The organism is Ignatzschineria sp. LJL83 (assembly GCF_054871845.1).
In genome coordinates, this window is sequence record NZ_JBTXLY010000004.1 from 57,672 (window position 1) to 166,086 (window position 108,415).

At 39.5% G+C, this 108,415-nt stretch carries 97 protein-coding genes, 2 tRNA genes, 1 rRNA gene, 1 other RNA gene and 1 pseudogene (1 of these 102 running past the window's edge); 41 read left to right on the forward strand and 61 right to left on the reverse strand.

Translation table 11 applies throughout. From position 1 onward, the window contains the following. Both mnmG and ACYSN2_RS03840 read left to right on the forward strand, forming a co-directional pair. Positions 1–1,225, forward strand: the 3' portion of a protein-coding gene (mnmG, locus tag ACYSN2_RS03835) for a tRNA uridine-5-carboxymethylaminomethyl(34) synthesis enzyme MnmG (RefSeq protein ID WP_461748936.1). 689 nt of this gene lie to the left of the window's left edge; 1,225 of the gene's 1,914 nt are visible here — the last part of the coding sequence; its start codon lies off the left edge, out of view; the stop codon is at positions 1,223–1,225. Between the two features lie 5 nt (positions 1,226–1,230). After that, positions 1,231–4,332: a peptidoglycan-binding protein gene (locus tag ACYSN2_RS03840; protein WP_461748937.1), complete on the forward strand. Its 3,102-nt coding sequence runs from the start codon at positions 1,231–1,233 to the stop codon at positions 4,330–4,332. A 316-nt stretch (positions 4,333–4,648) separates the two neighbouring features. On the opposite strand, the gene ACYSN2_RS03845 is transcribed toward ACYSN2_RS03840, so the two are convergent. The 22 genes from ACYSN2_RS03845 to ACYSN2_RS03950 form a co-directional block, all read right to left on the reverse strand. After that, positions 4,649–5,653 (reverse strand): biotin--[acetyl-CoA-carboxylase] ligase, encoded by a 1,005-nt coding sequence (locus tag ACYSN2_RS03845; protein ID WP_461748938.1) that lies wholly within the window; start codon positions 5,651–5,653, stop codon positions 4,649–4,651. Positions 5,654–5,919: 266 nt separating this feature from the next. Then, positions 5,920–7,116, reverse strand: a complete 1,197-nt coding sequence (locus tag ACYSN2_RS03850) for an amino acid aminotransferase (RefSeq protein WP_461748939.1) — start codon at positions 7,114–7,116, stop codon at positions 5,920–5,922. A 24-nt stretch (positions 7,117–7,140) separates the two neighbouring features. Next, a complete protein-coding gene (locus tag ACYSN2_RS03855) occupies positions 7,141–8,952 on the reverse strand; it encodes an SLC13 family permease (protein ID WP_461748940.1) in 1,812 nt (603 codons plus the stop codon). 9 nt (positions 8,953–8,961) lie between these two features. Then, positions 8,962–11,025 (reverse strand): polyphosphate kinase 1, encoded by a 2,064-nt coding sequence (gene ppk1, locus ACYSN2_RS03860; RefSeq protein WP_461748941.1) that lies wholly within the window; start codon positions 11,023–11,025, stop codon positions 8,962–8,964. Between the two features lie 60 nt (positions 11,026–11,085). Beyond that, positions 11,086–11,499, reverse strand: a complete 414-nt coding sequence (locus tag ACYSN2_RS03865) for a F0F1 ATP synthase subunit epsilon (RefSeq protein ID WP_461748942.1) — start codon at positions 11,497–11,499, stop codon at positions 11,086–11,088. 12 nt (positions 11,500–11,511) lie between these two features. After that, positions 11,512–12,900, reverse strand: coding sequence for a F0F1 ATP synthase subunit beta (gene atpD, locus ACYSN2_RS03870; RefSeq protein WP_461748943.1), 1,389 nt, complete (start codon positions 12,898–12,900; stop codon positions 11,512–11,514). 44 nt (positions 12,901–12,944) lie between these two features. Continuing rightward, entirely contained in the window at positions 12,945–13,841 is an 897-nt protein-coding gene (gene atpG / locus ACYSN2_RS03875; RefSeq protein ID WP_461748944.1) for a F0F1 ATP synthase subunit gamma, read from the reverse strand. 42 nt (positions 13,842–13,883) lie between these two features. Beyond that, positions 13,884–15,434, reverse strand: a complete 1,551-nt coding sequence (atpA, locus tag ACYSN2_RS03880) for a F0F1 ATP synthase subunit alpha (RefSeq protein ID WP_461748945.1) — start codon at positions 15,432–15,434, stop codon at positions 13,884–13,886. Positions 15,435–15,465: 31 nt separating this feature from the next. Then, positions 15,466–16,014, reverse strand: a complete 549-nt coding sequence (locus ACYSN2_RS03885; protein ID WP_461748946.1) for a F0F1 ATP synthase subunit delta — start codon at positions 16,012–16,014, stop codon at positions 15,466–15,468. Positions 16,015–16,071: 57 nt separating this feature from the next. Continuing rightward, the gene (locus ACYSN2_RS03890; protein WP_461748947.1) at positions 16,072–16,542 is read right to left on the reverse strand and encodes a F0F1 ATP synthase subunit B; all 471 of its coding nucleotides are present in this window, start codon (positions 16,540–16,542) and stop codon (positions 16,072–16,074) included. Between the two features lie 71 nt (positions 16,543–16,613). Next, positions 16,614–16,847: a F0F1 ATP synthase subunit C gene (gene atpE / locus ACYSN2_RS03895; protein ID WP_461748948.1), complete on the reverse strand. Its 234-nt coding sequence runs from the start codon at positions 16,845–16,847 to the stop codon at positions 16,614–16,616. A 73-nt stretch (positions 16,848–16,920) separates the two neighbouring features. Further along, complete coding sequence (gene atpB / locus ACYSN2_RS03900; RefSeq protein WP_461748949.1) at positions 16,921–17,742, reverse strand: F0F1 ATP synthase subunit A; 822 nt, start codon at positions 17,740–17,742, stop codon at positions 16,921–16,923. Positions 17,743–17,758: 16 nt separating this feature from the next. Continuing rightward, positions 17,759–18,103, reverse strand: coding sequence for a hypothetical protein (locus tag ACYSN2_RS03905; protein WP_461748950.1), 345 nt, complete (start codon positions 18,101–18,103; stop codon positions 17,759–17,761). A gap of 90 nt (positions 18,104–18,193) precedes the next feature. Further along, positions 18,194–19,033 carry a ParB/RepB/Spo0J family partition protein gene (locus ACYSN2_RS03910; RefSeq protein ID WP_461749033.1) on the reverse strand — a complete coding sequence of 280 codons (840 nt, stop codon included), beginning with the start codon at positions 19,031–19,033 and terminating at the stop codon, positions 18,194–18,196. A 35-nt stretch (positions 19,034–19,068) separates the two neighbouring features. Beyond that, positions 19,069–19,845, reverse strand: coding sequence for a ParA family protein (locus ACYSN2_RS03915; RefSeq protein ID WP_461748951.1), 777 nt, complete (start codon positions 19,843–19,845; stop codon positions 19,069–19,071). 61 nt (positions 19,846–19,906) lie between these two features. Continuing rightward, entirely contained in the window at positions 19,907–20,539 is a 633-nt protein-coding gene (gene rsmG, locus ACYSN2_RS03920) for a 16S rRNA (guanine(527)-N(7))-methyltransferase RsmG (protein WP_461748952.1), read from the reverse strand. Positions 20,540–20,549: 10 nt separating this feature from the next. Beyond that, positions 20,550–21,752, reverse strand: a complete 1,203-nt coding sequence (locus ACYSN2_RS03925) for a molybdopterin molybdotransferase MoeA (protein ID WP_461748953.1) — start codon at positions 21,750–21,752, stop codon at positions 20,550–20,552. Next, complete coding sequence (gene mobA / locus ACYSN2_RS03930; protein WP_461748954.1) at positions 21,739–22,428, reverse strand: molybdenum cofactor guanylyltransferase; 690 nt, start codon at positions 22,426–22,428, stop codon at positions 21,739–21,741. The genes ACYSN2_RS03925 and mobA overlap by 14 nt, the downstream gene beginning before the upstream one ends. Then, positions 22,418–22,912: a molybdenum cofactor biosynthesis protein MoaE gene (locus ACYSN2_RS03935; RefSeq protein WP_461748955.1), complete on the reverse strand. Its 495-nt coding sequence runs from the start codon at positions 22,910–22,912 to the stop codon at positions 22,418–22,420. The genes mobA and ACYSN2_RS03935 overlap by 11 nt, the downstream gene beginning before the upstream one ends. A gap of 6 nt (positions 22,913–22,918) precedes the next feature. Continuing rightward, a complete protein-coding gene (locus ACYSN2_RS03940) occupies positions 22,919–23,167 on the reverse strand; it encodes a MoaD/ThiS family protein (protein WP_461748956.1) in 249 nt (82 codons plus the stop codon). Between the two features lie 160 nt (positions 23,168–23,327). Further along, on the reverse strand, positions 23,328–24,206 hold the full coding sequence (locus ACYSN2_RS03945; RefSeq protein ID WP_461748957.1) for a metal ABC transporter permease: 879 nt from the start codon (positions 24,204–24,206) through the stop codon (positions 23,328–23,330). Between the two features lies 1 nt (position 24,207). Beyond that, a complete protein-coding gene (locus tag ACYSN2_RS03950) occupies positions 24,208–24,960 on the reverse strand; it encodes a metal ABC transporter ATP-binding protein (protein WP_461748958.1) in 753 nt (250 codons plus the stop codon). Between the two features lie 433 nt (positions 24,961–25,393). On the opposite strand from ACYSN2_RS03950, the gene ACYSN2_RS03955 reads away from it, so the two are divergent. The 10 genes from ACYSN2_RS03955 (at position 25,394) to ACYSN2_RS04000 (ending at position 34,081) form a co-directional block, all read left to right on the forward strand. Further along, on the forward strand, positions 25,394–25,738 hold the full coding sequence (locus ACYSN2_RS03955; RefSeq protein WP_461748959.1) for a PilZ domain-containing protein: 345 nt from the start codon (positions 25,394–25,396) through the stop codon (positions 25,736–25,738). Between the two features lie 71 nt (positions 25,739–25,809). Further along, positions 25,810–26,613, forward strand: a complete 804-nt coding sequence (locus ACYSN2_RS03960) for a TatD family hydrolase (protein WP_461748960.1) — start codon at positions 25,810–25,812, stop codon at positions 26,611–26,613. A 14-nt stretch (positions 26,614–26,627) separates the two neighbouring features. Next, a complete protein-coding gene (hldE, locus tag ACYSN2_RS03965; protein ID WP_461748961.1) occupies positions 26,628–28,061 on the forward strand; it encodes a bifunctional D-glycero-beta-D-manno-heptose-7-phosphate kinase/D-glycero-beta-D-manno-heptose 1-phosphate adenylyltransferase HldE in 1,434 nt (477 codons plus the stop codon). Between the two features lie 315 nt (positions 28,062–28,376). Then, complete coding sequence (recA, locus tag ACYSN2_RS03970) at positions 28,377–29,432, forward strand: recombinase RecA (protein WP_461748962.1); 1,056 nt, start codon at positions 28,377–28,379, stop codon at positions 29,430–29,432. A gap of 261 nt (positions 29,433–29,693) precedes the next feature. Continuing rightward, positions 29,694–30,620 carry an RluA family pseudouridine synthase gene (locus tag ACYSN2_RS03975; protein WP_461748963.1) on the forward strand — a complete coding sequence of 309 codons (927 nt, stop codon included), beginning with the start codon at positions 29,694–29,696 and terminating at the stop codon, positions 30,618–30,620. Positions 30,621–30,728: 108 nt separating this feature from the next. Then, complete coding sequence (gene ybgC, locus ACYSN2_RS03980) at positions 30,729–31,121, forward strand: tol-pal system-associated acyl-CoA thioesterase (protein WP_461748964.1); 393 nt, start codon at positions 30,729–30,731, stop codon at positions 31,119–31,121. Positions 31,122–31,136: 15 nt separating this feature from the next. Then, a complete protein-coding gene (tolQ, locus tag ACYSN2_RS03985; protein WP_461748965.1) occupies positions 31,137–31,835 on the forward strand; it encodes a protein TolQ in 699 nt (232 codons plus the stop codon). Positions 31,836–31,871: 36 nt separating this feature from the next. Then, positions 31,872–32,297, forward strand: coding sequence for a biopolymer transporter ExbD (locus ACYSN2_RS03990; RefSeq protein WP_461748966.1), 426 nt, complete (start codon positions 31,872–31,874; stop codon positions 32,295–32,297). A gap of 51 nt (positions 32,298–32,348) precedes the next feature. Continuing rightward, positions 32,349–33,338, forward strand: a complete 990-nt coding sequence (gene tolA, locus ACYSN2_RS03995) for a cell envelope integrity protein TolA (protein ID WP_461748967.1) — start codon at positions 32,349–32,351, stop codon at positions 33,336–33,338. Between the two features lie 50 nt (positions 33,339–33,388). Next, complete coding sequence (locus ACYSN2_RS04000; RefSeq protein WP_461748968.1) at positions 33,389–34,081, forward strand: cytochrome b/b6 domain-containing protein; 693 nt, start codon at positions 33,389–33,391, stop codon at positions 34,079–34,081. Positions 34,082–34,359: 278 nt separating this feature from the next. Here the strand turns inward: ACYSN2_RS04000 and ACYSN2_RS04005 are convergent, their stop codons facing one another. Further along, positions 34,360–35,121, reverse strand: a complete 762-nt coding sequence (locus ACYSN2_RS04005) for a tyrosine-protein phosphatase (RefSeq protein WP_461748969.1) — start codon at positions 35,119–35,121, stop codon at positions 34,360–34,362. A 174-nt stretch (positions 35,122–35,295) separates the two neighbouring features. On the opposite strand from ACYSN2_RS04005, the gene ACYSN2_RS04010 reads away from it, so the two are divergent. After that, a tRNA-Leu gene (locus ACYSN2_RS04010) sits at positions 35,296–35,384 on the forward strand. A 416-nt stretch (positions 35,385–35,800) separates the two neighbouring features. Here the strand turns inward: ACYSN2_RS04010 and ACYSN2_RS04015 are convergent. Beyond that, positions 35,801–36,955 (reverse strand): DNA cytosine methyltransferase, encoded by a 1,155-nt coding sequence (locus ACYSN2_RS04015; protein WP_461748970.1) that lies wholly within the window; start codon positions 36,953–36,955, stop codon positions 35,801–35,803. A 224-nt stretch (positions 36,956–37,179) separates the two neighbouring features. On the opposite strand from ACYSN2_RS04015, the gene ACYSN2_RS04020 reads away from it, so the two are divergent. From ACYSN2_RS04020 to hflD, 4 genes are all read left to right on the forward strand, one after another. After that, the gene (locus tag ACYSN2_RS04020; RefSeq protein WP_461748971.1) at positions 37,180–38,148 is read left to right on the forward strand and encodes a hypothetical protein; all 969 of its coding nucleotides are present in this window, start codon (positions 37,180–37,182) and stop codon (positions 38,146–38,148) included. Positions 38,149–38,549: 401 nt separating this feature from the next. Further along, positions 38,550–40,073: a DHA2 family efflux MFS transporter permease subunit gene (locus ACYSN2_RS04025; protein WP_461748972.1), complete on the forward strand. Its 1,524-nt coding sequence runs from the start codon at positions 38,550–38,552 to the stop codon at positions 40,071–40,073. Positions 40,074–40,138: 65 nt separating this feature from the next. Then, on the forward strand, positions 40,139–41,434 hold the full coding sequence (locus ACYSN2_RS04030) for an HlyD family secretion protein (RefSeq protein WP_461748973.1): 1,296 nt from the start codon (positions 40,139–40,141) through the stop codon (positions 41,432–41,434). Between the two features lie 305 nt (positions 41,435–41,739). Further along, on the forward strand, positions 41,740–42,342 hold the full coding sequence (gene hflD / locus ACYSN2_RS04035; RefSeq protein WP_461748974.1) for a high frequency lysogenization protein HflD: 603 nt from the start codon (positions 41,740–41,742) through the stop codon (positions 42,340–42,342). Positions 42,343–42,443: 101 nt separating this feature from the next. Here hflD and ACYSN2_RS04040 read toward each other — a convergent pair whose 3' ends face one another. Continuing rightward, complete coding sequence (locus ACYSN2_RS04040) at positions 42,444–43,412, reverse strand: KamA family radical SAM protein (protein WP_461748975.1); 969 nt, start codon at positions 43,410–43,412, stop codon at positions 42,444–42,446. A 53-nt stretch (positions 43,413–43,465) separates the two neighbouring features. Here ACYSN2_RS04040 and miaA point away from each other — a divergent pair, with 53 nt between their 5' ends. Further along, positions 43,466–44,401, forward strand: a complete 936-nt coding sequence (gene miaA / locus ACYSN2_RS04045) for a tRNA (adenosine(37)-N6)-dimethylallyltransferase MiaA (RefSeq protein WP_461748976.1) — start codon at positions 43,466–43,468, stop codon at positions 44,399–44,401. Positions 44,402–44,517: 116 nt separating this feature from the next. Here the strand turns inward: miaA and ACYSN2_RS04050 are convergent, their stop codons facing one another. The 3 genes from ACYSN2_RS04050 to ACYSN2_RS04060 form a co-directional block, all read right to left on the reverse strand. After that, a complete protein-coding gene (locus tag ACYSN2_RS04050) occupies positions 44,518–45,450 on the reverse strand; it encodes a TAXI family TRAP transporter solute-binding subunit (RefSeq protein ID WP_461748977.1) in 933 nt (310 codons plus the stop codon). 112 nt (positions 45,451–45,562) lie between these two features. Further along, positions 45,563–45,639: transfer RNA gene (locus tag ACYSN2_RS04055), tRNA-Asn, on the reverse strand. Between the two features lie 67 nt (positions 45,640–45,706). After that, positions 45,707–46,537, reverse strand: coding sequence for a transporter associated domain-containing protein (locus tag ACYSN2_RS04060; protein WP_461748978.1), 831 nt, complete (start codon positions 46,535–46,537; stop codon positions 45,707–45,709). Between the two features lie 278 nt (positions 46,538–46,815). On the opposite strand from ACYSN2_RS04060, the gene mrcB reads away from it, so the two are divergent. From mrcB to ACYSN2_RS04080, 4 genes are all read left to right on the forward strand, one after another. Continuing rightward, a complete protein-coding gene (mrcB, locus tag ACYSN2_RS04065; protein ID WP_461748979.1) occupies positions 46,816–49,161 on the forward strand; it encodes a penicillin-binding protein 1B in 2,346 nt (781 codons plus the stop codon). Between the two features lie 111 nt (positions 49,162–49,272). Further along, positions 49,273–49,941, forward strand: coding sequence for a tetratricopeptide repeat protein (locus ACYSN2_RS04070; protein WP_461748980.1), 669 nt, complete (start codon positions 49,273–49,275; stop codon positions 49,939–49,941). 241 nt (positions 49,942–50,182) lie between these two features. Further along, on the forward strand, positions 50,183–53,284 hold the full coding sequence (locus ACYSN2_RS04075; RefSeq protein ID WP_461748981.1) for an Rne/Rng family ribonuclease: 3,102 nt from the start codon (positions 50,183–50,185) through the stop codon (positions 53,282–53,284). Between the two features lie 169 nt (positions 53,285–53,453). Beyond that, complete coding sequence (locus tag ACYSN2_RS04080; protein WP_461748982.1) at positions 53,454–54,035, forward strand: peroxiredoxin; 582 nt, start codon at positions 53,454–53,456, stop codon at positions 54,033–54,035. Positions 54,036–54,197: 162 nt separating this feature from the next. On the opposite strand, the gene ACYSN2_RS04085 is transcribed toward ACYSN2_RS04080, so the two are convergent. The 7 genes from ACYSN2_RS04085 to ACYSN2_RS04115 form a co-directional block, all read right to left on the reverse strand. Continuing rightward, the gene (locus ACYSN2_RS04085; RefSeq protein ID WP_461748983.1) at positions 54,198–55,172 is read right to left on the reverse strand and encodes a tyrosine recombinase XerC; all 975 of its coding nucleotides are present in this window, start codon (positions 55,170–55,172) and stop codon (positions 54,198–54,200) included. Positions 55,173–55,223: 51 nt separating this feature from the next. After that, entirely contained in the window at positions 55,224–56,627 is a 1,404-nt protein-coding gene (locus ACYSN2_RS04090) for an aspartate ammonia-lyase (protein ID WP_461748984.1), read from the reverse strand. Between the two features lie 26 nt (positions 56,628–56,653). Further along, the gene (locus ACYSN2_RS04095; protein ID WP_461748985.1) at positions 56,654–57,022 is read right to left on the reverse strand and encodes an RNA-binding S4 domain-containing protein; all 369 of its coding nucleotides are present in this window, start codon (positions 57,020–57,022) and stop codon (positions 56,654–56,656) included. Positions 57,023–57,156: 134 nt separating this feature from the next. Next, positions 57,157–57,432 carry a cell division topological specificity factor MinE gene (gene minE, locus ACYSN2_RS04100; RefSeq protein WP_461748986.1) on the reverse strand — a complete coding sequence of 92 codons (276 nt, stop codon included), beginning with the start codon at positions 57,430–57,432 and terminating at the stop codon, positions 57,157–57,159. Positions 57,433–57,434: 2 nt separating this feature from the next. Then, the gene (gene minD, locus ACYSN2_RS04105; RefSeq protein ID WP_461748987.1) at positions 57,435–58,244 is read right to left on the reverse strand and encodes a septum site-determining protein MinD; all 810 of its coding nucleotides are present in this window, start codon (positions 58,242–58,244) and stop codon (positions 57,435–57,437) included. Positions 58,245–58,458: 214 nt separating this feature from the next. Beyond that, the gene (gene minC / locus ACYSN2_RS04110) at positions 58,459–59,208 is read right to left on the reverse strand and encodes a septum site-determining protein MinC (protein WP_461748988.1); all 750 of its coding nucleotides are present in this window, start codon (positions 59,206–59,208) and stop codon (positions 58,459–58,461) included. A 25-nt stretch (positions 59,209–59,233) separates the two neighbouring features. Next, positions 59,234–59,716 carry an FKBP-type peptidyl-prolyl cis-trans isomerase gene (locus tag ACYSN2_RS04115; RefSeq protein ID WP_461748989.1) on the reverse strand — a complete coding sequence of 161 codons (483 nt, stop codon included), beginning with the start codon at positions 59,714–59,716 and terminating at the stop codon, positions 59,234–59,236. A 140-nt stretch (positions 59,717–59,856) separates the two neighbouring features. On the opposite strand from ACYSN2_RS04115, the gene rpiA reads away from it, so the two are divergent. From rpiA to ssrS, 8 genes are all read left to right on the forward strand, one after another. Further along, positions 59,857–60,522: a ribose-5-phosphate isomerase RpiA gene (rpiA, locus tag ACYSN2_RS04120; RefSeq protein WP_461748990.1), complete on the forward strand. Its 666-nt coding sequence runs from the start codon at positions 59,857–59,859 to the stop codon at positions 60,520–60,522. 19 nt (positions 60,523–60,541) lie between these two features. Beyond that, positions 60,542–61,147 carry an LPS export ABC transporter periplasmic protein LptC gene (gene lptC, locus ACYSN2_RS04125; protein WP_461748991.1) on the forward strand — a complete coding sequence of 202 codons (606 nt, stop codon included), beginning with the start codon at positions 60,542–60,544 and terminating at the stop codon, positions 61,145–61,147. After that, positions 61,140–61,646, forward strand: coding sequence for a lipopolysaccharide transport periplasmic protein LptA (lptA, locus tag ACYSN2_RS04130; protein WP_461748992.1), 507 nt, complete (start codon positions 61,140–61,142; stop codon positions 61,644–61,646). Before lptC ends, lptA begins: the two co-directional genes overlap by 8 nt. A gap of 35 nt (positions 61,647–61,681) precedes the next feature. Then, on the forward strand, positions 61,682–62,404 hold the full coding sequence (gene lptB, locus ACYSN2_RS04135; RefSeq protein ID WP_461748993.1) for an LPS export ABC transporter ATP-binding protein: 723 nt from the start codon (positions 61,682–61,684) through the stop codon (positions 62,402–62,404). A gap of 62 nt (positions 62,405–62,466) precedes the next feature. Further along, positions 62,467–63,879, forward strand: a complete 1,413-nt coding sequence (gene sbcB, locus ACYSN2_RS04140) for an exodeoxyribonuclease I (RefSeq protein ID WP_461748994.1) — start codon at positions 62,467–62,469, stop codon at positions 63,877–63,879. Beyond that, positions 63,876–64,721 (forward strand): endonuclease/exonuclease/phosphatase family protein, encoded by an 846-nt coding sequence (locus tag ACYSN2_RS04145; RefSeq protein ID WP_461748995.1) that lies wholly within the window; start codon positions 63,876–63,878, stop codon positions 64,719–64,721. The genes sbcB and ACYSN2_RS04145 overlap by 4 nt, the downstream gene beginning before the upstream one ends. Positions 64,722–65,120: 399 nt before the next feature. Then, on the forward strand, positions 65,121–65,663 hold the full coding sequence (locus tag ACYSN2_RS04150; RefSeq protein WP_461748996.1) for a ComF family protein: 543 nt from the start codon (positions 65,121–65,123) through the stop codon (positions 65,661–65,663). Positions 65,664–65,702: 39 nt separating this feature from the next. Beyond that, positions 65,703–65,896: non-coding RNA, 6S RNA (ssrS, locus tag ACYSN2_RS04155), on the forward strand. A 100-nt stretch (positions 65,897–65,996) separates the two neighbouring features. Here ssrS and ACYSN2_RS04160 read toward each other — a convergent pair. From ACYSN2_RS04160 to ubiD, 8 genes are all read right to left on the reverse strand, one after another. Further along, entirely contained in the window at positions 65,997–66,527 is a 531-nt protein-coding gene (locus tag ACYSN2_RS04160; protein ID WP_461748997.1) for an OmpA family protein, read from the reverse strand. A gap of 201 nt (positions 66,528–66,728) precedes the next feature. Next, complete coding sequence (gene msbA, locus ACYSN2_RS04165) at positions 66,729–68,468, reverse strand: lipid A export permease/ATP-binding protein MsbA (protein WP_461748998.1); 1,740 nt, start codon at positions 68,466–68,468, stop codon at positions 66,729–66,731. 104 nt (positions 68,469–68,572) lie between these two features. After that, positions 68,573–69,067, reverse strand: a complete 495-nt coding sequence (locus ACYSN2_RS04170) for an OmpA family protein (RefSeq protein WP_461748999.1) — start codon at positions 69,065–69,067, stop codon at positions 68,573–68,575. A 45-nt stretch (positions 69,068–69,112) separates the two neighbouring features. After that, complete coding sequence (tolB, locus tag ACYSN2_RS04175) at positions 69,113–70,360, reverse strand: Tol-Pal system beta propeller repeat protein TolB (protein WP_461749000.1); 1,248 nt, start codon at positions 70,358–70,360, stop codon at positions 69,113–69,115. Between the two features lie 77 nt (positions 70,361–70,437). Continuing rightward, the gene (locus ACYSN2_RS04180) at positions 70,438–70,992 is read right to left on the reverse strand and encodes a hypoxanthine-guanine phosphoribosyltransferase (RefSeq protein ID WP_461749001.1); all 555 of its coding nucleotides are present in this window, start codon (positions 70,990–70,992) and stop codon (positions 70,438–70,440) included. A gap of 55 nt (positions 70,993–71,047) precedes the next feature. After that, complete coding sequence (gene hemA, locus ACYSN2_RS04185) at positions 71,048–72,298, reverse strand: glutamyl-tRNA reductase (RefSeq protein ID WP_461749002.1); 1,251 nt, start codon at positions 72,296–72,298, stop codon at positions 71,048–71,050. A gap of 249 nt (positions 72,299–72,547) precedes the next feature. Continuing rightward, entirely contained in the window at positions 72,548–73,108 is a 561-nt protein-coding gene (locus ACYSN2_RS04190) for a Slp family lipoprotein (RefSeq protein WP_461749003.1), read from the reverse strand. A gap of 71 nt (positions 73,109–73,179) precedes the next feature. Then, complete coding sequence (ubiD, locus tag ACYSN2_RS04195; protein ID WP_461749004.1) at positions 73,180–74,652, reverse strand: 4-hydroxy-3-polyprenylbenzoate decarboxylase; 1,473 nt, start codon at positions 74,650–74,652, stop codon at positions 73,180–73,182. A 203-nt stretch (positions 74,653–74,855) separates the two neighbouring features. Between ubiD and ACYSN2_RS04200 the strand changes: the two genes are divergently transcribed. Further along, positions 74,856–76,547, forward strand: a complete 1,692-nt coding sequence (locus ACYSN2_RS04200; RefSeq protein WP_461749005.1) for a sulfatase-like hydrolase/transferase — start codon at positions 74,856–74,858, stop codon at positions 76,545–76,547. Positions 76,548–76,799: 252 nt separating this feature from the next. Beyond that, positions 76,800–77,726 (forward strand): HAD-IIA family hydrolase, encoded by a 927-nt coding sequence (locus ACYSN2_RS04205; protein WP_461749006.1) that lies wholly within the window; start codon positions 76,800–76,802, stop codon positions 77,724–77,726. A gap of 271 nt (positions 77,727–77,997) precedes the next feature. Here ACYSN2_RS04205 and ACYSN2_RS04210 read toward each other — a convergent pair whose 3' ends face one another. From ACYSN2_RS04210 to ACYSN2_RS04220, 3 genes are all read right to left on the reverse strand, one after another. Then, a complete protein-coding gene (locus tag ACYSN2_RS04210; RefSeq protein WP_461749007.1) occupies positions 77,998–79,476 on the reverse strand; it encodes a Ppx/GppA phosphatase family protein in 1,479 nt (492 codons plus the stop codon). A 16-nt stretch (positions 79,477–79,492) separates the two neighbouring features. Next, a complete protein-coding gene (gene rsmA / locus ACYSN2_RS04215) occupies positions 79,493–80,272 on the reverse strand; it encodes a 16S rRNA (adenine(1518)-N(6)/adenine(1519)-N(6))-dimethyltransferase RsmA (RefSeq protein WP_461749008.1) in 780 nt (259 codons plus the stop codon). Positions 80,273–80,538: 266 nt separating this feature from the next. After that, a complete protein-coding gene (locus ACYSN2_RS04220; protein WP_461749009.1) occupies positions 80,539–81,525 on the reverse strand; it encodes a peptidylprolyl isomerase in 987 nt (328 codons plus the stop codon). Between the two features lie 155 nt (positions 81,526–81,680). Between ACYSN2_RS04220 and ACYSN2_RS04225 the strand changes: the two genes are divergently transcribed. The 7 genes from ACYSN2_RS04225 to ppnN all read left to right on the forward strand — a co-directional run bounded on the left by ACYSN2_RS04225 (position 81,681) and on the right by ppnN (position 90,122). Then, the gene (locus ACYSN2_RS04225) at positions 81,681–82,265 is read left to right on the forward strand and encodes a ProQ/FINO family protein (RefSeq protein WP_461749010.1); all 585 of its coding nucleotides are present in this window, start codon (positions 81,681–81,683) and stop codon (positions 82,263–82,265) included. 20 nt (positions 82,266–82,285) lie between these two features. Beyond that, positions 82,286–84,004 (forward strand): arginine--tRNA ligase, encoded by a 1,719-nt coding sequence (argS, locus tag ACYSN2_RS04230; protein WP_461749011.1) that lies wholly within the window; start codon positions 82,286–82,288, stop codon positions 84,002–84,004. A gap of 18 nt (positions 84,005–84,022) precedes the next feature. Then, the gene (locus tag ACYSN2_RS04235) at positions 84,023–84,748 is read left to right on the forward strand and encodes an SPOR domain-containing protein (RefSeq protein WP_461749012.1); all 726 of its coding nucleotides are present in this window, start codon (positions 84,023–84,025) and stop codon (positions 84,746–84,748) included. A gap of 118 nt (positions 84,749–84,866) precedes the next feature. Beyond that, a complete protein-coding gene (locus tag ACYSN2_RS04240) occupies positions 84,867–85,424 on the forward strand; it encodes a single-stranded DNA-binding protein (protein ID WP_461749013.1) in 558 nt (185 codons plus the stop codon). 117 nt (positions 85,425–85,541) lie between these two features. Then, positions 85,542–86,192, forward strand: a complete 651-nt coding sequence (locus ACYSN2_RS04245; RefSeq protein WP_461749014.1) for a 5-formyltetrahydrofolate cyclo-ligase — start codon at positions 85,542–85,544, stop codon at positions 86,190–86,192. 111 nt (positions 86,193–86,303) lie between these two features. Beyond that, entirely contained in the window at positions 86,304–88,493 is a 2,190-nt protein-coding gene (gene yccS, locus ACYSN2_RS04250; protein WP_461749015.1) for a YccS family putative transporter, read from the forward strand. A 222-nt stretch (positions 88,494–88,715) separates the two neighbouring features. After that, positions 88,716–90,122, forward strand: coding sequence for a nucleotide 5'-monophosphate nucleosidase PpnN (gene ppnN / locus ACYSN2_RS04255; RefSeq protein WP_461749016.1), 1,407 nt, complete (start codon positions 88,716–88,718; stop codon positions 90,120–90,122). A gap of 182 nt (positions 90,123–90,304) precedes the next feature. On the opposite strand, the gene ACYSN2_RS04260 is transcribed toward ppnN, so the two are convergent. The 3 genes from ACYSN2_RS04260 to ACYSN2_RS04270 form a co-directional block, all read right to left on the reverse strand. Beyond that, entirely contained in the window at positions 90,305–90,826 is a 522-nt protein-coding gene (locus ACYSN2_RS04260; RefSeq protein WP_461749017.1) for a hypothetical protein, read from the reverse strand. A 145-nt stretch (positions 90,827–90,971) separates the two neighbouring features. Then, positions 90,972–92,615, reverse strand: coding sequence for a chaperonin GroEL (groL, locus tag ACYSN2_RS04265; RefSeq protein ID WP_461749018.1), 1,644 nt, complete (start codon positions 92,613–92,615; stop codon positions 90,972–90,974). Positions 92,616–92,717: 102 nt separating this feature from the next. Continuing rightward, entirely contained in the window at positions 92,718–93,008 is a 291-nt protein-coding gene (locus ACYSN2_RS04270; RefSeq protein WP_461749019.1) for a co-chaperone GroES, read from the reverse strand. A gap of 340 nt (positions 93,009–93,348) precedes the next feature. Between ACYSN2_RS04270 and ACYSN2_RS04275 the strand changes: the two genes are divergently transcribed. Beyond that, entirely contained in the window at positions 93,349–94,689 is a 1,341-nt protein-coding gene (locus ACYSN2_RS04275) for an MATE family efflux transporter (RefSeq protein ID WP_461749020.1), read from the forward strand. Positions 94,690–94,933: 244 nt separating this feature from the next. On the opposite strand, the pseudogene ACYSN2_RS04280 reads toward ACYSN2_RS04275, so the two are convergent. From ACYSN2_RS04280 to lptM, 5 genes and pseudogenes are all read right to left on the reverse strand, one after another. Continuing rightward, positions 94,934–95,452 (reverse strand): annotated as a pseudogene (locus tag ACYSN2_RS04280) (RNA pyrophosphohydrolase); the annotation flags it as partial. Positions 95,453–95,573: 121 nt separating this feature from the next. Continuing rightward, on the reverse strand, positions 95,574–96,848 hold the full coding sequence (locus ACYSN2_RS04285) for an MFS transporter (RefSeq protein WP_461749021.1): 1,275 nt from the start codon (positions 96,846–96,848) through the stop codon (positions 95,574–95,576). A 14-nt stretch (positions 96,849–96,862) separates the two neighbouring features. Next, positions 96,863–97,936, reverse strand: coding sequence for a tRNA preQ1(34) S-adenosylmethionine ribosyltransferase-isomerase QueA (queA, locus tag ACYSN2_RS04290; protein WP_461749034.1), 1,074 nt, complete (start codon positions 97,934–97,936; stop codon positions 96,863–96,865). Positions 97,937–98,072: 136 nt separating this feature from the next. Next, positions 98,073–99,290: a diaminopimelate decarboxylase gene (lysA, locus tag ACYSN2_RS04295; RefSeq protein ID WP_461749022.1), complete on the reverse strand. Its 1,218-nt coding sequence runs from the start codon at positions 99,288–99,290 to the stop codon at positions 98,073–98,075. Beyond that, a complete protein-coding gene (gene lptM / locus ACYSN2_RS04300) occupies positions 99,280–99,435 on the reverse strand; it encodes an LPS translocon maturation chaperone LptM (RefSeq protein ID WP_461749023.1) in 156 nt (51 codons plus the stop codon). Before lptM ends, lysA begins: the two co-directional genes overlap by 11 nt. 547 nt (positions 99,436–99,982) lie before the next feature. Between lptM and gyrA the strand changes: the two genes are divergently transcribed. Further along, positions 99,983–102,655, forward strand: coding sequence for a DNA gyrase subunit A (gene gyrA / locus ACYSN2_RS04305; RefSeq protein WP_461749024.1), 2,673 nt, complete (start codon positions 99,983–99,985; stop codon positions 102,653–102,655). A gap of 210 nt (positions 102,656–102,865) precedes the next feature. On the opposite strand, the gene ACYSN2_RS04310 is transcribed toward gyrA, so the two are convergent. The 7 genes from ACYSN2_RS04310 to rrf form a co-directional block, all read right to left on the reverse strand. Continuing rightward, on the reverse strand, positions 102,866–103,243 hold the full coding sequence (locus ACYSN2_RS04310; RefSeq protein ID WP_461749025.1) for a DUF805 domain-containing protein: 378 nt from the start codon (positions 103,241–103,243) through the stop codon (positions 102,866–102,868). 391 nt (positions 103,244–103,634) lie between these two features. Continuing rightward, positions 103,635–104,003, reverse strand: a complete 369-nt coding sequence (locus tag ACYSN2_RS04315; protein WP_461749026.1) for a DUF805 domain-containing protein — start codon at positions 104,001–104,003, stop codon at positions 103,635–103,637. Positions 104,004–104,152: 149 nt separating this feature from the next. Further along, complete coding sequence (locus ACYSN2_RS04320) at positions 104,153–104,494, reverse strand: RidA family protein (RefSeq protein ID WP_461749027.1); 342 nt, start codon at positions 104,492–104,494, stop codon at positions 104,153–104,155. Between the two features lie 135 nt (positions 104,495–104,629). Beyond that, positions 104,630–105,337: a retron Ec78 anti-phage system effector HNH endonuclease PtuB gene (gene ptuB / locus ACYSN2_RS04325; RefSeq protein ID WP_461749028.1), complete on the reverse strand. Its 708-nt coding sequence runs from the start codon at positions 105,335–105,337 to the stop codon at positions 104,630–104,632. Between the two features lie 9 nt (positions 105,338–105,346). Further along, positions 105,347–107,032 (reverse strand): retron Ec78 anti-phage system effector ATPase PtuA, encoded by a 1,686-nt coding sequence (gene ptuA, locus ACYSN2_RS04330; RefSeq protein WP_461749029.1) that lies wholly within the window; start codon positions 107,030–107,032, stop codon positions 105,347–105,349. A 129-nt stretch (positions 107,033–107,161) separates the two neighbouring features. Then, on the reverse strand, positions 107,162–107,971 hold the full coding sequence (gene phnX / locus ACYSN2_RS04335; protein ID WP_461749030.1) for a phosphonoacetaldehyde hydrolase: 810 nt from the start codon (positions 107,969–107,971) through the stop codon (positions 107,162–107,164). A 341-nt stretch (positions 107,972–108,312) separates the two neighbouring features. Further along, positions 108,313–108,415 (reverse strand): 5S ribosomal RNA (rrf, locus tag ACYSN2_RS04340); the annotation flags it as partial.

Here is a 108,415-nt window from a genome sequence, read left to right on the forward strand (position 1 = left end):
AGGTTCTCGTGAAGAACATCCTAGACAAGTATCTTGCTGGACAACTTATACGAATGAAGAGACCCACGACATTATTCGTAGCGGCTTAGATCGCTCGCCAATGTATGCGGATAACAAAACTATTGAAGGTTTAGGTCCTCGTTATTGCCCTTCTGTTGAAGATAAGATCATGAAGTTTGCCGATAAAGATCAGCATCATGTTTTCCTTGAACCTGAAGGCTTGGATACTCATGAATATTATCCAAATGGCATCTCCACAAGTTTACCTTTTGATATTCAGATCAAATTAGTCAGAAGTATTCCCGGCATGGAAAACGCCCATATTACGCGCCCAGGATATGCCATTGAATATGACTTCTTTGATCCCCGTAATCTCAAATTCACGCTTGAAACAAAAGCGATTGAAAACCTCTACTTTGCCGGACAAATTAACGGTACAACAGGTTATGAAGAAGCGGGTGCTCAAGGATTACTTGCGGGATTAAATGCCGCAAGACGCTATCTTGAGAAAGATGCTTGGTATCCGAAACGTCATGAGGCGTATACCGGCGTGATGATCGATGATCTCATTAACCTCGGCGTTCGCGAACCGTATCGTATGTTTACGTCACGCGCAGAACATCGCCTCATTCTTAGAGAAGATAATGCCGATGAACGTTTAACACCGATTGGCCGTGAGCTTGGACTTGTAGATGATTATCGCTGGGAGAAATTCCTCGAAAAACAAGAAGCGATCGTAAAAGCGGAACAACAATTTAAAGATTGGATGATTCGTGTCGATTCGCCTGCCGGTAAAAAAGTCCAAGAAGAGAATAAAGTCGAACTTAAACAGAATATTCGTGCATTAAGCCTTCTTAAACGTCCTGAAATTTCTTTAGATACGCTCTTAAATTTACATGATGAAGATGGTCCTTCTTTAGAAGAATTCTCTCCGGAAGTATTACAAAAAATTGAAATTCATACAAAATATGAAGGCTACATCAATCGTAGTATTGATGATATTAAACGTAATCAAAAATTTGAAAATGCGCCATTACCGGCAAATATTGATTACAACTTAGTAGAAGGCCTCTCTATTGAAATTCAAGAGCGTTTAAATCAGGCGCAACCTGAAACCCTTGGTCAAGCATCACGAATTCAAGGGGTCACTCCTGCGGCAACATCACTCATCTTGGTACATTTGAGAAAAGGAAAGTTGCCTGTCAAAAATCATCCAAAGGATTAAATATTATGCGTAAAGCACTCCTTAAAGTGGCATTATCATCCATACTCGCTCTATCACTGAGTTCCGCCAATAGCCTTGTGGATATCTTAAAAGATAGCCAAGATCCTAAAGTCGATTCATTAGCGCAATATCAAAATGATAATAATCTATACTTTAAGGATGCTTACGGATTTACCTTGTATGATTACGCTTACAACAAGACAAACCAAGCGCTTCAAGATTGGTTTGTATCTAAAAATATTGCAACGGGCGTCAATTCTGCCATCGTACAGCGTGCACAAATTTGGCTCTATATCCTCAACTATCCTGTGGATAACCTTGAGGGTAACTTCACACCGGCGTTTCAAGAAGATATTTTAAACTATCAAATCCAAAATCAACTCACTCCTATTCCGGTCATTACACCAGAATGGTTTATTGATCTTGAACATGATGCCATTACGTTGCTTTTGAAAGATGTTGAAAAAGAATATCCATCGTTATCAGATGCTGAATTACAACAAGCACTTCTTACCAGCATTCAAGAACGCTTGCCAGCGAGTGTTAATTTGGAACTACTCTCTGACAATCGTTACTACTTAAATGCTAACAATCAGAAAGTGTTATTTGCAATCACCCCTCAAAACAGTGAACAGAAACCCTATGAATCTTTGATCGAGTTAGATTTTCTCAAAGATTTAGCCATCGAAGCCGTTGATCAAGAACTTTCTGAAACCCTCCTTACCTATTTCTCTTTCACACCAGAAGAAATCCAAGCATTAACGAATAATCCTCGTTCGCCAAAAACGTTAACATTACAAACATGGCTCCGAATTGCCGGTTATTTTCCCCCACCATTAATCATTGATGGTGTGAATGGTGCGAATTCGAGAAATGCGATTAAAAGTTTCCAAACAGCTTTAGGACAGACAGCTGATGGGGTTCCTCATGTACGTTGGGAAGAGCCATTAGAAACCATCATTCGTGAAAAAGTTCAAAAACAGTTACAAATTTTAGAATTCTATACTCGTAATATTAACGGTCGTAATGATGCCGCAACTAGAAATGCCATTCGTCGCTTTGAAAAAAGTGTGGGATTAGCTGAAACGGGAACGCTTGCGCCATCAACACTATTCCATCTCTTTAATGCAAATTTCTTACCACAAGAAAAAATTAGAGAAACCATAGAGATCACAAAGGCTTCGGCAACTCAAACAGATATCATCTCCACACAAACAATCTCTCAAAACAATGTGACTGATGAGATCATTGAAAATAGCGTGGTAGAATTACCGCTCACAAATACCGTCCCTGTGATTCAAGAGTCTATTGCAATTATTTTAGATCAACAACAAATTGCAGAAGAAGAAAAAAGAAAAGCCACTGAAATTGCCGCTAAAGAAGCAGAAATTGCTCGTAAAAAAGCAGAGTTAGATAAAAAACTCCAAAAGCTATCTGAATTAAATGAACCGATCCAATATTTCGATCTATCACGTGCAGAGGTAGATGATCTATTAATTAATGCTCGACGATCAGATATCTTCTTCACTCAAGTATCTCTCTATCTTTTAAAGCTTTATGATGGCGATCTTGATGGTTCAAATGGTCCTGCAACACGAGAAGCGATTCGAAAATTTGAAAAAGCTTTAGGACAGAGAGAAACGGGAGAAATCCTCCCAAGATGGCAAACACCTCTCAGGCAAATTATGTATCGAATGGTGCAATATCGCCTCACACAAGACAAATTATATGACGGCGAAATCGATGGTATCTCAGGATCTGGTACCCGAAATGCCATTATGGCATATGAAAAAGCGACTCATACCGAAGAAGTTGGTCGTTTAACGCCGGCTCTTCTTTTGACGCTCTTTAACCAAGATTTAAATAGTGAATTCACGCCACCGATTGATCCTAAAGATATCCCTACAGATTCTATTGAAGATGTTGTAGATGATGGCACATCGCCGGTTAGCCAAGAAGAAGATTCAAGCTTACAAGCGGATACAAAGAAAAGTGAAGAGCAATATCGCGCTTCTGTAAAGGGTTTAGATCTATCTCATGCAAAAAGTACCGAAAATATTGCTTTAATCCAGTTACAACTCGCATACTTAGGTTTCTACACCGGCACTGTCGATGGTTTAACAGGTCCTGGCACAACAAGAGCGATTACAGCATTTCAACAAGCCTTTAAGCTTCCGGCTTCAGGAAAACTAGATAAGCGTACCGAAGAATTACTTGAAAAAGAAGATATTAATAAGTTTCAGCGCTATCTCAATCGTACAGGATATATGAAAGATGCTGAAACCGGCACAATGGGTCCTAAAACTCGTAGAGCTGTGGGGATTCTTAAAAATCGTTACGGGTACCAAGTGAACGAAGCTTTAGATATTCCGGCATATCTTATTTTGATTGATGAAGAACAAGGAACAACGCTTGCGAAGGAATATCATGAAAAAGTGATTAAAGCGCGTGAAGCGGCACAGCGACTTGTCGATACACAGAGTTATCTCATCGGTTTTGGCATTTTAAAAGGCAAAGCAGATGGGAAAATGGGACCGGCAACAGAACGTGCAATCTCAACCTACCGCTCCCAAAATAACCTAGCGAAAGGGAATACTATTGATAATGCATTACTAGAATCATTCAAAAAAAATGCGCCAAAGCAAGCTCAAACATACCTGAAAGGATTAGGTTATCCTGTAAAACCGGATGGTATTTTTGGGAACAACTCTAAAAAACAGCTCAACGCATTCTTAAAATCTCAAAGAAAAAGTAGCTCCGATGTTGTGACTGCAAGCATTTTAATGGATTTGAAATTAGCATTGGATGCGAAATCAAACAATAGATCTTCCGGTTCTAGTAATACTGCTTCTTCACAAAACACCAGAAAAACAGGTGTAGCACCACGCTTACAAAGAGGCTTACAACAAGATGGTATTTTATCAGCAGCTCCAAGAGGGACTGTCAACGGTTCGTTACAGGTCATTAAAAACAACTCCGGCGCTGTTGTAGGCTGTAAAGTCAATAATATTACCATGGCAGCAGACTGGTGTTCCGGAAAACGCAACGGCTCTAGCTGCCGTGTACTGTACCGAAATGGACGAGTACTTTCCATGAACTGTAAATAAGTCCATATTCAAATAGTCCATACTTTAAAATAGCGTGAAACAGACAAAAGCCAACGATCCATTCGTTGGCTTTTTGATATATTTATACCGATCAATCCATGTTTCACAATGATAATGCTGTGTAGCGGATGTAGTGAAATCCATCTAAGAAAACCTCATTGTATCGTCACTTCATCTTACTTCACATTCTAAAAAAATGAATTCCGCTAGCGCGAGATTTATAAAAAAATGCAAGCATTCCCCAGCGATGAATCAGCCTCTACTTCACAAGGGAGCTTTCTTAAATTGATTTCTCTATAAAACAGGTTTTACGAGTTTATTCATAAGCGCGAACAGATAGATCTCCTGACAAGTGTGTCTTGAATGAACCGTCTGCATATTGAATCAAAAGCGCCCCGCTCTCATCTACTCCCATCTCTTGCCCAATCTCTATTCCATGATCAGAAATCAACTGCACCGTTTTTCCATAGAAGTAGCTATATTCCTTCCAAATAGATGGTAGATGCAATAAGTTTTTTGAGTCCTTTTCAATCTGTTCACAGAGCTGAAATAATTTGGTTGTGAGTTTTGCCACTAACAAATTACGATCTAATGCGTAACCTAGTACTGCTTCACAACTCGTGGGATGATTTTCTAACACCTGGATCTCTTGATCAATCTGGTTATTAATACCAATCCCTATCACAACATCCATGCCTTTCGAAGAGAAAGTACTTTCCACTAAAATGCCGGCAAGTTTATGTCCATTTACCCAAATATCATTAGGCCACTTAATTTTCGCATCTTGAATGCCACTATCGTGCAATATTTGAAGCAAAACAATGCCGGTTCGCAAACTCAACGTGCTTAAATATTCTAAAGATGATTGCGAAAAGTGATATTTAAATGAGAAATAGAGATTTTTTGCTAAAGGCGAAACCCACGCTTTTGCTCTGCGCCCTTTTCCACTTCGCTGCATCTCGGCAATAGCAATTGCCGCAAGAGGATGCGTGCATTCTTCATTGCCGGCAACTTGAATTTTTTCTAAATCCAAATTGGTAGATTGCGTCATAAAACGGTTCTCTATCAATAATTGAGATTGTAAATCTTTCGGCAAAAACCCTAATATCTCTTGGGAATTTAAAGGAATATATTCTTTTAAAGTCGAAAATTTCTCATTTTCCACCTTAAAAAGATCACTGATCAAACAGAGTTGATCAAGATTATCTCGCAATATCGCCTCTTCTATTCCTAACATTGACTTCAATATATCTAAGGAATATTCCTTTTTAGCAGAAACGTTTTGAAATATTGTTTCTATGATATCCATATCCTCTTTCAAGAGATCTCCTTTCATCTTTTTATCATAAATGGTGTTAATCGCCGATCATTACCGTTAAGAGTGATATTTTATACATAAAAAAAGAGCGCTATGACAGCACTCTTTCCTTTTGAGTTCTTCTCCTATTTACCGAAGAACACCACTCCAAATAATAATACCCAACCTGTAATACAAAGTAGAGCAATAATGTAGAGCGGAAGCTTATAGATAAATACACTTTCTGACATAAACGTTCCCCTTTAACCGAGATTCTGGACTAAATAGCTTTATAGTACATTAACTACGGCATTTGCCGCAAGTTCAATGTTGTCTTCATTCAACGCTGCGATACAAATTCGACCTGTATCTACAGTATAGATAGCATAATCCTTTTTCATTTTCTCAACTTGATCTGCGCTAAGTCCTGAATAAGAAAACATACCCGCTTGATTATTAATGAAACTAAAGTCTACTTTATCCTGCTTACTGTTCAAAAGCTCTACAAATTTCCCACGCATCGATTTAATTCGATCCCGCATTTCTGCAAGCTCCGCTTCCCACGATGCACGCAGTTCATCATCTGCTAAGACATAATGCACTAAGTATGCTCCAAATGAAGGAGGCGATGAGTAAATTGCACGAACTTTTGATTTAATTTGCGAAGTAATACGTTCTTGCTCTTCTTTATCTGCGGTAATGACCGTTAATGCCCCAATTCTTTCACTATAAAGTGAGAAAGATTTTGAGAAAGAAGTCGCGATAAATACTGGAAGCCCCGTTTTTGCAAAGATATGAATAGATGCCGCATCTTCTTGGATGCCTTTCGAGAAACCTTGATATGCCATATCTAAAAAGGGGATCAGATCACGTTCTTTAAAGATTGCCGCAACTTTTTCCCACTGCTCGACCGTTAAATCGGCTCCAGTTGGGTTATGGCAACAAGCATGCAATAACACGATAGATTTTGCCGGAAGCTTTTCTAAAAATTGATAGAAACGATCAAATGCAACGCCTTTGGTTTTATCATCAAAGTAAGGATATTCTCCTACCTCAAAACCCGCACCTTCAAAAATGGCAATGTGATTGCTCCATGTAGGATCTGATACATACACCTTACTTTCTGGCAAGATCGTATGTAAAAAATCTGCACCAATCTTCAAAGCACCTGTACCGCCAAGTGTTTGAATGGTTGCAAGTCTTTGATCACGATAAAGTTCATGATCTTCCGTGAACAGAAGCTTCTGCACACAATCCACGTAGCTTCCTAAACCACCGAGCGGTAAATATACCCGAGGTTGAGGATGTTCAAAAAGATAGGCTTCGGCGGCTTTTACGGCTTTCAAAATGGGTACTTTACCGGCATGATCCGAGTAGATTCCGATACTTAAATTAACTTTTTCTTCCCGTGGATCCTGCTTAAAGGATTCAACTACACCTAAAATTGCATCATCTGGCGCTAATGGAACGCCGGTAAATAGTTTCATTTTGATTCCTTTCTGTATTCAAATTTATAATGGCCAAAAATAGATTACTGCTGGAACAACCGTCACAATTAGCAATAAGTCTAGTAAAAAACCCATACGCCAATAATCTCCAAATTGATATCCTCCCGGACCCATCACTAACGTATTAGAATGGTGTCCTATTGGTGTATTGAAGGCACATGAGCATGCAATGGCAATAATGATTAAATATGGATCAATATTATGACCCATCATATTGGCAACCCCTACTGCAATAGGCGCCATAATTACCGCAGTTGCTGAACTATTAATCACATCTGTAATCAACATCGTGATTAACATGACTATAGACAATACTAACATAGCTGGCAACCCTTCAAGAAGCGGTACCACAGATTCAACAATAATATTTGTCGCCCCCGTTGCTTCTAGCGCGGCGCCCACTGTGATAAAACACCCTAGCAATACAATGAGTGGTCCATCAATACTTTGATACACTTCCCGCAGTGATACGAGCTTAAAGATAATCATAAAAAATATCGCTAATGGAAAGGCGATATGTGGCGGTAATATTTGAAATGCCACTGCTAAAACCGATAAGATAAAAATCCCGACCGTTGGCCACATTTTTGATGAAGGTTTCAGGCGAATATTACGTTCCGCTAAGGGTAAGCATCCTAAATAATTCATCGTTTCCGGCAACTCTTGTTTGTCGCCTTGGATCAATAATATATCGCCTGCTTTCAATGTTAAGCGGGAAAATCGTTGGCGAATGCTCTCACCTTGCCGAGAAATCCCCAAAATATTGATGTTATATTTTTCACGTAAATAGAGTTCTGAAATCGTATGTCCGGCAATTCTAGCGCCGGCATTCACCACCACTTCCAGCGTTTCTAAGAATTCTTTACTATTTTTTTCTTTGCTCTCTTTAGAAAACTTAATCGTGACGCCGGAAAGCAGTTCTAATTGTTTTAAATCTTCCGGTTGTCCTTCAATTAAGAGCACATCTCCCTCTTTGAGCACTTCTTCTTTGCTGGGAGATAACAATCTACGAGCGCCTCGTAAAATTGTCACAACATTCACATGATCTTCTGTGACCTTCTCTAAATCAGCAATCTTTTTACCGATAAACTTATTATTCGCTAAAATTCTCGCTTCAAGTAGATAATCATCCGTTTCAAACAATCGGGTATTCGCCTCCGTTCCTCGAATAGGAATCAAGCGCCAACCGATAAAAGAGATATAGAGCAAACCAACAACAACAACTACAATTCCTACCGGAAAGAAGTCAAACATCGCAAATGCACCGGCAGCAGGATCCACCGTTTCACGATATTGCGCAATGATCATATTCGGAGGCGTTCCGATGAGTGTTGCCGTTCCCCCTAAAAGAGAAGCAAATGCCATCGGCATTAAAAGTCTTGATGTCGGAATGTTATACCGCTGAGAAACTTGTAGCGCCACCGGCATAATAAGCGCTAGCGCTCCCACATCATTCATAAATGCCGAGAAAAAAGCGACTAATCCTGTGAGGGTTAAAATCAGTAATACAGGTCGATCCGAAAATTGACTTAAATGCTGAGAGAGATGATATGTCACGCCGGTATTTCCCAGCGCATTACTCAATACTAATACAGCAGCAACGGTGATCACTGCCCGATGACTAAAACCGGAAAAAGCATTCCCAATCGGCACAACACCCACTAATACCATTGCTAAAAGTGCACCCAATGCCACCACGTCAAAACGCCATTTGCCAATGACAAATGCCACAAAGCTACATAGCAAAATCACCAAGGCATATAACTGCGCATTGGTGATTCCGTTAATCAATGGTTCGGTAAATAGCGTTAGCATGTAACCTCGTTACTCTCGTGATCGTAATAACCGTTCTTGAGCAGAAAGCATAGCGCCTCTCTCTTCCGTTGTAAATCTCTCTTGCTTGTATTCATTCGTTTCGCCATCTAAAATCCATGCCGTATGATCCGAAAAATACGCAAGCAGACCTTCATTCAAAATATGCCGTTTAATCGCCTCATATTCTATCGGCACTGCAATCTCGATTCTTCGAAAGAAATTTCGGTGCATCCAATCTGCGCTAGAAATATAAACTTTCTCTTCGCCGGCATGATAAAAACTAAAAATCCGGGAATGCTCTAAAAATCGGCCCAAAATCGAATACACTTTAATATTCTCTGAGAACCCAGGAAGCCCAGGTCTTAAAGAACACGCTCCTCGCACTAATAGATCAATTTTCACACCGGCATTAGATGCTTCATAGAGCTTCTCAATAATGAGTGGTTCTAATAACGCATTCATTCTCGCCATGATATGCGCTTTGCGACCCGCTTTTGCTTCTTCGATTTCGAAATTAATATATTTCAATAAATTATCATACAACGTAAATGGCGATTGCCACAGCTTTCGAAGCTCCGGCGGTCTTCCTAAACTGCCCAATGTCACAAAAATATCTGTGACATCTTGCGCAATTTCTCGATCGCTCGTCATTAAGGCAAAATCTGTATAGAGCTTTGAAGTGCCTGAATGATAATTTCCGGTGCTTAAATGCGTGTAATATTCTAAGTAATCTGGGTTCTCTTCTGTGGGTTCATTGCGTACAATCAACAACATTTTCGCATGGGTTTTATAGCCAAAAATGCCGTAAACCACTTTTACGCCGGCTTCTTCCAATATAGACGCCCACGTTAGATTCGTTTCCTCATCAAAGCGTGCCATCAATTCACAAACGACATTCACCTCTTTGCCATTTTTTGCAGCAATCACAAGATTCTTCATCAGTTGAGAATCATTGCCGGTGCGATAAATCGTCATTCGAATCATCTGTACCTGTGGATCTTTTGCCGCTACTTCTAATAATCTTACAGTCGGCGCAAAACTATCAAAAGGATGGTAAAAGAGCTGATCTTTATTGCGGATAATGGAAAAAATATCATCAGTATCCACCCATTTTTCGGCATATTTGGGAATAAATTCTGGATAAAAAAGATCACTTCGATGCTTTAAGAATTCACGAAGCTCGTTAAAGCGAGTGAGGTCTATAAAATGGGCAATAGGATAAATTTCTGTTGCCGGCAATTCAAATTCTTTTGCTAAAAAATTTCGGAGATTTTTCGGCATATTTGCGCTAATTTCTAGACGTACCGCATGCCCAAAATTACGCTGGTGTAACTCCCCTTTCAGCGCCTGATGGAGATTCGTCAACTCTTCTTTATCAATAAAGAGATGACTATTTCGGGTAACCCTAAATTGATACGCAGCTTCCACGATAAAACCATCAAAAATTGTTGTCAGCTGATCCCGAATCACTTCACTCGTAGACGTAAAACGAACCGTGCCATTATCGCTCGATAGTTTAATTAAAGACGGCAAGTTTTTAGGGATAGAGAGCATTGCCGTATCCACTTCCCGCCCATAAATATCTTTGCCCTTCAGCTCGATAATGTAGTTCAGCGTTTTATTGTAAATATGAGGAAAAGGATGCGCAACGTCGAGCGCTATCGGTGTTAATAGAGGATTGATGCATTCATGGAAATAGGTCGTCAGATATTCTCGATCTTCCACACTCCAATCATTGAGCCCTACAAATTCAATGGCATCGTCACTTTTCAATAGTGGCAATATCTCTTCCATTAACACCGCATATTGCTCTTCCACCAATGCCGTCACACGATTAAAAATCGATTCTTGCCAAACTGCAACCGGCTCGCCATCAATCTGACTTTCACCGGCAAAAATACGCTCCTTAATATTGGCAAATCGGACTTCAAAAAACTCATCTAAATTAGAAGAGACGATGGTAATAAAATTTAATCGCTCAAGTAGTGGCGTATCAGGATTTTCCGCCTGTTTTAATACTCTTTCTTGAAAAGCTAAAATCGATTTTTCACGATTAATCAGAGGAATATTCATCGCCACTCTCTCCAGTCAAAAAAAAGCCCGTCAATTAGACGGGCTTTTAATTATTTTTAATTAAATTTTTGTCAATCTATTTACTGCATCTAATTGAGATTTCGCTAATGATAATTCAATCAACGCTTTCTCAACATCAAGCTCAGGCTTACCTGACTCAATTGCTGCTTTTGCTTCAGCTTGAGCTTTCGCAACTGCTGCGGCATCAAGATCTTTAGCACGCTCAGCACTATCTGCGAGAACAATAACTTCATGAGGTTGGATTTCAAGTAAACCACCTGAAACCCAAATAATCTCTTCCGTACCGTTTTCTAATACTAAACGTACTTGTCCCGGCTTAAGCTGAGCTAAAGTAGGAACGTGACCAGGATATACGCCTATCTCACCCGTAACTGCTGTAGCTGCAAAAAAGGAAGCAACTCCTGTAAAAAGCTCTTTTTCAGCACTTACAATAGTGACATTGATAGTTTTCATATGATCCCCTTATTACTTTTTCTTCTCTTTCGCGTAACGATCAAGAACTTCGTTAAAGTTTCCTGTCATATAGAACATTTGCTCAGGAATATGGTCACCTTCACCTGCAAGAATTGCTTTGAAGCTAGTAATAGTATCTTGAAGTGAAACGTATTTACCAGGAGCACCTGTAAATACTTCTGCAACGTGGAACGGTTGAGATAAGAAACGTTGGATCTTACGAGCACGTGATACTGTAAGTTTATCGTCTTCTGAAAGCTCATCCATACCAAGAATTGCAATAATATCTTTAAGTTCTTGGTAACGTTGAAGAATCATCTGTACGCCACGAGCAACATCATAGTGTTCTTGACCAATTACTAATGGGTCTAACTGACGTGAAGTTGAATCTAATGGATCTACCGCTGGGTAAATACCAAGAGATGCGATATCACGTGAAAGAACGATTGTTGCATCTAAGTGAGCAAACGTTGTTGCTGGTGATGGGTCAGTTAAGTCATCCGCAGGAACATAAACCGCTTGTACTGATGTGATAGAACCTTTCTTCGTTGAAGTAATACGCTCTTGAAGAACACCCATCTCTTCAGCAAGTGTTGGCTGATATCCAACCGCTGATGGCATACGACCTAAAAGTGCTGAAACCTCAGTACCTGCAAGTGTATAACGATAGATGTTATCGATGAAGAGTAATACGTCTTTACCTTCGTCACGGAAGTACTCGGCCATTGTAAGACCTGAAAGTGCTACACGTAAACGGTTACCAGGTGGCTCATTCATCTGACCGTAAACCATCGCAACTTTATCTAATACGTTTGAATCTTTCATTTCGTAGTAGAAGTCGTTACCTTCACGAGTACGCTCACCAACACCTGCGAACACTGAAAGACCTTCATGTGCTTTAGCGATATTATTGATAAGTTCCATCATGTTTACAGTTTTACCAACACCGGCACCACCGAAAAGACCAACTTTACCACCTTTTGCAAATGGGCAGAGTAAGTCGATTACTTTGATACCTGTTTCGAGAACTTCTGTAGAACCCGCTTGGTCTTCGTAGCTTGGTGCTTTTCTATGAATTGCCCAATGATCTGAAGCTTCAACTGGACCTGCATAGTCAACTGGACGTCCTAAAACATCCATGATACGACCAAGAGTACCTTCGCCTACCGGTACAGAAATTGGATGTTTCGTATCTTCTACTTCAAGACCACGTTGAAGACCATCTGAACTACCCATTGCGATCGTTCTTACGATTCCATCACCTAATTGTTGTTGTACTTCTAATACGAGATCGTCTTTAGATCCAACAACTTTAAGTGCACTATATATACTTGGAACGGCGTCGCGTGGGAATTCCACGTCAACAACTGCACCAATTACTTGTACAATTTTTCCTGACATACTTATCTAAACCTCTATTAACCCAAATTTTTGTTAACGTCGTATTAATTGATTGCTGCCGCACCACTAACAATTTCAGTAATTTCCTGAGTAATTGCCGCCTGACGAGCTTTGTTATAAATCAATTGTAATTCATCAATGAGATCGCCAGCATTATCACTCGCAGCCTTCATCGCAATCATTCTTGCAGCCATTTCACATGCTACGTTTTCAACAACTGCTTGATAAATCGAATATTCAATATAACGATCAAGAACAATATTCATTAATTCTGCAGGTGCAGAGTCATAAACATAATCCCATGCTAAGTTCGAGTCAGCAGCTAAGCTTTCAAAACCTAATTGGTCCTGAAGAACTCCAGGAACCACTGGCAATACTTGGACTGAACGAGGGTTTTGCGTCATTGTATTCACAAACTCGTTAGCAAAAACATGGAGTTCGTCAATTTTACCTTCTTGGAAAAGATCTAGCATTGCAGTTGTAATACCAATTAAATCTTTCGACGAAGGTGCATCACCTAAGTTATTCACAGTCGCTACAAGATTGCCGCCAAAGCGTGAGAAAAAAGCATTCGCTTTATTTCCAACTGTCGCGATCTCAACTTCAATACCTTTGTCTTTCCAAACTTTCATTTGATTCGCGACAACTTTAAATAAGTTATTATTTAAACCGCCCGCTAAACCACGATCAGAACTAACAACGATAATTCCTACACGTTTTACATCACGCGTAGCTAAGTATTGATGTGTGAACTCTTCAGGTGTTGCTTCACCTAAATGCGCAGCAAGTTTTACGATTTGCTGTGCATAAGGGAAAGATTTATTACGGCGAATTTGCGTAGCACGCATTTTACTCGCTGCAACCATCTCCATCGCACTAGTAATCTTCTGAGTATTACTAATACTTTTAATCTTACTACGTATTTCTTTTCCAACAGCCATGAAATTCCTACCTAATTGCTATGTTACGAACTAAAAAGTAGCTTATGCTACTTTCCAGCTTCCACCTTTCTTAAATTGACCAACAACTTTACCAAGTGCAGATAAAACGTCATCGTTATAAGCACCTTTGCTGTTAATGTTCTTTAAGAGCTCTTGGTCTGTTGCATTCGCTGATGCAATTAAACCCTGTGCAAATGGACGTACTTCTTCAATTGGCAAATCATCAACATATTCGTATTCAATAGCATAAAGAATTAATGCCATTTCTGCGATTGTATATGGACGATATTGTGCTTGTTTCATCAACTCCATTACGCGTTGTCCACGAGCGAGCTGTCTACGAGTTACTTCATCAAGATCCGAAGCAAACTGTGAGAACGCTGCAAGTTCACGGTACTGAGCAAGTGCTAAACGAACACCACCACCTAACTTACTAATAAGTTTAGTTTGTGCCGCACCACCCACACGTGATACAGAGATACCTGCGTTCATCGCTGGACGTACACCAGAGTTAAATAAGTCTGACTCAAGGAAGATCTGCCCATCAGTGATTGAAATAACGTTAGTTGGTACGAACGCAGAAACGTCCCCACCTTGTGTTTCAATAATAGGAAGCGCTGTTAATGAACCAGTCTTGCCTTTAACTTCACCGTTAGTGAACTTTTCAACATAGTCAGCGTTAACTCTTGCTGCACGCTCAAGAAGACGTGAGTGAAGATAGAAAACGTCTCCAGGATATGCTTCACGACCTGGTGGACGACGAAGTAAAAGAGAAATTTGACGATATGCAACAGCTTGTTTAGATAAGTCATCATAAATGATTAACGCATCTTCACCACGGTCACGGAAGTATTCACCCATCGTACAACCTGTGTATGCTGATAAGTACTGCATTGCTGCAGAATCAGATGCACCCGCTGCAACAACAATTGTATGATCCATCGCGCCATGCTCTTCAAGCTTCGCTACGATGTTTGCAATTGTTGAGTTTTTCTGACCGATTGCAACATAGATACATTTGATACCACTACCTTTTTGGTTAATGATTGTATCGATTGCAATTGCAGTTTTACCTGTTTGACGGTCACCGATGATTAACTCACGTTGACCACGGCCTACTGGAACCATTGAGTCAATTGCGATATAACCTGTTTGCATTGGTTGATCAACTGATTGACGATCAATAACACCTGGTGCAATTTGTTCGATTGGTGCAGTTAACTTAGTACCAAGCTCACCTTTACCATCGATAGGATTACCAAGACCATCAACAACACGGCCTAATAATTCTGGACCAATTGGTGCTTCAAGAATACGACCAGTACATCTTACTTTGTCGCCTTCTGTAATTTTTTCATAATCACCAAGAAGTACAACCCCTACTGAATCTCTTTCAAGGTTCAATGCAAGACCGCGTACACCGTGTGGAAGTTCAACCATTTCACCTTGCATCACAGAATCAATTCCGTGAACGCGAGCAATACCATCAGTTAAACTAACAACTGTACCTTCAGTTCTTTCTTCAGGTTTGAGTTCAAATTCTTCAATCTTGGATTTAATGAGATCACTGATCTCAGATGGATTTAATTGCATCTTTTAAATCTTCCTTTTATATTCATTAAACTTAATTCATTGATCGGATCATGCCGTCTAAACGACCTAAAATCGAACCATCAATGACTAAATCATCTATTTTTAAAATAGCACCACCTAATAAGGAAGGCGAAATGGTTACTGTTAATTCGATCTCTTTATTAAAACGCTTCTGAAGAGCTTTAACAAACATCTCTTGTTGCCCATCCGTTAAGGCATATGCACTCTGCATTTCGACCTCAAGAATGTTTCGTTCAGCTAATAAACGCATTCTGAACTCGTCATAAACAGATGGCAAAATCTCATAGCGTTTATTTTCACTAATCGTTCTCAAGAAACCATTCTCTTCTTCAGTGAGAGCTCGATTCAAAATCTTAGCTGACAACTCACCTAAGAATGCTTTTTTCTTTTCGAAACCCAACTCCGGTAAGCGCATCACTTCACAAGTTGCTTCATTCCCCATTAATGTTTTTAATGAGTTAAGAAATTCCATCCAGCGATCAGCGCTTTGTGGATTTTCTTTGGCAATCATGAACACGGCTTCCGCGTAAGGTCTTGCTACTGTTGCTAATTCTGACATATTACTTTTACATCGTTTATTAGTTATCAAAATGCTCTTCGAAAGAAGAGCAGGCGACTATAGTTGTTTTGCTAACTCATCTAACATTTTAGCGTGAGTTGTCTCATCAACTTCTTTTTCAATGATCTTGCTTGCGCCTAAAATACTTAAAGCTACAACTTGTTGTCTCAAGCTTTCAGTCGCTTGATTAAGTTCTGCTTCAATTTTTGCATGCGCTGCATCAATCTCTCTTTGCCCAACTTCTTTACTATCTTCTTTAGACTTTGCAATTAAGCTATCTGCCTGTTGCTGAGCTCTGCTAACTAAGTTAGCCGCTTCGAGATGTGCTTGTTTAAGAAGTCCATCTACTTCAGCTTCAGCTGATGCTTGTGCCGCAACGCTTTCTTCAGCAGCTGCTAAGCCTTCAGCGATTTTAGTACGTCTCTCTTCAATAGCTTTGATTAAAGGTGGCCAGATAAACTTCATAACCACCAAAACCAAAATGAAAAAGACGATAAACTGGGCAATCAAGGTTGCGTTAATATTCATTTTACTACCTATCCTTTCATATGCCTATACCAACAAATGTCTTTACCACTTAAGCTTTAAGTGTAATGTAATTATGCACCTGTGAATACAGTCATACCGAAGAATACAGCAATACCTACACCGATTAAGAATGCAGCATCGATAAGACCAACGAGGATGAATACTTTTGGTAAAAGTGAATCCATGATTTCTGGTTGACGTGCTGATGCTTCGATGTATTTAGAACCTAACATAGAAATACCTAATGCTGCACCGATCGCTCCAAGACCAACGATGATACCACATGCAATTGCTACTAAACCCATAATATAACTCCTATTTTTAAGAAAACACTAACGTTAACAATAATTATGAAACACAATCTTTCGACTGATTCTTTTAATGAGATTCATGCGCCTGACCAAGATACACTAAGGTCAATGTCATGAAAATATAAGCTTGTAAGATCACGATTAAGATATGGAAGATTGCCCATGCCGCACCTGCGAATACATGTAACCCCATTCCCCAAAGTGTTCCTGTTGCACCTAAAAGTGCGATCAACATAAAGATTAACTCACCGGCAAACATGTTACCAAAAAGTCGCATGCCGAGAGAGAAAGCTTTAGAAATAAATTCAACAATATTTAAAATGAAGTTTGCTGGTGCAAGCCAAATACCAAATGGTGCACAGAATAGCTCTTTTACAAAGCCCATGCCCTTCGCTTTAATAGAATAGAAGATCACTACTGCTAACACTGCTGTTGACATACCGAGCGTTGCGCTCACGTCAGCTGTAGGAAGAATTTTATGATATGGAAGTGCTTCGCTAAGTCCTAATACATCAATTACTTTAGGTGCTAAATCGATTGGTAAAAGGTCAAGTGAGTTCATTACAATAATCCAAAGGAATACTGTTAAACCTAAAGGTGCGATAAATCCTTGTGGACCATTTACGAGAGTTTTAGATTGTTTCTCTGCGAATTCTACGAGGATTTCAACAAACGCTTGGAATTTCCCAGGAACGCCAGCTGTTGCTTTACGAGAAGCAGCCCAAAGAAATAAAATCACAATAATTCCGCACACTACAGACCAGAACACAGTATCAAGGTTGATCAAGTTGAAGTTAACAAACTCGTCAGCTCCTTGCGCAATACCTGTTTGGTTTAAGTTTACGAGATGGTGTCCAATATACGATGCATTTGTTAATTCACTAGCCATAGTTCTCTCTATACAATTACTTTTCTCTTCTTAAGGAAGATATCAACACATACCCAAGGGGAACTTGCGATACGACTATAATCCCAATTAGGAACGCGAATAAATTCGGATCCTCAATTATCATGATGCTCACTAAGAAGAGCAGCAAAATAATAAATTTATTAAAGAAGACGCCTACCCAAAAGAACACCTTATGGAATCGCACTAACGTCATATTCGCAGCCATAAATACGTTTGGTATTAACATAGAAATACCTGCCGCAAATAGTGACAACGCCGTTACACCATCATATATTGACCAAGCAACCATTGTTGTTAGCAATAAAACAGCGAGTTGCGCTACTACAATTCTAGGAATCATCAGATCCTCGCCTTTAAAATCATGCCAAGATTATAGTCGCCAGCCCTCACAAGGTCAACTTATTCGTAGCGATTTTGTAGCTTTTCATAACTACCTCTTTATTTTCAATAGAATACCATCGAGTTCTTCTAAAGAATTATAACGGATGACTACTTCGCCTTTTCCCGCTTTTTTTGTTTTAATTTCTGTAGTTACGCCTAAAAACTCACTCAGATCTCTCTCAAGCCCAACCACATCTTGGTCTTTCGCTTTCACTTTCTTGCTTGAGCCCTCTTTCTCCTTATTTAATAAAGTCTTGACGAGTTGCTCTGTTTCACGAACGGTTAATTGATTCTCAGCAACTTTATTGGCAACCACCGCTTGCTCTGCTTTCGGCAAAGCTAATAACGCACGCGCATGCCCCATATCAATACTTTGTGAAGCTAATAACTGCTGTACAACTTCATCAAGCTCTAATAAGCGAAGCGTATTGCTAATGGAAGAGCGAGATTTCCCAATCACTTCCCCTGCTTCTTGATGCGTTAATTTAAATTCTTCAATCAAGCGCTTTAACGCAATCGCCGTTTCAACAGGATTTAAATTTTCCCGTTGAATATTTTCAATCAAAGCAACCGCAAGGGCTTCCTGATCGCTCATCTCTTTGAAGATGACAGGAACTACTTTTAATCCCGCTAATTGTGAAGCTCTCCAGCGGCGTTCCCCAGCTAAAATCTCAAATTGACCACCTTCTACTTCTCGAACCACGATCGGTTGAATGATCCCTTGAGATTTAATCGAGGATGCCAATGCTTCTAGCGCATCTTGATCAAAAAAACGGCGTGGCTGATATTTTCCAGGTTGAAGCTTCTCAATTGAGAGCTCTTTCACCCCTTCCCTATCTACTTTCACCGTATCTGTAGCAACTTCCGCTCCCGTTTGGCTGAGTAACATCTCTAAGCCACGACCCAATCCTCTTTTTTTCACAATTACCTCTTTTTGCTTCGAGTAATAACTTCACGTGCTAAATCTGTATATGCTACAGCGCCTTTAGATTTTCCATCATATACCGTAATAGGAACGCCGTAACCAGGTGCTTCAGCAAGACGAACATTTCGTGGCACCATCGTTTCAAACATACGATTTCCAAAGTGCGCCTCTAAGTTTTCAGAAACTTGTACCGCAAGCGTATTGCGCCCATCGTACATCGTGCGCAAAACACCCATAATATTTAATTCAGGATTGGTCGCCGCTTTCACAGAAGAGATCGTATCCATTAATGCCGATATTCCTTCCAGCGCATAATATTCACACTGCACCGGAATGATAATATCTGTTGCTGCGGCCAAGGCATTGAGCGTTAACATATTGAGTGAAGGTGCACAATCGAGCACAATAAAGTCAAAATTGCCTCTAATCGGCTCTAATGCGTTCTTTAATGTATAAACACCATTAGGTTCTTTTGCCAATAATACTTCTGCACCGGTAAGCTCGCCATTCGCACCGATCAATCTCAATCCTGCTTTTTCAAGATCCATGATCACTTCTGCGATAGATGCTTCCCCTAAAAGTAGGTCGACAACACCATATTCTAATGATTGTTTATCAACGCCAATGCCGGTTGTAGCATTTCCCTGTGGATCTAAATCAATCAGTAATACGTTTGGGCGCATCTTGCTTTCCGTTAAACTTGAAGCGAGATTCACAGCCGTCGTTGTTTTACCAACGCCGCCTTTCTGATTTGCGATTGCGATGATTGTTGCCAATTACAGTTCCTACCTTTTTACATAAAACAAATAAATTCAAATAAAAATTATATCAAAAATCTTACTTCGATAAGAAGATCAAATGACGCTCTTCAAAAAGTCCCGGAACATGGAGTTCTACAATTTCCCTATTCGGAAATTGCGATACATTCTCCCACTCTTCTGAAATAAACTTCCCTTTCATCGCCGCCATTTTGCCTTGATCATGCACTAAATGCTCTGACCAATTCACCATATCCTCACCACTTGCGAAAGCTCTAGATAACACCGCATCATAGCGCTCTTCTGGCTGATGATCTTGCACTCTTGAAGTAATGATTTCCACATTTGGCAAGCCAATTTCAAGCTTCATCTGTGTAATAAAACGCGTCCGTTTAATCGCACTATCTAAGAGCGTAAACGAGGCATTTGGCATCACAATGGAGAGCGGAACGCCCGGCAATCCGGCACCTGTTCCCACATCAATAAATCGGCCATTAGGAATTCTTGGCTCTAATTCCGGCGCTAATACAAGAGAATCCAACAGATGCTTAATCAGCATCTCTTTAGGATCTGTAATTGCCGTAAGATTATATGCCTTATTCCAGAGCAACATCCCTTGTAGATATTTCGTTAACTTTTCGCACGCTTCATCACTCACTTCAAAAGTGAGTTGATCAACGGCATTTCTGACATCTTCTTTCTGAATACTCATACTTTAATACTTACGCTTTCGCGACCTCTTTTGGAAGCGGGTAAATTCTCACCAAGCTTCCCTTTTCTGTTGTTTGATGCTCTTTCATTTCAATTAAGCAGTTGGCATAACTTAAACCGCTTAACATTGCCGAGCCTTGTAATCCGCTATTATCTACGAAATATTCGCCGGTTGCATCTTGATAATAATGACCTCGCAAAAACTCTCGGCGTGGCTGAATTCGATCGCTACCAAAATTAATGGTTGCCATGAGTTGTGGTAATTCCGGCGCAACGCCTTTTAACTTTTTAATCGCCGGATATCCTAGTAGATAAAATGTCGCATATGCCGACACCGGATTTCCCGGGAGCATTATGATATGACAACTTCCGATTTTTCCCCAGCCAAAAGGTTTACCAGGTTTAATCGCAAGCTTCCACATATTGAGCTCGCCCAGTTCCGTAATCGCTCTTGCGATAAAATCGGCTTCTCCAACTGATGCGCCGCCACTTAAAATCAAAAGGTCATTCTCTTTCGAGGCTTTCGACAGTGCCGTTAAAATCGTGTCATAATCATCTTTTAAAATCCCGCCATCTTGCACCTTGGCGAGCGTTGAAACCCATGCAAGAAGCTGATAACGATTCGCATCAAAAATTTGGCTCTCTTCCAGTGTTTCCCACGGTTCTTTCAATTCATTGCCAGTAGAAAACACCGTAATACGAAGCTCTTTAAAAACTTTAACTTCCCAAATTCCTTGTGATGCCAAAAGCGCAATCGCCGCAGGATCTAACACATGACCTTTTGAAAAGAGCACTTGCCCTTTTTCGATCTCTTCTCCGCGATAACGGATATTCAATCCCACCGGCGTTGCAACCGTTAGCGTTAATTGATCTCCCGAAACTTCCGTATTTTCTTGCATAACAACGCTTGTGACGTTCTCTGGCGTTTTCGCACCGGTAAAAATACGCGCCGCTTCTCCGGCATTTAAAGCGCAATTTACGGCATCTCCCGCCATAATTCGCTCAACAATTTTAAACTCTCGAAGTTTGCCGGTCGGATCACACAAGGCATATCCATCCATGGCACTATTATCAAATTGTGGAGAATCGTAGTTTGCCACACAATCTTCCGCTAACTGCCGATCATATGCGCCGGCAAGATTCACGGTTTCCGCCGTTCTTTCTAACGTCATTCCCGCTAATAATTCTTGTAAGGCAACATCATAATTCTTCATTCATCAGCTCCTCAAGCTTTGCAATATCTTGCATACTATTACAATTCAAAAATGTCTGTTCATCCGGAAACTGCACCGATTGTGCCGATACCGCTTCCAATAATGCCCGAATTCGTAAATCTTCGGTATCTAAAATGCCGGCAACGATTCGTAATTCTTTCACGCGCCCTTGCAAATAAAGATAATGATTTCTCTCTTCCGTCACAGGATATACCACCAAGCTTTCATTCTCTTTCCGAGCCGCACTTAATTTAGAGACTAAATCTTCCGGAATCAGTGGTCCATCACAGCTCACCACTTGTACGATATCTTCATCTTCCAAAGTGTCTAGCAAACTTGCGATGCCGGCTAACGGCCCTTTTCCTCGCCACTTTTCACAATCTTGAATAATGGGCAATTGAAAAGCTTCATAACGTTCTAAATCTGCATTTGCCGAAATATAGAGCTGATCCACTTGCGGCGAGATTCTGGCAATCACATGCGCAATCAAAGGTTGTTGAGTAGCAATCTCGGTTGAAGTTTCGATTTTAGCTTCAACTTCACTCTCGGCTTTCAGCCCAGATTTAAGCGCACTATTTTTTCCGGCATTTTTTAGCGGCACTAATCCTTTATTTTGATAATCCATGCGCCGGCCAACGCCGCCTGAAAGAATAAGTCCGATGATATTACGCTTCATCTGCATCCTTAGAATTTGCTTGAATGTCTTGCCATCTTGCTAAGATCTCTTGATCGCTCTTTTTCGCTTCTACCCAATAATTTCGCCCATCTTTCAGAAATTCTTTCTTCCAAAAAGGCGCTTCTGTCTTAAGGTAATCCATAATGAATTCTGCGGCTAAAAATGCTTGTAAACGATGTTTTGCCGTGACGATTAAGAGCACAATCGGATCATCGGCATATAGCGCACCCACTCGATGAATCACTCGGCAACCGGCAATATCCCACGTTTTTTTCGCTTCATGAATAATGCGGATAATCTCTTTTTCCGTAACGCCGGGGAAATGCTCCAACTCCATCTTTTCCAATTCGACGGATTGATCAAATTCTCGCACCATTCCTTGAAAGAGCACTAAAGCGCCGGCATCGCCGGATTTTTCAATGAGAGAATCGCTCTCTGTTTGCAATTCAAAAGGATTCGTTTGAATCGTGACATCAATATGCATGAAAACTTAACCTCCCGTGACCGGCGGTAAAAGCGCAACACGATCGCCGGCAGTGATTTCAGTCGGCGCAAAAGTAATCTCTTCATTCACAACTACGCGGAAAACTTTCTCCGGCGCTAATGCCGTTTCCCAAATGTCGCCACGCTCGCGAAGTTGAGCTAACAATATTTCCGTATCTCCAGATTCCCAAGCGATCGTTTCCTCAACGCATTGAAGCTGATCCTTTAAATTCCCAAAATATGTCACTGTAATCATTGCAACTCCTAGCTGTTAGCTGTCTATCTTTAACTTCCCGTTTTCAATTTTTAATCTCAATTTCTAATCTGTTATCACTGTAACGAATTTCATTCCACTCTGACGAATATTTACGTTTTATTGAGCCATTTTATTGATGCTTTTCACTTATACTTTTCACTTATGCTTTTCTGTGGCGTTTCTGCCCTTTTCTTCTCAGCAACCCACCTTCTGCGCCGAATATCAGCGAAATCACATAGAAAAACGCTAATACCACAATAATCATCGGCCCTGATGCGATATCATAATGCACCGAAGCGACTAATCCGAGATAAGCACTTAAAATGCCGGCAATCATCGCAATTAGCAATACGCTTTCCATGCGATTACTCCAAAGCCTTGCGCAAATTGCCGGAATCATCATCATTCCAACTGTCATTAATGTTCCGAGTACTTGGAACGAAGCGACTAAATTGAGCACAACTAAAAAGAGAAAAATGCCGTAAAAAAAGAGCCCGACCTTTGTTTTGAGCGCCAAATAGAGCGGATCAATCACATACAGCAGTAACGGACGATAGATGAACGATAACATAAGAAGCGTGATCACAAGTACGCCCCAAATCAAATAGAGGGACGATTCATCTACCGCTAGCACAGAACCGAATAGAATATGAAGCAGATCTGCTTGCGAACCAATCTCCATAATGAGCACAACGCCAATGGCGAGCGAAAAAAGATAGAGCGCCGCAAAGCTCGCATCTTCTTTTAAATTTGTGTAATGGGATACCAGCGACGCGATAATCGCAATCAAAACGCCGGCAATCACACCACCGACGCTCATGGCATAGATGTTAAATCCAAAGAAGAGAAACGCAATGGCAATTCCCGGCAAAACGCCGTGACTAAGCGCATCGCCTACTAAACTCATACGATTTAATAGCAAAAATACGCCCACCAACCCTGAAGAAACGGCAATCATCACAGATGCCACAAGTGCCCTTTTTAGAAAAGGTAAACTTACAAACGGATCAATAAACAGTGCATATAGAAGTTCTAACATATTAATCCTCGCACCATGTGCTACTTTCCCAACCTAGAGATACTGATTCCGCTCGCAGTAAATTATCGCCGGTCACAACTTCGGCACTTTTGCCAAAAGCGATCTTATCGCGTGCGAGAATTAAGGTATTCGTGAAATATTGACAAGCGATATTCAAATCATGCAATACGGCAATCACTGTTTTTCCGGCATCTTCCCACTGCTTAATGAGCGCACAGAGCTCTTTTGTGGTTCTTGCATCCATCGCATTGAAAGGTTCATCCAATAAAATCAAGTCAGCACCTTCCACAACAATTCTCGCAAAGAGTGCTTTTTGAAATTGTCCGCCTGAAAGCGAATCAATACTTCGCTCGCCAAAACCTTCAAGCCCAACAAACGTTAAAGCATCTTCCACTTCGTTCCGTGCTTCTTTCGACAATCTGCCGAATAGTCCCATTTTATGAAACGCGCCGGCGCTCACTAATTCAAATAGCGTTAACGGAAGATCTCGGCGAATTTCTGAAATTTGCGACAGGTAGCTCACTTTCAATGCCGGACTCTTCTGAATGGAACCTTCAGAATATGAAACTAAACCCATAATCGCTTTTAACAACGTACTTTTCCCGGCGCCATTGGGTCCGATAATCGCCGTACTTTCGCCTTTAGGAAATGCCACAGAGAGATGATGCACCACAGGATGCGCTTTATAGCTGACGGTTAAGTTCGTAATTTCAAGCGCATTCATTGGAAGATTCCTGCCCTGAATATTCGCCACTCAACTCTGTTCATATCCATCATCCTGTTAATTCCTATATCAACTTCAAATACTAAAACTGCATATACCTTTATTCTATGATCTCGAAAACATTCTAAATGCGCCTTAAAACATCTGATTTAGATTGAATATGACTCGAATATCAACTGAATATTGATTCAATATAATAGCGTAAATTAAGTGCTTGAGCGCTGTTATCGTGATATTTTCAGACAAATAACCACGCACTTTCACGGTGCTATCTCGAAACTCGCCCGAGATCATGCGATAATGTGCGCCATTATGAATATCCGTGATCATTCTTAGGCAGAGCAAGAGGGCGTTCTAGAAAGATCATCTCTTGGGAAAATCACTCCGATTGATTGCAGATCACGAATCATGCAAATCGCTGATTTAAATTGAATTAAAGTCGCGCATTAATGAGAGGCAGTTTATGAGCAATCCTAAAAAAATTACGGTGCATTTTAAAAATGCTGAACAACTTGCGGAATATTATCTTCCCTTACTGCAAAATGGCGGATTTTTTTTCGCCACGGATTATGCTTTTAAACTTCATGATGAAATCCTGCTTCAATTAACGCTTCCCGATGGCGATACAACGCCGGTAGACGTCACCGGATCCGTTGCATTTATCAATCCTACGGCAAAAGCCGAATGCTTACATATTACAGATAGCCAAGGCGCCGGCGTTGCGCTGATTTCACCGCCAAGTTATCTCACCGCAAGAATTCACGCGCTTCTTCGAATGCATGAAGCGATGCATGCAACAAATTCATAGAATCCAGAATCTTTAGGGATTAATCTTTGGAGATTCTAAACTTATCCTCAAACAACACGATAAAATCACTTATGACAACCCCAACCTTTATTGATTCCCACTGCCATCTGAATATGCTCGATCTCTCGGCGTATGATAATCGCCTCGAAAATCTGCTGGAGATTATTCAGAAAAATAACGTCAATCATATGCTCTGCGTGAGCGTGGATTTAGATCGTTGGGATGAAATGGCAACGTTAGTCGAAGATTTCGATCAGATTTCTCTTTCTGTCGGCGTTCATCCCGGCGCTGTGCCGGCAAATATTCCGGCAAGCATGGAAAACTTTACACCCATGCTCGCAAATCCTAAAGTAATTGCCATTGGGGAAACAGGCTTAGATTACTACTACTCCACAGAACACAAAGTGGCACAACAAGCTTCTTTCATCACGCAAATTGATATTGCTAAAGCAACTCAAAAACCGCTCATTATCCATACAAGAGAAGCAAGAGCTGACACCATCAACATTTTAACTGCCGAAAATGCTCGCGATGTCGGTGGCATTTTGCACTGTTTTACCGAAAATTGGGATATGGCAAAAAAAGGTTTGGATCTTGGCTTTTATATCTCTTTTAGTGGCATTATCACCTTTAAAAATGCCGCTGAATTACGAGAAGTGGTTGCGAAAACGCCGATTGATCGCATGCTCATTGAAACCGATGCACCCTATTTAACGCCGGTGCCGTATCGCGGAAAAGCCAATCACCCAGGACTTGTGCCTTTGGTGGCAAAAACAATCAGTGAAGTAAAAAATATTCCCATCGAGGAAGTTGCCCGTATTACTTCACAAAACTTTAAAGATTTATTTCAGCATAATCTCACAATCTCTATTTAATTTTGAGGCTTATAATGACACAACGAATGACTCAACCTATCGCTAAAATCGCCGTATTCGGTGACATCATGATTGATAGTTATTGGATTGGTTCCACAAACCGCATTTCTCCTGAATCTCCTGTTCCTGTTGTAAATATCAACCATACCGAGAACCGTTTAGGTGGCGCTGCGAACGTTGCCCTCAATATCAGCAAGATGGATTGCCCTGTGACATTATCAGGTCTTGTAGGCGTTGATCATAATGCGGAAGAGCTGAAGGCTCTGTGCCAAAAAAATGCGATTCAAACAGATTTTGTGGCTGAAAATGGTTTTGCGACCATTATGAAACTTCGCGTAATTAGTCGTCAGCAACATATTGTTCGCTGTGACTTTGAAGAAGCACCAGAATTAACGCCGGCACTCACGCAAAAAATTACTGATTCTCTGCATAAAATCATCGATCAAAATGATCTCATCGTGCTTTCTGATTACAACAAAGGCTTTCTTTCCGATCCGCAAAGCCTGATTCAATATGCAAGAAGCCAAGGAAAGTTTGTCATTATCGATCCGAAAGGCGAAGATTTTACAAAATACCGTGGTGCTTCCTTAATTACGCCTAATACCAGCGAATTCGAGGGCGTTGTAGGAAAATGCAAAGATGAAGCAACGCTATTTGCGAAAGCAGAAGCTTTACGAGAAGAGCTAGAGCTAGAAGCCCTGCTTGTGACTCGCAGTGAAAAAGGTATGACGCTCTTTGAAAAAGGCAAAGCACCTGTCACGTTCTCGGCAAAAGCACAGGATGTTTTCGATGTTACCGGCGCCGGCGATACAGTGATTGCGATGCTTGCCACACAAATTGCAAAAGGCACATCTCTGCCACAAGCATGTAAAATTGCCAATGTCGCAGCTTCCATTGTGGTTGGAAAAATGGGCGCATCTTACGTTACGCAAGAAGAGCTCGATTTTGCATTAGGGCAATCAGATCATCCGCATAATTTGGTACTCTCAAAAGAAGCCCTCCTTCACGAAGTAAAACGCGCCAAGATGAATAACGAAACCGTTGTCATGACGAATGGTTGCTTTGATCTTCTGCATCGTGGGCATGTGAAATATTTAGAAGAAGCAAGCAAACTTGGGCATCATCTGATTGTCGCTCTTAATTCTGATAATTCCGTGAAACGTCTCAAGGGCGAAAACCGTCCTGTGATGGATGAAGTGAGCCGAGCGACCGTTTTGGCATCTCTCTCTTCTGTGGCTTGGGTCACATTATTCGAAGAAGATACGCCGGAAGAATTGATCAAAGCGGTATTGCCGGATGTTTTAGTAAAGGGAAGCGATTATTCAGTAGAACAAATTGCCGGTGCTGAAGCGGTCATCAACAACGGCGGAAAAGTCGAGCTGATCGACTTTGTCGATGGATATTCGACAAGTAAAGCGATTGAAAAGATCACAAGCTCTCAATCGTAAAATACGAAATACGATTGATAAAATCAGGAACAGAAATTAAAACTGAATGTGATAAAACAAATCTAAAAACGGGCATAAAACCTGAAAAGCCAGAAAATAAGAATGTAGTTTTCAGGTTTATTCCCTTTTAATTCGCACTTCAATATGTTATTCACTATGCTAATTCTTTCATAGCATGCGAATGTCTCTCATCAAACAGCAATAATGATATTGTAAATTTGATGAAAACTAATGAAATAAATACATAAATGTAATTTTATGGCATAATTAACACTTAAATGTGATTTTAAACCCTCGTAGATAAGGATTTTTAAAATGGATGAAAACAAACGCAAGGCTCTCCAAGCGGCATTAGGTCAAATCGACCGTCAATTTGGTAAGGGTTCAGTAATGCGCCTTGGTGATCAACAAGCATCAATTAATATTACTCCTGTATCTACAGGTTCTATCGGTCTAGATATCGCTCTCGGCATTGGCGGTTTACCGAAAGGTCGTATTGTTGAAATTTTTGGACCTGAATCTTCTGGTAAAACAACCTTAACGCTCCATGTGATTGCTGAAGCGCAAAAAATGGGCGGAACCGCTGCATTTATCGATGCGGAGCATGCGTTAGATCCATCATATGCCGCTAAATTAGGGGTAAATGTTGAAGATCTCTATATTGCACAACCGGATAATGGCGAGCAAGCATTAGAAATCACAGATACATTAGTTCGTTCTGGTGCGGTAGATATTATCGTTGTTGACTCCGTTGCGGCACTTACGCCAAAAGCTGAAATTGAAGGTGAGATGGGTGATTCTCACATGGGTTTACAAGCAAGACTGATGAGCCAAGCGCTCCGTAAGCTTACAGCGAACATCCAAAAATCAAATACCCTTGTGATTTTCATCAACCAAATCCGTATGAAAATTGGCGTCATGTTTGGAAACCCTGAAACAACAACAGGTGGAAATGCTCTTAAATTCTACTCTTCTGTTCGTTTAGATATCCGTAGAATAGGTGCCGTAAAAAAAGGCGATGAAGTGATTGGTGCAGATACGCGTGTTCGTGTTGTTAAAAATAAAGTTGCTCCGCCATTTAGAGAAGCAAAATTTGAAATTATGTATGGCGCAGGAATCGATACTTTAGGTGAAGTCATTGATTTAGGAGTTGATGCCGGCATCGTCGATAAAGCAGGCGCTTGGTACAGCTACGGCGATACCCGTTTAGGTCAAGGTAAAGAGAACTCAAAACAGTATCTTCGTGAAAATATCGCAACTGCTCAAGAAATTGAAAAACGTGTGCGTGATCACTTCATTACTGTAACTGCACCTGTTGAAATCGAAGAAGATGAGGAAGAAGATCTTCTCTCGCCAAAACCTAAAAAATAGGTTTCAACACAACTTGCACGACTGAACTCCATCAAAACTAAGATAGAGTTCAAACCATTATCATTATTAAAACGCCTTTTTTAAGGCGTTTTTCTTTTTCAGATTTTTTCTTCGCGACTTTACTCCTAGACTTTACTCTTAGATTCCTCCCCCTTCTCTTCTTTTACTTTGAATTTCCCTTCTTTAATCTTAAACTAGCGTCAGCTAATCCTGTAATCCAGTTCTACAAATCAGTTTTTACATTTTTCCAAAAGGTTTCACATGTCACATCCTGAGAATACGAAATTTTATCCTGCCACAACCGTTAAAGTGGATATTCATCAAGATGGACAGCGCCTTGATAACTTCTTAATGGCACAATTTAGAGAGCTTCCTAAAGGTCGAATCTATCAAATGATTCGCAAAGGCGAAGTGCGTATTAATAAAGGTCGAGCGAAACCTATTTCACGTCTAAATGCCGGCGATATCGTCAGACTTCCGCCGGTGAAGATTGAATTAAAGGAAGAGATTCATATTCCAGATCAAGCATGGAAAGAATTACAGTCACATATTCTGTTTGAAAATGCCGATTTCATGATCATCGATAAACCTTCCGGCATTGCCGTACATGCAGGCTCTGAAATTCCTTACGGCATTATTGAAATCATCAAAGCTTTCTCAGACCATGATTTTCATGAATTAGTGCAACGTTTAGATCGAGAAACAAGCGGATTATTACTCATCGCTAAAACAGGAAAAGCCTTACGAGAGTTGCAAAATACCGATCTGACTCGTCAATATACATTAGTTATTGCCGGCAATTGGCAACAGAAGTTCCCACAAGAAACCACCATCATTACGGATCCTTTAGATACAGAAAATCGCCAAAATGGGGAACGTCATGTGATTGTTTCAAACAATGGGAAAGAAGCGGAAACGCATTTTTCTCTGCTCAAGCAAGGCAAAAAAGCATCACTTTTAAATGCAGTGTTAAAAACAGGAAGAACCCATCAAATTAGAGTCCATAGTTCGGCCAATGGCTTCCCAATCTTAGGAGATCAGCGCTATTTCCCAAATGACTCCTCTTCTGCAAAACGGTTAATGCTTCATGCTTCTTTACTAAGCTTTCCTTTATTTGGCGAAAACTACACTTTTCAAAGCACAATTCCGCATGCGTTTACCGATATTTTCCACCGCTTAAATCGTTAATATCCGCGCTAACATTTAGATTGAGATAATATTAACGGCGAAATTTATCATAATATCGTGTAAAATATTCCTATTTCTTTTACAGCAGAAGGTCAGCCATAAAACATTATGCTGCAAGACACAGAATTTTTTGAATTACCCATTCGGGTTTACTACGAAGATACAGATGCCGGTGGAATCGTTTATCATTCCACCTATCTTAACTTCATGGAGCGCGCCCGTACTGAATGGCTCATGTCGAAAGGGATTAATCTCAATACGCACGCACAGGAACATTTTGAAATGTTTGTCGTTCGTAAACTCGATATTGAATACCGATCGCCGGCATATCTTTGCGATGATCTCATCGTTCGCTCGCATATCCATCAAAAAAGCAAAACACGAGCGATTTTCCAACAGACCATCTTACGAGGAGAAGAGATTCTCACAAATGGTCAAGTGGAAATCGTCACCTTAGATGTGAATAGTCGCCGTCCTAAACCTCTTCCAAGTTTTTTCTAAAGAAGGAATTTTACAATGTCCTCAGATTTACAATTTTGGCAACTTATTTTAAGTGCTAGCTTCCCTGTTAAAATCATTATGATCATCTTAGCGATTATGCTCGTGATGGCGATCTTTCTTATTTGGAAAAAATATATCTCTATTAAACTCGCAAAATATCGTGTGAATCAATTTGAACGACTCTTTTGGGCCGGTGCGGATATTAATCAGCTCGCAAGTGATGCTGCTAAAAAAGGCAAAAGTTGTAGTGATTTAGAAAAAGTGTTTTTATCAGGTTTCCAAGAGTTCACACGCTTAAGAACTTATGCAAACTATGATCCTGAATTTATCGTATCGAGCGTTAAAAGCGCCATGTTCGCCGAAACTCAACGTGAAGAAACAATTGCTCAAAAATCCCTATCACTTCTCGCAACGATTGGTTCTACCGCACCTTATGTCGGATTATTAGGAACTGTAATCGGCGTGATGAACTCTTTCAGCGCACTTGGCGCTGTGAAACAAGTCACGCTTGCACAAGTTGCTCCCGGCATTTCAGAAGCGCTTATTGCAACGGCAATTGGCTTATTAGCAGCGATTCCGGCAGTGATGGCATTCAATAAATTCAGTAACGACATCAACACCATGATGACTCGTTACGATAGCTTTATTGATGAATTTGCCAATATTTTAGCGCGCCAATATGTACAGTTATCACAAAAAAAGCCTCAAGCTTAATGCCCTTTTCTCCGTGATAAAGATGGAATCAATATTATGAGACGACGTAAACGCGTTAATAAACTAAATTCTGAAATGAACATTGTTCCCTACGTGGATGTAATGTTCGTTCTTTTGACGATCTTTATGGTGACAGCAACGACAATTTCTGTAGGAATCGATGTTGATCCGCCACAAATGGATAGTAGCCAAGCTGTTGCGATTGATGGCGATGCCATGATGGTTATTTCTGTTGATGCTACCGGTAGCTTCTTCTTTAACCTTGCAGATAATCCTAATATTGCGCTTTCTGAAGATGAAATTTTACAACTTGCCAGCACTCTATTTGAAGAAAATAGCAATATGCAAGCCCTTGTAAAAGGCGATCAAAAAGCGCCTTATGGCCGTATTGTTGATGCGATGAGTTTACTACAAAGTATTACTGAGCAAAATGTGCAACTGATGACGATTCCTTTTGAATAAACCTTTGAATCATCTTCACAACTTTCTCGTTCAATGAGGAAATCCATAAACATGAATCGAAATACTCAAGATAAAATTATTAACATCATTTCTACGATCATGACCATTATCGTCATTATTGCGATTGGGTATTTTTCGATTTCGTCTTATCAAAAAATACAACAATCATCTAGCAAAGATCTCGGCAAAATTAGTGATAAAAACAATATTGCAAAATCAGAAAGAGTGGATACCAAAGCCGTTGAAAATGAACTCAATCGCATAGCCGAAGAAAAAAGACGTGAAGAACAGCGTATTGCCACTGAAAAAGCGGCTCGTGAGAAAGCAGAAAGAGAACGTGTAGAAGCCGAAAGACGTGCGAAAGAAAAGGCGGCACAAGAAAAAAGAGCAAGAGAAAAAGCGGAACAAGAACGCATTGCTGCCGAAAAAGCTGCTGCTCAAAAAAGAGAAGCAGAGCGTATTGCATCAGAAAAAGCACGTGCCGAGAAACAGGCTGCTGAAAAGCTCGCACAGCAAAAATTAGCAGAAGAAAAAATCGCGCAAGAAAAGGCTGAAACTGCTCGAAAAGCAAGTGAAGCTAAAAAAGCTGAAGAAGCAAAAGTGGCACAAGAAAAAGCAAAACAGGAACGCTTAGAAAAAGAACGTCTTGAAAAAGAGCGCCTCGAAAAAGAACGCTTAGCAACTGAGAAAAAAGAAGCGGATCGAAAAGCGGCTGAAGCAAAAAAAGCAGAAGAAGAATCACGAATTAAACAAGCTCTTACGAATGAATACTCTACATCCGTAGAGGATTATATATATGCATTTTGGTCAAACCCTTCAGGAAGCTATGGTCTTGTAACCACCATTTCTTTTACAGTACTGGAGGATGGAACAATAACCGGCATTCCTGTTATCGTTAGAAGTAGTGGCAATGAAGAATTCGATAATAGCGCTTTTGTGGCCGTCATGAGTGCCGATAAAATCCCCATGCCAGATGATCCTCTCGTTCGTAAGTTTTTAGCAGGAGAAGGCTTTGAAATTAACTTCAGACCACCAAATTAATATCACATTCCCAAAATCCTCAACATTCATATAGCGGTAAAGGAGATAAAATGATTAAAGTATGGGATTTACCAATAAGGGTATTCCACTGGGCTTTAGTGCTTGCAATGATAACCTGTATATATACATCTTATGATCTATCGACTAGATACGACTTACCACTAACAACATCCAATGTCTCCGCTCTACAAATTCATCAATACGCGGGAACACTAATTTTAGCACTTTTAGTTTTTCGCATTATTTGGGGAGTTATAGGATCTACAACGGCACGCTTTACTAATTTTATGAAAGGTCCTTCTCATATTTGCACCTATCTAAAAAACTCAATAACGCCTACAGAAGGTCACAACCCTCTTGGTGCTCTGATGGTTATTGCACTCATTCTAATATTATTGATACAAGTCATTAGCGGATTATTTTTAGAAGATAACTCATGGGCTTGGAAAAGTGCACCATTAGCTGACACAATATCTAAAAAAACACGAAATATCATGATCACTATTCATAGCAACGGCAGAGCGGTACTTCTTTGGCTAATTGGGCTTCATGTGTTTGCCGTATTTGCGTACCTTGTTGCTAAACGCCAAAACCTCATTAAACCAATGATTACCGGCAATAGAGCAAAATCTTCGGCACATACGAAAACTGCCGAATCTATTAACAATGATCATCCTATTATTGGTCTTTGCCTTCTAGCAGCAATCATTGCGATTACCTTTTATCTCCTTTTTGCTAAATAGTGATAGTAACAAGAAATATGAAACAACCTAGAAGCCTATTTTTAAGCTCTGTGAGTCAAAGACTGATATGCGGAATCATTATCTTGATTCCTATCACTGCTCTGCTCTATTGGGCGCTTCAATAGATTTAGCAATCGTTGAATCACGATTGTGAAAGTCACAAAAAAGCCAATGATTGCTCTTGATCATTGGCTTTTTTACTGATACTTTTTTGCCGTTTAAAAAATATATATCTAAACAGCATTACAAGAAGAAGTATTACAAAAATATTGTTGAGATTACTGTAATAACGTCTGTTTTAAATAAGGAATATTCACACCGAGTTCTTGTTCGATATAAGGAATGACACCGTTATATTGTTCGTTCAATACCGTATTCAATGAATCTAAATAACGCGCATCCACAAAACGAATTTGTTGGAAGGTATCCATCAGTTTCATCGCCTCTTTCGCATCTGCTCTACACCCCTGACGATTTTCTACAAACAGTTGATGGAGTGCATCGGCATATAGATTCGACTCTAAATAGTTCTCCATAATATCGTCATAATGCACGCCCAATGCCGAAAGAATCAGATAACTCATCACACCTGTTCGATCTTTACCGGCGCTACAATGGTAAATCACTTTTTGATTATTCTGTAAGACATCAAAAACGGTCTTAAATTGATTTTTACCTTCCTTCGGGAATTCCTTATACATCCGAATAAAAAGATCGTCTATATTCTCTGATTTTAAGGTTTCCAAAGCGAGCTTCTGATTGTCATCAAAAAAATTGCCGACAGAAATGGGTTCCGCTCGATAATTAAGAGATGTTAAAACCATCTCTGCAAACTCGCCCTGTTTTTCTCCTTCCACTCGAAAATCAACCACAATATCTGGAGAAATTGACTGTAAAGTATCCAAATCCCTTGCCGTTGCAAAGTCTAATAGTGCACTTCTGTATATTTTATTGCCTTTGACAGTTAAATTATCCTGAGTTTTTAATCCAGCGAGATCACGAAAGTTAATGATCTGTTCAAAATTGAAATCTTTTTTCATCGAGCACATTTCCCCTTAACTTATTCAATAATAAATATTAATCCTAGCATGATTTTTCATACCTCATATCAGGAAGATTTAATTCACAAAAAAGTCTGCATCATTTTTAAACACATGTTGCATTTCCAAATCAACATGTGTAATATTCTACATCTACTAAGCAACACACCGAATGCCTGGGTGGCGAAATTGGTAGACGCAGCAGACTTAAAATCTGCCGACCCTTTACGGTCGTGCCGGTTCGATTCCGGCCCTAGGCACCATTAATCGAAACGAAGAGCCCGCTAAACAGCGGGCTTTTTGTTGTCTTGGATTTTAGCTGCTCCAGATTTTGTTCCAACTGACTCGAATCAGATACCGACTATTGCTGGGTGAAGAAAAAAACATAGAGAAATTACAATATGGAAAGCATAACGAAAAAAGGAATGAAATTCTAAGCTCGTATTCGCATTACCTACATTTATAAAGAGATTTCAGAATCAAAAAAATTAGAAGTTCTAAAATGGATTAAAAATACGAGCAGGCCAAATTCAAGACGGACATTCATCAAAACTTAGATACAATAAAAATATTGAAAGAAACCATAAAACAATATCGAAATATTATCGCACCGACAGAAATAGCCGATCCTCTGGGGGGGGGTAAGAAAAAACACCTTTTTTAAGGTGTTTTAACTTTTTTAATCTTGAAAAATATCATCCCAGACTTCTATTAATCGATTAGCTAATGCGTTTGCCATCACAGGAGGCACAGCATTACCAATCATTCTATAAGCTTGAGAAGCAGAAACTTTTCTTGGTATTACAAACTGGTATTCATCAGGAAAAGATTGCAATCTAGCACACTCCCTAACGGTCAACCTTCTTTCTATCATTCCTGAATCTAGCTCTTTTATAAACTGTCCATTATTTTCACGACTTAACCGTCTAAACTCAATATTTCCATGATGCTCAGCTCTTATAGTAGGAGCTGGTTTAAAAGCTGAAATTTCCGACTGCCCTTGAAGTCTTTTATTAAGAAACTTAGCCTTTGAATAATGCTGTTGAGACAAGTCCTGACTCAAATTTGGCTCGGGAAGATCTTTCAATACATCGTGGGCAGATAAAAATTCTTCTTCATTAAATAAATATTGCGGATATAAACATAGCTCTGTAGGTAAACACCCATATTCATCTATATGTTTAATAATATTTTTTCGTAAGGCTGATTTTTTCAAACCAATAAAAATTACTCTACGTCTATTTTGAGGAACACCATAATGAGCGGCATTTAATACTTGTACAGGTTCTAGATGATACTCAACTTCAGCAAAACTTTGAAAATCCTTACAGATAGTATCAAATGCAGACTCAAGAGAAACTAATCCCTCAACATTCTCTGCATAAAATATTTTAGGCTGCACCAATCCTATATATTCCCGCATCCAATAGTACAGCATTCCCCTTGTTTCTAATGAAGGAATCTCTTCCTCCACTACACCATGATGATTTTTATGCGATGTAAAACCCTTTCGATATCCTGCCACACTAAAGTCATTACAAGGGAAGCCCCCAGTAACTATATCTGCATACTCAACCGGTCTTACTCCCTTTTGCATATCCATGACAATGTCAACAATGCTTTCTAATTTATAAGCCTGATTATTTTCAAAATACTCTTCCCATGCTGACTTAGCATATGGATTAATATCACATGCCGAAATAGTTTCAATACCTGTAGATTGGTAATCTTTATTCAAGTAGGTAAATCCACCCTCAAACCCTAAATCCATTCCTCCACACCCTGAGAATAGTGAAGATAATGTTAATTTCTTGCTTTCACCCAACGATTTCAATTCAACTTCCTATATACTGATAAATTAAGATTAAAGTTCTATACAAGATTAATAGTAGTAATTTATTCCGATTCTGTCGCGCTCATTTATTAAGCAACTATACTCTCAAGCCCATGATTAACATTAATAAAATCCTCGAAGATACATGCAAAATAGCAAAGAATGAACTATTACACAATAACGTTCGATACTCTCGCTCCCACTCATCTTCTAACGAACAATTTTTGGTAGATTGTTTAAAGAAAGCCTTTTCTCAATCAAATTTTTCTGAAGATTTAATCATATATGAAAAAAACAGCCATAGCTTTCCCGACGTTTTAATCAAAGACACAAATATTGGAATAGAGCTAAAAGGAGCAATAACAGGCAATACCTTTAATGGCAATAGCGTTTTTGGCTCAACTTTCAAAAAAGGACTTGAAAAAATATATCTGCTTTATTGGATTAGTGACCAGCAACTTGTTGCTTTTGATGACTACTTTAATTGTGTTGAAGATGCCGTTGTAACACACTCCCCAAGATTTAGATTAAAAGTTAACTTACCCGCAAAAAATAGAATGTTTGGTAATAATAAAAATCAAGTCGGAAGTATTGAAAACATAATATATAGCCCTGAGGGAATCCAAGTAGATAAAATATTGACATGGATGAAAGAGAAGGCAATTCGTAACAATGAATCCCCCTGGTGGATCACATTATCTGAAGATGATGATGTAGTCGTTAATTCTATAAATAGTATTAAAATTGGGAAAAAATCATTGAGCGAAGAAGAACTTCAACGCTTAAATCTATATTCTTATATTTTCTTTCCTGAGCTACTCGACCGTCCCGGAAAGTATAACAGAGTTACTGCATGGGGAATTTCAGTACATGGGATAGTTATTAATCGAGACTTTTTTAGCGCAGGAGGAAAAGAAATACTCCCCATTATTCCTGGTTACACCACTACCATTCAAGAAAATATTCCTAGATCTTTATATTCTTTTATTACTTTACTGCAAAAAAAAGATATTTCTATATCAATAACAAAAACAGATTTAATATATCTTGAGCTCGATAGTGACACATCACAAAAAAAATTTATTGAGAAATACCTAAGAGAACTCGCTCCTAAACTCAATATCTTAAATGACAACGTAGCAGTTCAACGTTTTATTAAACATAGATTAATAGAAATCATCAAAATTCAATAAAATACAGCCTTTATGGATCGATATACATATTTCAAAAATATTCCAAAAATTTTTGCACATTAATCGAAACGAATAGCCCGCTAAACAGCGGGCTTTTTGTTGTCTTGGATTTGGCTTGGCGGGAATTATGGCGAGAATAGATACTCGTTTATAACCGCAGAAGACTGTTATTCATTTCTCTCAAATTTAATATCAACTTTCCTGTTTTTACTAAATTCTTTCAGTCACATTTATTCTATAAAATTCTTACTAAATAAAAGAGTAGTTGAAACAACAATATATTATTAACATTTAGCTATAAATGTAAATTAATGCATATCTATGTAATGATATATATACTGTCTGTGTTTTTTTCGATATTCCTCCATATCTATTACATTTCTTAAGAAGAAAGGAATTCCGTGGATTCTGATAAAGTCTATTCAACCCCCGCCCTTGTCTTAGTGACAATCGTTTTAGCGATTGCCACATTTATGCAGCTCCTAGATACAACCATTGCGAACGTTTCCATTCCAACAATTGCCGGAGATATGGGAATTTCTACCAATCAAGGCACATGGGTTATTACTGGATTTGGCGTTTCTAATGCGATCGCTATTGCCGCATCTGGTTTCTTTGCAAAACGTATTGGGCAAGTCAAGCTCCTCATTATTTCAACAGCTCTCTTTACCTTCTTCTCATTCTGTTCCGGCATGTCTACGAATATTACAGAGCTTGTGACTTTCAGGGTTCTACAAGGCGCTGTTGCCGGCCCTGTTATTCCAATCTCCCAAAGCCTCATTTTATTGGCGTATCCACGAAAGTATCAAAACTTAGCGATGGCATTCTGGGGAATGACGGTCATTCTCGCACCAGTAGTAGGCCCTATTTTAGGGGGATATATCAGTGATAACTATAGCTGGCAGTGGATTTTCTACATTAATATTCCGCTGGGTATTTTTGTTGTAATTGTGGGCGCACCGCTGTTAAAACGTTTAGAAACAAAACCTGAAGCGTATCCATTTAGCTATATTGCCTTTGCATTATTAATTCTAGGTGTTGGATCGTTACAAGTATTACTCGATCAAGGACAACAACTTGGTTGGTGGGGATCTATTGAAATTCGTATTTTAACAATCGTTTCTGTTGTTTCTCTCATTTACTTTATTATTTGGCAGATTTACGATAAAAATCCGATCGTGGATATGTCTCTCTTCAAATCCCTCAATTACTCCATTAGTACAATCTCGATCAGTTTAGGCTACCTTATCTATTTCGGCGCAATCGTATTAATCCCGCAATTACTGCAAACAGTTTATGGTTATACCGCACTTTGGGCAGGGATTGCCTTAGCACCTATTGGAATTTTGCCGGTATTACTCGCAACTTCTGTCGCCAAACTCAGTAATAAATATGATCTTAGGTTGCTTGTTTCATTTAGCTTTATCATCTATGCGGTCTGCTTCTTCTGGCGTGCTTATACTTTTATTCCGGGAGTTCCAATTTCTGCCGTAATTTGGCCTCAGCTTGTTCAAGGAATAGCCCTTGTATTCTTCTTAATGCCATTAACAACTATGGGATTACAGGATATCCCGGCAAACAAACTCGCTTCCGCAACGAGTTTGCAGAACTTCCTGCGAACACTTGCAGGATCTATTGGAACTTCTATTACCACCTCTATGTGGAGCAATCGATCCATTGTGCATCATAGTCAATTAACTGAAAATATTGATAGCTACAATCCAGATGTGGAGCTTTTTTATAACACCATTGAAAGCCAAGGACTTAGCCAAATAGAGATCTCATCGGTCATCAATGAACAGATTACGGCGCAATCTCTCATTATGTCCGCCAATGATATCTTCTGGCTCTCGGCCTGGATCTTCTTAGCACTGATTGTCCTTGTTTGGTTTGCCAAGCCATCAAAAACAGCTTCAGCACAATAACCCCCTATTTTAATCTTTCAATTTCCATCTTTAGTTTTAGTGATATTTAGATTTAAGGATAACGTATGAATACACCAAACAGTTCGTCTTCAACGAATGAACAGCCAGCAGCACAAGCGTCTACAACAACAACGACGCCAACAACACCGGCAACTCCTGCAAAAAAACCAAAGCTTAGTAAAAAAGCCTCCATGACGTTAGCAACAATTGGTTTCATCGTAGTTGCAGTTGCTGCTTTCTTCTATTGGTTCCTAGTACTTCGCTTCCAAGAATCTACCAATGATGCGTACGTTCAAGGAATGCAAGTTGCCGTCATGGCTCAAACTTCAGGAAATGTGACAGAGGTCTATTTCGATAATACTGACCTCGTTCATGCCGGCGATATCATCGTAAAATTAGATGATACCAATGCAAAACTTGCTTTCGAAACTGCTAAAACAGACCTTGCAACAGCCGTGCGTCAAATACAAATGCTCTATCAACAAAATATGGCATATAAACTTGAAATTAACGAAAGCCAAGTCAATCTTACACAAACAAAAAATGACTATGAGCACCGTTTAAAGCTTAATCAAACAGGCGCAATTTCTCTTGAAACACTACAACATGCAAAAGATGCCTATGATTTAGCACGCGCAGAATATGCGGTAGCTGAGCAGAACCTCAACACCAATGAAGCACAATTACTGAAAACAGATCCTTCTAAACAACCTGCCATTACAGCCGCTGCCAATGCCGTAAAAGATGCTTGGATTACCTTATCTCGTACAGAAATTCGTACGCCATCAACGGGATATGTTGCACGTAGAAGCGTTCAAATTGGCTCAGAAGTTAGTCCTTCAACACCATTACTTGCGATTGTTCCAACAAAACCAATGTGGATTGATGCAAACTTTAAAGAAACACAATTAAAAGATATTCGTATTGGCCAACCTGCAACGATTACCAGTGACTTTTACGGTGATGATATTGTATTTAAAGGAACCGTAACCGGTTTAGATATGGGCACAGGTAGCGCGTTCTCTCTCTTACCGGCACAAAATGCAACAGGTAACTGGATCAAAGTCGTTCAACGTCTACCTGTGCGAATTGATCTAGACGATCAATCTCAACAGCTTCTAGATAAATATCCGCTTCGTATTGGTCTTTCTATGAATGTCACCATAGAAATTAAAGATAAATCTGGAGCAGTTTTAGAAGCAACAAAACGTACTGAGCCGGCATTTAAGAGCGATGTGTTAATTCCAAATCTTACTGAAGTTGAAACTCTCATTCAAAATATTATTAATGAAAACAGCTATCAAAGTGATGCGGAAATCCAAGCAAAAGAGGCTGAAATTCAAGCTCTTTATCAACAATAAAGAATGATATAAAAGTGGAGTTTACGATCGATTCGATCAATGTAACCACTCTTATAAATACTACAAAAAACTAAAATGCCATCCATCTGAAATATTTTAAAGATGGGTGGCATTTTTTCATCAGCTAAATAACAAAAAATAGTTTGCTTGAATTCTTCATTCTTGCTCGTAGAATCTGCCCAACAGGCTTCTCTCTTCATAGAAATAAAACACCTGAAGATATTTGCACATATAAAAGTGTGTCTGTTATGATTTCTACTGATGTTGTCATCTTTCCTTCCCCTTCAAAATACGAGATCATAGATATGGATAGAAATCAGGTCATTGCCCTTTCTGCAATTTTACAATCTGCAATACTTGTAAACCGTTTAGCAACGGTGGGATCTATTCCTAATGATGAACGCAATCCACTTATCCATAGCATTTTCACCATGGCACCGGAAAACATTCAAGATGTTTATGATGGGATTGATAATATTAAACCGGGATTACAAGGCTTTTCAGAAGGCTTAAAAAATATTCCTTCTGCAGCAAAGATCTACTTCTACTCGCTCATTTCTCTTGAAAAGAGCTTAAGCCAAAATCCGGAAGTTCTCACCATTTTGGCAAGTGGATTAGACTCCATTAAAACGCGATTGCAACATTTTGACATGACACACGAAAACATCATCGCTGCCCTTGCTGATCTTTATAGCCAAACCTTAAGCACACTTTCACCAAGAATTATGGTTCGTGGCGATCAATCATTATTAAGCCAACCGCATATTACTAATGAGATTCGCACTTTACTGCTTGCCGGCATTCGCTCAGCAATGCTTTGGCGCCAATATGGTGGCACAAAATTCTCTCTACTTTGGCCGTGGAATAAGTTACCGCAAACGGCGCATCAAATTTTATTCGAGATATAAATCGAGAAAATAGACAGAGATAAAAATGTAGATCAAAACTCAGACAATAAAAAAGCATCCTTCAAACATTGTAGGATGCTTTTTTCATGGAATGATAAAGATTACGCTAGAACGCGCTTCCCTTCGCCTTCTGGAATTTCGATAATTAATCTCGGCACACAAATGCCGGAAACAGTTTCACGAAGCTCATTCACGAGCGCAACACCTCGTTCATTTTCTACCACAAAATGGCTCGTTCCACGCGCCAAATCCATTTGATGCAGATAGTATGGCTTTACGCCATTCTCAATCAACGTGCGCATCAGAGCGGTTAATGCCGGCAAGTTATCATTAATACCTTTCAGCAATACCGATTGTGAAATCAGTAAAACGCCCCGTTTTCGAAGCTTCAATAACGCTTCTTTTGCCGGCAATGAAAACTCTGCCGCATGATTCGCATGAAGCACAAGCGTAATCGCCTTGCCTTGATCGACAATCTTTTCCAATACATCGAGTAATTCCGGCGTAATTTTCTCCGGCGATATCACCGGCACTCTTGTATGAATGCGAATACTCTTAATATGATCAATCAGCGCTAACTCATCTAGCACTTCCGCAAGTCTTCTTGCCGAAAGCACCAAAGGATCTCCGCCCGTTAAAATCACTTCCCAAAGCTCCGTATGTGCTTTGAAATATGCCATCGCTTCTGCTAAATCAGATTTCGAAAGCGTATCGCCTTTCTGCCCAATCATCTCTTTACGAAAACAGAACCGGCAATATACTTCACATAATTGCGTTACTTTCAGAAGTGCTCGATCCGTATAACGATGAACCACGCCCGGCGCCGGTGTAAATCTGCGATCTCCAATCGGATCATCAAGCTCCGTTGGCAAAATGTTCGCTTCCAATGCAGATGGCACAAATTGCTGTAACAGCGCTAATTTGTCGGCATCATTTGCATCCATGATTTGCGCTTGAATGGTTGGGCTCACTTTTATTTGAAACTCTTTGGCAACGGTTTCAATCTCAGTGCTACTTTCGAGCAAATTTTCAGAATAAAGATCTTCGAGGCTCGTCCAATATCGGCTCATTACGGTATACTATCCTTCAATAAAATTTATGTCGTTATCATAAAGGATTTTACATGAATAAGAGAGTGATTTGTTTAATGGGACCTACTGCCACCGGCAAAACGGAGATGGCGATGAAGATTGCCGATCAACTTCCTATACAAATTATCTCCGTCGATTCTGCGATGATTTATCGGCATATGGATTTAGGAACGGCAAAACCCGATGCCGAAACCCTTGAAAAATATCCGCATAAACTCATTGATATTTGCGATCCTACAGAGCGTTATTCAACAGCGGAATTTAGAAGAGATGCATTAACAGCCATTGAAGAGAGCTTTAATGCCGGCAAAACGCCCTTATTAGTCGGCGGAACTTTTCTCTATTTCCAATCGTTGCTTGAAGGGATTTCTCCGATTCCTGCTGTGAGCGATGCAGTTTTAGAAACACTGACCCACCGCTTAAATGAAGAAGGCGCAAGCGCACTACATGCCGAGCTTCTCAAAGTCGATCCTGAAAGTGGCGCTCGCCTCAATCCTAACGATTCTCAGCGAGTACTTCGTGCTTTAAGCGTATTTCATGAAACCGGCAAGACTTTAACGCACTTCTGGTCACTTCCGAAAAAATCAGGCTTAGATTACCCTTTCATCAAAATAGCACTCGCCAATAATAATGAGAAAAAACGCAACCAACAGATTGAGAATCGCTATCAAAAAATGATCAAGCAAGGATTAGTGGAAGAAATTTTCAATCTTCGTAAACAATATCCTGAGCTGAATCTCGATTATCCTTCTATGCGCGCGGTGGGTTATCGTCAAATCTGGAATTATCTCAATGATGAAACAACGCTAGAAGAAGCCGTTGAGCTTGCGATTATTGCGACAAGACAATATGCCAAAAGACAGAGAACATGGCTGAGACGTGAAGAAAATCTTCTCACATTTGATGTCGAAAAAGAGAATGTTGCCGGCGATGTATTAGAAACTGTAAATCAATTTCTTGCAGGCTAAATCTCAAAACTTTCATATCAGAATGAATTGATCTGCCTTAGTTTAGCGACAAGCTAAAGCAGATTGAGAATAGTGATCGCCCATTATGGGCTTTCGCCTATTCCAATTCTTTAATATTACTCCACAAATGTTTCCTGCAAATCTTCAATTAATTCATTCCCCACATCATGCAGGGGCGTTTGGAGATTCTCATAATTCAGCAAAATCGATGATTCTGTAATGGCAAAGCCGGGATTATATTTCATCTCTTTCATGAAGTTATCCATCAGCTCATCTAACATCTCTGTAGTGATCCTATTATTTACCGCCAAAAGATATCGAAAACTCAGCGTTTCAATATCTTCCGGTAATCGCCAATAATATTCTTTTGGAATGGTAATTTGATAGAAATAACGATTCTTTTGAAAGAAATTCTTCGGTAAACTCTGCACTATTGAAATTGGAACACCGCCACACAGTGTATTTAATTGCCGAACCAACATATTAGGATGCGCACCGGTCACAAAAGCGACATTCACATCATATCCACAAAAATGATCAATCAGCTCTTCCGCATTGTAACTATTTACCTGAAGCCTATCTTGCTCGATATTGAGTGTTTTAAGAATACTCGTAAGCATATCCTTTTGCTCATTTGCTTCTAGCATTCCAAATTGATGCCCCCTTCCTGTCAATTCACTTTGATCCACATCTCTTGTCACAACTGTAAAAGCCTGATGATAAAGTGGAAGAACTAGCTGGAAATTTCGGCGTAGCTGTTCATTAAAAAACTGCTCAGAAGTAATGATGAAATCATACTCCGCCAATTCCTTTTGAGTTAACGATCCTTGTGGCAGGTATACCTCCTGACAACGATAGTAAGGATTCATCACTTTAAAACTCATGCAAAGATGATCACTGATCGCACGATCTAATGCCGATGGCGTCTGCCTCAAAACCTTAATCTCTCTCTGATCACTCCATGCCGGTATATTGATACCCACAAGCATTACAATGAGAAAGATTTTGGCAAACTGCATCCATTTAAAACGATTTGTTATATGCATCATAAAACCTCACAAATCATACTCATTACTTCTATCATCCAGTTTTCCATATCTCATATAAAAAACTCCTAGAAAACAAAAAGCCCGAATCTTTTCAGATTCAGGCTTCTTAATTTGGCTCCTCGACCTGGGCTCGAACCAGGGACCCCTTGATTAACAGTCAAGTGCTACTACCAACTGAGCTATCGAGGAATTAAGGATTGCTATATTAGGTGATAACTTTAATTCTGTCAAACTAATATCGCGATCTGTTAATTATTTACTCACCTTTAAAAGAAAGTTCTACGCTATGCAAGTAATTCCCGGTAAATGGAAGCACTTTAAAACTCATATCTTCAATTTCCACCACATCATCTGCAGCTGGTAAACTTCCGGCATTTTTCATAATTAAACCGCTGAGCGTTTCAACATCTTCTGCCGCAAAATCACGTTCAAAATAGGTATTGAATTCTTCTAGCGGAATCAGCGCATTAATCTCATACACATTCTCGCCAACAATCTTAATGAGTTCTTTCGGCTCTTCTTCACGATCATGCTCATCATCAATATCTCCAACAATTTGCTCTAGAAGATCTTCAATCGTAATCAGCCCTGATACAGAACCGAACTCATCGACTACAAGTGCCATATGAGTGCGTCTATTCCGAAAATCATTAATCAGCGCTGTGACAAACTTCCCTTCTGGCACATATTCCACAGAGCGAATAAGCGGTTTAATATCTAGAGCCTTCTCTCCAATATAAGGGAGTAGATCTTTTGAAATTAAAATCCCCATAATCTCTTCATGATTTTCAGAAAGCACTGGAAAACGCGAATGCCCGGAAGCAATAATGCGCTCTACAATCTCTTTAGGGGAATCATCGATTGAAATCGTGGTCATTTTAGCGCGAGGAATCATAATATCCCGCACAATTAGATTAGAGCTATTGATAATTGCTCGTATCATTTCCGCAGAATCATCGCTGATTAATCCTTGTGCTTTGACTTCTTCACAATTTTGAATTAAACCTTCGATGCTTGCATCTTTATGTTTATCGAATCCTAGTCGTTGCAACCAAGACTCGCCTTTCCTACTTCCTTCTTCAGCCATCGCTTTAAATATTACCTCTAATTAGATCAATATATTGTTATAGGCTCATAATATTTTATAGATTATACCGATCTTTTTAAAAATGCTACTAATGAAATTAAAGAAAACTATATTTTTCATTGAAGTAACTATCTACTATAATGCGCTAGTATAGATAAAGAATCGTACTTTCGCTAACAAATTTGAATTATTTCATCATTTGATGAAGATATAAAACATTGATTTAAAATGGTGTTTCTTATACTCTTCACTCCTTGATCTACTGCATCTAGACTTCTATGACAAAAAATAAGAAACATCTCACTACGGGTGAAAGAATCAATCGAGCGGTCGCATATCTCATGCGCTTAACCATCTCGATCATCATTATTGTTGGACTGATCTCACTCCCTATTTTTGGCTACTTTCTTATTAAAGCAGATCATGAAGTCACGCCTGAATTTACCAATCGTCAATGGGCATTGCCGGCACGAGTATATGCAAGACCTTTAGAGCTATTTGTTGGTCAAAAGCTCAAGCCAGCTGACATGATTCAAGAACTTGATTGGATTATCTATCGCCCAACAACATCTGCAAATCAGCCTGGAACCTACCATTTTGATACTGCCAATAATACGATTACAGTTCATACTCGTCCTTTTACTTACAGTGATGGCACTGAGGAATCTCAAACAATCGAGATTGTGTTCAATAAAAATGAGATCACAAAAATCACAGATCGCTCCACTCACGAAGAAATCTCTCTAGCTCGTATTGAACCTCTACTGATTGCATCTATCTATCCCACGCATAATGAAGATCGAATCCTTCTTAAACGAGAAGAAATTCCACCGATGCTGATTGATACGCTTCTTGCAATGGAAGATCGTGCTTACTATCAGCATTTTGGTATCAACCCAAAAGGGATCTTACGAGCAATCATCACAAACTTCAAAGCAGGCCGAAATGTTCAAGGTGGTTCCACGTTGACACAGCAACTTGCAAAGAACTACTTCTTAACACCTGATAAAACCATTACTCGTAAAATTCAAGAGATGTTCTACTCCATCGTACTCGACTGGCGTTTTGATAAAGATGAGGTTCTCGAAGCTTATATTAATGAGATCTATCTTTCACAAGATGGGGACCGTGCTATTCATGGTTTTGGTTTAGCGAGTGAATTCTTCTTTGGTAAGCCTGTAAACGAACTCTCTATCGGCGAGATTGCAACACTTGTTGCAGTTATTCCAAGTCCGAGTCGTTATAACCCTCGTAAAAACCCTGAGATTGCTATTCAGCGCCGCAATTTAATTATTGATGTATTAGTCGATCAAAACTTATTGGATGAAATAGATGCTGAAATCGTGAAAGCAGAGCCTCTGCAAATTCTTGAAAATCCACCGCCGGCAAATACAAAATTCCCGGCATTTATCGAGCTTGTACATCGTCAACTCAAAACCCAATATAGTCCTGAGCAACTCAATTCAGGAGGCCTTCGCATCTTTACAACCCTCGATCCTATTGCCCAAGATTATGCTGAAAAATCGATCGTAGATTCTCTTGCACAAATTGAAAAAGATCGAGGCATGCAAGAACCTGTTCTGCAAGGTGCTATCGTGATTGCTAAAAACAATACCGGCGAAATTGCCGCCATTGTCGGCGATAGAGATGTTCGTCAAGCAGGATTTAATCGAGCATTAAATACAAATCGCCCGATCGGCTCATTAGTGAAACCTTTTGTCTATCTAAGAGCGTTAGAAGAACCGAGCCGTTATTCACTCGCGACACCTTTAGATGATGCTACAAAAGTAAGCCTCCCCATTGGTGGAAAAAAATGGGAGCCTAACAACTATGATAGAAGACTCCATGGTTGGGTACCACTCATTACCGCTCTAGCGAAATCTTATAACCTTCCAGTTATTCGTGTGGGTATGGACATTGGATTAGAAAATGTTATTGATACGCTCTATCGTTTAGGAGTGAACCCGATCAAGTATAATCTTCCCGCAGTGCCGGCATCTTTACTAGGATCAGTAGACCTTCCTCCCATTGAAGTTGCTCAAATCTACTCTACGATTGCTAACGCAGGATATTACACACCGCTCAGAGCAATTAGAGAAGTGACAGATAGTGATAGCCAATTATTAGCTCAAGCAGAAGTAGACCCGATTCAAGCAGTAGAACCTGGTCCTAATTATCTGATCACTCAAGCGATGATCGATGTTGTTAATCAAGGAACTGCTGGTGCTGTTCGTAATTCTATCGGCAATATCAGAGTTGCTGCTAAAACAGGAACCACTAATGATTATCGAGATAGTTGGTTTGCCGGTTTTACAGGAAACTATACAGCTGTTACTTGGGTAGGTCGTGATGACAACAAGCCAATCAACAGATTAACAGGCACAAGAGGCGCGCTTCCTCTTTGGGCTAATGCAATGAAACACCTTCCGTTAGAGGGTATTTCAACAGAAAAGCCAAGCGATATTATTGATGTATCTGTAGATCTCTCTACGGGGTTATTACCACCAGAGCATAAATGTGCAGATACAGTTATTCGATCACTTCCTTTTATCAGAGGTTATCAACCTACTTATTTTAGCGAGTGTTACTACTTACCAGAATCTCCAACTTTTATTTTTGATTAAATAGAGAAATAACTCTCTCTGTATTACTGAATTAATCTGTGATAAATTAGAGCTTCTATTTATGCATAGCGAATCATCGCTGTGCAACAGAATTTGTTTAAGGATATTTTCGTGAAAAAAAATACCATTTTTTTAATAAGCCTTTTAGTCTTAACAGCCTGTGCTAGTACGGCTCCGCAAGGTGCTCGTGTACGTCCTGTTGATGGCCAGCCTCAACCAGCCTTCTCAACGGATGGTTCTGCAACAGCATACGCATTACAAGATATGCCATCTCCTCAATCGCCTCAAAGTAATGAGGTTGGATTTTTAGGAAATCAAACCCCGCAAAATCCAAATGGTGGAAATCCTGTTTTCCCTGCAAATTCAGCAAATGATACTTGGCCAAATACCAATAATACATTGCCGAATACGCCTGCTAATGCAGCACCGCAAGGATATCCTACAGAAGCACCCACTGCTCCTGTAGCACAAGCGCCAACAACTCCAGCTCCGGCAGCTGGCGGGAATGCTGTGAAAGTTCTACTTGATGATGCTCGTAAAGCCGTACAAGAAAACCGCCTAGATAAAGCTGCAAGCTCTTTAGAAAGAGCCGTACGCTTAGAACCTAGAAATGCGAGTATCTGGTACGACTTAGCGCAAATTCGTTTACATCAAAAGAATTATGCAGCTGCTGAACAGATGGCAAATAAATCTATTAGCTTTACAAAAAACGAAGATCTCATTAAGCGAAATCGTCAAATTATCACAGCGGCACAGACTGCTCGATCGGCAGGCAACTAGATCGTCTATGGTAATTTAATAATTTTTTAATTAAAACGTAAGCTTGATCTAGCCCACCGGACCTATGTCTCTTGGGCTATGTCTGTATTTAAAATAATAAATAATAATTTTGAGCAATAGAGATCTTCAAGCCCTTGTATTTGATAGAAGTATTTAATAGCAATATTTGATAAGAAATATTTAATAAAAAATTCTATGAAACAACCTGACTAATCATCTCTATTTCTCTATCGGAGAAACAATGAAGCGGATGTTAATTAATGCGACTCAGCAAGAAGAAATGCGAGTTGCGCTTGTCGATGGACAACATTTATATGATTTAGACATTGAAAATGTCGCTACAAAACAGAAAAAAGCAAATATCTATAAAGGAAAAATTACCCGCATAGAACCATCCCTAGAAGCCTGCTTTGTAGATTATGGTTCAGAACGTCACGGGTTTTTACCTTTCAAAGAAATTTCTAGAGATTATTTTCTAAATCCTACAGACCACTCCATTGCGATCAAAGATCAATTGGAAGAAGGTCTTGAACTCATTGTTCAAGTTGAACGTGAAGAACGCGGGAACAAAGGCGCAGCACTTACTACATTCATCTCTCTTGCGGGTAGATATTTAGTATTGATGCCAAATAACCCACGAGCAGGCGGTGTATCTCGTCGTATTTCTGGTAAAAACCGTGCGGAAATTCGTGATGCAATGGCAGCTTTAGTCGTTCCTGAAGATATGGGTATTATTGTTCGTACTGCTGGCATGGGCAGAACTGCAGAAGAACTACAGTGGGATCTGGATTATCTTGTAATGCTTTGGGAAGCAATCTTAGATGCCGGAAAACGCCCTGCACCACTCTTAATTTTCCAAGAGAGCAATATCATTATCCGCGCACTTCGTGATTATTATCGTAGTGATATTGGCGAAATTTTAATTGATGATGAAACAGTCTTTAAAGAAGCTGAAGTTTTCATCAACAACATCATGCCGCAAATTGGCGATAAGATTAAACTCTACGAAGATCAAATTCCACTCTTCACAAGATTCCAAGTAGAATCACAAATTCAGACAGCGTATGAGCGCAATGTTCGTCTTCCTTCCGGCGGCGCACTTGTGTTTGACCATACAGAAGCACTAGTATCGATTGATATTAACTCAGGTCGTTCAACAAAAGGCGCTGATATTGAAGATACTGCTCTCAATACGAATATTGAAGCTGCCGAAGAGATCGCGCGCCAATTAAAACTTCGCGACCTTGGTGGATTAATTGTGATCGACTTTATCGATATGCTCGATAGCAAAAACCAACGCAAAGTAGAATCTGCGCTTCATGATGCCTTAGCACCGGATCGCGCACGTATTCAAGTGGGACAAATCTCCCGCTTTGGTCTTTTAGAGATGTCTCGTCAACGTCTTCGCCCATCATTAGATGAAACATCTCATATCGTCTGCCCAAGATGTGAAGGACAAGGCACCATCAGAGATACGAAATCTCTAGCGCTTGGAATTTTACGCATCATTGAAGAAGAATGCCTAAAAGAACGCACATCTGAGCTTGTCATCCAAGTTCCTGTGAACGTTGCCGTTTACCTTCTGAATGAAAAGCGTGCTGATGTTGAAGATATCGAAAGCCGCTTAAAAGTTCGTGTCATCGTCATTCCAGACTCTAACTTCGAAACTCCACACTTCAAAATTACACGTTATCGCGTGAATGATGAAGAAACAGGTTCAGATAGCGAAAACCACATCATTAAAGAAGAACTCACGATTGATGATATTCGTAATCAGGCTGTTATTCAAAATAAAAAATTGATGGAAAAGCCTGTTGTTTCAGGAATTTCACCAATGGCACCCCCACCAAAAGTGGAAGCTAAAAAAGAAGTAGCTTCAGAAACAAAACCGAACTTTTTCACTTCTGTAATCTCTTTTGTGAAGAATCTTTTCAATAATGAAGAATCAGAAAACAAGGATTCTCAAAAAAGAAACAACAGCAATAATAGAAATCAAAATCGTCAAAACAATCGCCAAAAAAATGGCAATCAACAACGTCAACAACGCAACAGCCAACGTCAGCGCAACCAACGTCATAACCACCCTAGTCGTAACACTGTGGAAACAGTAGAACGTGAAGTGGATAATGGTGTTGGATTCAACCAGCCGGCCAATACACAAGCTCCTGCAGAAACTCCAAATAATCAACGTCAAAATAACCGTCGTAATAATAATCAAAACCGCGATGAACGCCCTCAGCAAAATCAGCGTCGCAATCAACGTCAAGAGAACAATACTGCGGAGAGTCAACAAAAAGACGTTCATACTAAAGAGAGAAACAATCCTCAAGAACGGGAAGTTCGCAATACTCAAAAACAGCATCATGAACAAGCTCAGCAACAGAAAAATGCACCAGCGGATCAAGAAACTCAAGATCGTCGTGATAGATCTCGCCAAGCTCGTAAGCCTCAAGAACCTCAAGTAAAAGCGCCTGAGGATCATAAACCTGAAGTTACGGAGCAAGAAGAGAGAGCGCCACGTCAACGCAATAATCGTCGTAATAACCGCAAAGTTGAAGCGCCGATAGTTACTAACGATAAAGGCGAAGAGATTATTGAAGTAAAAGTAGGGGATGAAGTTCGTGAAAGGGCCGTACGTAAAGGTCGTCCTAGAGTTGCAAAAGAAACATTGATTGAAACAACACCTCAGGATGTTGAGATTTCCAATACTAATCTTGAACAAAGTTCAGAACAAGCAGATCAAGCTCAAAAAAATGAGACGGCTCGCCCTGCCTCGAGAAAAATACAAGAAACTGTAGTCATAAAAGATAAAACTGATACAGCAACTACTGATGCGGAATCAATGCCAACTGCAGCAACTAAGGAAGTAACAAAGAAGGATATGGTTACAACGGATACTGCAATTTCTGAAAAAGCCACTAATGTTAAAACGGAAGAAACATCTAACAACACTATCGAAAGCCCAAAAGCGGTTGAAAGCACTAAAGTAGCTACAGATACTGAAAGTATCACTGTAGAAACTCCTGTAGAAAAACAATCTCCTCAAAATACCGAAGAGAAAGTAACTACTGAAGCACCAAAGGTTATAGATAATTCGGATTCCGTCATTACTGCAAAAGTTGAGAAACAAGATAATCTGCAAAACGTGGAAGCGGTAGCAGAAAAAGCTCCTATCCAAGCGAAGGAATCTGTAATTGAAACCGCTAATGACGAAGCAACTACAAAGGATACTAAGGAAGAAAAAATTCAGACCTCAACTCCAGAAATAGAAACTCAAGCATCTTTAGAGGAAAGCTCAGAAGCTATCAACAATGACAAATCTTCTATAAATAATAGCAATTAAGTAGATTTTTCTGATTAAGAATATCTATAAGAGCCTTTCAATAATTCAATAAGTCTTTTCATTGAATTATCAAATCAAAGCTCCTATTATAGATCTTGTCGAGAGGGAAAAAGAAAACGCTTCCCTCTCAAATAATTTCCGAATCACTTTGTAAACTAAGGAGTTTATAATGACATTTGATACAGACTTTACTTACCGCATTCCAAAGACTGTTGGCGATACTTTAGAAGCATTTGAAGTAGTAGCTGCAAAACCTGGCTTCAATCTTCCTGAAGAAAACGGTGTTTCTGCATTTGAAACAATCACAGAAAAATCTTTCGAAGGTAAATGGAAAATCATCTATTTCTACCCAAAAGATTTCACATTTGTTTGCCCAACTGAAATCGTTGAGTTTGACAAAATTGCACAAGAATTTGAAGATCGTGATGCTGTTCTTATGGGCGGTTCTACAGACAACGAATTCTGTAAATTAGCTTGGAGACGCGACCATCCAGATTTGGATAAATTAGGTCACTACTCTTTTGCTGACCCAGCAGGTGAGTTAGTAGACATGCTTGGCGTTCGCGACGTTAACTCTGGTGTTTGCTTACGTGCAACATTCATCGTTGACCCACACAACGTAATCCAACATGTATCTGTTAACCCAGATAGCGTTGGTCGTAACGTTCCTGAAGTTTTACGTATCCTTGATGCGCTTCAAACTGACGAATTATGCCCATGCAACCGCCCAGTAGGTGGTGAAACTCTTTAATTCCTTGATGAATTAATAGCGTTTTAGCTGAATGAAATAACAACCAAAGCCTTTTGAATCACTTCAAAAGGCTTTTTTCTTACCGTAATCACTCAATGCTTCAATTCAACAATTTCTTATAGCGGATGTTTATAATAAAATTTTTTCGATCTATTTTGCTTTCTAATCTTTCTCATCTGAATCTAGGCGATCCTCTATTTTCTTCTTTCGCTTCGCCCGAGGATGCGCCGCATCAAAAACTTTCGCCAAATGATTAAAATTGAGATGCGTATAAACTTGCGTGGTAGAGATATCGGCATGCCCTAATAATTCTTGTACTAATCGAATATCTTGACTGGATTCCAATACATGAGTCGCCATAGAATGCCGTAATAAATGTGGATGTAAATTAATATTCAATCCCCGTTTCTCAGCAAAAGATTTGACTCTTCGACTAATTTGGCGATCTGATAATCTTTCCCCTCTCTTTGAAATAAAAAGAGCATTACAATCGTAAGATCCTCCTTGGGATAGCCATATTTGACGAACTTCCAACCATTTCTGTAATGATTCAATAGATTTCAAGCCAATAGGAACTATGCGATCTTTACCGCCTTTACCATCCTCAATTCTCACTAATTCTTCAGCAAAATTGATATCCGAAAGTTCCAAGCTAGCTAACTCAGCGAGCCGCAATCCACTTGAATAAAGTAGCTCTAAAATTGCTAAATCTCGCACTTCTAAATCATTTTCTACAGGTTGATTTAAAATATTATTGAGAAGATCTGCTTCCACCATTTTTGGCAAACGCCTCTCTTTCTTCGGAGGCAATACTAATCGCGCATAATTACAAGGAAGAATCTTTTTTTCCTGAAGATACTGAAAGAAGATACGAATAGAAGCTAATTGAGTTTCAACACTAGATGTAGATAATTTACGGCTACCTACCATCGGTTTTTTCACTCGTGAAATCATATAATGCCGCAAAAATCGCTCATCACATTTTTGCCAATCAGTAATTCCTTCAGCCATTGCGTACTGAATCAACTGATCAAGCGCTATTTTTTTTACTCGAACACTATGTTCTCGATATTGAAGAGCATAATGTTCTAAAAACAAATTCGCCTCTGTAACCAGAGGCGATGATCGTTCTATCATGAATAATGTCCTACTATATTTTTCATGAAGTCTTATAAACACCTTTACATATTACTGCAATCCTAAGGTCTTTCTAAGATTTTCAATAGAAAACATTGCATCAAACTTATCTGCTTCCATTAAGCCACGCTCCAAGATTACATCGCGTACGCTCTTACCTGTTTTCGCACAAATTCGACCGACGATATCCCCTTCTCCGTGACCAATAATTGGATTCAAATAAGTAATAATACCGATAGAATTTAAGATGTAGTTTAAGCAATAAGATTCATTTGCCGTGATACCTGAAATACAACGATCCTGTAATGATCTACATGCATTTTTCAAAAGATGCATCGATTCAAAAGTCGATTGTGCAATCACTGGCTCCATCGCATTTAATTGCAATTGCCCCGCCTCTGCCGCCATTAATACAGTCGTATCATTTCCAAATACCTTAAAGCATGCATTATTCACTGCCTCAGGCAATACAGGATTGATTTTTGCCGGCATAATAGAGCTTCCCGCCTGCAATTCTGGCAAATTAATCTCTTTCAAGCCCGTACGAGGTCCTGATGAGAGCAATCTTAAATCATTCGAGATTTTTGCCAACTTTACTGCAAAGCCTTTTAAAGCGCTATGGAAATAGACGAAATCTGCCAAATCTGAAGTCGATGCCATAAGATCTTCTGAAGGTTTAAATTCAACGCCTGTAATTTCTGAAAGATATTTTGCAGATAGTTCAGCATAACCTTTAGGAGTATTAATACCAGTACCGATTGCTGTACCACCCAAATTAATTGACAGAAGTGTTGTACGTGCTAACTTCAAATAATCAATGCCGGTTTTGATTTGAAATGCAAATGCACCAAATTCCATACCAAGCGTCATTGGCACAGCATCTTGCAATTGGGTTCGTCCCATTTTCAAGACATCTGCAAACTCTTTCTCTTTCTCTTTCAATCCCTTGTACAGATAATCGGCAGAATCAATTAATGCCTCAGACACCTTATAAAAAGCTACTCGCATTCCTGTTGGATATGCATCATTTGTGGATTGGGATTCATTCACATGATCATTAGGATTAATGACATCATAGCGTCCTTTGTCATAACCTAACCCCTCGAGTGCTAAGTTTGCGATCACTTCATTCATATTCATATTGAGTGAAGTTCCTGCTCCCCCTTGAAATGCATCCACAGGGAAATGAATATAATAAGCATCATCCTGAAGTAGTTGATCACATGCTTTAATGATCGCATTACCTACTTCCGGCTGAATAACGCCCAAATCCATATTTGCCATTACAGCGGCTTTTTTTACTGCAGCTAAACCATAAATAAATTGTGGATTATCTCGATTCTTCTGGGTTGAAATGGTGAAGTTATTGATTGCTCTTTGGGTGTGAATACCGTAGTACGCTTCACTTGGCACTGATAATTCCCCTAACAAATCGACTTCTAACCGATAACCCATTTTTTTTCTCCACTTATACTAACTAATTAAAAAATTTTCCCTTGTTTTACGTCTCTTAAACGTTTCTTATCCCGACTTGTCACTGTTTCAGAGTGGGGCTGAGGAGATAATCGTCTCAGTTCGCTTTCACGCTCACGTTGTTGAATGCTCTCCTGGGTTTCTTGATACATGGTAGTCGCAACAGATGCAGGACCTCTCTGCTCGATGAATAAGCATACTTCAACCTCATAAATGATCTGCGACTTACGAATAGTCACTACATCACCAATATTGAGATTTCTAGCCGGCTTTGCTTCAATTCCATTTACTTTTACTCGTCCTTTATTCACTTCATCTGTTGCCAAACGACGTGTTTTAAAAAATCGAGCTGCCCATAACCACTTATCTAGACGCATAAGTACTCTTCACACTATTTTGTTATATTAGATCGAAAAAAAAATTGCAAGTTTTAACATAAAAAAAGCCGTATTAGTACGGCTATTCTCTATATTTCACTATTTTTATATCTTAAAAATAGATTGTTATCTTTTTAAGATTTTTTGACAGGCTCATCTTCAGATAACACAATATTTAACTCTAACACATCACAATCTCCCTCTCGGTCCATTGCAATATTAATTTGTTCAGAATCAACTGGCAGATACTTTCTAACAACTTCCAATATATCTTTTTGTAGATCCTGCATAAAATCTGGATTTCCATCCATATTTTTGACACGTTCATGAGCCACTATAATCTGTAAACGTTCTTTTGCAATCGATGCAGTATTTGATTTCTCACGTCTACCAAATAACAATTTAAACATCTCTAGCCTCCAAATATACGTCCAAAGAATCCTTTCTTAGGCGCTTCAATAAAACGATGTGGAAGATCTTTTCCTAAAAAACGTTCTACAATATCGTTGAAAGCTTGCCCAGCATCTGATTCTTCATTCATAATCACTGGCTCCCCTGAGTTAGAGCATTGCAATACCGTTGCAGATTCTGGTACAACTCCTACTAATGGAATTCCTAAGATATCTAAAATATCCGTTACAGAAAGCATATCTCCACTCTCTGCGCGATTAGGGTTATAACGGTTAATCACTAAATGTTGATTAACCTCTTTACCTTCTTCTGCTTTTTTCGTTTTACTTGAAAGAATTCCTAAAATTCTATCTGAATCTCGCACAGATGATACTTCAGGGTTCGTTGTAATAATGGCATCGTCTGCAAAATACATTGCTAATTGAGCGCCCTTTTCAATCCCTGCAGGAGAATCACAAATAATGAATTCAAACCCCATTTTATCGAGTTCTTTCATCACTTTCTCGACGCCTTCTTTTGTCAGCGCATCTTTATCACGCGTTTGTGATGCGGGAAGGATGTAAAGATTTTCAAGACGACGATCTTTAATAAGTGTTTGCGCTAATGTGGCTTCGTCGTTCACAACGTTTACAAAATCATAAACAACACGGCGCTCACAACCCATAATCAGGTCAAGATTACGAAGACCCACATCAAAGTCAATTACTGCTGTTTTATGACCATTTTTTGCGAGCCCTGCTGCTATGCTCGCACTAGTCGTTGTTTTTCCTACGCCACCTTTACCAGATGTTACAACTACGATTCTTGCCACTCGTCGCCCCCAAATAAAATTCTAGATCTGTTACTTACTGAAACAAAAAATAACCCAAATGACTGAATATCTGTTATTTGCATTATTAAAAATAAAAACAAATCTTCTAAAACAAATACATTTCATAGAGAATACTATAATCTTACTATAAATAATAGATAGTTATATTCTCTATCACAATTCTATCTTACATCTACAAATTCACTGATGCTGCTTACTTCATCAAAGCTTCTATTTTAAGCTCATCACCTTCAAGATAAATCTGAACTGCCTTCCCTAAAAGAGATTCTGGAAGAGCATCTACCATTTTATAAAAACCAGCGATAGACACCAATTCAGCCTCTAATGATTGACAAAATATTCTGACAGAACGATTCCCATGGATACCGGCTAATGCTCGGCCACGAAGTGCTCCATAAATATGAATATTGCCATCTACAAGTAATTCAGCACCTTCATTCACAGAGTTGACAACGATTAAATCACCACTGACAACTGATAATTGCTGCCCTGATCTAATTTGCTGCCCATGAACCGTTGTTTCGATAGCGACTTCAACTTCTTCAACGACCGTGATCGTTTCAGGCTTTGGCGCTTCAATTACCGGTTCTACATCTTTAGCTTTTTTTTCTAAGAGTCCTTTAGATTTCCCATTAGATTCCGCTAAAATCGCCCAGCCAGCAGATTGCGCTTTTGCTTCTAAATCTTTATTCGCATTACGTATACCAACAGGCACTAAATCTTTCGCTAGCAATAAATTTTTCAACCAATTCAGATCAACGTTGTTCCCTTCAGGAATAGCTGATAAATCAACGATAAAAGGAACACCTTTAAAAAATTGGGGAGTCTTATCTATTTGCACCGCTAAGTCTTCTTCCAAAGCCTTTAAGTCAATACTCTTAAGATAAAGAACCATCATCGCTGACAGTTCTCCCTTTATTTGAAATATATTATTCTGTGTCATAAACCACTAAATATTCATGGATCAATTAATGATCGTGACCATCAGCATGGACGTGGCCATGAGAAACTTCTTGTTCTGTTGCATCACGTAAAGACACAACTTCTACTTCAAAATTCAAGTTTTGACCTGCTAAAGGATGGTTTGCATCTAATTTAATCGTTTCATCAGATACTTCAAGTACTCTGAATGCTTGCATTTGACCATCTGGCGTTGTGCCAGTTACTTGCCAACCCACTTGAACTTCTTCATCTTCTGGGAATGCTGTACGTGGAACTTCAATCACGAAATCTTCGTTTGATTCGCCATATCCTTCTTCAGGAGATACGCTAAATGCGAGCTTTTGGCCTTCAGTTGCGCCTTCAAGTGCTTTTTCAAATCCAGGAATCATCATACCGTGACCTTGGATAAACTCTAAAGCTTCCTGCCCTTCGTTTGAGTCAACTACATTGCCGGCATCATCTGTTAAGGTATAGATTACGCCAACTACTTTATCTTTTGAGACTGTCATTGAATGTTTCCTTTATCAATTTTACGAGTATAATTATCGTTTATTACTATACATTAATCTATACGCCAGATAAATGATTAAATCCGGATATTTAGGCGTATTTCCCTTTTTTCTTTTTAGCTTAAAAATTGTAATTGAATATGAATGCACAACAACAAAAAGAAGCCGTTGCGAAAGCTGCTTTAAAATATATCCCTGAAGATAAAATCTTAGGTCTTGGAACAGGTTCAACGGTGGATTGCCTTATCGCTCTTCTCCCAACACTACCTTTTAAAATCAAAGGTATTGCTTCAAGTTCTGAACGCACTTCAAAGCAGGTAGAAGCGCTCGGCATTCCTGTTGTCGATCTTGCCGACATTACAACGATCGATACCTATATCGATGGCGCAGATGAAATTAATCATCATCTCGCAATGGTAAAAGGTGGCGGCGGTGCATTGACCCGCGAAAAAATTGTTGCAGCGCATGCAGATCAATTTGTTTGCATCGCCGATGAGTCAAAACTTGTGGATACTTTAGGTGCTTTCCCACTTCCTATTGAAGTGATTCCAATGTCGGCACAATTTGTTATTCGTAAAATGGAACAAATGGGTGCTAAAGCGAAGATTCGCGAAAACTTCGTTACAGATAACCATAATCTTATTGTGGATGTAGAAGGTCTTAAAATCACAAGCCCAATCCAATTAGAGGCATCTATTAACCAAATTACCGGCGTTGTTACCAATGGTTTGTTCGCGGATCGTGGTGCGGATGTGCTCTTAATGGCGGATAAAGACCTTAATATCCGTACCATTACTAAAAAATAACGAGAGATTTTAAAAGAAAATGACGATATCCGAGATCTTTAAGCGCTTTTTACTCCTCTTTATTGCAGGAGTACTCGTTTATTTTTCTTGGATTATTTATCGAGATAGCCGAGAGCCTGAATATTTTGAATCTCAAGACCCGCAATTAGAGCTCAGTCAATATGAAATTTATCGTTATAACGATCAAGGTACTTTAGAGTATTTTTTAAAAGGCGATCATCTCATTCATTACACCAATGAAAAAGGCAGTGAGCTCACGAACCCGATCTTGTATCGTTACCAATTTACGGAATCAGAAGCAGAACATTTGCCTCTCGATTGGCAAGCTGAAAGTTTATCCGCCACAATCTCTCAAGATAAAACACTTATCACACTGATAGATCAAGTGAAGTTATACAAGACAGATCAGCAAAATTCGGAAAATGATATCATTCTCTCAACTGAAGAACTCTTTATTCATGATCGAGGAGAGAGAATCTCTTCCGATATTTTTGTTAAAATCGAGATGCCTTCTCGTGTGATCTCTGGAATTGGTGCTGAAGGGTTTCCTGATAAAGAACAATTCACAATCCTACAAGATGTTCACTCAACGCTTAAGCCACATGAGGATAGCTCCAATGACTAACCGATTCAAAACCCTTTTGATAACATTACCGGCACTCTTAGCCATCAGCTATTTCAACCCTGCATTGGCAACGCCGGAAGATCGGAAGTTACCGCTAGATATTAATGCGGATTGGTCAGAATTTAGTGGCGGAACACCGACCGGTATTTATCGTGGCAATGTTGTTTTAACACAAGGCAACTTGAAAATAACAGCGGATGAAGCAATCTTCCAACTCAAAGATGGAGAGCTTGAATATATTATTGCGACCGGCAATCCGGTAAAAATAAAAGATTTACCTCAAGTGAATGAAGCTTGGATTTTTGGGGAAGGAGGCTCTCTTAGCTTCTATCCGAAAAAGCAGATGTTAGAATTAAAAACGAATGCCAAAATTGAACAAAATAGAGATACCGTATCGGCAAATATCATTACCTACGACTTAGAAACTCGCAAAATCAATGCCGAGAGAAGTCCTGATGATCGCGTTCACTTTACGATTCAAATGGAGGGAAGAGATTAATATTCCTCTCAGGAAATATAATCTTAGATCTAAATATGCGCTTAACTGCTCAAAATCTTATTAAACGTTTTAAGAATCGCACGGTCGTTAATGGTGCATCTTTCCATATTAATCAAGGAGAAATTGTCGGATTACTAGGGCCAAATGGTGCTGGTAAAACCACAAGTTTCTACATGACCGTGGGATTAGTCACGCCGGATGAAGGCGAGGTATTTCTCGATAATCAAGATATTACCAAAAGCCCGATGCATGAACGTGCAAAGTTAGGTATTGGTTATCTTCCACAAGAAGCGTCCATCTTTCGAAAAATGAGTAGCCGAGATAATATTCTCGCGATCTGCCAAACTCGAACGGATTTAACGCCAAAAGAACAAAATGCGCTTGCAGATCAGCTGTTGGAAGACTTTAAAATCACACATATTGCCAATTCTTTAGGAATTTCACTGTCAGGCGGAGAAAGACGCCGAGTGGAGATCGCAAGAAGCTTAGCGCTCAATCCTAAATTTTTACTCTTAGATGAACCATTTGCCGGCGTTGATCCGCTCTCAGTTTCGGATATTCAATCGATTATTACAGGGCTTGCGGAAAGAAATATCGGTATTTTAATTACGGATCATAATATCCGTGAAACGCTATCGATCTGTGAACGCTCTTATATTTTAAGTGCCGGCACTGTAATTGCCGAGGGAAATACCGAGTATCTGCTCAATCATGAGGATGTTCGCCGAGTCTATTTAGGAGAAAATTTCTCCCTATAATTCGGAAACGTTCCTGTGGTTCATTCCTCTATTTTCATTCTTCTATTGTTAAGGAAGCAACTATGCATTCAACTTTCTTTTTCTACGATCTTGAAACATTTGGGCTCAATCCGAAAGAAGATCGAATCGCACAGTTTGCCGGCATTCGCACTGATGAGAACTTCAATATTATTGGCGAACCCATCAATATTTATTGTAAACCTCCTAAGGACTATATTCCTGATCCTGAAGCGGTTCTCATTACCGGCATTACCTTAGAAGAAGCTGATGAAAAAGGCGTTTCTGAAGCAGAGTTTGCAAAACTCATTCATCAACAATTTTCTGAACCGAATACCTGCATTATTGGCTACAACAATATTCGTTTTGATGACGAGATGATTCGTTATCTCTTCTATCGCAACTTTATCGATCCTTACGCATATAGTTGGCAAAATGGCAATTCTCGCTGGGATCTACTAGATGTTGTACGAGCAACTTACGCTTTTCGCCCTGAAGGGATTCAGTGGCCACAAGATGATGAGGGGAAAGTTTCTCTAAAGCTCGAAAATCTTTCCAAGGCCAATACTCTTAACCATGAAAAAGCTCATGATGCTCTTAGCGATGTTTATGCAACTATTGGTATGGCAAAACTCATTCAAGCAAAACAGCCGAAGCTTTTTGATTACTATTTCAAAAATCGTAGGGCCCGTGATCTTAACGCTCTCATTGATCTGAACGAATGTACGCCGTTACTCCATGTTTCCGGCATGTTTGGTTATGCCCGAAAAAATCTTTCGATGATTATGCCGCTCTTTTTCAGTCCGCAAAATAAAAACGAACTCGTAGCCATTGACTTAATGGGCGATATCTCAGGATTATTAGCGCATGATGCCACGGCAATTCGTGAAAAAATGTATCTCAAAACAGAAGAGTTGCCGGAGGGAGAAGCACGAATTCCCATTAAAACCGTACATATCAATAAGTGCCCGATTTTAGCAACCACAAAGCTTCTGCCAACATTACAAGAATCTCCGATTGATGCCGAGCATTGCGCCCAAAATTTTAAAACAATCATGGCGCATCGAGAAACACTGTTACCCAAACTATTCGAGATCTACCAAACGCCGAGAAATTATGACAGCAATGCGCACAGTGAACCTGTTGAAGCCCTGCTCTATCATGGTTTCTTTGAAAGACAAGATCGCCAACAGATGGATCTGATTCCTAAAATGTCCGGCAATGAATTATTGCAATATGATTTCAATTTTCATGATCAAAGAGCACTTCCGCTTCTCTTTATCTATCGAGCTCGCAACTTTTCTGAAACGCTCTTCCCCGATGAAGCGGAAGATTGGAATCGTTATCTCATCATGAAACGAGAATATTTCAAAAATAAGTATCAACAAAAATTCCTCGATTTGCTCAATAACGCAAACACCGAAAATAATGCCGAAAAAATCGCATTACTTAAATCTATAGAGACCTATTATTTGTGACCCAAGTTTCCCTTAAGGTTGCTTCCTGCAATCTCCAAAACCTCAATGAACATTCCCCAGCGCATAAAATTGATAACTTTATTTTAGCCTTAGAAAATGAACTACAATTTCCCGATATTATTGCGCTACAAGAAATTGGCTCAGGAATCATCGATGAACATCAGCGAGCGATTGCATATATCGCTACAACGCTTACAGAGCAGATAGCGATTAAAACTGGGATTCATTATCATTATGTGGATGTTGCCCCGCTTCAAAACTCTACCGGCGGCGCTCGGGATGTGAATATTCGCTCGGGATTTCTCTTAAAAGCAGATTTAATACTGATCGATACGAAAGAAATCGGGATCGGTCATCCGGCATTTATCGGCGATTCAACCCAAGACCTCAAAGCTTCTCGTTATCCTTTAGTGATTACCATTGAAAAAGAAAATCAAAAAATCACGTTTATTAATTGCCATCTAAAATCACAAAATTCTCAAACAAATAGAGATAAAAAGCTCGCAAAAAAACAGAGAAACTTACAAGCTCAAGTCATTCAAGATTTCTGCGGGCAACATTCGGCGCAAGAACAACTTGTGATCCTTGGAGATTTTAACGATACGCCCAATAGCGATACGCTCAAAATTATCACCAATGAGTTATTTCATTCTATTTGGAAGAATTACCCTCATAAACTCTATACAACCAAACATCGTAATTGCCCAATTGTGCTCGATTTTATCTTATTGCCGGACAACATCTCATTTCAAAATCCCCAAGCACATCATCTTAATACGAATCTCAAATATCCGTATCGTTTTTCGGACCATGATCCCATCTCCGTGGAGATCACCATTTAATCCCCATCAACAGAGATACTTATAATCACTTCTGTTTAAAATTCTAAAATAGATAACAACTACAAATATTCGCCCAGCAATACCTCCGCCTTTATTTTACAATTGAACTTTCTTAAACCAATTCCACTAGGGCTTAAATTCAATACTCATTACAAACACAAAATCCTTAGTGCGCAATAATCAAAGAACCTACTACACTTTAATATCATCATTGGTTCTTTGATTATATTCACAAACATCGTTTCTATGAGTATTGAATTCTATTTACTTCCCCCCTTCTGCACCATCTGTCAAACAAAAACGATACATCATCAGCATCAATCTATCTGTGATCCATGTTACACGACCATAAAACTACCTGATAAAAAATGTATCTTTTGCGATACTTTTGGTGTTTTCTTGTGTCATTTTTGCAAAAAAATATTTCCAAAACTAGAGAGTACCTCTATCTCTTTTCGATATGATGCCGGAATTAGATCTCTTATTCAGCAACTCAAATTTTCTCTAAAACCCTATATCGCTAAAATCATCGCTGAAATCATTTGGGAAAAGCATCATGAATTTATTCTGATGCTTCCTAGTAATACCACTATTATTCCTATGCCAAGTGGTAGACTTCGTATGGCAAAACGAGGATATAATCCCGTCAGCCTCATCGCTCGAGAATTAGCAAAATTGAGCAAACTTTCTTTTGCTGAACATTACCTTTTAAAATCTGCATTCTCTATTCCACAAGTCGAGCTATCTCGTCAAGAACGCCTAGATAATCATCATAATAGTTTCCGGCTCAATCCTTATTATCAAGATTCTCAATTACCTATAGAAAATATTCTATTAATTGATGATGTCATTACGACAGGTAGATCTTTTGAAAAAGCTGTGGAAAAATTGCATGAATCCAATGCGAAACAGATATTTGGCTTACTTATTGCGCAATCCTAATTTGAAAAAAACTAGCAACTATGTGACACTATATTTGATGCGTTTCTGTTATGTACGAGCGTTTTTTTCATCATACACCTCTTGATCCTAATTTTAATACTTTGGATCGCCGACATTAAATTTTGGTGTGCAAGCTGATTTAGTTCAGAAGCCTAAAAAAGTTTACAAGGTATCCACTTGAACGTACGCGTTCAAGAGTCTTGGTGAATTGCAACCGACTACTACGGGACGCATCCTTTTTTATGCCTATTTTTCATAGGCTCCAAAATCAAACATAAAAAAAGCACTCTTTACAGAGTGCTTTTTTCGTTAATGCTAATTAGATAAATCTAATTAGTTAACTTGAATTTCTCTTACTGCTGCGATTTTCACATCTACACGACGGTTTTTCGCACGGCCATCAGCTGTTGCGTTGTCAAATGTATAGCTGATGCCTTCGCCTTTTGCTGTAATTACTGAAGGGTTTACACCTTTTTCAATTAAGTAATTACGTACTGCATTTGCGCGACGCTCAGAAAGACCTTGGTTGTATTGAGCATTACCAGTTGAGTCTGTATGACCAACTAATGCAATTGATCTGATGTCAGATGCATTTTTAACAAGTTCAGCGGCTACTTTGTTAAGTAACTCACGGCCTTGTGGACGAAGAGTTGCTTTATCAAAATCAAAGAACGTGTCTGCTGAGAAAGTTACGTCTTGGTACACAATTCCACATCCTGGAACACCGTCTTTCACTAATACACAGTCACCCTGACGATCTCTTACAAATTCACCTTGTCTATCAACTAACGAATCTGTAGCTGCTACAGCTGTAGAAGTCGCGAATAGACCTGCTAATGCAGCAATAATTAATTGCTTTTTCATATAAGTCTCCACTTAATCACTAATTAAAATAAATGTATTACAGACAGTTGTAACAAGTTACCTTCAAATAATACAAACTAACTCGTTAATCATATCTCATTTTTATTAGAATTGATACATATTTGCATCAAAATTAGAATGCTGTGGGATTTTTAATACAATCTGAAAATTTAATCGTATGTTATTTAAATAATCCCTAAATTATATTTCTTCTTTATCGATCTTATATAACTTCGCATAATACCCTTTTTGCTCTAACAAACTCTGATGATTCCCTATCTCTACTATTTCCCCTTGATTAAATACGACTATTTTATCGGCATGCTCAATCGTCGATAACCTATGAGCAATAATAATTGTTGTTTTATCCTCGCTCAAAGTTTTCAAAGCTTTTTGAATAGCATATTCACTCTCATTATCTAAACTACTTGTGGCTTCATCAAAAATAAGAATTGGAGAGTTTTTCAGTAAGGCTCTTGCAATTGCAATTCTTTGTCTTTGTCCACCTGAAAGTTTCGCACCATTTTCACCAATTAATGTATCGTATCCTTCCGGCAATGCTCTGATAAATTCATCAGCATTGGCATATTGTGCCGCTCGTTCTATCTCTTCTCTCGTAAACTGATCATTTCCAAAGCTAATATTATTGGCGATTGTATCGGCAAATAAAATAACATGCTGTCCGACATAGCCCATAAATGAACGATAATTTTCTAGAGAGATATCATTGATATCAATACCATCTAAAAGAATTTTTCCTTCCGTTGGAATATAAAAGCGTGATAGCAAATTTGCGAAAGTACTTTTCCCACTTCCTGAAGCCCCCACAAGAGCCACTGTTTCTTTCGGTTGAATGTCTAAAGAAAGACCTTTCAGCGCTAAATCACTGCCACTTTCATATTTAAATTTCACATCTTGAAATTCAATTTTACCGGCAATCTTCTCTAGCTTTACAATTCCATTATCGGGTTCACTATTGGAATCTAAAATCCCAAACACTCCCTCTGCACCGGCAGCTCCTCGTTGTAGCGCCTCATTAACACTGACTAAACGCTTAATCGGTGTCAGCATCCCTACCATTGCCGCTAATAGAGATAAGAAACTACCAATCGTAATTTCATCACTCGACGCTTGATTTGAGGCATACCAGATAACAATCGCGATAAAAAACACCAAAAATACTTGAGAAATCGGACTCGCAATCTGACTCGCCACTAAGCTTTTCATATTCAGGTGGCGCAAATGTTTATTAACGGTTGCAAAACGACTATCCATACGATCATAAGCATTAAACAGCTTTACTTCTTTTTGTCCGCGAAGTCCTTCTTCAAGAATATGGTTAAACTCTCCCATATGTCCTTGCATTCTACGAGCAATACCTCGTAATCGTTTTGAAACATATCTCAACACAATATAAAGCACAGGCGTCATTAAAAAAACAAGTAGAGTAATCTGCCAACTACTCAAAAACATGACAACAACTAATCCAATAATCATGGCACTATCTTTAATGATAGAAACCAATGTCATTGAACTAATCGCCATTAACTGTGCAATATCAAACGTCAGTTTCGACATAAAATATCCAGTCGAATGTTTATCATATTCTGATTGTGGTAAATGCAACATTTTACTATACATCTGTAATCTCAAAGTCGTAATAACACGCTGAGAAACCCATTGCATCCCAAAGCTACCCGCAAAACTTAAAATACTCGTAGCAATAAACGCACCCACAACAAGCCACGGCATAACTTTGATAAAAGTAGAATTTTTCTGTACGAACCCTTCATCTAAAATAGGCTTTAATAACCAAAAAAGTCCCGCTTCTGCAAACCCACCAAGTACAACGCACAGCAAAGCCGCAACTACAATCAAAGGATATTTAAAAGAATATGAGAGTATTCTTTTATATAACTGTAAATTATCCTGTTTAATCAAAACATTTTTCCTATCTAAAAAGAGAAAAGCACCTATATGCCGAAGATATAAGTGCCTATTACTACATTCTAATAAATCATCAAAATATAATTTTTTAAGATGGACTAGTAGATAATCTCTACTCGTCTATTTTGCGCCCATGCACGTTCATCATATCCTGAAACTGCCGGCATCTCTTTTCCATAACTACGGACTTTAATCTGATTAGGATTTGCACCCGACTGCAATAGAAGTGCTTTCACACTATTTGCACGACGTTCTGCTAAACCCATATTATACTCATGTGATCCACGATCATCTGTATGACCTTCTAACCACACACCTCTATTGGGATTACGCTTTAATTCTTGCCCATGAGCTGTAACAACATCATAAGATTCAGTGCGTAGACGATCTGAGTCAAAATCAAAATAGATGATTCTATCCACAGTACCACGCTTACCGTAATCTACATCATAATAGGTGCTATTAGGACCTGAGGCATATCCTGAGTTCATTCCATCTAGATTACTACTATTGCTACTACCTGTCGTAGAACACGCTGCAACAATACTTCCTAAACAGATAGCTGCCACCATTTTTAACATTAATTTAAACATACATATCCTTCCACAACTATTGATTAAATAATCTTACGATACCGTTTATCGTAAATTAGGTGACCAGCTTGGTTTACGAATATCTGAACCAATTCCGTAAAATCTCTGTTCGACATTCCCATCTGTTGAAATAATTTTTAATCCACCACGACCATCTGAATAGAGGATCATATGACTATTCCCCGAAAAACTTGGCGCTTCATCCTTGCCACCATTCGTTAATCGCTTGACTTGTCCTGTTGTGAGATCCATTACAGCAATCCCAAAACCTTGTCCAGGATGACGTTGCATCATTGCCAAGTGCTTCCCATCAGCAGAAATGGTTGCGTTACCGTTATAATTCCCACTCGTAGAAATTCGAACAGCTGGACCACCTGTTTCCGGCATTTTATACACTTGTGGTGTGCCACCTCTATCTGAAGTGAAATAGATCATACCATCCTGTCCCCATGCTGGTTCTGTATCAATTCCGGCACTGCTTGTTAGTCGAGTTAAATTACTTCCATCAACATTCGCTGTATAAATCTCAGGATTACCATCTCGTGAAAGTGTGAAAGCTAACTTTGTCCCATCAGGAGACCATGTAGGTGCCGAGTTAATGCCTGGTTCATTAATGACAACGTGTCGATTTCCACTATAGAGATCTTGTACAATAATCTGATTACGTTTTTTCTCAAACGAAGCATAGGCCAACTTACGACCATCTGGTGACCACGTTGGAGACAAAATTGGCTCATTGGATTCTAAAATTACTTGAGGATAAGCACCATCCGCATCGGCAACTACTAATGAGAAATTTCGATTGTTTCTAGAAACATAGGCGACTTTCGAGCTAAATGATCCTGGCACGCCAATAATAGATTCATAAATAAAGTCAGCGACTTTATGTGCTACAACACGTTGCCCCTTCTCATCTGAAAGGTATTGGAATTGACGGCTTGCTCTTACTGTGCGACTAAAGGTATCTCCAACATCAATTTGAAGCATATTGCCTTTGGGCGTCATAATCACAATAAAATTAATGCCAGCCGCTCTCCAAATACCACTATCAGCCTGTGATACTGACGTTAATTGCTCAGGAACAGACAGCCCTACTTTTGGTAAAAATCGCCCTGAACGTTGTAAGTCATTATTCACAATCTCTAAAAACTTCTGATTATTTGCAACATGATCTACAAGAGCAATTGGATAAGCTTCACTAGAAGCTTTCACTACTTCTAATTTTACCTGCGCTTGTGTCACAGAAAATATAGCAATGAATGAAAGAATCGCTAGCAATAATGTTCGCTGCATATATGTAATTACATCTCTTCTCATTTTGTTACCTCAGTGTATGACAAACTTATCCTTTTACTCGTAACGACTTCCAATTATGATTCTTTTAGCGCCCAAATTCCTGGGAGATTACGCCAATATTCGTGGTAATCCATGCCACATCCGAAGATATAACGATCTGGGACATCAACACCAATATAATTCACTTTAAAGTTATCCACTTTACGATCATGGAGCTTGTTTACTAATGCTGCTGTATAAACAACTTGCGCACCCATATTATTCAACACCGTCACAATCTCTTTTAAAGTCGTTCCTTCGTCAAAAATATCTTCTACAAGAAGAACCACTCGATCTTTAACATCCACGGACGGTTTTGCGACCCATTCTAATACAGACCCTTCTGTATTCCCATGATACCTCGTTGCATGAAGATACCCAATTTGGAAAGGGAAGTTCAAGCGAGTTAATAACTGACCTGCCGGTATCAACGCGCCGTTCATTACAACTAAAACCAAAGGATCTGATAACTCCAAATCATATGTGATAGCTTTACTCATCGCATCATATGCATTTTGAATTTCTGAAGCAGAGATGATCTCTTCCGATTTAATAATAATATCTTGAGCTTCTTCAAAGGTAATCGTCATTCTATTCCTTAAATAATTAAAACTGATCCCGAGATTATAACAAACTTACGGTTTTTTAAACCTTAAATTGCGCAAGGAGTTCAGTAATCGTCAACTTTTCTTCCGCTTCTTCTAGCGTCTTTAAATGCTCAATCATGGGATGAAGCAGACTATTTACTAACTGTGTAGCCATTTTCTCAATTCTCTCAGGGTCATACTCTCCATTGAGCTGATTAAAAAGTCGATGAAGCGCTTCCTTTTTTTCAGCATCTGCATAACGAACCATGGCCTGAACAGAACCACCGATCTCTGCCAGTTTGTACCACTCATCCCAACGAGTTAGACCTTTATGAATATACGCTTCCGCAGCAATTGCCGCTTCTTCACGCGCCTTTTGATTATCTTCTACAATCTCATTTAAGTTATCCACCGTATAGAGATAAATATTAGAAAGATCATCAATTGCCGGCGAAATATCCCTCGGCACTGCCAAGTCAATCATCAGCATTGGGCGATTTTTTCGAATCTTTAACGCCTTCTTCGCCATCTCTTTAGTAATAAGCGCATCTTCCGCAGCCGTTGAAGCAACCACGATATCTGCTTTTGGTAGGATTTCTTCCAAATCAGCTAAAGAATGCGCATCTGCTTGAATGCCGAGCTCATCAATAAGTAAGGATGCTCGCTCAATTCGTCTATTGGCAATCGTGATATTTTTAACGCCGGCTTCAATAAGATGTCTTGCAACTAACTCAATCGTTTCGCCGGCCCCGACTAAAAGAACATGCTGATTCTCTAATCCATCAAAAATATTTCTAGCTAATTGTACAGCTGAAAAGGCAACAGATACCGCAAATGCACCGATATTCGTCTCTGTTCGAATCTCTTTTGCGACATTAAAACCCATCTGCAATACGCGCTGTAGATATTTTTTTGCAGTGCCAAACTCAGTAGCAACACTCAACGAATCTTTCAATTGCCCCATAATTTGAGGCTCACCTAAAATTAATGACTCGAGTCCGGCAGCCACTCGAAAAATATGCTCTGCCGCTTCGCTACCTTCTTTTTGATAAATATGCGCTTTTGCCGTTTGTGCATCTAACTCTGAATAGTTCGCCCACACTGCACAAAACTTATCTACCGGCATCGTTAAATCATAAAAATAAAACTCTGTACGATTACAGGTAGACAATACCACTACTTCTTTCGCCATTTGACAGCTTTTTGCCATTGTTAAAAAGGCGCGGATTTTTTCTGGCACAAGGGTAGCTTGCTCTCGTATCTCTACAGAAGCTGTTTTATGCCCAATCCCTAATACTAATAAACTCATGAGGTATTTTTAATCCAATATCGAATAGATCTAATGCAAAATTGTCTAAATCATATCAAATTATCGTCAATTACGCACCGGATCATCTTATTAAAATTGATCTTACTCTCTTGAAGTCAAGATCTAACCATCTATTTCAGTGATGAATTCAAGGTTTTTTAAGCATCCAAAGATACAAAAAGCACCGTATTTTCGGTGCTTTTACATGTTTCACATCTCTACGACACTGAACCTATTCTAACATTCATCTTAGTAGTAGCCATAGCGTGGTCCAAATCCGAAGCCCCAATAAGGAGAATAGTATCGAATCGCCGGACTATTGAAATGATAATCATCATAATAGACTTCTCGTCTTGGATCTTTTTTGAATTGGTAATCAGAAGCATCCATAATCACGACCCGTATTTTTTCTTTCGCAACTGTAATATTTTCAACACTTTTGACATTTCCGACGGCTGTAAAATAATCTCCTGGCGTATATCCTTTCGTACGTACGCTACCGTAAATATCTACAACGACACGCATTCCATCGATCGCACCTGCACTCGTAATCGGAGAGCCCACTTGATTCAGCGGATATGGTACAACTTCTACCCGCACCTGATCTCCTTGAGGCGTAATCGTCGTAATCATTCCGCCTAATAGCACTTCTTTCCCCACAAGCTCTCTCTGATTCATCGTTAAAACTTGCGCTTCGCCATAAGCATCAGGATTCATATTCGAAATATTTTGCCCATTAAAAGTACTACAGCCAACAATCAACAACATCACAAATAGCGAACTGCCTATTTTCAGTAACTTTTTCATCATTACGCACTCCTAAATGTTCTCACAGGAATAACTTCTCTATTTAAATTACATCTAATTCAATTGCAATCATTTTAATCAAAAATTTGTAAACGTTCCCATTTTTCATCAACTTTTGCGACGATTTCCGGATCTTTGATAATCGGAATGCCCCATTCACGATCTGTTTCTCCTTCCCATTTATTCGTCGCATCCATACCCATTTTCGAGCCAAGCCCAGAAACTGGCGATGCAAAGTCGAGATAATCGATCGGCGTATTTTCCACCATGACCGTATCTCTTGCCGGATCCATTCTTGTGGTAATCGCCCAAATTACATCATTCCAATCCCGGCAATTGATATCTTCATCCACAATCACAATGAATTTCGTATACATAAACTGACGTAAATAAGACCAAACACCGAGCATCACGCGCTTTGCATGTCCGGCATATTGCTTCTTAATGGAAACCACCGCCATGCGATATGAGCATCCTTCCGGCGGTAGATAGAAGTCGACAATTTCCGGGAATTGCTTCCGCAAAATCGGCACAAATACTTCATTCAGCGCAACGCCCAAAACTGCTGGTTCATCTGGTGGCCTGCCGGTATAGGTTGAATGATAAATCGGATTTCTGCGAGTTGTCATTCTCTCCACCGTAAATACCGGGAAGAAATCCGTTTCATTATAGTATCCCGTATGATCGCCGTATGGACCTTCTTCTGCCATATCTTCAGGATAGATATATCCTTCCAAAATAATCTCCGCAGTTGCCGGTACTGATAATTCAGGATGAAGCGAGGCTTTCGCTACTTGCGTGCGCTTTCCACGCAGTAATCCCGCAAATGCGTATTCAGAAAGTGCATCCGGCACCGGCGTTACTGCTCCCAAAATCGTTGCCGGATCTGCGCCAAGCGCTACCACCACAGGAAACGGTTTGCCGGGATTTTTTAATCGGAAATCACGATAATCGAGCGCACCACCTCGATGGGCGAGCCAGCGCATAATCAGGCGGTTCTTACCAATCACTTGCTGACGGTAAATCCCTAAATTTTGACGCTTTTTGGAAGGCCCTTTCGTAATCGTTAAACCCCATGTAACAAGTGGCGCTGCATCTCCCGGCCAACAATGCTGAATCGGCATTTTAGTGAGATCAATCTCATCTTTTTCGACAATGACTTCTTGGCAGAGCGGGTTTTTCACGCGTTTTGGGCGCATGGATAATACTTGCTTAAATTTAGGAAGCTTTTCGAGCGCATCTTTGAAGTTTTCCGGCGGTTCAGGTTCTCGTAAAAATGCTAAAAACTCGCCAATATCGCGAAGCTTTTCCACCGATTCTTGCCCCATTCCAAACGCCACTCGAGAAGGCGTTCCAAAAAGGTTCGTTAATACCGGAATATTGGAACCTTTTGGGTTTTCAAAAAGAAGTGCCGGACCCTCTTTACGAAGTGTTCGATCACTAATTTCTGTCATCTCTAAATAGGGATCAATCTCTTCTTTAATCCGTTTAAGCTCGCCTTTTTCTTCTAAGAAAGCAATAAATTCTCGTAAGTCCTGAAACTGCATGTAACGTTCCCTTTCATCATGAATTATTTTGAATAATGGTAACACAGAAGCCAAGATTCAGCCTTTCTCTTCCATGTACTTGCCTTCTCTTTTCCGTGAAATCCCGACTTGCTCTTTCCTCCTTTCTCTTGCCGGCAAATTGATCAATCTCATTTTGCATGCGTATAATGCGTTTTCCATTTCTAAATCTAGGTCATTCAACCATGCGCATTTTAAGTAAAATCCTGCTGATCGCTCTCGGTTTCATTTTGATTAATTATCCTTTTATTGAAGGAAAATCGGCATATTATATTGCCATTGAACGCCCCGATCGTTTAGTAAGACACCTGCTAACGGCGCTATTTGCACTAACGATTATCGAACTATTTGCATTTACAAGAATGAGAATCAGAATTCCGCTCTATGTGCTATTTATGTTTGGTTCGATGACTTACCTGATCTACTACTTCTCTACGGGAAGCGAGCCGGATTATGAAGATTTTAGAACCTTAATGGATGCTAGAGTCATGATGGCCGATGCCGCTCTCGGTTATCAAGATGCGATTCTCAAGGCGATTTTCTATCACATTCCAATCACCATCGGTTTTTTCCTCTTTCCTAAAATCCATATGGGTTGGAAAGGCACACTCACCGCGATTATTCTCTACATTCTTGCGCTTGCCGGCATGTTGATGATCATCTACAACAAAAGCGGAAAAGGCACCAACGGCAGAGCGTCTTACATTACGCCGGTGGCGCAAGTTTCGGCATTTACTTATCTCAACTTCATTCGTTCAGATGCCGCATCTTTTGAGTATTTTCCACGAACAGCACCGACAAGCGCCGATCTCCTAACTGCAAAAGCGAAAAACATTATCGTTGTGATGGATGAATCTATTCGTGGCGATATGATTGATCTCAACAGCAAGCTTGGCACAACGCCGGCATTATTAGATTTTGCGCCGGAATCGCTGTTAAACTTCGGCATTGTGGCATCGTTTTCTAACTGTAGCGATACTTCAAATCTCGCCATTAGAAAGCTTCCACGACTCAATAAAGAACCGAGCGATCTCTTTGAGGATACCACAACTATTTGGGATCTTGCACAAACTGCCGGCTTTAAACCTTTTGTCATTGATGCACAGCATAATGCCACCGGTCATAACTTCTATACTGATGAAGAACTGAAAAATGTGACCAATCTTCACGCAAGCGGATTAAAAAGCGATGGCGAAGTCGTCGATATGATGGATCGAGTGATTGCCGAAAACAGTGAGCCGGTCTTTATCTATGCCGGCTTAAAAGGCTCTCATTTCCCATTCCAAAATACCGGCTTTCCAACGCCTTTTACGCCGGCAATGAAAAATACGAATCTTGCAGATGCCACAAGCGAAGAAGCGACGAACTCTTATAAGAACCTCATTCGTGCAAATACCAACGAATTCTTTATCAAACTTCAAGCATTCCTCGCAAAACATCCCGATACAATCGTGCTTTACACAGCAGATCACGGGCAAGACTTATCCAATCCTAAAGATCGAAAAACCCACTGTAATGCGAAAACCACTTCGATGGAAGAAGGCGTTGTGCCCTTCATTCTCTTTGCCAATGAAGAGATTCTGCAAAGTGATTTAGTACAAACCTTCCATCAAAATGCCGGCGTGACCAATCAGATGATTGCGGCGCCAATGGTGATGGATTTTATGGGATATAAACCTGAAGTCATCAAAAGCTTCACTGAATATCCGGCATTGTTAAATCAGGAAGGCTCTGAGATCGGCTTTATCTATAAGCGCCCAATTCCGCACTTTAGAAGCGAAATTGAACGATTTGACATCACGCCGGAAGATCTGCAATATTTCCAAGAAAATGGTCGTTCAGATAAACAATTGGAATATAACTTCTTTGCGGATTAAGAGAATTAGCAAAATTCATATAATTCACTGAATATTCTTCTATCATGAAACTGGTTTAAGAAATCCAATTGTAAAACAGTAGTTGATTCATCAGACAAACGTACTATCTTATCCTTATAGATAGTGCGTTTTTTAATACTCCCAAGATAAGAATAAGATTCACGATTAAATCTTTCATGAAGGGTTTATGTTTATAATAGGACTTTCATAAAGCTTTCTTTTCGATTCACACTGATTTCAATGGATTAAAACATGCTTAATTTTGATAAGGTTTGGTCACTTTACGATACATATTATAATCAAAAACGTCTTTTCCCAGAGGTTCCGGCACCGCAAAAAGCGTGTCAGTTTGTGAATTCTCTCTTAGAGATCAAAGATGAATATGACATCTTACTGCTCGATGGTTTTGGCGTATTGAATATTGGTGGCACCGCCGTTCCGCATATGCCACAGATGATTCAGACGTTACAATCTTTAGGAAAAGAAGCATTCGTTCTTACCAATGGCGCATCGTATCCCACCGATATTCGCGCGCAAATGTATCCAAAAATTGGTTACCACATCGATTCCGATCATATTATCTCGTCACGAGATGCCGTTGAATATGAAATGCCGGCATTTGATCTTACAAAAGAGGGAAAAACGTGGGGCGTGATTGTTGGCGATGGCGCTTATATTGAAAGGCTTCCCGGCAAAACAGTGTTATTAACAGAAGAGAATGTTGATGACGTGGATGGTTTTATCTTCTTAGCAACCGCATATTGGAATGAAACTTGGCAGAATCTTTTGAAAGAATCGCTTCTGAAAAATCCTCGCCCGATGATTGTGGGAAATCCTGACGTGAGCGCACCGCTTGAAAACTCATTCTCGGTAGAACCTGGTTTTTACACCATTGAACTTATGAAAGCGATTCCAGAATTAGAGGTCACTTTTTGTGGTAAGCCTTTCCAAAACACCTACAAAGTAGCGTTTGATAAGATTCAAAAAGTACACGGCGATTTTGAACCTTCCCGTGTTTTAATGGTGGGCGATACACTTCACACTGATATTTTAGGGGGCAATCATGCCGGCTGTAAGACTTTATTGAAAGCCGATTGGGGGTTTTTAAGAGGTCGTGACCCAATGCCGTTTATTGAAGAATCAGGAATTCGTCCAGATTTCATCATTAAAAATCGTTAGATTCTATTGTGTTAATTACCGTTAATTTCTAAGACAAATAGAGCTGATTCATGGCGGGAGAGAATGCTTGCATGCTTTTAACAACTTCTCGCCCGCAATGAACGATCTGTTTTATTACTATTTCTGTTAGAAGCCAAAAAAAGATTATTCTTACTGCCACAGAATTTCCGAAAGCATTAATGCATTAATGCATTCGAACCTGTCGTATATCTTTTGATTCTACAACAAGACTGTTTTGCTAATTTCACAACATACTCACGTTCATAAGTGATTACCAACTCAAGGTAATGCCGGCTTGTTGCAGAAACTTGAGCTCTGCATGCAGATCTTCTCTGAAAAGAGGATGCTCTTTTAGCCAGCCTTTTTCAAATCGCAGTTTGATGCGATCTTTTGTCACCATCACCTCAACATTTGGGGATTCTTGTAGATATCTACCTCGATTAAAGAGCACAGAAAAACGCAATAACAGCGTCACTAGCAAGGTATAGTCCGGCAATCCTGAGAAACTATCGAGATCAATTTTGCGCTGATGATTGCGAATAATTGTTGATAAGATTTTTTGATCTTGTTTACTAAACCCATCTAGATCTGCATGTTCTACTAAATAGGCCGAATGTTTATATTGTCTGTGATGTGATATCGACAAGCCAATTTCATGCAGATAAGATGCCCATTTTAAGTAGCGTAAAGCATCTTCCGGCAATACAATCTTATGGCCTTCAGGGTCTTTCAACATTTTCGCGAGTTTCAAACTCGTAATAGCAACACGGCGTGCCTGCCCTTCATCTGCCCCAATTCTGGTAATTAAACCGCTGATTGTTTCATCTCGGCGATCCTTTTGATGAATTCTGCCTAAAAGATCAAAGAGCATTCCTTCTCGTAAGGCAACATTGGTGGTCGACATCTCTTTAATCGACAAAATTTTAAATGCCGATTGTAAAACCACCAATCCTGCCGTCATCACATTGGCTCGTAGCTCACTAAGCTCAAAGAATTTTGCAATGCGTTTCGTAGAACCTAAACTTATAAACTTACGGGCAAGACGTTTGAGTGATTCACTCGTAATGAGTTCATCTTGTAAGCCAATATAGGAGAGCAAAATACCGATGGTGCGAATCGTGCCGGAAGCGCCGACAAAATAAGCATCTTGATAAGGAATCAAATATTTCAATGATTGCAATTCGGATTCGACAAAGCTTCGTGCTTGCTCATAAGATTCTTGGGTAATTTTCCCATCTTGGAAAAATTTTCGGGTCATATTCACACACCCTACTTCTCGGCTATAGGCCGCCTTAATCGTGTGTTCATATCCTAAAATGAATTCCGTACTGCCACCACCTATATCCATCACAAATAGGTCTTGATCTTTCACATTGGCATATTGAGAAACGCCAAGATAAATCAGACGCGCTTCTTCTCGTCCTGAAATGATATCAATCGGCATTCCAAGCGCTTCTTCCGCCTCTTTAATAAAAGAGGGATCTTTCATTTTACGAAGCGTTAATGTACCGACTGCTCGGCAATTTTGGGGCGAAATATTCACTAATCGCTCTCGAAATTTACGTAAACAATACAGGGCTCTTTCTCGAACAATGGGATCTATTTCCCCATTATCTAAAAGACCATATCCAAGCTGAACCATCTCCTTAATACGATCTAACACTAATATCCGGCCGTTATCTTCCTGCATCACTGCCATATGAAAACTGTTAGAACCTAAATCGATCACTGCATAAATATGATCTTTCATAAACGATTACCTCACACTATTTCTCAGCGAGATAATTGCTGAGCTTCACAAAATCTTCGATGTGCAGATTTTCTGCCCGAATCTTAGGATCAATCCCTAAGCTTTCAATCTCTGCTTCTGTCATCAGTGGTTTTAAGTTATTACGAAGCATTTTTCGCTTCATGGAAAAAGCCTCTTTTACCACATCAAAGAACAGCTGATCATCCTTGATTTGATATGGATTTCCTTGATAAGGAATCAATCTCACAAATTGGCTCATTACTTTCGGCGCAGGATCAAAAGATTCTGGCGGAATTTCCAAAAGTGGTACCACTTCACAATAACGCTGAACCATAATGGATAATCGGCTGAATGCTGAATCTCCAGGTTGTGCGGCCATGCGATCAATGACTTCTTTTTGGAGCATAAAGTGCATATCATCAATGCTCTCAACATTACCTAAAAGATGAAAAATGATCGGCGTAGAAATATTGTAAGGAAGATTTCCAACAACTCTTAGTTTGCCATTTTGCTTCGCAAGCTTTGGAAGATCGACTTTGAGCACATCTTCATTAATGACCGTTAAACCTTCTAATGTTTGTAAGTAATCAATGAGATCTCGGTCTAATTCAATCACTGTCATTTTTTTTGCGGCACTCAGAAGTGGCCTTGTCATCGCGCCAAGCCCAGGACCAATTTCCACAAGATCTTCACCTGGAAGTGGCATAATGCTCTGAATGATTTGAAAGATGATGCTGTCATCTATTAAGAAGTTCTGCCCAAAACGCTTACGAGCTTTATGTTGTGGTTTATTCATAAAATATCTAATTTTCTTCTTTAGTTGAATTAATATCTAGAGTGAAAAAATGAGTCCATTAAAAATGCTGAAGACTCTCTTTAACTTTTTCTTTTCACATGAGCTTATTCTATCCTAAAGTAATATGAAAGTTCTGATAACCCCGATTAAAAAAGCTCTAAGTCATATCGTTGACTTAGAGCTCATCTGTTTTAATCTATTATCTATTAGCGAATACGCCTAAGATTTTAACTACCTTCTTTATCTTAAGTAATGCTATGAGTGATTTACTGCTTTGTGCTTACGCGCTTTTCAACATACACATCCGATAACATTCTATCTAACCATGCATCAAATGTTGCTGCAGCTTTCTTTCTAAAGTAATTTTCACGCGCGACATTACGAATAATTTCTTCATCCTGAAATCCTGTGCGGCGAGTATCAACTTTAATGAGATGATAACCATACGCTGTACGAACCGGTTGGCTTAATTCTCCCTCAGGAAGCTTCACCATCGCTTTTTCAAATTCAGGAGCAAGTTGTCCTTCACCAACCCAGCCTAGCGCACCATCTTCAGCCGCTGATAATGGGTCTTGAGAGTTTGCTCTCGCAATATCTTCAAAAGATGCATCTCCTGAGATGATTCTTTCACGCAGACGATTCACTTCTTGTAACGCCCTTGTTTCAGATTTATCTTTATTCACTGAAACCAAAATATGACTCACTTTATGCTGAGGTGCATTCGCCTTCATCATACGTTCTTTAATCTTCTGAAATTCTGCCGTTTTCATATAGATGTCGATTTCATTTTCTGAAAAATGGGTACTTTGCACAATTTCATTTTGTAAACGTGACGCAAGCATCTGTCCACGAATACTTTCACGGTATTGTGGGAAATCAATTCCTTGATAAGTAATATACTCTATCAATGTACCAACATCTGTCCCATTTCTCGCTGCGATATCCGCAATAGCAGCATCAACTTCATTGTCTTGTACTGAAAGTCCCGATTGTTTTGCAAAAATATCTTGAAACTTTGTCGTAATAATCACTTTTGACACATAATCTTCAAGCTCCGCATTATTCATTCTTTGCGCCGGAGGCAGGAAGCTCATTTCATTACGCGCCATTCCTAATTCACGTTCCCATTCGGAAAGAGTAATCACATGATCATTCACGACAAATGCGATACCATCAACGGTTCCAAGACGTGCCATCGCAGTTGGCGAGGCTAATAATAAGACTGCTACTAAGGATAAAAGACGCATTTTCATAAGGTTCACTTCTTAAAATTTTCAATAACTTAGAATCGGGATAAATCTCTTTAAATGTAATATAAGCAGAAGAATTTTACCACCTTAATGCAATTATCGCTAAGATATAATAAAATTGCCTGAGCAAATTTATTATATCTAGGTTTTGGAAAATAATGTCAAACGAAAACAATACACAAATTGAAGCAACTTCTACACAAGAAGAGACTAATCTTACGCCGCAAGAAGCACGTCAAAAACGCATTGAAACATCACAGCAGTTGTTACAAAAATTGTCAGAAGCTTATCCTGCGATTTTCCCACAACCAAAAGATGGTCGCCCTGTAGCACTTACAATCGGGATTCATAAACAGCTCATTCCAATCGTCACTGAATGGGGTTTTAGCGCTGTAAATCTTCGCTCTGCACTCTCTTGGTACACAAAGCAACTTCGTTACCAACAAGCAGTTGTACATGCAACGCACCGTACAAACTTAGATGGTACAGATGCTGAGATTATTGATGATGAACATCGTCAACTTGCGAAAGAGAATGTAGAAAAAATTCAAGCTATTCTTGCTAAGAAAAATCCTGAAAGAGCGAAGAAAAGAACTGAAAAGCGTACCGACAGTGCACCTAAAAATCGCAAACCAAAAGCGCCTCGCACCAATACTGCATCTACTCCTAAAAAAGCTGAACCAAAAGAGACGCTTACTTTAGATGAAAAAATGCAATCACTTCTCAGTAAGTTTAATCAGTAATTAATTAGTTAAAAGAATCTATGAAACAAATTCCAATTCGTCTTCTCAAAAATGCCCTTGAACAAGTTGCATCTGCACAGCAAGTTGAGATCAATCCTGATCTCGTTCTAAAGAGTGTAGAACGAACAAGAGATATCACTCACGGCGACTTCGCAAGTAACATTGCGATGATGACTTCGCGTAACTTCAAATCCAATCCTAGAGCAGTTGCAGAAATGCTCATTGATGCCATTGGCGAACAACCTGAAATTGCAAAAATCGAGATCGCAGGTCCTGGATTTATTAACTTTACGTTTAAGCCAGAGATCTATCATCAAGAGCTAAGCCAAGTGATGTCTGCACAGACTGAATATGGCCGTAATTCTCAAGGCAATGGCGAGAAAGTTCAAATTGAATTTGTTTCCGCAAACCCAACGGGTCCGCTTCATGTGGGTCATGGCCGTGGTGCTGCCGTTGGAGATTCTATTGCTCGTGTTCTAGAAGCGAATGGCTTTGATGTGACTCGTGAATTTTACTATAACGATGCTGGCGCTCAGATTGATAATCTTGCGGCTTCTGTGAAATCGCGCATTGATGGCTTGACGCCGGAAGATGCAGCATGGCCAGAAGATGGTTATCGTGGTGAATATATTATTGATATCGCAAAAAGCTATTTAGCAAAAGAGAGCATTACTGCTGATGATCGTGAAATTACGGCATCTGGAGATCCTGAAAATATCCAAGATATTCGTAATTTTGCAGTAGCGTATCTTCGTAGAGAGCAAGATTTAGACCTAAAAGCGTTTGATATTAATTTTGATGTCTATTTCCTAGAGTCTTCTCTCTATCAAGATGGCGCTGTAGATCAAGTGGTAAATCGTTTAATCAACAATGGTAAAACATATGAAGAAGATGGCGCACTCTGGTTAAAAACGACAGATTACGGCGATGATAAAGATCGTGTAATGCGTAAAAAAGAAGGTGGATATACCTACTTTGTGCCAGATGTTGCGTATCATCAGAAAAAATGGGATCGTGGCTTTAAGTTCGTGATTAACGAACAAGGCGCAGATCATCACGGTACAATTTCCCGTGTAAGAGCCGGTCTTCAAGCGTTAGATGCAGGCATTCCACAAGGCTGGCCAGAATATATCCTTCATCAAATGGTGATGGTATTAAAAGATGGCCAAGAAGTGAAGATTTCTAAACGTGCCGGTTCTTACGTGACGTTAAGAGATTTGATTGATGAGGTTGGAAAAGATGCGACTCGTTACTTCTTAGCGGCTAGAAATCCTGATTCACAATTGCAATTTGATATTGATCTTGCATTATCACAATCCAGTGATAATCCTGTCTATTACATTCAATATGCTCATGCTCGTATCTGCTCTATCTTGGCAGAACGTGAGCGCCGAGGCGAAGCATTTGATGCAGAATTTGCACTTAAAAACTTAGATAAATTAACAATGACGCAAGAGTACAAACTCATGCGTACCCTCTCTTCCTTTGGGGAAATCATCGCAACTGCCGGCAATAATCGTGCGCCACATCTCATTGCGAATTATCTGCAGGATTTAGCGGCAGATGTTCACAGCTACTATAATGTTAAAGATGAAAATGGTAATGCGATTCGAATTCTCACGGAAGATGCGGATGCGAAAGGCTTACAAGATGCGAAGCTTTACCTCTTAATGGCTGCGAAACAAGTGCTCGCAAATGGTTTAGATCTTCTCGGATTATCTGCACCAACAAAAATGTAATCAAAAAGGCATTCCATCATGGTGCAATTAGGACAGGTACAATCGAAAGAGAAATGGCGAAAAACTAAATGTATTATTCGCTTTTTCAAGAGAACGCCGACAAAAGGCGAACTCCTCTTTTACATCATCCTAGTTGCGCTGGGAGTTGCTGGTGCACTCTTTCTGGCAGATCATCTTGAAAAGAAAGCGGAAGCCAAAGAGATTAAGCGGATAGAACGATTAGAACGATTAGCAGAACTTGAAAAAGAAAAAAATAAACCCTTCTCTCCCGATGAAATAGTGATTCCTGAATCTGAATTTTCATTTTATGAACAGCTTGCTAATCGCTCTTTCCACATTAGTGGGGAAGAGAGTACTGGTGGCAAACATTATGTGGAACCTATCCCAAAACCGAAGTTTGAACTCATCAGTGAATCTTCGGGTTACGATTCTGTCGATAATGAACTGAAAAGTGAATTCTCTTTAGAACTTCTTTCGGCATCTGAAACTACAAAGCCGATCTCCGCGCCCACAAATGGTCCAAAAAAACGTTTACAAACAGGAAGTTTCTCCTCAACCTTTGAAGCGAATATTCATAAATCACAGCTAGAATCTTTAGGTTATCCAGCCATTATTGAGAAAGCGACCGTGAATGGTAAAACGATTCATCGAGTTAAAATCGGGCCTTTTTCTACAAAAGATCTTGCTGAAGCCAAACGTCGCTTAGATATGCAACAGATTAAATTTATTGAGGTTAAACCTTAATATTTTCCTTTTTATCGACTATATTTAAAACAGAACACGCTAGGATTTCACAATAAAAATAGCGTATAGTACTTAGCATTGGTTTTAATTATTCGTCATTACAACTTAGGGTTTTATTATGTCACGTGGAATTAATAAAGTTATTCTTGTCGGTCGTCTAGGAAATGATCCTGATGTTCGTTATACAGCTGGCGGTAGCGCTATTACAACAATTTCTATTGCCACATCTGAAAGTTGGAAAGATCGCAATACAGGACAACAGCAAGAACGTACAGAATGGCATCGTGTTGTCTTCTTTGGTCGTTTAGCAGAAATTGCCGGACAATACCTCAAAAAAGGTAGCCAAGTCTATGTCGAAGGTTCTTTGCGCACGAATAAATATACCGACAAAAATGGTATCGAGCGTTATAGCACAGATATCAACGCAAACGAGTTACAAATGCTCGGCGGTGGTACAGGTGGCGGCGGTAACTTTGGTGGACAACCTGCTCAAGGCGGTTACCAAGACAACTTCAATCAAGCGCCTCAGAACAATTATGGCGGCGCACCTTCCCAAAACAATTACGGTGGAGCACAACAACAAGCGCCTCGCCAAAACCAAGGTTTTAATCAGCCAAAACAGCAAGAAAATGCAATGTCTGATTTTGATAGTTTTGATGACGATGTTCCATTCTAATCAATCTATGATGAACTAAAATCACGAAACCTAAGAATAGAATTATTCTTAGGTTTTTTTATATAATGATTTTTATCTCCCTTAAATTCCTCATCTCAAAATACCGGCAATCCAACAATGACAGATTCTCACATTCCTCATTCATCTCAACTCCCCATGATTGCTCATAAAACAGATCTTCGAACTTTGAGCTTATCGAAACGAAAAGCGTTTACCCCAAATGAGGTTGCTGAACGATCTCATAATATCTGCCAACAAGTCATCAAATCGATACTTCCGAATATTTCGAGCATTCATCTGTTTTTACCGATTGCCGAGAATCATGAAGTCGATCTCACTTCCCTACTGCCGATTCTTTGGGAAAAGAATATTTCTGTCTATGTTCCACGTGTAACATCGGAAGGAAAAATGGAGCATGTTCCGTTATTACCGGAAACAACCTTAGTGACCAATAATTGGGGAATTCCAGAACCGGCAATAGATTATTTACCGGCAACGACAGAAGAGATGCATGCGATGGATTGTGTATTAACGCCACTGTTAGTCTGCGATCAAGAAGGGTTTCGAGTGGGTTACGGCGGAGGATTTTATGATACGTTTTTCCAAGAATATCCCCATCTTCAAAAAATCGGCGTAGGTTTCTTTGAACCGATTGAAAAAATCTCCGATACTTATGAAGGCGATATTCCCCTTAATGGCTATATTTCGCCTGAAACCATGTTTCATTTTTCATCCAACTCACATATCGATTCAGTTACAAACTCATAGCGTTATCAGTATCAGTATTTAATAGTTTCAGAGGTTTTCTATCTTCATTCATATTTTTTCCGCCGTACTGTTTCAATCATCATCTCATCGTCATATAGGGAGATCGTTAGAATGTTATCTTTAACCCAATTCACCAAAACGTTTCATAACAATCTACTGCTCTACTGTACAAAAATCTTTATCGTCATGTCCGGCGTTGTCATTATGCCGATGTTACTTACAGGATCGTTACAGTTACCGCCCATTCTCGGCGCTGTTGCGGCTGCGCTTTCTGATTTAGATGATCATCTGAAAGGTCGAATTAAAAATAGTGGCGTAACGCTTCTGATATTTTTTATCGCCGCGACATTAGTAGAAATTGCATTTCCCTATCCACTGGCATTTCTATTATTAGTTGTTGCTGGCACGAGCTTCTTAATGATGCTCAGTGCTTTAGGGGAAAAGTACGCCACGCTTGGTTTCGGCACTTTAGTATTGATGGTATATACCATGCTCACCTTTGAGCCCGATCGCTTTTGGCTGATCCAGCCGTTACTTCTTATTATCGGCGCACTTTGGTATCAGCTTATTTCCCTTCTATTTCATGCACTCTTTCCGGCAAGAACGATGATGGAATCCCTTGCAGAATGTTACAAAGATCTTGCCGAACTATTAGAACTGAAATCTCGTTTTTTTGATCCGGATGAAGGCGAAAGTATTCAGGAATTAAAACTGAAACTCTCTATTTCCGGCAAAGCATTAACCGCAAAGCTCGATCAAATTCGTAGTGCGATTATTCGCAGATTACAGAATGAGCAAGGACAAGATGCTTTTTCCGAAATCCTCAATTACTATCTCATTGCACAAACGATCTATGAACGTGCCGCATCAGTGCATGTGGAATATGAACTCCTTCATAAAAAATTCCTCTATAGTGACCTGCTCTTTCGCTTTCAAAGATTGATGATGCTTCAAGGACAAACGGCACTGAAAGTTGCCAATAGCATTACGCAACGAGAAGAATATCTACAACCGCAATATCTTAACCGTTTAAGTATGCGCCTGAACGAAACGATTCTGCGCTTAAAAAAAGCCGGCAATCATGATAAAGAGATTTATCGTTCGCTCAATAATTTACTGCATAACTTGGAACAAATTAATGCGCTCTTTTTAAAGATGCAAAATAAGATTGCCGAGCAAGATCTCAGCGAGCAGATTGATCTTTCCAAAGGGTTTAAAGAATTATTGCCGGCAAAAGATTTTAAGCTCACGCTTAAAGAGAAGCTTACCGAAGCGATACAGAAAATCAGGAATAATCTCACGAAAGAATCCGAAATTTTTCGGCATGCGGTTCGCATGAGCTTTGTCATGGGCGCAGGTTATCTCATTATTTGGGGATTAAATCTCGGCAATCAGCATCTGCTTGCCGGCGATCAGCTCTCTACTCGAATTTATTGGATTATGCTTACCGCGATTTTTGTCTGTCGGCCCGATGCCATTGCCACAAAATCCCGAATCCTCAAACGGCTCTCCGGCACATTTATCGGCGTGATTGCGACCATTCTTTTTCTACAGTTTTCGCCCTCGGTATCCCTTCAAGCATTTATTGTGATTTTAAGTGGCACGCTCTTCTTTGCCTTTAGTGCTGTGCGCTACTCCTTTGCCACAGCGCTCATTACCATTATGATTCTGATCGGTTTTAATCTTAACGATTATGGCTTTATTGCGCCGGAGCGTTTAATCGATACCATCATCGGCTGTATCGTGGCATGGATTGCGGCAAGCTTCATTCTGCCAGATGGAAAGTATCATAATATTCCCAAAACCTACGCCAAAGTTGCCGAGCAAAATAGTGAATATTTGGAACAAATTCGCCGGCAATATCATACAGGAAGAAATAATGATCTCGCTTATCTCTCCGCTCGCACCAAAGCAAGTGAAGCCGATAGCGAGCTCTCTTCGCTCTTCTCTACCCTTTCTGCATTGAAAAAACCGGATAGCGAACAGTTAAATGCCATTTTTAAAAACCTCTGTTTGAATAATACTTTCTTAGGATACTTATCAGGACTCGGCGCACATCGTGAAAAAATTGAGAATCCGGAAGCCTTAGCGCTTCTCGATAAAACGACCGATTTTATTCTCCACACCCTAAAAACTCGGAAGTTTGATCAACCCTATTATAGTGCGCTCAAACGAGAAATCTTTAAGTTCCAACATCAAAAAGAGTGCCTTGATGACAATATTACGACGATCTTTCTACAGCAATTAATGCTGTTATTAAGAACATTGCCGTCTTATCTAAAAGCGCTCTTTAATGCTTAAAGAACCTAATGCCGCAAAGAAAATAAGCGGGATCTCTCAGGAATATTATTTCGTTAATGTTATGATGATTTTTAATAAAAATTTTACTCGATATCATTTTGTTGTTTCGCTTTATTCTCATTACTCATATTCATTATGAATATCTACAAAAATGAAGAAATAAAGCCTAAAGATAATCGACCCATATTCATCACATCCCATTTTTGTAAGGAGTTTTATTTCATGCCCAATCGCATTCGATATGATATCTATCCGCCAAAAGGCTCTATGGATCTTATCTCTCATACGGAAAGTGCTATCTTAAAAAAAACGGCTAAAGGCGATCTCTATCCGCTTTTTCGAAACTGTACATTAGCGGTTCTCAATACCGGCAGTAAAACAGATGATCCCCATGCGATTTTCAATAAATATCAAGATTATGATATTGAGCTCATTCGTACAGAACGTGGCATAAAACTCAGATTGTTTAATCCGCCACAAGATGTATTTGTGGATGGGAAACTCACGGATGTGATTCGCCGAAATCTCTTTTCCGTTTTACGGGATACGCTCTTTATCGATTCCTTATCGAACTATAATCGCGCTTATCGCAATGGAAATAGCAAAGCGCTTCTGGAAGAACCGAAAGAATCTCGTAGTGAACTTACGACCGATTTTGTCTTCTCGATTTTACGAAATGCCGATGCGCTGAGAACGGATCAAGATCCTAATATTATTGTCTGCTGGGGCGGACATTCCATCAATCAGACAGAATATGATTATGGATATATCGTTGGACAAGAGCTCGGCGTTCGTCATCTGAATATCTGTACAGGTTGCGGTCCTGGCGCAATGGAAGCACCGATGCGTGGCGCGGCGGTTGGTCATGCAAGACAATCGAACAAAGAGAGCCGTTTTATCGGCATTACAGAAACCTCCATCATCGCCGCAGAACCGCCCAATCCATTAGTGAATGAGCTCATCGTGATGTCGGATATTGAGAAACGATTAGAAGCATTTATCCGATTAGGTCACGGCGTAATCATCTTCCCTGGCGGTGTTGGAACGGCTGAAGAATTCTTCTATATCTTAGGATTATTACTCATTCCTGAAAACAGAGAAGTCTGCTTACCACTTATTTTAACAGGACCAAAAGAGAGTGAAGAGTACTTCCGAACGCTCGATCAATTTGTGGAAAAGACATTAGGAAAAGAAGCACAAAAGCTCTATGAAATTGTGATTGATGATCCTGTTGCGGTGGCGAAAAAAATGAAAATCTCTATGCCACATGTGAAAGAGTGCCGAGAGCAACGAGGCGATGCATACTGCTATAACTGGCTCTTAACCATTCCTTCAGATTTCCAAAAGCCCTTTATTCCAACTCATGAAAATATGGCAGAACTGAATCTTCATTTAGATCAGCCAAAAGATAAGCTCGCAGCGAATCTCCGTAAAGCATTCTCCGGCATTGTTGCCGGCAATGTAAAAGAGCCCGGTGTTCGAGCAATTCGTGAACATGGTCCTTTTGAACTCTCCGGAGATCCGGAACTCATGACAATGATTGATGAACTCCTACAAGATTTCGTAGCACAGCAGAGAATGAAACTGCCGGGAAGCGATTATCAACCCTGTTATATCATTAAGCGCTAACGCTCTGTTTAAATAGCCATCATTTTTAAAATTCGCAAAGATTTAAAGAGTTTCAAAAACATTTTTTGAAACTCTTTTTTATTTCCGATTTAGGAAATCAATTGTTTTCTATAAAGATCATAGAATCAAACATGAAAATCTAAAACAGACATTATCATCGTAAAAAATAGAACTTAATAAACCTAAAATAGATCTACGCCGTCACTCATCTCAATTTCATGTAAAATTTCTTTAAATTGTTCTTCGGGAATTTTCCATAAAGAGGTGCTCTCTCCGCTTTCATCATCAAATGTGATTCCTATAATATCGTTATCTAACATCATTACACGAATATTTGCACTATTAGAACTATTTGGAAATTCTTCTTCCACAGTTCCATTCGTTGTAATCGTTATTTTTTGAATATGCTGGGTGTAGATCTGCTCTTCTTCCTGAAACTCCCAGCGATAACGCTGATTAAGCTTAAAACTATCTTTACTATCTTTTAAAATATAAAGATCTAATCCTTCCCCATTTCGTCCCAGAACAGATATATTTAAAAGTACTACATCCTCATTATTTGCAGTAGTTCCCCATATCCCATATAAATCAGCTGTCTCTACTATTTCTTTATAGTAAAAGCCATCACGCTCATCCGAAATTCCAATCTTTAAAAATAGACCTAAAATCACTAACCCCGTGACAATATATTTATAAAAACTCATATAACTTTCTCCTAAGAAACTCAAATAGAATTCATAATCGTTCTAAATTACACTCATCTCTAAAGCCAGCCATAAAAAAAGAGATACCATTCATTATGATATCTCTTTTATTCGTTAAATGATTATTTATACAATCATCTTATGATTACATCATGCCTGGCATTCCACCCATGCCGCCCATTCCGCCCATATCTGGCATTCCGCCATCTTTAGCTGGAAGATCTGCGATCATGCACTCAGTTGTAATAATGAGTGATGCAACAGATGCTGCGTTTTGGATTGCTGAACGAGTTACTTTAGTTGGGTCAAGAATTCCCATCTCAACCATATCGCCGTACTCGCCAGTTGCTGCGTTGTATCCGAATGAATCCGTTTTACCTTCTTTTACCGCATTTAATACAACATCCGCTGGCTCGCCTGCGTTTGTTACGATTTGACGAAGTGGCTCTTCCATTGCACGAAGTGCAACACGGATACCTGCATCTTGCTCAGCATTGTCGCCTTTAAGATCAGCGATACGGGTTAATGCACGAACGAGCGCAACACCACCACCAGGGACGATCCCTTCTTCAACTGCCGCACGAGTTGCATGAAGCGCATCTTCAACACGTACTTTTTTCTCTTTCATTTCAACTTCAGTTGCCGCACCTACTTGGATTACCGCAACACCGCCAGCGAGTTTCGCTACACGCTCTTGAAGCTTCTCTTTGTCATACTCAGAAGTTGCTTCTTCGATTTGTTGTTGAATTTGTGTAACACGCGCATCAATTGTTGCTTTGTTACCATTTCCATCAACAATTGTTGTTGTTTCTTTATCAACTACCACACGTTTTGCAATACCAAGATCTTCAACAGTTGCTTTCTCAAGGCTCATGCCAAGCTCTTCAGAAATAACAGTACCGCCAGTTAAGATTGCGATATCTTCAAGCATTGCTTTACGGCGATCACCAAATCCTGGTGCTTTTACCGCTGCAACTTTTACGATACCACGCATGTTGTTAATGACTAATGTTGCAAGCGCTTCGCCTTCAACATCTTCCGCAACGATTAAAAGTGGACGACCTGCTTTCGCAACTTCTTCTAATACCGCAATCATTTCACGGATATTGCTGATTTTTTTATCACAAAGAAGAATGAATGGGTCATCTAATTCTGCTGCCATTGATTCTTGGTTGTTGATGAAATATGGCGATAAGTAACCACGATCAAACTGCATCCCTTCAACTGTTTCTAAAGAGTTCTCTAAACCTGAACCTTCTTCAACTGTGATAACGCCTTCTTTACCCACAATTCTCATTGCTTCAGCGATGATTTCACCTACTTCTTTATCAGAGTTTGCAGAAATCGTTCCTACTTGTGCGATAGATTTGTCATCTTCACATGGTTTAGAGATTGCACGAAGCTCTTCAACTGCTGCCGCAACCGCTTTATCGATACCACGTTTGATATCCATTGGGTTCATGCCCGCTGCTACTGCTTTCATTCCTTCACGAACGATTGCTTGTGCTAAAACTGTTGCTGTTGTTGTACCGTCACCTGCTGTATCTGCAGTTTTTGAAGATACTTCACGCACCATTTGTGCACCCATGTTTTCAAACTTGTCTTCAAGTTCGATTTCACGCGCAACAGAAACACCATCTTTAGTCACAACAGGTGCGCCAAAGCTTTTATCTAAAACAACGTTACGACCTTTTGGTCCAAGCGTTACTTTTACTGCGTTTGCAAGTGTGTTAATCCCTGCAACCATTTTTTTACGAGCATCTTCGCCAAAACGAACTTCTTTTGCCATGTCTATAATTCCTTCTAATGTATTTCTTAGTAATTTGTTTTAAAAGATGAGAATTTCTCATCTCTTTTTTAAATCAAAAAATGGATTCAGCTTAAATTTAAATTAAGCTTCGATAACAGCCATGATCTCGTCTTCACGCATCACTAAAAGCTCTTCGCCAGCCATTTCAACTTCAGAACCTGAAAATTTACCGAAAAGAACTTTATCGCCAACTTTAACATCAAGCGCTTTTACATCACCGTTTGTTAAAACTTTACCGTTACCAACTGCAATAACAACGCCACGTGATGGCTTTTCTGTAGCTGTACCTGGTAGCACGATTCCGCCTGCAGTTTTAAGCTCTTCTTCTTCACGTTTGATGATGACTCTGTCGTGTAATGGACGTAATTTCATAGTTTGTTCCTCATTAAAAGATTCGTTAATCTCATATAGTTATCATTTATTAAATTCTTGTACAATTTCATCGCCTTGATAACATTATCTTAGTAACAAAATAGTACAATAATCCTTTAGTACGCTACAGTATGTGGGGATGAATTTTATTGATTCAAGGCAAAAGTTAAAATTTATCTCCGTGGTTTTCTTTGTGGATTCATGTTTACATCTGTGCCAAGAATCCCATGATGAATTTCATAATATTGCGAAAAAATTGCAAGAAACTGATCATTTCCAACGCTTTCAGATTGACGAATCTACCCATCTATTTCAACTTTAAGTAACTGACTTTTAAACTATGAATGTCTCTATCTTGTCCGCTTGGCGCAATCTCTCTCTTCAAAAGAAAGTTTGGGCATTAACGCTACCGATGATTCTTTCCAATATCTCCGTTCCCCTTGTCGGAACCGTAGATACGATCATTGTTGGCCATTTAAGCAATGCCGATGATATGGCGAGCGTGGGAATTGGAAGCAGTATTTATCTCTTTTTAGTCGCGATTCTCAACTTTCTGCGAATGGGAACCACAGGATTTACGGCGCAAGCTTACGGCAATCAAGATGGCATGAAAATTCGGCAAATCTTATTGCAAGGCTTACTTCTTGCGCTCGGTTTAGCGTTTGTTTTAGCGATCTTCGCCATTCCTATTTCTAACGTAGCCTTTATGGTGATGAAACCTTCTCCCGAGCTTCTCGCCGGCGCTTCTCAGTTTTTCTATTGGCGTTTACTCGGCATTCCGGCGGCATTAATGAACTTTGCGCTCATCGGTTGGTTTCTCGGCATGCAAACGGCACGCATTCCTTTCTATATGCTGATCGCAACAAATGTTGTCAATATCTGTTTAACGCTCCTATTTATTTTGCAATTAGAGATGGGAATGGTGGGCGTTGCCAAAGCGGCAGTGATCGCAGAATGGGTTGGTTTAATCATTGGATTATCCTTTTTGCCGAGCACTTTAAAGAAAAGTGCCGGCAATTGGCAATTTCATCCGCTGAAAAAATGGCGCAATTGGAAACCGCTACTATTTGTGAATCGGGATATTTTTATTCGAAGTTTAATCCTGCACTTTGTCTTCTTCCTCGTGACCATTCAAGGCACAAGATTGGGCGGAAATACCGTTGCTGCCAATATGATTATTCTCAATGGATTACTCATCATGGCGTATCTGTTAGATGGGTTTGCACATGCCATTGAAGCGCTAACCGGCAAAGCCATTGGCGAAAAACATAGCGAGAATCTCTTTTCCATTATGATCATTGCCGGCGGTTGGGCGCTATTCATTAGCCTCCTATTTATGATCGCTTTCTCTCTCTTTGGCCGAAATTTTATCGATCTTATTTCCGATATTCCCGAAGTGAGATCCACCGCTTATCCGCTGATTCCTTATCTCACTCTGCTACCGATTATTAGTGTTTGGAGCTATCTGCTTGATGGACTTTTCATCGGTGCCACAAAAGCCAAAGAGATGCGAAATGCAATGCTTCTCGCATTTTTATGTGCGCTTCCTATGGGCTTTTTACTTTTACCACTACAAAATAATGGCTTATGGATCACCTTCCTACTCTTCATGTTCCTTCGCGGCGTCATTATGAGCATTACGGCACTTCGTATTCAAAAGCACAATGGTTGGATTTCCTAAACTTCATGATCAAACCCAGTGTTCAGATCAATGATCATTAATCTGAATATCAATCTTGGAATATTAAAACATCGGAACATTAAAGATATTGGAACATTGGGAATGTTGGAACATGAAAAAAGCACGTCTAAAACGTGCTTTTTTTACTACTCATACTACTTTCTTCATTGACGATGAGTTTACGTCCTTTCTTCTCTTTCGTAGAACTACTACGCGTTTTCATTCTAAAGAGAGAATGTCGCCGTCTTGAGCGAAGCTCTTTTGGCTTTTTTGGCATCTGCTCTTCAAAGATTAAAGGAGCAAGTTCTGTCAGCGCTTTATCATATACTTTACGTTTAAAATGAATCACATCGCGCAGTGGTAACCAATAATCAACCCATTTATAGAGATCAAATTCAGGTTGGTTAACCGCATTCAGATTAAAATCATCTTCATCGCCTACAAATTCAAGCATGAACCAGACCTGTTTTTGGCCGATACATGTGCGCTCGCTTGTAGGATTTCGTCGAATCAAATTTTGTGGTAAACGATAACGTAACCAACGTTCTGTTCGACCTAAAATCTTAATATGTTCAGGGCGTAATCCAACTTCCTCATAAAGTTCTCTATACATCGCATCTTCTGGTGTTTCATCCGGATCGATTCCACCTTGTGGAAACTGCCAAGCATCTAATTGACCAATGCGATGACCCCAGAAAAGCTGCTGATTTTGATTACACAATATGATTCCAACGTTTGCTCGAAAGCCATCATTGTCTATCATTTTGTGCCTTTATCTAAAATTAAAAATCTGTCTCTATTGTTCCACAAGGAGAGTTTAAAACCAAATCTAATTTAAAATTTTTATAGATTAAAAATCAGAACTTCTGCAATCATTTCAAGAATCAGATATAGCTCGGTAAACGCTTACTTCCAAGATAGATACTTAAGAAAATGCCGAGTGCGCATAAGAATAAGATGTAGTAAGCGATAAACATCGGATGAAATTGCTCGGCGATGATCGGTACTAAAAAGGTTGTCAATCCCGCAAAAATGGCATTGCCGATATTGTAAGAAAACCCCATTCCTGTTAAACGAATATCTGCCGGGAAAAGGCGAATGATGATCATCGGCACACAAGCGACGATTCCTAAAAAGAAGGAAGCGATTGCATATAAAAGTCCGATTTTTGAGAGATTTTCGCTACCTAATGCACTAAAGAAGATGAAGCTTGTAATTGCTAATAATGCCGCAAAGCCAAAGAGGGTTTTCCGAAGCCCAAAGCGATCAACTAAAATGCCGGCGCATAAACTACCAATGATATTCATAAAAGTGGCTACAAGCGCTGCTCTATTGACAAATCCCGCATTCATGCCGAACATATCGGATTTCATTAAATTCGGCGCAAGTAAGACTAATACCACGCCAGTAATGAGAAGCCAGGTACTTAATGTTGCGATAAATGCTTGCGGACGGAAATCTTTTAAAATCGTGCGCATGGGCGTGCCGGCGTGAAGGGCTTTCTTCTTCTGCATCTCTAAAAATACCGGCGTTTCTTTTAAATATCGGCGTAGATAAACAGCTAATAATCCTAAAATACCGCCCAAAATAAACGGAATTCTCCAAGCATATGAGAGCGTTTCTTCAGCCGAAAAACTAATACTCATCATCGTTGACACAAAATGCCCGATTAAAACGCCGAAGGTCAATCCCGCAGCGATGGCGCTATTAGCGAACCCAAAGCGGTTTCTCGGCACATGTTCTGTCACAAATACATGAGCGCTCGGCACTTCCCCGCCTAATGCAACGCCTTGCAGAACGCGCATCAGTAGTAATAATGCCGGCGCTAAATATCCGATTGATTCAAATGTTGGTAATAATCCGATGCAAAGGGTTGGAATTGCCATCATGAAGAGCGAAAACATAAAGACTTTCTTTCGCCCAATTAAATCGCCGAAGTGAGAAAGAATAATTCCACTAATCGGCCGCACAAAGTAGGCAATCGCATATGTTAAGTAAGTCATAATCGTGGCGATAAGCTCTGATTCCGCTGGGAAAAAGAGCACTTTCAAAGTGGATGCAAACGTTAAAAAGACAATGAAGTCATAAAACTCCAGCGCCCCGCCTAAAGAGGAGAGAGAAAGAGTTTTTGCATCTTGCAGAGAGAGATTTTTTGCCACGATTAACTCCTCAATTATCCGTGATTACGATCGTGATGACAGTCATCTTGACGATTCTGATTACCATCTAATGCCGGCACCAATAACATACTATCGCCGTAACTAAAGAAGCGATATTTCTCATTCACGGCATGTTGATACACTTCTTCCATGCGTGCTTTGCCCATTAAAGTGGAAACGAGCACTAATAATGTGGATTTTGGCAAATGGAAATTCGTTAATAAACCATCAATCACGTTAAATTTAAAGCCCGGCTTAATAAAGATATTGGTATCGCCGGTAAATGATTTGAGTTCACCGGAAAGCCCCGCAGATTCAAGCGCTCTTACCGCAGTAGTTCCAATGGCAATCACTCGTCCACCATTTTGTTTCGTGGCATTAATCTCATCTACCGCCGATTGCGGCACTGAAATCCACTCTTTATGCATTTGATGTTCATTAAGATCTTCATGACGAATCGGCTGGAATGTTCCCGCTCCTACATGAAGCGTGATTTCCGTCACATCAATGCCTTTTGCTTTTACTTTCTCTAAAAATTCTTCCGTAAAGTGTAAGCCGGCAGTTGGCGCCGCAACCGCACCTTCTTCTTTATTGAAAACCGTTTGATAACGAGATTGATCGAGCTCTTCATCGCTTCGAGTAATGTACGGTGGAAGAGGTAAATGACCATGTGCTTCCAATACTTTTGCGATGGGAGAACCATCAATGGTGCGAAGCAAAAAGAACGCTTCATCACGTGAAACCATCTCTAACATCGGAACATCGTTAATATAGACTTGTTGCCCTTCTTTTAAGGCTTTGCTTGCTTTAATTTGCGCTAACACTTCTGTTTCGCTCACTAAACGCTCCACCATAATTTCCACTTTACCACCGGTTTCTTTGCTACCGAATAATCTTGCCGGCAATACGCGGGTATTATTGATGATGATACGATCGCCGACATTTAGATAATCGATTAAATCTTCAAACGTATGATCACTCAATGCGCCATCATGCGGCACTAATAACCTTGAAGTGCCACGCACTTTCGGCGGGAATTGCGCAATAAGTTCTTCGGGAAGATGATAATCGTAATCGGATAGTTTCAACATGTTTGTTTCCTAGCGTATTTTTGTGGCGAATGATTTCGCTCTATTTTTAAAGCAAAATCCCAAAGCACCAATCGCTTTGGGATCTTTCTGCAATTCTATTTCGTAATAATATTCCAAGCCTTACCAGAAAATATTATAGATATGCGGTTTCATTCGCATAGAGAGATTCTTCTGTTTCTCTTTCACGAATGAGTCTCGCTTTTCCGGCTTCCAACAATACTTCAGCCGCTCTGCCACGAGAGTTATAGTTTGAGGCCATCGTAAATCCATAAGCGCCGGCATGAGTAACTGCTAAGTAATCGCCGGAAGTGAGCGCCAGTTCACGATCTTTTCCTAAGAAATCGCCGGTTTCACAAATCGGACCCACGATATCGTAATTTTTCACTTCGCTTTCAGAATCATCATCAAGATTAATAATATTCATCCACGAACTATAAAGAGCCGGACGAATAAGATCATTCATCGCCGCATCCACAATCGCAAAGTTCTTGCCTTCATTCTCTTTCGTTAAGATCACTTGTGTGACCAAAACGCCGGCATCTCCTACAATAGAACGACCTGGTTCAATCAAGATTTTAAGCCCACGATCACCGATTTTTTCAATCGCTTGTGCAATCCAAACGGCAGGATCAATCAAGGTTTCATCTTCATAACGAATGCCTAAACCGCCGCCCATATCCAGATGCTTCAAGTGAATGCCGAGCTCAGATAATTCATCAATCAATGCCAACGTTAAATCTAATGCTTCGGCATAAGGTTCGATATTTGTAAGCTGTGAACCGATGTGAAAATCAATGCCGTGAATCTCTAATGCCGGCATTCTTGCCATTTCACGGTACATCGGAAGCGCATCATCCATGCCAATTCCAAACTTATTCTCTTTTAAACCTGTAGAGATATAAGGATGGGTTTTTGCATCCACATTCGGATTAATACGAAGAGAAACTGATGCTTTCACGCCGAGTTTTGTCGCAACACGATTGAGCATGTAAACTTCGGCAACAGATTCAATATTAAAGCAGCCAATGCCGGCTTTGAGTGCAAATTCAATATCTGCTTCACGCTTTCCAACGCCAGAATAGACGACTTTTTTCGGATCACCGCCGGCAGCAAGCACACGTTTGAGTTCACCACGAGAAACGATATCAAATCCTGATCCCGCTTCTGCTAACAGTTTTAAAATTGATAAATTACTGTTTGCTTTCACGGCATAACAGATCAAGTGTGGATAATCCCCAAAACCTTGATGATAAGCGTTGTAGTTGCTTAAGATTTGCTCTGCGGAATAGATATAGAGCGGCGTTGCGAACTGCTCTGCTACTTCTGTTAAAAGAACCTGATCAATTTTCATCTTTTTTATAACTTGTCATAAAGTGCCCATCGTTGTGCTCAGCTTCACTATTAGCAATGTAAAGCGCGCCCGTTTGTCCACAGCCCGCTATCAATACCATTACGGGAAGTAATACCAATATTTTTTTCAAGGTTTGAAAGATCATGATGTTCATTTTCCTGCAAGGATTGATCGACTGAGACGTTCCATTGTAGTACAACTTTCCCGATTTCTCACTATTTCCATCACATCAATCCTAACCGGCTATTTTTACAATCATTTTTTATAAGATTTCTGCTAAATCTTCTCTAAAAATGCCGATAAATTCTCTATTTTTTTAACAAAACCGCATCAAAACGCGCTAAAAATTCTTCATTTTCCACATTCAAAACAGATTTTCACGGTTCCTTTTCGGGTTCTATTTCCATATCCCTTTCGCAACTCCTTTCATAACTCTTTATATAGATTATTGCATCATCTAGTTTCGTCATGATTGAAGCTTTAAAATCCCTCCCAAAACCATACAAATCCCTGTTAAATTTCAGGCAAATATTTTCGGCATTCTTTCTAAACCCTTTTTTACAATGAAAAAGCGCCAGAGATAAGGTATTTCCTTTGATTTACTTCCTTAATCTGGGGATTAATTCGACAAATTATGTTATAATTCACAGCTGTTTATACTTATAATAATTGTCATCAAAAAGGTTGGTTCAATGAGTGATTTTGCCAAAGAGATTGTCCCGATTAGTTTAGAAGAGGAGATGCGAAGCTCCTATCTTGATTATGCAATGAGCGTCATCGTCGGACGTGCACTTCCAGATGTGCGAGATGGATTAAAACCCGTTCATCGCCGAATTCTTCACTCAATGAATCAAACGAACAATCATTGGAATAAGCCTTATAAGAAGTCTGCTCGTATCGTTGGGGATGTGATGGGGAAATATCACCCGCACGGTGACTCAGCAATTTACGATTCTGTTGTGCGAATGGCACAAGACTTCTCGCTTCGTTATATGCTTATTGATGGACAAGGAAACTTCGGCTCCATTGACGGCGACTCAGCTGCGGCAATGCGTTATACCGAAGTTCGTATGAGTAAAATCGCCGAAGCATTATTACAAGATATCGACAAAGAAACGGTTGATTTCACACCAAACTACGATGAATCAGAAACAGAACCTTCGGTACTTCCAACACGAATTCCGAATCTTTTAGTCAATGGTTCATCCGGAATTGCCGTAGGAATGGCAACGAACATTCCACCGCATAACCTTACGGAAACAATCGATGCATCATTAGCACTTCTTCATAATGGAGAATTGACGATTGATGAACTCATGGAATTTATTCCCGCTCCTGATTTCCCAACTGCCGGCATTATTAATGGTACGCGCGGTATTCGTGAAGCATATCACACAGGCCGTGGCCGCGTTGTAATGCGTGCGAGAGCGGAAATCGAGCACGATGAAAAACGTGGTCGTGATGTAATCGTGATTACGGAAATTCCTTATCAAGTCAACAAAGCTCGTTTGATCGAAAGAATCGTAGAACTCTATCGTGAAAAAGTGATTGAAGGCATTGCGCCAGATGGCTTACGTGATGAATCTGATAAAGATGGCATGCGAATTGTTATCGAGCTTCGCCGTGGTGAAATGGGCGAAGTGATCCTCAATCAGCTCTATAAACATACGGCATTACAATCGAGCTTTGGGATCAATATGGTTGCCATCGATCGTGGTCAGCCAAAACTCCTAAACCTCAAAGAAGTCCTCGAAGCATTCCTTCTTCACCGCCGTGAAGTTGTGACTCGCCGTACAATCTTTGATTTAAAACGCGCAAGAAGCCGTGCACATCTATTAGAAGGTTTAACGGTTGCACTTGCCAATATCGATGAGATGATTCAACTCATCAGAACATCCGCAACAGGTGCTGAAGCGAAAGAGCGCATGCTTGAACGCAATTGGGCGCCGGGCGAAGTTTCGGCAATGCTAGCAAGAGCAGCTGAACTCAAAACAACGCCGGACAACTTAGGCAATGTGGGCTTAATTGATGGCGAATACAAGCTTTCTGAAGAGCAAGCGCAAGCAATCCTTGATATGCGTTTACAACGCTTAACAGGCTTAGAGCAAGATAAGATTCTCGATGAATATAAAGGTTTGCTAGACACAATCCGTGAACTCATTGAGATTTTGACAAATCCAGATCGTTTACGTGAAGTGATCGAAGAAGAACTTGTGGCAATTCGTGCAGATTTTGGTGATGAACGCCGTACAGAAATCCGTGAAGCTGCTGAAGATATTAACCTTGAAGATTTAATCGCCGAAGAAGATGTGGTTGTGACGCTTTCTCGTCGTGGTTATATTAAATATCAAAAACTCGATGAATATCGTGCACAGCGCCGTGGTGGCCGAGGTAAATCTGCTGCTCGTGTTGTGGATGAAGATATCGTTGAACATCTCATGGTTGTGAGCACGCATGCGCAGCTTATGTGCTTCTCTTCTTACGGTCGAGTATATTGGTTACGTGCCTTTGAATTGCCGGAAGCGGGCCGCGGTGCAAGTGGTCGTCCGATTATCAATCTATTACCGCTTGAAGCTGATGAGCGCATTACGTCGATGCTTCCAGTCGATAGCTATGATGATCGTTATATCTTTATGGCAACTAAATACGGAGTTGTGAAGAAAACGATTCTCTCTAGTTTCCAGAGCCAACGTTCGAGCGGTTTAATTGCCGTAAATCTTGATGAAGGCGATGAACTCATTGGTACAGAAATCACCAATGGCGACAATGATATTATGCTCTTCACAAATACAGGACTTGTGAACCGCTTTAATGAAGATGGCGTTCGTGCAACCGGCCGTGGATCTCGTGGTGTGAAAGGGATTACTCTTGTTGAAGATCAACATGTTATCTCAATGATGCTTGCGGTAGATGATGGCGTTGTACTCATTGCCACCGAAAATGGTTACGGAAAACGTACGGCAATTGCTGATTTCGCAAAACGTAATCGTGGCGGAAAAGGCGTGATCGGTATTCAAACATCTGAACGTAATGGTCAAATCATCGGCGCTTCTATTGTGGAAGAGAATGATGAAGTGATGTTGATCTCTTGTAACGGTGTATTGGTGAGAACCGCTGTGAATGAAGTTTCTATCTTAGGTCGAAATACACAAGGCGTTCGTTTAATCCGTTTAGATGAAGGCGATACGTTAGTGGGAATGTCACGCATTGAAGAAGGCGATGCCGATTGTGATCCTAATTTAGAAGATTGCGATGCTGAAGAAATCATGGCTGAAGCTGTTACCGGATCAGAGGAAGCCCTCGAAACGGTTGTAGAAGTTACGGAAGAAGTAGAAATTATTCTAGAAGAGAATGATGAAGAATAAGAAACACTCGTGATTCAGAGATATCGAATTAAAATTCTATTATTAATTCGATAATCTTTTCTGTAAAACGTTTCAATACAATTTCTTAAATACAATGTATTAACAATAAAAAAGCAGATCTTATATCGATCTGCTTTTTCTTATCCGTAAAATATATCAGTCTATGAAATATCAGCAGATATATTTGCTGATATATTCTTTCAATAATACTTATTCTACATAAGGACCATATTGGTTATCTTGTGGTGTACTTGCTGTTGCAAACCATACGATTAAGATAATCCCACCGATTAATGGAATTAACGCAATCAACTGCCACCAACCTGACTTACCAATATCGTGTAATCTTCTCGCACCTAATGCTAAAAATGGGATAATCGTTCCTAAACCAAAAATTGTCGAGAATAAGTCAAATCCAATGATTTTTGAAACAAATATATCTACAACTCCGAGTACAATACCGATAATGAGATAGAAAAGGTAAAAATACCAATATCCTCTTCTTTGTGTACGTCCTTCAAAATTAGCATATGGTTTAAATGCCGCTAAAAACCAATCAAATGCACCAAGATCTTTATTCACTTCCATGTGTTTGTCCTTATATCGTGTCTATTAATTATCAATGAAAAGATATGTCAATTTTATTAAATTAACATTTGCGCATTATACGTATGAGATAAAAAATAATAAAGACAATATTTAGAATAATGATTTAACTTTTCAAGATATTGGAGAGCGCTCTATCATTTGGAATTATATTATAAAGTTGCGACTACTTTTATCCCCATTTTTTTAATCAAAATGCATTAATCCTGTTCAAATCATATATCAAATTGGCGCACGGCATTCTTGTACCCGAATGAATTCTTTGTATGATCTTTTTCTTGAAAAAACCATTAAATCCGCCGAATAAAAAAGCAGATCTGCGTAAGATCTGCTTTTACTCAATGAGTTAATTAATTCTATCAGCCAGTAGGGATTATTCTACATAAGGACCATATTGGTTATCTTGTGGCGTACTTACTGTTGCATACCATACAATTAAAACAATTGCTCCAAATGGTACGAATATCAGTAATAACCACCAACCTGATTTACCAATATCATGCAATCTTCTAATACTTACAGCGAGGAAAGGGATAATTGCCCCTAATAAAAATACAACCGTAAATATAGGAAATCCTAAAATCGGCGCAACAAAAATATCGATTACATTACAAACAACGCCAATAATGAGATAAAAAAGGTAAAAATACCAATATCCACGTCTTTGTGTGCGTCCGTTAAAGTTAGCATATGGCTTAAATGCCGCTAAAAACCAATCAAATGCGCCTAATTCTTTCTTCATTTTATATTTTTCCCTCATACAATTTCACATTAAAATACAATAGGTTATAAACACTATTAACCTTTTGAGGCGGTATTATACGGGAATTATAATGATTAAGTCTATAGATATAATATTATTTGAAATTAAATATAAAATACTAAATAAATTTACCTCCCAGCCACAACTTTTATCTCCACTTTCCAATCGGAACTCATTAAACCTGCTTGAACCGTACAACGAACGGGCGCATTTTCAGAATCTACCCACTCATCCCACGCTCGATTCATGCCTTCTAAATCTAAACTACTCACTAAGAAAATTGTTACATCTAAAATTTTAGATTTATCTGTACCTACGCTTTTGAGCATCTGGTCAATATCCGCTAGCGTGCTCTGCATCTGTAGATAAATATCGTTCTCAATATTAGTAGGAATGGCGGTGTAATAAACAGTATTTTGATAAATAACGGCATCAGACATTCTTGCGCCAGGATTAATTCTTTGAATCATATTTTTCCTTTATAACAACAAATTAATAACTAAGGGAGTATCTATTATTAGAATATCTACTGTTCAATCTCATCATAATTTAGGAATAGAACAGTGATCGCTGTGAAAATACCATCATGATTAAAAACTGAATGACTACACAACATAACGCTCTTCAGAACCATTCACAAGCCCAAGCAGATCTAGATAATAACGAATATAATGCTGTTTAATTGATTGATATGCCGTATCAATCTGTTCTGAAAGTAATACTCGAATCTCATATTCAAGTTCATCCAAAAGTTCCGGATCATCATCGCACATATCGCACCAGAGAATAAACTCCTCTTCTAGTTGCTTCAAGGGTTCTAAATGCCGTTCACGCAATCGTGCCAAACTATTTTTATTCAGATTAAACGCTTTTATCGTTTCCTTTGCTCGCCAATATTCTTCATCCGTTAATCCTGAACGTGCGGAAACTCGTCCATTTTTATAGTAACGAAAATATCGTTTTGGATCATCTTGATCGGGCTTAATTAATAATTCATGATCGACTTCATGAGGATTTCTCGCACTATCTTTGTAGATTCCGCAAGTATATTCATTGTTGCAAGAACCAAATAGATTCTTCCATTCAAATGTTAATCCTTCATATTTTGAACGAGGATAGAGATGCTCGATATGACTATCTTCTTTCGTAAAAGGGCTTTCACAATAAGCACAGAGCATAAATTGCATTTCATTAATTTTATCCCAGATCTCTCGGCGATCCGTTCCACGCAGGCGTTCCCAATTCGTTGCGCCATTCGCTTGAGCTCTTTGAATACATTTCGGCGCTTTCTTAGGTCTTGTTAATTTTCTCATTAACCGCTCCTATTCTTGATCTTTTCCGCGATCTTTTCTTCTCTGGCGTAATCGGCTTTTCATTCCTTGAAGTTTCTTCAAATGATAGATCTTCTCCATTTCAATACTATTACTGCCGAAATGTTTTTCTAATATTTGATATAACATCTGCCCTTCCTCGCTATCATCGAGCTCATTTTCAATCAGTTTTTCAAGCTCTTGATATTGTCTTTGCTCTAAAATATCCGGCACTTCGGCAATATTCAAAATTCTCAATAAGATATTATCCGCCGATAATCCTCTCGTTTGAAAACTCGGTTCATGCACTTTAATTTGATGGGTTTTAGGATCACTTTTCAAAAAACGAATCTGATTTTTATGAACCGTAGAAATCACTTGCGGGCTATGCGTTGTAATAATAAATTGCATATTTGGGAAAATTTTCAAAAGAGAATCAATAATCGTCTGTTGCCAATTAGGATGAAGATGTAGTTCAATCTCATCAATAATCACAACTCCAGGACTTGTTCTTGGATCCTCTAAATGGGGATTTAATATATCTAAGCGAGACAGCAGATCTATGACCATAAATAAAATGGAGCGCTGACCATGTGACAAATGCTGAATATCATGGTATTCCCCGTAGATATTGAGAACAACTCGATCTTTTCCTGTAGATCGATCCACAAAAATACCCGTTGCATTAGGAATCAAATCCCGCACTGTTTCATCTACAAGTTGTTTCAATTTTTGAGCTGTCGAAAAAGGCTTACTCTGCAACACAATAATTTGTTCTTCGGCATCTTTTAATTTCGTTCTTAAACCCTGAAGAGCATCTTCTAGAAGTGCTTGTTTTAATTCATCAGCACCGGCATATTCATGCAAAAATTCCGCTAATGTTTTTTCTAACAGCGCTTTAAATTGCTCTAAATCTCGAAGCTCTGTCCCATTTTCTTGCTTCGATAAATTCTCTAACGTAATAAACCATTCAATCATGTCAGAAATACGAACCTGATCGTCTAAGGCATCATCATAAGCTTTCATTCTATTGAGATAGATTTTGCGAGCGCCACGCACAAAATTAGAACGATTCACTCCGTAAAATATAAACAAAGGCAAAGTGACCGCGCATCCATTGACGGTAATACACTCTCGTATAATCTTCGCATACTCTTGAAGCTGTAATAAATTGGAAGGTTCCTCTATCCCCCGATCTTGAAAACTATGTGCTAATGAAAAATGAATAAAGTTGTGGGAGTCTAGTTTCAGATCAATCCCTACTTCTGCACGCTTGGTACCTGTTTTAATATCATCATCAGTTAAGGTAATCCCTTCATTTTTTTCCCGTTTAATTGCAACTAAAACCCAAGACAGAACTTTCGTCAGGCTTTCACAAACGGTCGTTTTCCCCGTGGAGTTTTCACCAATCAATACGGTTAAGCGATCATTAAAGTTTAATTCCAAGTCTTGTAATCGACGAACATTTTTTAAAGACAACTTTTCAACTTTAAAGTCTGCTCTATTTAAAATAGCTTCACAACGACCAAAGGCTTCTTTTGCTTTTTGTAAATTACGATCTTCAAATAAAGAATCACAGGGAGTAATATCTGTATTTTTTAAGTATTTCTCAGCCTCTCTAAAATTTTGAATTAAAGAATGATGTGCATCTTCGATCTCTTCATTCATAATCGCCTCTGAAGTTTTTTTATCAATCATCTTCTCCTCCAAAAATATTGATGAATGCTTCTCAAGATATCATGAATCAATACTCAATAAAAAAGCATAGAATATTAAGTCTATGCTTTTAGGATATCTATCAATAATGGGATATTTTATCGTAACGCTCTATGGGCGTTCGCCGGCATTTAATCGGCGTTCAATATCACTCAATACTTCCGGGAGATCAACCACCGTATCAATCACATAATGTGCGCCGGCATTAGAAAGCTTTTCAACAGCAACTTTTTTACGCTCATCAACTTCTGATTCCGACATATTTTTATACTCATCAAAAGTAGCGCCAAACTCATTTCCCGATACAGATATTCCCACAGTCCACATGCCAGCATTTAAACCTTCATGCATTCCCGCAACCGCATCGTCAACTTTCACGCAATTTGCCACATCCATCACGCCTAACTCAATCACATTTTTTAGCGCCATCCAAGGTCCTGGTCTTGAGCCGGCGGCAATTTCATCACTCGCAACAACACAATCCGGTTTATAACCATAACCTGCCGATGCCGGTACTAATGCCGCCATTACAGGCGTAGGGTAACCGGAACAAGATCCAATTTTGATACCCTGCTCTTTTAAGTTTGTTACAAGATCAACAACACCTTCCAAAGGTTCTGCAAAGTTTACAACTGCCTCAATCTGTAGTGGCATAAAAGTATCATAGATATCTTTGACTTCTTTCTCAGTTGGCTCAGTACCAAATTGTTCCACCCAACGAGCTTTGATAATCGGATCTTGTAGGAGAGTTCTAATATGATCGATCTTCCCGATTCCCATAGGACCGCGAGATTCAGCTAAGGAAATATCAAAATCATAAGCACTTTTAAAAGCATCTACAAAAATTTGGGTAGGTGCAAAAGAACCAAAATCTACTACTGTTCCCGCCCAATCAAAAATCACTGCTTCTACTTTTTTCATTCTTACTTCCTTATTACTATCTCATTAATGTCTATATTTAAGTGTGCCGTTTTCTAGAGAATAATTCGCTACTTTATAACGTATTATTCCTCTTAACGGATTTTTGTCTGCCATTAGAATAGACGTTAATTATTACAACGAAATGACAATAAAATATGAATTTTTCTAAAGTAAATTTTCGAATAGATTCTGAAATGAGATTGAGTACTTATGAATATTGTTTAATATTCCTTTTATCCTGTTTTGCTTTGATCTACTTTCTCTTTTTCCCATTTCCTCATTTTTCTCAAGACAAAGAAAAAGCCTCTAGTCCATTCGAACTAGAGGCTTCTCAAATTAAACCCTGGGGGTGACCTACTCTCACATGGGATCTCCCACACTACCATCGGCGCAGCTACGTTTCACTTCTGAGTTCGGGATGGGATCAGGTGGTACCATAGCGCT

What these genes read in the sequence shown, in the direction of transcription:
- ACYSN2_RS03850 (WP_461748939.1), bottom strand. Translation starts at nt 7,116, where the DNA reads ATGAAACTATTTACCGGCGTTCCATTAGCGCCAGATGATGCAATTTTA.
- ACYSN2_RS03905 (WP_461748950.1), bottom strand. Translation starts at nt 18,103, where the DNA reads ATGATTCCTAGAATTGTAGTAGCGCAACTCGCTGTTTTATTGCTAACA.
- tolQ (WP_461748965.1), top strand. Translation starts at nt 31,137, where the DNA reads ATGTCCTCAGATTTACAATTTTGGCAACTTATTTTAAGTGCTAGCTTC.
- ACYSN2_RS04080 (WP_461748982.1), top strand. Translation starts at nt 53,454, where the DNA reads ATGACATTTGATACAGACTTTACTTACCGCATTCCAAAGACTGTTGGC.
- atpG (WP_461748944.1), bottom strand. Translation starts at nt 13,841, where the DNA reads ATGGCTGTTGGAAAAGAAATACGTAGTAAGATTAAAAGTATTAGTAAT.
- lptC (WP_461748991.1), top strand. Translation starts at nt 60,542, where the DNA reads ATGACGATATCCGAGATCTTTAAGCGCTTTTTACTCCTCTTTATTGCA.
- rsmA (WP_461749008.1), bottom strand. Translation starts at nt 80,272, where the DNA reads ATGAATAAACCACAACATAAAGCTCGTAAGCGTTTTGGGCAGAACTTC.
- gyrA (WP_461749024.1), top strand. Translation starts at nt 99,983, where the DNA reads ATGAGTGATTTTGCCAAAGAGATTGTCCCGATTAGTTTAGAAGAGGAG.
- tolA (WP_461748967.1), top strand. Translation starts at nt 32,349, where the DNA reads ATGAATCGAAATACTCAAGATAAAATTATTAACATCATTTCTACGATC.
- ptuA (WP_461749029.1), bottom strand. Translation starts at nt 107,032, where the DNA reads ATGATTGATAAAAAAACTTCAGAGGCGATTATGAATGAAGAGATCGAA.
- ACYSN2_RS04085 (WP_461748983.1), bottom strand. Translation starts at nt 55,172, where the DNA reads ATGATAGAACGATCATCGCCTCTGGTTACAGAGGCGAATTTGTTTTTA.
- ACYSN2_RS03940 (WP_461748956.1), bottom strand. Translation starts at nt 23,167, where the DNA reads ATGATTACAGTGACATATTTTGGGAATTTAAAGGATCAGCTTCAATGC.
- sbcB (WP_461748994.1), top strand. Translation starts at nt 62,467, where the DNA reads ATGCATTCAACTTTCTTTTTCTACGATCTTGAAACATTTGGGCTCAAT.
- mrcB (WP_461748979.1), top strand. Translation starts at nt 46,816, where the DNA reads ATGACAAAAAATAAGAAACATCTCACTACGGGTGAAAGAATCAATCGA.
- yccS (WP_461749015.1), top strand. Translation starts at nt 86,304, where the DNA reads ATGTTATCTTTAACCCAATTCACCAAAACGTTTCATAACAATCTACTG.
- ptuB (WP_461749028.1), bottom strand. Translation starts at nt 105,337, where the DNA reads ATGAGAAAATTAACAAGACCTAAGAAAGCGCCGAAATGTATTCAAAGA.
- phnX (WP_461749030.1), bottom strand. Translation starts at nt 107,971, where the DNA reads ATGAAAAAAGTAGAAGCAGTGATTTTTGATTGGGCGGGAACAGTAGTA.
- ACYSN2_RS03935 (WP_461748955.1), bottom strand. Translation starts at nt 22,912, where the DNA reads ATGCATATTGATGTCACGATTCAAACGAATCCTTTTGAATTGCAAACA.
- ACYSN2_RS04320 (WP_461749027.1), bottom strand. Translation starts at nt 104,494, where the DNA reads ATGATTCAAAGAATTAATCCTGGCGCAAGAATGTCTGATGCCGTTATT.
- ACYSN2_RS04270 (WP_461749019.1), bottom strand. Translation starts at nt 93,008, where the DNA reads ATGAAATTACGTCCATTACACGACAGAGTCATCATCAAACGTGAAGAA.
- ACYSN2_RS04075 (WP_461748981.1), top strand. Translation starts at nt 50,183, where the DNA reads ATGAAGCGGATGTTAATTAATGCGACTCAGCAAGAAGAAATGCGAGTT.
- lptA (WP_461748992.1), top strand. Translation starts at nt 61,140, where the DNA reads ATGACTAACCGATTCAAAACCCTTTTGATAACATTACCGGCACTCTTA.
- atpE (WP_461748948.1), bottom strand. Translation starts at nt 16,847, where the DNA reads ATGGGTTTAGTAGCAATTGCATGTGGTATCATCGTTGGTCTTGGAGCG.
- ACYSN2_RS04200 (WP_461749005.1), top strand. Translation starts at nt 74,856, where the DNA reads ATGCGCATTTTAAGTAAAATCCTGCTGATCGCTCTCGGTTTCATTTTG.
- ACYSN2_RS04160 (WP_461748997.1), bottom strand. Translation starts at nt 66,527, where the DNA reads ATGAAAAAGCAATTAATTATTGCTGCATTAGCAGGTCTATTCGCGACT.
- ACYSN2_RS03945 (WP_461748957.1), bottom strand. Translation starts at nt 24,206, where the DNA reads ATGTTAGAACTTCTATATGCACTGTTTATTGATCCGTTTGTAAGTTTA.
- lptB (WP_461748993.1), top strand. Translation starts at nt 61,682, where the DNA reads ATGCGCTTAACTGCTCAAAATCTTATTAAACGTTTTAAGAATCGCACG.
- ACYSN2_RS04275 (WP_461749020.1), top strand. Translation starts at nt 93,349, where the DNA reads ATGAATGTCTCTATCTTGTCCGCTTGGCGCAATCTCTCTCTTCAAAAG.
- ACYSN2_RS03840 (WP_461748937.1), top strand. Translation starts at nt 1,231, where the DNA reads ATGCGTAAAGCACTCCTTAAAGTGGCATTATCATCCATACTCGCTCTA.
- ACYSN2_RS04190 (WP_461749003.1), bottom strand. Translation starts at nt 73,108, where the DNA reads ATGATGAAAAAGTTACTGAAAATAGGCAGTTCGCTATTTGTGATGTTG.
- ybgC (WP_461748964.1), top strand. Translation starts at nt 30,729, where the DNA reads ATGCTGCAAGACACAGAATTTTTTGAATTACCCATTCGGGTTTACTAC.
- ACYSN2_RS04170 (WP_461748999.1), bottom strand. Translation starts at nt 69,067, where the DNA reads ATGTTTAAATTAATGTTAAAAATGGTGGCAGCTATCTGTTTAGGAAGT.
- ACYSN2_RS04260 (WP_461749017.1), bottom strand. Translation starts at nt 90,826, where the DNA reads ATGAGTTTTTATAAATATATTGTCACGGGGTTAGTGATTTTAGGTCTA.
- ACYSN2_RS03990 (WP_461748966.1), top strand. Translation starts at nt 31,872, where the DNA reads ATGAGACGACGTAAACGCGTTAATAAACTAAATTCTGAAATGAACATT.
- argS (WP_461749011.1), top strand. Translation starts at nt 82,286, where the DNA reads ATGAAACAAATTCCAATTCGTCTTCTCAAAAATGCCCTTGAACAAGTT.
- ACYSN2_RS03865 (WP_461748942.1), bottom strand. Translation starts at nt 11,499, where the DNA reads ATGAAAACTATCAATGTCACTATTGTAAGTGCTGAAAAAGAGCTTTTT.
- ubiD (WP_461749004.1), bottom strand. Translation starts at nt 74,652, where the DNA reads ATGCAGTTTCAGGACTTACGAGAATTTATTGCTTTCTTAGAAGAAAAA.
- rsmG (WP_461748952.1), bottom strand. Translation starts at nt 20,539, where the DNA reads ATGAGTATTCAGAAAGAAGATGTCAGAAATGCCGTTGATCAACTCACT.
- recA (WP_461748962.1), top strand. Translation starts at nt 28,377, where the DNA reads ATGGATGAAAACAAACGCAAGGCTCTCCAAGCGGCATTAGGTCAAATC.
- ACYSN2_RS04235 (WP_461749012.1), top strand. Translation starts at nt 84,023, where the DNA reads ATGGTGCAATTAGGACAGGTACAATCGAAAGAGAAATGGCGAAAAACT.
- ACYSN2_RS03975 (WP_461748963.1), top strand. Translation starts at nt 29,694, where the DNA reads ATGTCACATCCTGAGAATACGAAATTTTATCCTGCCACAACCGTTAAA.
- ACYSN2_RS04000 (WP_461748968.1), top strand. Translation starts at nt 33,389, where the DNA reads ATGATTAAAGTATGGGATTTACCAATAAGGGTATTCCACTGGGCTTTA.
- hflD (WP_461748974.1), top strand. Translation starts at nt 41,740, where the DNA reads ATGGATAGAAATCAGGTCATTGCCCTTTCTGCAATTTTACAATCTGCA.
- rpiA (WP_461748990.1), top strand. Translation starts at nt 59,857, where the DNA reads ATGAATGCACAACAACAAAAAGAAGCCGTTGCGAAAGCTGCTTTAAAA.
- ACYSN2_RS04115 (WP_461748989.1), bottom strand. Translation starts at nt 59,716, where the DNA reads ATGACAGTCTCAAAAGATAAAGTAGTTGGCGTAATCTATACCTTAACA.
- ACYSN2_RS04040 (WP_461748975.1), bottom strand. Translation starts at nt 43,412, where the DNA reads ATGAGCCGATATTGGACGAGCCTCGAAGATCTTTATTCTGAAAATTTG.
- ACYSN2_RS04030 (WP_461748973.1), top strand. Translation starts at nt 40,139, where the DNA reads ATGAATACACCAAACAGTTCGTCTTCAACGAATGAACAGCCAGCAGCA.
- ACYSN2_RS04050 (WP_461748977.1), bottom strand. Translation starts at nt 45,450, where the DNA reads ATGATGCATATAACAAATCGTTTTAAATGGATGCAGTTTGCCAAAATC.
- ACYSN2_RS04060 (WP_461748978.1), bottom strand. Translation starts at nt 46,537, where the DNA reads ATGGCTGAAGAAGGAAGTAGGAAAGGCGAGTCTTGGTTGCAACGACTA.
- minE (WP_461748986.1), bottom strand. Translation starts at nt 57,432, where the DNA reads ATGTTTAAATTGTTATTTGGTAGACGTGAGAAATCAAATACTGCATCG.
- ACYSN2_RS04310 (WP_461749025.1), bottom strand. Translation starts at nt 103,243, where the DNA reads ATGGAAGTGAATAAAGATCTTGGTGCATTTGATTGGTTTTTAGCGGCA.
- ACYSN2_RS03855 (WP_461748940.1), bottom strand. Translation starts at nt 8,952, where the DNA reads ATGCTAACGCTATTTACCGAACCATTGATTAACGGAATCACCAATGCG.
- miaA (WP_461748976.1), top strand. Translation starts at nt 43,466, where the DNA reads ATGAATAAGAGAGTGATTTGTTTAATGGGACCTACTGCCACCGGCAAA.
- ACYSN2_RS04180 (WP_461749001.1), bottom strand. Translation starts at nt 70,992, where the DNA reads ATGACGATTACCTTTGAAGAAGCTCAAGATATTATTATTAAATCGGAA.
- ACYSN2_RS03955 (WP_461748959.1), top strand. Translation starts at nt 25,394, where the DNA reads ATGAGCAATCCTAAAAAAATTACGGTGCATTTTAAAAATGCTGAACAA.
- lptM (WP_461749023.1), bottom strand. Translation starts at nt 99,435, where the DNA reads ATGATCTTTCAAACCTTGAAAAAAATATTGGTATTACTTCCCGTAATG.
- minC (WP_461748988.1), bottom strand. Translation starts at nt 59,208, where the DNA reads ATGACACAGAATAATATATTTCAAATAAAGGGAGAACTGTCAGCGATG.
- ACYSN2_RS03885 (WP_461748946.1), bottom strand. Translation starts at nt 16,014, where the DNA reads ATGTCAGAATTAGCAACAGTAGCAAGACCTTACGCGGAAGCCGTGTTC.
- ACYSN2_RS04240 (WP_461749013.1), top strand. Translation starts at nt 84,867, where the DNA reads ATGTCACGTGGAATTAATAAAGTTATTCTTGTCGGTCGTCTAGGAAAT.
- ACYSN2_RS03960 (WP_461748960.1), top strand. Translation starts at nt 25,810, where the DNA reads ATGACAACCCCAACCTTTATTGATTCCCACTGCCATCTGAATATGCTC.
- ACYSN2_RS04005 (WP_461748969.1), bottom strand. Translation starts at nt 35,121, where the DNA reads ATGAAAAAAGATTTCAATTTTGAACAGATCATTAACTTTCGTGATCTC.
- ACYSN2_RS04095 (WP_461748985.1), bottom strand. Translation starts at nt 57,022, where the DNA reads ATGCGTCTAGATAAGTGGTTATGGGCAGCTCGATTTTTTAAAACACGT.
- ACYSN2_RS04315 (WP_461749026.1), bottom strand. Translation starts at nt 104,003, where the DNA reads ATGAAGAAAGAATTAGGCGCATTTGATTGGTTTTTAGCGGCATTTAAG.
- ACYSN2_RS04225 (WP_461749010.1), top strand. Translation starts at nt 81,681, where the DNA reads ATGTCAAACGAAAACAATACACAAATTGAAGCAACTTCTACACAAGAA.
- ACYSN2_RS03910 (WP_461749033.1), bottom strand. Translation starts at nt 19,033, where the DNA reads ATGTTACTCAGCCAAACGGGAGCGGAAGTTGCTACAGATACGGTGAAA.
- hldE (WP_461748961.1), top strand. Translation starts at nt 26,628, where the DNA reads ATGACACAACGAATGACTCAACCTATCGCTAAAATCGCCGTATTCGGT.
- atpD (WP_461748943.1), bottom strand. Translation starts at nt 12,900, where the DNA reads ATGTCAGGAAAAATTGTACAAGTAATTGGTGCAGTTGTTGACGTGGAA.
- mobA (WP_461748954.1), bottom strand. Translation starts at nt 22,428, where the DNA reads ATGAAGCGTAATATCATCGGACTTATTCTTTCAGGCGGCGTTGGCCGG.
- ppk1 (WP_461748941.1), bottom strand. Translation starts at nt 11,025, where the DNA reads ATGAATATTCCTCTGATTAATCGTGAAAAATCGATTTTAGCTTTTCAA.
- lysA (WP_461749022.1), bottom strand. Translation starts at nt 99,290, where the DNA reads ATGAAAATTGATCAGGTTCTTTTAACAGAAGTAGCAGAGCAGTTCGCA.
- ACYSN2_RS03925 (WP_461748953.1), bottom strand. Translation starts at nt 21,752, where the DNA reads ATGAAGAATTATGATGTTGCCTTACAAGAATTATTAGCGGGAATGACG.
- ACYSN2_RS04245 (WP_461749014.1), top strand. Translation starts at nt 85,542, where the DNA reads ATGACAGATTCTCACATTCCTCATTCATCTCAACTCCCCATGATTGCT.
- hemA (WP_461749002.1), bottom strand. Translation starts at nt 72,298, where the DNA reads ATGAGTTTATTAGTATTAGGGATTGGGCATAAAACAGCTTCTGTAGAG.
- atpB (WP_461748949.1), bottom strand. Translation starts at nt 17,742, where the DNA reads ATGGCTAGTGAATTAACAAATGCATCGTATATTGGACACCATCTCGTA.
- ACYSN2_RS04210 (WP_461749007.1), bottom strand. Translation starts at nt 79,476, where the DNA reads ATGAAAGATCATATTTATGCAGTGATCGATTTAGGTTCTAACAGTTTT.
- ACYSN2_RS04205 (WP_461749006.1), top strand. Translation starts at nt 76,800, where the DNA reads ATGCTTAATTTTGATAAGGTTTGGTCACTTTACGATACATATTATAAT.
- groL (WP_461749018.1), bottom strand. Translation starts at nt 92,615, where the DNA reads ATGGCAAAAGAAGTTCGTTTTGGCGAAGATGCTCGTAAAAAAATGGTT.
- tolB (WP_461749000.1), bottom strand. Translation starts at nt 70,360, where the DNA reads ATGCAGCGAACATTATTGCTAGCGATTCTTTCATTCATTGCTATATTT.
- ACYSN2_RS03890 (WP_461748947.1), bottom strand. Translation starts at nt 16,542, where the DNA reads ATGAATATTAACGCAACCTTGATTGCCCAGTTTATCGTCTTTTTCATT.
- ACYSN2_RS04090 (WP_461748984.1), bottom strand. Translation starts at nt 56,627, where the DNA reads ATGGGTTATCGGTTAGAAGTCGATTTGTTAGGGGAATTATCAGTGCCA.
- ACYSN2_RS04220 (WP_461749009.1), bottom strand. Translation starts at nt 81,525, where the DNA reads ATGAAAATGCGTCTTTTATCCTTAGTAGCAGTCTTATTATTAGCCTCG.
- ppnN (WP_461749016.1), top strand. Translation starts at nt 88,716, where the DNA reads ATGCCCAATCGCATTCGATATGATATCTATCCGCCAAAAGGCTCTATG.
- atpA (WP_461748945.1), bottom strand. Translation starts at nt 15,434, where the DNA reads ATGCAATTAAATCCATCTGAGATCAGTGATCTCATTAAATCCAAGATT.